This is a genomic window from Amycolatopsis sp. cmx-11-12 (genome assembly GCF_046269425.1).
Classification (GTDB): domain Bacteria; phylum Actinomycetota; class Actinomycetes; order Mycobacteriales; family Pseudonocardiaceae; genus Amycolatopsis.
In genome coordinates this window covers 1-112,623 of record NZ_JADNQM010000021.1, presented here as the reverse complement: position 1 = coordinate 112,623, position 112,623 = coordinate 1, and the positions used below count along the sequence as shown (strand labels likewise).

109 protein-coding genes, 1 tRNA gene, 1 pseudogene and 1 riboswitch (1 of these 112 only partly in view) are annotated in these 112,623 nt (G+C 68.5%); of the genes and pseudogenes, 67 read left to right on the top strand and 44 right to left on the bottom strand.

Features of this window, described 5'->3' with window-relative positions; genetic code table 11:
• From ACLARN_RS26620 to trpA, 4 genes are all read left to right on the top strand, one after another.
• Positions 1-99, top strand: partial view of a Trp biosynthesis-associated membrane protein gene (locus ACLARN_RS26620; protein ID WP_409494186.1) — the end only. Its footprint begins 477 nt before the window's first position; only the last 99 of its 576 coding nucleotides appear in the window; its start codon lies off the left edge, out of view; it ends in the stop codon at positions 97-99.
• 192 nt (positions 100-291) lie between these two features.
• Complete coding sequence (gene trpC / locus ACLARN_RS26615; protein WP_020630310.1) at positions 292-1,101, top strand: indole-3-glycerol phosphate synthase TrpC; 810 nt, start codon at positions 292-294, stop codon at positions 1,099-1,101.
• Complete coding sequence (trpB, locus tag ACLARN_RS26610; RefSeq protein ID WP_409494185.1) at positions 1,098-2,327, top strand: tryptophan synthase subunit beta; 1,230 nt, start codon at positions 1,098-1,100, stop codon at positions 2,325-2,327. The genes trpC and trpB overlap by 4 nt, the downstream gene beginning before the upstream one ends.
• Entirely contained in the window at positions 2,324-3,115 is a 792-nt protein-coding gene (gene trpA / locus ACLARN_RS26605; RefSeq protein WP_409494184.1) for a tryptophan synthase subunit alpha, read from the top strand. Before trpB ends, trpA begins: the two co-directional genes overlap by 4 nt.
• A gap of 32 nt (positions 3,116-3,147) precedes the next feature.
• Here the strand turns inward: trpA and ACLARN_RS26600 are convergent, their stop codons facing one another.
• Positions 3,148-4,521 (bottom strand): glutamine synthetase family protein, encoded by a 1,374-nt coding sequence (locus ACLARN_RS26600; RefSeq protein WP_409494183.1) that lies wholly within the window; start codon positions 4,519-4,521, stop codon positions 3,148-3,150.
• Positions 4,522-4,615: 94 nt separating this feature from the next.
• On the opposite strand from ACLARN_RS26600, the gene ACLARN_RS26595 reads away from it, so the two are divergent.
• From ACLARN_RS26595 to lgt, 3 genes are read left to right on the top strand one after another with little or no spacing between them, the layout of a single operon-like run.
• Positions 4,616-5,758, top strand: a complete 1,143-nt coding sequence (locus ACLARN_RS26595; RefSeq protein ID WP_409494182.1) for an amidohydrolase family protein — start codon at positions 4,616-4,618, stop codon at positions 5,756-5,758.
• Positions 5,755-6,921 carry a M20 family metallopeptidase gene (locus ACLARN_RS26590; protein WP_409494181.1) on the top strand — a complete coding sequence of 389 codons (1,167 nt, stop codon included), beginning with the start codon at positions 5,755-5,757 and terminating at the stop codon, positions 6,919-6,921. Before ACLARN_RS26595 ends, ACLARN_RS26590 begins: the two co-directional genes overlap by 4 nt.
• A gap of 29 nt (positions 6,922-6,950) precedes the next feature.
• Positions 6,951-7,997, top strand: a complete 1,047-nt coding sequence (lgt, locus tag ACLARN_RS26585) for a prolipoprotein diacylglyceryl transferase (protein WP_409494180.1) — start codon at positions 6,951-6,953, stop codon at positions 7,995-7,997.
• A 557-nt stretch (positions 7,998-8,554) separates the two neighbouring features.
• On the opposite strand, the gene ACLARN_RS26580 is transcribed toward lgt, so the two are convergent.
• Together ACLARN_RS26580 and ACLARN_RS26575 are read right to left on the bottom strand one after the other, a co-directional pair.
• Complete coding sequence (locus ACLARN_RS26580) at positions 8,555-9,619, bottom strand: diacylglycerol kinase (RefSeq protein ID WP_409494179.1); 1,065 nt, start codon at positions 9,617-9,619, stop codon at positions 8,555-8,557.
• A 12-nt stretch (positions 9,620-9,631) separates the two neighbouring features.
• Complete coding sequence (locus ACLARN_RS26575) at positions 9,632-10,417, bottom strand: SDR family oxidoreductase (RefSeq protein ID WP_409494178.1); 786 nt, start codon at positions 10,415-10,417, stop codon at positions 9,632-9,634.
• A gap of 324 nt (positions 10,418-10,741) precedes the next feature.
• Here ACLARN_RS26575 and gltB point away from each other — a divergent pair, with 324 nt between their 5' ends.
• From gltB to ACLARN_RS26555, 4 genes are all read left to right on the top strand, one after another.
• A complete protein-coding gene (gene gltB / locus ACLARN_RS26570) occupies positions 10,742-15,310 on the top strand; it encodes a glutamate synthase large subunit (RefSeq protein ID WP_409494177.1) in 4,569 nt (1,522 codons plus the stop codon).
• Positions 15,303-16,811, top strand: a complete 1,509-nt coding sequence (locus ACLARN_RS26565; RefSeq protein ID WP_409494176.1) for a glutamate synthase subunit beta — start codon at positions 15,303-15,305, stop codon at positions 16,809-16,811. Before gltB ends, ACLARN_RS26565 begins: the two co-directional genes overlap by 8 nt.
• A gap of 517 nt (positions 16,812-17,328) precedes the next feature.
• Entirely contained in the window at positions 17,329-18,261 is a 933-nt protein-coding gene (locus ACLARN_RS26560) for a trypsin-like serine peptidase (protein WP_409494175.1), read from the top strand.
• An 81-nt stretch (positions 18,262-18,342) separates the two neighbouring features.
• Positions 18,343-19,734, top strand: coding sequence for a class II 3-deoxy-7-phosphoheptulonate synthase (locus tag ACLARN_RS26555; protein ID WP_409494174.1), 1,392 nt, complete (start codon positions 18,343-18,345; stop codon positions 19,732-19,734).
• Positions 19,735-19,806: 72 nt separating this feature from the next.
• Here the strand turns inward: ACLARN_RS26555 and ACLARN_RS26550 are convergent, their stop codons facing one another.
• Positions 19,807-21,123 carry a wax ester/triacylglycerol synthase family O-acyltransferase gene (locus ACLARN_RS26550; protein WP_409494173.1) on the bottom strand — a complete coding sequence of 439 codons (1,317 nt, stop codon included), beginning with the start codon at positions 21,121-21,123 and terminating at the stop codon, positions 19,807-19,809.
• A 219-nt stretch (positions 21,124-21,342) separates the two neighbouring features.
• On the opposite strand from ACLARN_RS26550, the gene ACLARN_RS26545 reads away from it, so the two are divergent.
• A complete protein-coding gene (locus ACLARN_RS26545; protein ID WP_409494172.1) occupies positions 21,343-21,852 on the top strand; it encodes a DinB family protein in 510 nt (169 codons plus the stop codon).
• Here ACLARN_RS26545 and ACLARN_RS26540 read toward each other — a convergent pair.
• Positions 21,839-22,624: a DUF1295 domain-containing protein gene (locus tag ACLARN_RS26540; RefSeq protein WP_409494171.1), complete on the bottom strand. Its 786-nt coding sequence runs from the start codon at positions 22,622-22,624 to the stop codon at positions 21,839-21,841. The genes ACLARN_RS26545 and ACLARN_RS26540 overlap by 14 nt on opposite strands.
• The gene (locus tag ACLARN_RS26535) at positions 22,624-23,895 is read right to left on the bottom strand and encodes a class I SAM-dependent methyltransferase (protein WP_409494170.1); all 1,272 of its coding nucleotides are present in this window, start codon (positions 23,893-23,895) and stop codon (positions 22,624-22,626) included. Before ACLARN_RS26535 ends, ACLARN_RS26540 begins: the two co-directional genes overlap by 1 nt.
• A gap of 39 nt (positions 23,896-23,934) precedes the next feature.
• On the opposite strand from ACLARN_RS26535, the gene ACLARN_RS26530 reads away from it, so the two are divergent.
• The 11 genes from ACLARN_RS26530 to ACLARN_RS26480 all read left to right on the top strand — a co-directional run bounded on the left by ACLARN_RS26530 (position 23,935) and on the right by ACLARN_RS26480 (position 33,140).
• On the top strand, positions 23,935-25,260 hold the full coding sequence (locus tag ACLARN_RS26530) for an NAD(P)/FAD-dependent oxidoreductase (RefSeq protein WP_409494169.1): 1,326 nt from the start codon (positions 23,935-23,937) through the stop codon (positions 25,258-25,260).
• Entirely contained in the window at positions 25,254-26,003 is a 750-nt protein-coding gene (locus ACLARN_RS26525; protein WP_409494168.1) for a DUF1365 domain-containing protein, read from the top strand. The genes ACLARN_RS26530 and ACLARN_RS26525 overlap by 7 nt, the downstream gene beginning before the upstream one ends.
• A complete protein-coding gene (gene sigK / locus ACLARN_RS26520) occupies positions 25,996-26,604 on the top strand; it encodes an ECF RNA polymerase sigma factor SigK (RefSeq protein WP_409494167.1) in 609 nt (202 codons plus the stop codon). The genes ACLARN_RS26525 and sigK (ACLARN_RS26520) overlap by 8 nt, the downstream gene beginning before the upstream one ends.
• The gene (locus tag ACLARN_RS26515; protein WP_409494166.1) at positions 26,601-27,371 is read left to right on the top strand and encodes an anti-sigma factor domain-containing protein; all 771 of its coding nucleotides are present in this window, start codon (positions 26,601-26,603) and stop codon (positions 27,369-27,371) included. Before sigK (ACLARN_RS26520) ends, ACLARN_RS26515 begins: the two co-directional genes overlap by 4 nt.
• Before the next feature lie 250 nt (positions 27,372-27,621).
• A complete protein-coding gene (gene ftsZ / locus ACLARN_RS26510; RefSeq protein ID WP_409494165.1) occupies positions 27,622-28,944 on the top strand; it encodes a cell division protein FtsZ in 1,323 nt (440 codons plus the stop codon).
• A gap of 87 nt (positions 28,945-29,031) precedes the next feature.
• On the top strand, positions 29,032-29,739 hold the full coding sequence (gene pgeF, locus ACLARN_RS26505) for a peptidoglycan editing factor PgeF (protein WP_409494164.1): 708 nt from the start codon (positions 29,032-29,034) through the stop codon (positions 29,737-29,739).
• Positions 29,736-30,467, top strand: a complete 732-nt coding sequence (locus ACLARN_RS26500) for a YggS family pyridoxal phosphate-dependent enzyme (protein WP_409494163.1) — start codon at positions 29,736-29,738, stop codon at positions 30,465-30,467. The genes pgeF and ACLARN_RS26500 overlap by 4 nt, the downstream gene beginning before the upstream one ends.
• Positions 30,468-30,549: 82 nt before the next feature.
• Entirely contained in the window at positions 30,550-31,161 is a 612-nt protein-coding gene (locus tag ACLARN_RS26495) for a cell division protein SepF (RefSeq protein WP_409494162.1), read from the top strand.
• A 114-nt stretch (positions 31,162-31,275) separates the two neighbouring features.
• The gene (locus ACLARN_RS26490; protein ID WP_076164547.1) at positions 31,276-31,551 is read left to right on the top strand and encodes a YggT family protein; all 276 of its coding nucleotides are present in this window, start codon (positions 31,276-31,278) and stop codon (positions 31,549-31,551) included.
• Between the two features lie 54 nt (positions 31,552-31,605).
• A complete protein-coding gene (locus tag ACLARN_RS26485; protein ID WP_037309673.1) occupies positions 31,606-32,469 on the top strand; it encodes a DivIVA domain-containing protein in 864 nt (287 codons plus the stop codon).
• 104 nt (positions 32,470-32,573) lie between these two features.
• Complete coding sequence (locus ACLARN_RS26480; RefSeq protein ID WP_409494161.1) at positions 32,574-33,140, top strand: hypothetical protein; 567 nt, start codon at positions 32,574-32,576, stop codon at positions 33,138-33,140.
• Here the strand turns inward: ACLARN_RS26480 and ACLARN_RS26475 are convergent.
• Positions 33,137-34,945: an FUSC family protein gene (locus ACLARN_RS26475; protein WP_409494160.1), complete on the bottom strand. Its 1,809-nt coding sequence runs from the start codon at positions 34,943-34,945 to the stop codon at positions 33,137-33,139. The two genes, ACLARN_RS26480 and ACLARN_RS26475, sit on opposite strands and share 4 nt — an antisense overlap.
• Positions 34,946-35,178: 233 nt before the next feature.
• Between ACLARN_RS26475 and ACLARN_RS26470 the strand changes: the two genes are divergently transcribed.
• The 10 genes from ACLARN_RS26470 (at position 35,179) to ACLARN_RS26425 (ending at position 49,016) form a co-directional block, all read left to right on the top strand.
• Positions 35,179-36,435, top strand: coding sequence for a DUF222 domain-containing protein (locus ACLARN_RS26470; protein ID WP_409494159.1), 1,257 nt, complete (start codon positions 35,179-35,181; stop codon positions 36,433-36,435).
• 712 nt (positions 36,436-37,147) lie between these two features.
• On the top strand, positions 37,148-40,318 hold the full coding sequence (gene ileS / locus ACLARN_RS26465) for an isoleucine--tRNA ligase (RefSeq protein WP_409494158.1): 3,171 nt from the start codon (positions 37,148-37,150) through the stop codon (positions 40,316-40,318).
• Positions 40,319-40,527: 209 nt separating this feature from the next.
• Positions 40,528-42,129: a penicillin-binding transpeptidase domain-containing protein gene (locus tag ACLARN_RS26460; protein ID WP_409494157.1), complete on the top strand. Its 1,602-nt coding sequence runs from the start codon at positions 40,528-40,530 to the stop codon at positions 42,127-42,129.
• Between the two features lie 43 nt (positions 42,130-42,172).
• Positions 42,173-42,856 (top strand): ArsR/SmtB family transcription factor, encoded by a 684-nt coding sequence (locus ACLARN_RS26455; RefSeq protein WP_409494156.1) that lies wholly within the window; start codon positions 42,173-42,175, stop codon positions 42,854-42,856.
• A gap of 111 nt (positions 42,857-42,967) precedes the next feature.
• Entirely contained in the window at positions 42,968-44,446 is a 1,479-nt protein-coding gene (locus ACLARN_RS26450) for a potassium/proton antiporter (protein WP_409494155.1), read from the top strand.
• Between the two features lie 131 nt (positions 44,447-44,577).
• On the top strand, positions 44,578-45,261 hold the full coding sequence (locus tag ACLARN_RS26445; protein ID WP_409494154.1) for a M23 family metallopeptidase: 684 nt from the start codon (positions 44,578-44,580) through the stop codon (positions 45,259-45,261).
• 164 nt (positions 45,262-45,425) lie between these two features.
• Positions 45,426-45,540, top strand: a riboswitch (SAM riboswitch).
• Positions 45,541-45,572: 32 nt separating this feature from the next.
• Positions 45,573-46,937 carry an aminotransferase class V-fold PLP-dependent enzyme gene (locus ACLARN_RS26440; RefSeq protein ID WP_409494153.1) on the top strand — a complete coding sequence of 455 codons (1,365 nt, stop codon included), beginning with the start codon at positions 45,573-45,575 and terminating at the stop codon, positions 46,935-46,937.
• Positions 46,938-46,956: 19 nt separating this feature from the next.
• Complete coding sequence (locus tag ACLARN_RS26435) at positions 46,957-47,505, top strand: hypothetical protein (protein WP_409494152.1); 549 nt, start codon at positions 46,957-46,959, stop codon at positions 47,503-47,505.
• 24 nt (positions 47,506-47,529) lie between these two features.
• Positions 47,530-48,093, top strand: a complete 564-nt coding sequence (gene lspA / locus ACLARN_RS26430) for a signal peptidase II (RefSeq protein ID WP_409494151.1) — start codon at positions 47,530-47,532, stop codon at positions 48,091-48,093.
• Positions 48,090-49,016, top strand: a complete 927-nt coding sequence (locus tag ACLARN_RS26425; RefSeq protein ID WP_409494150.1) for an RluA family pseudouridine synthase — start codon at positions 48,090-48,092, stop codon at positions 49,014-49,016. Before lspA ends, ACLARN_RS26425 begins: the two co-directional genes overlap by 4 nt.
• Here ACLARN_RS26425 and ACLARN_RS26420 read toward each other — a convergent pair.
• Complete coding sequence (locus ACLARN_RS26420) at positions 49,013-49,984, bottom strand: AsnC family protein (protein ID WP_409494236.1); 972 nt, start codon at positions 49,982-49,984, stop codon at positions 49,013-49,015. The genes ACLARN_RS26425 and ACLARN_RS26420 overlap by 4 nt on opposite strands.
• A gap of 133 nt (positions 49,985-50,117) precedes the next feature.
• Here ACLARN_RS26420 and ACLARN_RS26415 point away from each other — a divergent pair, with 133 nt between their 5' ends.
• From ACLARN_RS26415 to ACLARN_RS26395, 5 genes are all read left to right on the top strand, one after another.
• Entirely contained in the window at positions 50,118-53,432 is a 3,315-nt protein-coding gene (locus tag ACLARN_RS26415; protein WP_409494149.1) for a DUF885 domain-containing protein, read from the top strand.
• Between the two features lie 39 nt (positions 53,433-53,471).
• Entirely contained in the window at positions 53,472-54,260 is a 789-nt protein-coding gene (locus ACLARN_RS26410; RefSeq protein WP_409494148.1) for a class I SAM-dependent methyltransferase, read from the top strand.
• A gap of 32 nt (positions 54,261-54,292) precedes the next feature.
• The gene (locus ACLARN_RS26405) at positions 54,293-55,333 is read left to right on the top strand and encodes an LLM class F420-dependent oxidoreductase (RefSeq protein ID WP_409494147.1); all 1,041 of its coding nucleotides are present in this window, start codon (positions 54,293-54,295) and stop codon (positions 55,331-55,333) included.
• Between the two features lie 208 nt (positions 55,334-55,541).
• On the top strand, positions 55,542-56,498 hold the full coding sequence (locus ACLARN_RS26400) for a Ppx/GppA phosphatase family protein (protein WP_409494146.1): 957 nt from the start codon (positions 55,542-55,544) through the stop codon (positions 56,496-56,498).
• A 52-nt stretch (positions 56,499-56,550) separates the two neighbouring features.
• Positions 56,551-56,730: a hypothetical protein gene (locus ACLARN_RS26395; RefSeq protein ID WP_409494145.1), complete on the top strand. Its 180-nt coding sequence runs from the start codon at positions 56,551-56,553 to the stop codon at positions 56,728-56,730.
• Between the two features lie 4 nt (positions 56,731-56,734).
• Here ACLARN_RS26395 and ACLARN_RS26390 read toward each other — a convergent pair whose 3' ends face one another.
• Genes ACLARN_RS26390 through ACLARN_RS26380 form a run of 3 tightly spaced genes read right to left on the bottom strand, consistent with a single transcriptional unit; the run spans position 56,735 to position 60,428 of the window.
• Positions 56,735-59,095 (bottom strand): glycoside hydrolase family 65 protein, encoded by a 2,361-nt coding sequence (locus tag ACLARN_RS26390; RefSeq protein ID WP_409494144.1) that lies wholly within the window; start codon positions 59,093-59,095, stop codon positions 56,735-56,737.
• Positions 59,092-59,826 carry an HAD family hydrolase gene (locus ACLARN_RS26385; RefSeq protein WP_409494143.1) on the bottom strand — a complete coding sequence of 245 codons (735 nt, stop codon included), beginning with the start codon at positions 59,824-59,826 and terminating at the stop codon, positions 59,092-59,094. The genes ACLARN_RS26390 and ACLARN_RS26385 overlap by 4 nt, the downstream gene beginning before the upstream one ends.
• 44 nt (positions 59,827-59,870) lie before the next feature.
• Positions 59,871-60,428 (bottom strand): TetR/AcrR family transcriptional regulator, encoded by a 558-nt coding sequence (locus tag ACLARN_RS26380; RefSeq protein ID WP_409494142.1) that lies wholly within the window; start codon positions 60,426-60,428, stop codon positions 59,871-59,873.
• 71 nt (positions 60,429-60,499) lie between these two features.
• On the opposite strand from ACLARN_RS26380, the gene ACLARN_RS26375 reads away from it, so the two are divergent.
• Complete coding sequence (locus ACLARN_RS26375) at positions 60,500-61,006, top strand: PaaI family thioesterase (RefSeq protein WP_409494141.1); 507 nt, start codon at positions 60,500-60,502, stop codon at positions 61,004-61,006.
• A gap of 5 nt (positions 61,007-61,011) precedes the next feature.
• On the opposite strand, the gene ACLARN_RS26370 is transcribed toward ACLARN_RS26375, so the two are convergent.
• Together ACLARN_RS26370 and ACLARN_RS26365 are read right to left on the bottom strand one after the other, a co-directional pair.
• On the bottom strand, positions 61,012-62,214 hold the full coding sequence (locus ACLARN_RS26370) for an ROK family protein (protein ID WP_409494140.1): 1,203 nt from the start codon (positions 62,212-62,214) through the stop codon (positions 61,012-61,014).
• Positions 62,215-62,423: 209 nt separating this feature from the next.
• Positions 62,424-63,152 carry a zf-HC2 domain-containing protein gene (locus ACLARN_RS26365; RefSeq protein WP_409494139.1) on the bottom strand — a complete coding sequence of 243 codons (729 nt, stop codon included), beginning with the start codon at positions 63,150-63,152 and terminating at the stop codon, positions 62,424-62,426.
• 58 nt (positions 63,153-63,210) lie between these two features.
• Here ACLARN_RS26365 and sigC point away from each other — a divergent pair, with 58 nt between their 5' ends.
• The 5 genes from sigC to ACLARN_RS26340 all read left to right on the top strand — a co-directional run bounded on the left by sigC (position 63,211) and on the right by ACLARN_RS26340 (position 68,889).
• Positions 63,211-63,780 (top strand): RNA polymerase sigma factor SigC, encoded by a 570-nt coding sequence (gene sigC / locus ACLARN_RS26360; protein ID WP_409494138.1) that lies wholly within the window; start codon positions 63,211-63,213, stop codon positions 63,778-63,780.
• A 181-nt stretch (positions 63,781-63,961) separates the two neighbouring features.
• The gene (locus ACLARN_RS26355; RefSeq protein WP_409494137.1) at positions 63,962-66,202 is read left to right on the top strand and encodes a molybdopterin cofactor-binding domain-containing protein; all 2,241 of its coding nucleotides are present in this window, start codon (positions 63,962-63,964) and stop codon (positions 66,200-66,202) included.
• A gap of 26 nt (positions 66,203-66,228) precedes the next feature.
• On the top strand, positions 66,229-66,684 hold the full coding sequence (locus ACLARN_RS26350; protein ID WP_409494136.1) for a (2Fe-2S)-binding protein: 456 nt from the start codon (positions 66,229-66,231) through the stop codon (positions 66,682-66,684).
• Between the two features lie 141 nt (positions 66,685-66,825).
• A complete protein-coding gene (locus ACLARN_RS26345; RefSeq protein WP_409494135.1) occupies positions 66,826-68,067 on the top strand; it encodes a PucR family transcriptional regulator in 1,242 nt (413 codons plus the stop codon).
• A gap of 9 nt (positions 68,068-68,076) precedes the next feature.
• The gene (locus ACLARN_RS26340; RefSeq protein WP_409494134.1) at positions 68,077-68,889 is read left to right on the top strand and encodes an aldo/keto reductase; all 813 of its coding nucleotides are present in this window, start codon (positions 68,077-68,079) and stop codon (positions 68,887-68,889) included.
• 118 nt (positions 68,890-69,007) lie between these two features.
• On the opposite strand, the gene ACLARN_RS26335 is transcribed toward ACLARN_RS26340, so the two are convergent.
• The 3 genes from ACLARN_RS26335 to ACLARN_RS26325 are packed head-to-tail and all read right to left on the bottom strand — an operon-like array spanning position 69,008 to position 71,367.
• On the bottom strand, positions 69,008-69,901 hold the full coding sequence (locus tag ACLARN_RS26335; RefSeq protein WP_409494133.1) for a TIGR03564 family F420-dependent LLM class oxidoreductase: 894 nt from the start codon (positions 69,899-69,901) through the stop codon (positions 69,008-69,010).
• Between the two features lie 12 nt (positions 69,902-69,913).
• Positions 69,914-70,585, bottom strand: coding sequence for a TetR/AcrR family transcriptional regulator (locus ACLARN_RS26330; RefSeq protein ID WP_409494132.1), 672 nt, complete (start codon positions 70,583-70,585; stop codon positions 69,914-69,916).
• A gap of 32 nt (positions 70,586-70,617) precedes the next feature.
• Entirely contained in the window at positions 70,618-71,367 is a 750-nt protein-coding gene (locus ACLARN_RS26325; RefSeq protein ID WP_409494131.1) for a class I SAM-dependent methyltransferase, read from the bottom strand.
• Positions 71,368-71,448: 81 nt separating this feature from the next.
• On the opposite strand from ACLARN_RS26325, the gene ACLARN_RS26320 reads away from it, so the two are divergent.
• On the top strand, positions 71,449-71,667 hold the full coding sequence (locus ACLARN_RS26320; protein WP_409494130.1) for a hypothetical protein: 219 nt from the start codon (positions 71,449-71,451) through the stop codon (positions 71,665-71,667).
• Here ACLARN_RS26320 and mgrA read toward each other — a convergent pair.
• Both mgrA and ACLARN_RS26310 read right to left on the bottom strand, forming a co-directional pair.
• Positions 71,651-72,685, bottom strand: coding sequence for an L-glyceraldehyde 3-phosphate reductase (gene mgrA, locus ACLARN_RS26315; protein ID WP_409494129.1), 1,035 nt, complete (start codon positions 72,683-72,685; stop codon positions 71,651-71,653). The two genes, ACLARN_RS26320 and mgrA, sit on opposite strands and share 17 nt — an antisense overlap.
• Before the next feature lie 10 nt (positions 72,686-72,695).
• The gene (locus ACLARN_RS26310) at positions 72,696-73,652 is read right to left on the bottom strand and encodes a helix-turn-helix transcriptional regulator (protein WP_409494128.1); all 957 of its coding nucleotides are present in this window, start codon (positions 73,650-73,652) and stop codon (positions 72,696-72,698) included.
• 62 nt (positions 73,653-73,714) lie between these two features.
• Here ACLARN_RS26310 and ACLARN_RS26305 point away from each other — a divergent pair, with 62 nt between their 5' ends.
• Genes ACLARN_RS26305 through ACLARN_RS26295 form a run of 3 tightly spaced genes read left to right on the top strand, consistent with a single transcriptional unit; the run spans position 73,715 to position 77,404 of the window.
• Entirely contained in the window at positions 73,715-75,154 is a 1,440-nt protein-coding gene (locus tag ACLARN_RS26305; protein ID WP_409494127.1) for an MFS transporter, read from the top strand.
• A 22-nt stretch (positions 75,155-75,176) separates the two neighbouring features.
• Entirely contained in the window at positions 75,177-76,058 is an 882-nt protein-coding gene (locus ACLARN_RS26300) for an AAA family ATPase (RefSeq protein WP_409494126.1), read from the top strand.
• Positions 76,055-77,404, top strand: a complete 1,350-nt coding sequence (locus ACLARN_RS26295; protein ID WP_409494125.1) for a vWA domain-containing protein — start codon at positions 76,055-76,057, stop codon at positions 77,402-77,404. The genes ACLARN_RS26300 and ACLARN_RS26295 overlap by 4 nt, the downstream gene beginning before the upstream one ends.
• Positions 77,405-77,652: 248 nt before the next feature.
• On the opposite strand, the gene ACLARN_RS26290 is transcribed toward ACLARN_RS26295, so the two are convergent.
• Entirely contained in the window at positions 77,653-78,465 is an 813-nt protein-coding gene (locus ACLARN_RS26290) for a lytic murein transglycosylase (RefSeq protein ID WP_409494124.1), read from the bottom strand.
• Positions 78,466-78,528: 63 nt separating this feature from the next.
• A complete protein-coding gene (gene add, locus ACLARN_RS26285) occupies positions 78,529-79,503 on the bottom strand; it encodes an adenosine deaminase (protein WP_409494123.1) in 975 nt (324 codons plus the stop codon).
• Positions 79,504-79,666: 163 nt separating this feature from the next.
• On the opposite strand from add, the gene ACLARN_RS26280 reads away from it, so the two are divergent.
• A complete protein-coding gene (locus ACLARN_RS26280) occupies positions 79,667-79,885 on the top strand; it encodes an antitoxin (protein ID WP_409494122.1) in 219 nt (72 codons plus the stop codon).
• 2 nt (positions 79,886-79,887) lie between these two features.
• Here the strand turns inward: ACLARN_RS26280 and recQ are convergent, their stop codons facing one another.
• Both recQ and ACLARN_RS26270 read right to left on the bottom strand, forming a co-directional pair.
• Positions 79,888-81,723: a DNA helicase RecQ gene (gene recQ, locus ACLARN_RS26275; RefSeq protein WP_409494121.1), complete on the bottom strand. Its 1,836-nt coding sequence runs from the start codon at positions 81,721-81,723 to the stop codon at positions 79,888-79,890.
• A gap of 46 nt (positions 81,724-81,769) precedes the next feature.
• Complete coding sequence (locus tag ACLARN_RS26270; protein WP_409494120.1) at positions 81,770-82,117, bottom strand: ArsR/SmtB family transcription factor; 348 nt, start codon at positions 82,115-82,117, stop codon at positions 81,770-81,772.
• A gap of 105 nt (positions 82,118-82,222) precedes the next feature.
• Here ACLARN_RS26270 and ACLARN_RS26265 point away from each other — a divergent pair, with 105 nt between their 5' ends.
• Together ACLARN_RS26265 and ACLARN_RS26260 are read left to right on the top strand one after the other, a co-directional pair.
• The gene (locus ACLARN_RS26265; RefSeq protein ID WP_409494119.1) at positions 82,223-82,735 is read left to right on the top strand and encodes a mycothiol transferase; all 513 of its coding nucleotides are present in this window, start codon (positions 82,223-82,225) and stop codon (positions 82,733-82,735) included.
• Positions 82,736-82,792: 57 nt separating this feature from the next.
• Positions 82,793-83,356 carry a hypothetical protein gene (locus ACLARN_RS26260; protein WP_409494118.1) on the top strand — a complete coding sequence of 188 codons (564 nt, stop codon included), beginning with the start codon at positions 82,793-82,795 and terminating at the stop codon, positions 83,354-83,356.
• On the opposite strand, the gene ACLARN_RS26255 is transcribed toward ACLARN_RS26260, so the two are convergent.
• Complete coding sequence (locus tag ACLARN_RS26255; protein WP_409494117.1) at positions 83,353-84,222, bottom strand: hypothetical protein; 870 nt, start codon at positions 84,220-84,222, stop codon at positions 83,353-83,355. The genes ACLARN_RS26260 and ACLARN_RS26255 overlap by 4 nt on opposite strands.
• Positions 84,223-84,492: 270 nt before the next feature.
• Here ACLARN_RS26255 and ACLARN_RS26250 point away from each other — a divergent pair, with 270 nt between their 5' ends.
• Positions 84,493-85,443, top strand: coding sequence for a hypothetical protein (locus ACLARN_RS26250; protein WP_409494116.1), 951 nt, complete (start codon positions 84,493-84,495; stop codon positions 85,441-85,443).
• Here ACLARN_RS26250 and ACLARN_RS26245 read toward each other — a convergent pair.
• The 6 genes and pseudogenes from ACLARN_RS26245 to ACLARN_RS26220 all read right to left on the bottom strand — a co-directional run bounded on the left by ACLARN_RS26245 (position 85,433) and on the right by ACLARN_RS26220 (position 89,055).
• Positions 85,433-86,059, bottom strand: coding sequence for a TetR/AcrR family transcriptional regulator (locus tag ACLARN_RS26245; RefSeq protein WP_409494115.1), 627 nt, complete (start codon positions 86,057-86,059; stop codon positions 85,433-85,435). The genes ACLARN_RS26250 and ACLARN_RS26245 overlap by 11 nt on opposite strands.
• Before the next feature lie 93 nt (positions 86,060-86,152).
• A pseudogene (locus ACLARN_RS26240) lies at positions 86,153-86,376 on the bottom strand (cupin).
• Positions 86,377-86,412: 36 nt separating this feature from the next.
• Positions 86,413-87,453: a polyprenyl synthetase family protein gene (locus tag ACLARN_RS26235; protein ID WP_409494114.1), complete on the bottom strand. Its 1,041-nt coding sequence runs from the start codon at positions 87,451-87,453 to the stop codon at positions 86,413-86,415.
• 71 nt (positions 87,454-87,524) lie between these two features.
• Positions 87,525-87,968 carry a single-stranded DNA-binding protein gene (locus ACLARN_RS26230; protein WP_076168597.1) on the bottom strand — a complete coding sequence of 148 codons (444 nt, stop codon included), beginning with the start codon at positions 87,966-87,968 and terminating at the stop codon, positions 87,525-87,527.
• 241 nt (positions 87,969-88,209) lie between these two features.
• Positions 88,210-88,620: a hypothetical protein gene (locus ACLARN_RS26225; RefSeq protein WP_409494113.1), complete on the bottom strand. Its 411-nt coding sequence runs from the start codon at positions 88,618-88,620 to the stop codon at positions 88,210-88,212.
• Positions 88,621-88,662: 42 nt separating this feature from the next.
• A complete protein-coding gene (locus tag ACLARN_RS26220; protein WP_409494112.1) occupies positions 88,663-89,055 on the bottom strand; it encodes an NUDIX hydrolase in 393 nt (130 codons plus the stop codon).
• A gap of 78 nt (positions 89,056-89,133) precedes the next feature.
• Here ACLARN_RS26220 and ACLARN_RS26215 point away from each other — a divergent pair, with 78 nt between their 5' ends.
• Positions 89,134-90,291, top strand: coding sequence for an epoxide hydrolase family protein (locus ACLARN_RS26215; protein ID WP_409494111.1), 1,158 nt, complete (start codon positions 89,134-89,136; stop codon positions 90,289-90,291).
• Here the strand turns inward: ACLARN_RS26215 and ACLARN_RS26210 are convergent.
• Positions 90,284-91,330: a winged helix DNA-binding domain-containing protein gene (locus ACLARN_RS26210; RefSeq protein ID WP_409494110.1), complete on the bottom strand. Its 1,047-nt coding sequence runs from the start codon at positions 91,328-91,330 to the stop codon at positions 90,284-90,286. The genes ACLARN_RS26215 and ACLARN_RS26210 overlap by 8 nt on opposite strands.
• 41 nt (positions 91,331-91,371) lie before the next feature.
• Between ACLARN_RS26210 and ACLARN_RS26205 the strand changes: the two genes are divergently transcribed.
• From ACLARN_RS26205 to ACLARN_RS26195, 3 genes are all read left to right on the top strand, one after another.
• On the top strand, positions 91,372-91,749 hold the full coding sequence (locus tag ACLARN_RS26205) for a DUF6153 family protein (protein ID WP_409494109.1): 378 nt from the start codon (positions 91,372-91,374) through the stop codon (positions 91,747-91,749).
• Positions 91,750-91,796: 47 nt separating this feature from the next.
• Positions 91,797-92,372: a DUF305 domain-containing protein gene (locus tag ACLARN_RS26200; RefSeq protein WP_409494108.1), complete on the top strand. Its 576-nt coding sequence runs from the start codon at positions 91,797-91,799 to the stop codon at positions 92,370-92,372.
• A 182-nt stretch (positions 92,373-92,554) separates the two neighbouring features.
• Positions 92,555-93,817 carry a DUF222 domain-containing protein gene (locus tag ACLARN_RS26195; RefSeq protein ID WP_409494235.1) on the top strand — a complete coding sequence of 421 codons (1,263 nt, stop codon included), beginning with the start codon at positions 92,555-92,557 and terminating at the stop codon, positions 93,815-93,817.
• 345 nt (positions 93,818-94,162) lie between these two features.
• Here ACLARN_RS26195 and ACLARN_RS26190 read toward each other — a convergent pair whose 3' ends face one another.
• The 3 genes from ACLARN_RS26190 to ACLARN_RS26180 form a co-directional block, all read right to left on the bottom strand.
• Entirely contained in the window at positions 94,163-95,236 is a 1,074-nt protein-coding gene (locus ACLARN_RS26190; RefSeq protein ID WP_409494107.1) for a SagB/ThcOx family dehydrogenase, read from the bottom strand.
• 53 nt (positions 95,237-95,289) lie between these two features.
• Positions 95,290-95,412, bottom strand: coding sequence for a hypothetical protein (locus tag ACLARN_RS26185; RefSeq protein WP_409494106.1), 123 nt, complete (start codon positions 95,410-95,412; stop codon positions 95,290-95,292).
• A gap of 81 nt (positions 95,413-95,493) precedes the next feature.
• The gene (locus ACLARN_RS26180) at positions 95,494-98,424 is read right to left on the bottom strand and encodes an AfsR/SARP family transcriptional regulator (RefSeq protein ID WP_409494105.1); all 2,931 of its coding nucleotides are present in this window, start codon (positions 98,422-98,424) and stop codon (positions 95,494-95,496) included.
• Between the two features lie 437 nt (positions 98,425-98,861).
• Here ACLARN_RS26180 and ACLARN_RS26175 point away from each other — a divergent pair, with 437 nt between their 5' ends.
• Both ACLARN_RS26175 and ACLARN_RS26170 read left to right on the top strand, forming a co-directional pair.
• Positions 98,862-99,140 (top strand): YggT family protein, encoded by a 279-nt coding sequence (locus ACLARN_RS26175; protein WP_409494104.1) that lies wholly within the window; start codon positions 98,862-98,864, stop codon positions 99,138-99,140.
• Positions 99,141-99,196: 56 nt separating this feature from the next.
• The gene (locus ACLARN_RS26170; RefSeq protein ID WP_409494103.1) at positions 99,197-100,111 is read left to right on the top strand and encodes a Ku protein; all 915 of its coding nucleotides are present in this window, start codon (positions 99,197-99,199) and stop codon (positions 100,109-100,111) included.
• Here ACLARN_RS26170 and ACLARN_RS26165 read toward each other — a convergent pair.
• Both ACLARN_RS26165 and ACLARN_RS26160 read right to left on the bottom strand, forming a co-directional pair.
• Entirely contained in the window at positions 100,098-100,736 is a 639-nt protein-coding gene (locus ACLARN_RS26165; RefSeq protein WP_409494102.1) for a B3/4 domain-containing protein, read from the bottom strand. The genes ACLARN_RS26170 and ACLARN_RS26165 overlap by 14 nt on opposite strands.
• Before the next feature lie 11 nt (positions 100,737-100,747).
• Complete coding sequence (locus ACLARN_RS26160) at positions 100,748-101,359, bottom strand: LysE family translocator (protein WP_409494101.1); 612 nt, start codon at positions 101,357-101,359, stop codon at positions 100,748-100,750.
• Positions 101,360-101,508: 149 nt separating this feature from the next.
• Here ACLARN_RS26160 and ACLARN_RS26155 point away from each other — a divergent pair, with 149 nt between their 5' ends.
• Both ACLARN_RS26155 and ACLARN_RS26150 read left to right on the top strand, forming a co-directional pair.
• Positions 101,509-102,009: an ATP-binding protein gene (locus ACLARN_RS26155; protein ID WP_409494100.1), complete on the top strand. Its 501-nt coding sequence runs from the start codon at positions 101,509-101,511 to the stop codon at positions 102,007-102,009.
• Positions 102,010-102,134: 125 nt separating this feature from the next.
• Complete coding sequence (locus tag ACLARN_RS26150; RefSeq protein WP_409494099.1) at positions 102,135-102,341, top strand: CsbD family protein; 207 nt, start codon at positions 102,135-102,137, stop codon at positions 102,339-102,341.
• 47 nt (positions 102,342-102,388) lie between these two features.
• On the opposite strand, the gene ACLARN_RS26145 is transcribed toward ACLARN_RS26150, so the two are convergent.
• Entirely contained in the window at positions 102,389-103,495 is a 1,107-nt protein-coding gene (locus tag ACLARN_RS26145; protein WP_409494234.1) for a cytochrome P450, read from the bottom strand.
• Between the two features lie 87 nt (positions 103,496-103,582).
• Between ACLARN_RS26145 and ACLARN_RS26140 the strand changes: the two genes are divergently transcribed.
• From ACLARN_RS26140 to ACLARN_RS26130, 3 genes are all read left to right on the top strand, one after another.
• Entirely contained in the window at positions 103,583-104,038 is a 456-nt protein-coding gene (locus tag ACLARN_RS26140; RefSeq protein WP_409494098.1) for a MarR family winged helix-turn-helix transcriptional regulator, read from the top strand.
• A gap of 124 nt (positions 104,039-104,162) precedes the next feature.
• Entirely contained in the window at positions 104,163-104,759 is a 597-nt protein-coding gene (gene sigK, locus ACLARN_RS26135) for an ECF RNA polymerase sigma factor SigK (protein WP_409494097.1), read from the top strand.
• On the top strand, positions 104,756-105,478 hold the full coding sequence (locus tag ACLARN_RS26130) for an anti-sigma factor domain-containing protein (protein ID WP_409494096.1): 723 nt from the start codon (positions 104,756-104,758) through the stop codon (positions 105,476-105,478). The genes sigK (ACLARN_RS26135) and ACLARN_RS26130 overlap by 4 nt, the downstream gene beginning before the upstream one ends.
• Here the strand turns inward: ACLARN_RS26130 and ACLARN_RS26125 are convergent.
• From ACLARN_RS26125 to ACLARN_RS26100, 6 genes are all read right to left on the bottom strand, one after another.
• Positions 105,475-106,410, bottom strand: coding sequence for an SDR family NAD(P)-dependent oxidoreductase (locus ACLARN_RS26125; protein WP_409494095.1), 936 nt, complete (start codon positions 106,408-106,410; stop codon positions 105,475-105,477). The two genes, ACLARN_RS26130 and ACLARN_RS26125, sit on opposite strands and share 4 nt — an antisense overlap.
• Before the next feature lie 84 nt (positions 106,411-106,494).
• Positions 106,495-107,061 (bottom strand): alkaline shock response membrane anchor protein AmaP, encoded by a 567-nt coding sequence (locus tag ACLARN_RS26120; RefSeq protein WP_409494094.1) that lies wholly within the window; start codon positions 107,059-107,061, stop codon positions 106,495-106,497.
• Entirely contained in the window at positions 107,058-107,585 is a 528-nt protein-coding gene (locus ACLARN_RS26115) for a DUF6286 domain-containing protein (protein ID WP_409494093.1), read from the bottom strand. Before ACLARN_RS26115 ends, ACLARN_RS26120 begins: the two co-directional genes overlap by 4 nt.
• Positions 107,582-107,968: an Asp23/Gls24 family envelope stress response protein gene (locus ACLARN_RS26110; protein ID WP_409494092.1), complete on the bottom strand. Its 387-nt coding sequence runs from the start codon at positions 107,966-107,968 to the stop codon at positions 107,582-107,584. The genes ACLARN_RS26115 and ACLARN_RS26110 overlap by 4 nt, the downstream gene beginning before the upstream one ends.
• 5 nt (positions 107,969-107,973) lie before the next feature.
• Positions 107,974-108,150, bottom strand: a complete 177-nt coding sequence (locus ACLARN_RS26105; protein ID WP_167480063.1) for a hypothetical protein — start codon at positions 108,148-108,150, stop codon at positions 107,974-107,976.
• Between the two features lie 41 nt (positions 108,151-108,191).
• On the bottom strand, positions 108,192-108,656 hold the full coding sequence (locus tag ACLARN_RS26100) for an Asp23/Gls24 family envelope stress response protein (protein WP_409494091.1): 465 nt from the start codon (positions 108,654-108,656) through the stop codon (positions 108,192-108,194).
• On the opposite strand from ACLARN_RS26100, the gene ACLARN_RS26095 reads away from it, so the two are divergent.
• Both ACLARN_RS26095 and ACLARN_RS26090 read left to right on the top strand, forming a co-directional pair.
• Entirely contained in the window at positions 108,543-109,178 is a 636-nt protein-coding gene (locus ACLARN_RS26095) for an alpha/beta hydrolase (protein WP_409494233.1), read from the top strand. The two genes, ACLARN_RS26100 and ACLARN_RS26095, sit on opposite strands and share 114 nt — an antisense overlap.
• A gap of 28 nt (positions 109,179-109,206) precedes the next feature.
• On the top strand, positions 109,207-110,424 hold the full coding sequence (locus ACLARN_RS26090) for an alkaline phosphatase (RefSeq protein WP_409494090.1): 1,218 nt from the start codon (positions 109,207-109,209) through the stop codon (positions 110,422-110,424).
• A 67-nt stretch (positions 110,425-110,491) separates the two neighbouring features.
• Here the strand turns inward: ACLARN_RS26090 and ACLARN_RS26085 are convergent, their stop codons facing one another.
• Positions 110,492-111,103: an ANTAR domain-containing response regulator gene (locus tag ACLARN_RS26085; RefSeq protein WP_076168651.1), complete on the bottom strand. Its 612-nt coding sequence runs from the start codon at positions 111,101-111,103 to the stop codon at positions 110,492-110,494.
• 174 nt (positions 111,104-111,277) lie between these two features.
• Between ACLARN_RS26085 and ACLARN_RS26080 the strand changes: the two genes are divergently transcribed.
• Positions 111,278-111,351: transfer RNA gene (locus ACLARN_RS26080), tRNA-Leu, on the top strand.
• A gap of 82 nt (positions 111,352-111,433) precedes the next feature.
• Complete coding sequence (locus ACLARN_RS26075) at positions 111,434-111,625, top strand: hypothetical protein (RefSeq protein ID WP_409494089.1); 192 nt, start codon at positions 111,434-111,436, stop codon at positions 111,623-111,625.
• 179 nt (positions 111,626-111,804) lie between these two features.
• On the opposite strand, the gene ACLARN_RS26070 is transcribed toward ACLARN_RS26075, so the two are convergent.
• Positions 111,805-112,080: a hypothetical protein gene (locus ACLARN_RS26070; RefSeq protein ID WP_409494088.1), complete on the bottom strand. Its 276-nt coding sequence runs from the start codon at positions 112,078-112,080 to the stop codon at positions 111,805-111,807.
• Positions 112,081-112,623: the final 543 nt, after the last annotated feature.

Below are 112,623 nucleotides of genomic sequence, written 5' to 3'. Positions count from 1 at the left end.
TACGCGGCGCCGGGGACGAAGAAGCGGGCCGCGAAGGATCCGGAGACCGAGCTGTGGGAGGCGCTGTCCGAAGGCGAAGATCCCACCGCGACCCGGTGACGACAGCGGAATTCGCGGGTTTCGGAGATCTTTCCCGGCAAAGATGACACGGTTGGCATTCGGAGTAACGGACATACCCGGAACCAGGCCGTATTCGTGCGGGGGTTAGCATCGTTTCGGCGGGAAGGGGAAGGTTTTTGTGAGCGACCTTGCGAAGGAATCCGTGAGTACGACGGCCGGTGGGGACCTCCGGTGAGCGTGCTCGAAGACATCGTCGCCGGCGTCCGGGCCGATCTCGCCGAGCGCGAGGCGGTTCTGCCGTTCGACGAACTGAAGAAGCGCGCGACCCAGGTCGCGCCTCCCCGAGACGTGCTCGCGGCCCTGCGTGAGTCCGGAATCGGCGTCATCGCCGAGGTGAAGCGGCGCAGCCCCTCCAAGGGCGATCTGGCCGAGATCCCGGATCCGGCCGCGCTGGCGAAGGACTACGCCGACGGCGGCGCCAGGGTGATCAGCGTGCTGACCGAGCAGCGGCGGTTCGGCGGTTCGCTCGCCGACCTCGACGCGGTCCGCGCGGCGGTCGACATCCCGGTGCTGCGCAAGGACTTCATCGTCAGCCCGTACCAGGTCCACGAGGCGCGGCTGCACGGCGCGGACATGGTCCTGCTGATCGTGGCGGCGCTGGAGCAGAACGCCCTGATCGCGTTGCTGGACCGGGTCGAATCCCTGGGGATGACCGCGCTCGTCGAGATCCACAACGCCGAAGAGGCCGACAAGGCCCTCGAAGCAGGCGCGAAGGTGATCGGCGTCAATGCCCGCAACCTGCACACGCTCGAGGTCGACAGGGACGTCTTCTCGCGGCTGGCCCCCGGCCTGCCGATGGACGTCTTCAAGATCGCCGAGTCCGGTGTCCGCGGTCCTGGTGACCTGATGTCCTACGCGGGTCACGGCGCCGACGCCGTCCTCGTGGGCGAAGGGCTCGTCGCTTCCGGCGACCCGAAGGGCGCCCTGGTCAAGCTGGTCACCGCCGGATCGCACCCCGCGTGCCCGAGGCCTTCTCGATGACCACTGAGTACACCGAAACACCGCATGGCGAGCACGACCCGGACGACCGGGGCTACTACGGCCCGTACGGCGGCCGGTTCATGCCCGAGGCCCTGATCGGCGTCGTGGACGAGGTCGCGGCCGAGTACGACAAGGCCAGGACCGACCCGGAGTTCGTCAACGAGTTCCGGCGCCTGCTGCGCGACTACGCCGGCCGTCCGTCGCTGCTCACCGAGGCCAAGCGCTTCGGTGAGCACGCCGGCGGTGCCCGGATCTTCCTCAAGCGCGAGGATCTGAACCACACCGGTTCGCACAAGATCAACAACGTGCTTGGCCAGGCGCTGCTCACCAAACGGATGGGCAAGAAGCGGGTCATCGCCGAGACCGGGGCCGGGCAGCACGGCGTGGCCACCGCCACCGCCTGCGCGCTGCTTGACCTGGAATGCATCGTCTACATGGGCGAGGTCGACACCGAGCGGCAGGCGCTGAACGTGGCGCGCATGAAGCTGCTCGGCGCCGAGGTCATCCCGGTGAAGACCGGTTCGCGCACGCTCAAGGACGCGATCAACGAGGCGCTGCGCGACTGGGTCACCAACGCCGACACCACGCACTACCTGTTCGGCACGGCGGCGGGCCCGTACCCGTTCCCGATGATGGTGCGGAACTTCCACAAGATCATCGGCGAGGAGGCCCGCGTCCAGATCCTGGAGCAGGCCGGACGCCTGCCGGACGCCGTCGCTGCCTGCGTCGGCGGCGGGTCGAACGCGATCGGGATCTTCCACGGCTTCATCGACGACCAGGAGGTCCGCCTCGTCGGTCTCGAGCCGGGCGGCGAGGGCATCGAGGGCAGCCGCCACGGCGCCACGCTGACCAAGGGCACCCCCGGCAACCTGCACGGCGCGATGACGTACCTCTTGCAGGACGAGGACGGGCAGACCGTCGAGTCGCACTCGATCTCCGCGGGCCTGGACTACCCGGGCGTCGGCCCGGAGCACTCGTGGCTCAAGGACAGCGGGCGCGCCGAGTACCGACCGGTGACCGACGCCGAGGCGATGGACGCGTTCAAGCTGCTTTCGCGCACCGAGGGCATCATCCCGGCGATCGAGTCGGCGCACGCGCTGGCAGGCGCGCTGGTGCTGGGCCGTGAGCTGGGCCCCGAGGGCCTGATCGTGGTGAACCTGTCCGGTCGTGGCGACAAGGACATGGACACCGCCGCGAAGTACTTCGGCCTGGTGGAGAACGCATGAGTGGGTTGCAGGAACTCTTCGCCAAGACGCGCGCCGAGGGCCGCGGTGCCCTGATCGGGTACCTCCCGGCGGGTTTCCCCACGGTCGACGGGTCCAAGGACCTGCTGGCCGCGGTGGTCGACGGCGGCGCCGACCTGGTCGAGGTGGGCGTGCCCTACTCGGACCCGGTGATGGACGGCCCGACCATCCAGGCTGCTTCGGTGAGCGCCCTTTCCAGTGGCTTCAAGCTCAAGCACCTGTTCGAGGTCGTCGAGTCGGTGTCGTCGCGCGGCGGCAAGGCCGTCGTGATGACGTACTGGAACCCGGTGCACCGCTACGGCGTCGACCGCTTCGCGCGGGACCTCGCCGCGGCGGGCGGGCTCGGGATGATCACCCCTGACCTGATCCCGGACGAGGCCGACGAATGGATGGCCGCGTCCGAGCAGCATGGTCTGGACCGGATCTTCCTGGTCGCGCCGTCCTCCTCGGAGGAGCGGATCGCGAAGACCGTCGCGGCCTCTTCGGGCTTCGTGTACGCCACCGCGGTGATGGGCGTGACAGGCGCTCGTGACCAGGTCGGCGTGCACGCCGAGGACCTGGTCGCGCGGACCCGCGCGCATACGGATCTGCCGATCGGCGTCGGTCTCGGCGTCCGTTCCGGCGCTCAGGCGGCGCAGGTCGCCGGTTTCGCCGACGGCGTCATCGTCGGCTCGGCTTTGGTGACCGCCGCGGCGAGCGGACTCGACGCGGTTCGCGAGCTTTCGGCCGAACTGTCCGCGGGTGTGCGGAAGACCGTCGCTCCCGCTTGATCTGATGTGAGCCGAAGGCGCGGCGGTGGGGCTCAGTGCCGCCACCGCTGCGCCTCGGTGATCTCCTCCGGGCTCGCGAGCGCGAACCGCTCGATCTCCGCCCGTCGCACGTCCACGATCGTCGTCGCCAGTGGCGCGCCGAACGCGTCAGCCAGTGCTTTGTCCGCTTCGAACGCAGCGACGGCTTCCTCCAACCGCAGAGGCAACCGCTCGATGCCGCGGGTGGCACGTTCGGCATCGGTCAGCTTCCCCGGATCCACGTCGACCGGCTCCGGCAGTGACGCTTCCTCGTCGACACCGGCCATTCCGGCGAACAGCAGCGCGGCCGCCAGCAGGTACGGATTCGCGGTCAGGTCGAAGCATTTGACCTCGAGGTTCGCCGCCGAGTCACGGTTCCCGGCCACCCCGCGCACCAGCCGCAGCGCCGTCTCCCGGTTCTCCAGCCCCCAAGCGGTGTACACGCCCGCCCAGTGGTGCGGCTCCAGCCTCAGATAGCTGACGACCGACGGCGCCCCGATCGCGAGCAGTGCGGGAAGCCGCCGCAAGATGCCCGCGCTGAACGACTCCGCGACCGGCGTCAGCCCGAAAATCCTTTCACCGCTGGAGAAAAGGTTTCGTGCGCCGTCCCAGACGCTCAGATGCACGTGCCCGCCGTTGCCGACACCGGCAGGCGCGAACTTCGGGGTGAAGGACGCCCGCAGCCCGTGCCGGTTGCTGAGCGCGCGGATCGTTTCCTTCGTCAGGACGGCGACGTCGGCCGCGCGCACCGGATCGGCGGCGGCGACGGACAGTTCGAACTGGCCATCGGCGTACTCGGGGTGGATCTGTTCCACCCCGACACCCTGCTGGTCCAAAGTGGACACCAGCTGGCGGAGATAGTCCGCACGCTCGGAAAGCCGCGTGTAGCCGTAGGCCGGGCCCGCGGTGGCCGACGTCGGATCGTCCGGGGTTTCGGCGCTGGTGATCACCCATTCGATTTCGAAACTCATCAGCGCCCGGTGACCGCGCGCGGCCAGCCGGTCCACCGCCGTCGCCAGCAGAGCGCGCTGATCCTGCGGATGCGGCTCACCTTCCTGGTCGAGTTTCGTCACCGGCGCCCAGGCCCAGCCTGGCTGCCCGGCGAGGACGGTCAGCGCGTCGAGATCCGGATGCAGCCGCAGGTCACCGACCGGTCCGAGCGAATGTTCGCCGCCGGTGATGCCGTCGTCGAAGCCGAAGAAGTCGAAGCAGGTCGCGGCACCCACACCCCACGCGGCCGCGGACGGCAGCTTCCGCAGCGGCACCGCCTTGACCCGCGCGATCCCGGCGTTGTCCACGAAGGTCAGCGCCACCAGCTCGACACCCCGCGCCCGGAGGTCCCCGACGAGGGCTGTCGCGCGGGCGGTCAGTGCTTCCCGGTTCACCATGGTTCCCCATCCTGGCCTCATCCCGAGGCCCTTGCCACGCCTGGATCCGGTCCTAAGGTGGGGCGCACTCGTCGATCACGAGAAGGGACGCGTCATGCCGGGAACCCCGATCCTGCCGTTCGTCGCCGAGACGCGGCTGGTGGACCACCACTGCCACGGCGTCGTCACCGGCGATCTCAGCCGGATCGAATTCGAGCAGATGCTGACCGAGGCCGACACCGTCTCGTCGCTGGGCACGACGTTGTTCGACTCGCTGATCGGCCTCGCGGTCCGGGCCCGCTGCGCCCCGATGCTCGGCCTGCTACCGCACGTCCCGGCCGAGGTCTACCTGGCCCGCCGCGCCGAACTGGGAGCCGCCGAGGTCAACGCGCGGTTCCTGCGCGCCACCGGTACGACCGAGTTCCTGCTCGACGGCGGCTTCCTGCCGGACTCGCTGACCACGACCGGGCAGTTCGCGGCCCTGTCCGGCGCCCACGCGCGGGACATCGTCCGGCTCGAACAGGTCGCCGAAACGGTGATCGTCTCCACCACCGCGGCGGGATTCGGCGCCGCCTTCACCGATGAGCTGGCGAAACGCGCGACGACGGCGGTCGGCTTCAAGTCCATCGCCGCCTACCGGGTCGGACTGGACCTGGCGGGGGAGCGCCCCACGGACACCGAAGTCGCCGAAGCGGCCGGTCGCTGGCTCGCCGGGATCGAGGCGGGCGAACCGGTCCGGCTCGCCGACGAGGTGCTGCACCGGTTCCTGATCTGGACCGGGATCGACCTGGCCCTGCCGATCCAGTTCCACGTCGGCTTCGGCGATTCCGACGTCGACCTGCACCGCTGCGATCCACTGCTGCTCACCGGGCTGCTGCGGGCGACGCGGTCACGCGGGGTGCCGATCATGCTGCTGCACAACTATCCCTTCCACCGGAACGCCGCGTATCTGGCGCAGGTCTTCGAGCACGTGTTCATCGACGTGGGACTCGCGACGCACAACGCCGGTCACCGTGCGCCCGCGATCATCGCGGAGACAATGGAGATCGTGCCGTTCGGGAAACTGCTGTTCTCCACCGACGCGTTCGGGCTCGCCGAGCTGTACCACCTCGGCACCGGGTTGTTCCGGCAAGGACTGTCGGACTTCCTGTACGCCGGGCTGTCCGCCGACGTACTGTCCGAAGTGGACGCACGCCGGATCACGGCGCTGGTGGGGCACCGCAACGCCGAACGGGTGTACGGGCTGGAGGGGACATGACGGAACTGGACGAACTACAGGACCGGTGGGAAGCGGCCGTCGAGGCGGAACTGCCGTCCGCGATCGAGCTGCGGCACCGGGTGCACGCCGACCCCCGCGCTTCGGGGGACGAAGAGGACACCGCGCAGGTCCTCGTCGAGGCACTGGGCGCCGACGGCGTCCGGGTCGCCAAGACCGGCCGTGCCGTGCTGTTCCCCGGCACCGGGCCTGGACCGGCCGTGGCGCTGCGCACCGAACTGGACGCGCTGCCGGTCACCGAACGGACCGGCGTCCCGTGGGCTTCGGAGACGTCGTTGATGCACGCGTGCGGGCACGACGTGCACATGGCCGCGCTCGTCGCGACCTGCCGCGCGGCGGCCGTCGTCGGGGTACCGCGGCCGCTCCTCGCGCTCCTGCAGCCGCGTGAAGAGACATCGCCGTCCGGCGCGCTGGACATCGTCGAGTCCGGGGTGCTCGCCGAGTACGGCGTCGAGACGGTCATCGGCGCGCACGTCCAGCCGCGGCTCGCGGCTGGGGTGGTCTCGGCGGTGCCGGGGCCGGTCAACGCGTCCACCGACGAGTTCGACGTGGTCGTCCGCGGCCAGGGCGGGCACGCCGGCTACCCGCATCTGCTGCGGGACCCGATCCTCGCGCTCAGCCAGATCGTGGTGAGCCTGCAGCAGCTCGCGAGCCGCCGCGTCGATCCGGTGTTCGGCGCGGTCTGCTCGGTCGGCCGGATCGAGGCGGGGACGACGGCGAACGTGGTGCCGAACGAGGCCCGCCTGTCCGGCTCGCTGCGGCTGATGCGCGCGGAGGACCGTGACCTCGCACTGGAGGGGCTCGCCGAGGTCGTCCACGGCACCGCGAAGGCGCACGGCTGCCGGGCGGAACTGGAGATCAGCCCATGCGAACCGGTGCTGCACAACGACGCCGGGCTCACCCAGCACGCGCACCGGCGGCTCATCCGCGCCGGGGCGGGCGTCGACCTCGACTTCCGGTCGTTCGGGGCCGACGATTTCGCGCACTACTGCGGGGCGACGCGCGGCCTGATGATGTTCGTCGGCCTCGGTGACACCGCCGGCGCGCCCAGCCTGCACGACGAGCTGTTCCTGCCGCCGGACGCAGCAGTCGGATACGTCGCGCGCGCCCTGATCGCCGGTTATCTGGCCGCCGTCGAGGGCTGACGGTCCCAAGACGGGGAAGAAGCGCTACGGTGGCCGACGTGAATACCGCCTCGGCAGCGTTCCTCGCGACCATCCCCAGCCCCGACCAGGGCGTCTGGCATATCGGACCGGTCCCGATCCGTGCCTACGCGCTCTGCATCATCGCCGGCATCATCGTGGCGATCTGGCTGGGCGAACGGCGCTGGATCGCCCGTGGCGGCACGAAGGGCACCGTCATCGACGTCGCCGTCTTCGCGGTGCCGTTCGGCCTGGTCGGCGGGCGGCTGTATCACGTCATCACCGACAACCAGCTGTACTTCGGCGAGGGCAAGAACCCGATCAACGCGCTGAAGATCTGGGACGGCGGCCTCGGCATCTGGGGCGCGATCGCGCTGGGCGCGGTCGGCGCGCTCATCGCCTGCCGCCGTCGGGGGATCCCGCTGCCCGCGATGGCGGACGCGCTCGCGCCGGGGATCGTGATCGCGCAGGCCCTGGGGCGGGTCGGCAACTACTTCAACCAGGAGCTCTACGGCGCGCACACGGATCTGCCGTGGGGCCTGGAGATCTACCAGCGCTACAACCCAACCAACCCGGACGACTTCCTGAACGGCATCGCGATCGGGCACGTCCCGCTGCCGGACAGCCCGGTGCACCCGACGTTCCTCTACGAGCTGATCTGGAACCTCGGCGTCGCACTGCTGGTCATCTGGGCGGACAAGAAGTTCCGCCTCGGCCACGGCCGCGCGTTCGCGCTCTACGTCGCCGGGTACACCGCGGGCCGGTTCTGGATCGAGATGATGCGGACCGACACCGCGAACCACATCCTCGGCCTGCGGGTCAACGTGTGGACCTCGATCCTGCTGTTCGTCGCGGCGATCGTCTACTTCGTCCTTGCCGCCAAGCGGGGGCCACGAGAGTTGCCGGAAACGCTGTGGAGCAAGGACGTGCCACGCGAGGACTCCTCGGATGCTGCCTCGTCCGCTGAGGACGCGCCCAAGAGCGAGGAACACGCGGAGGTCGCGGCGGCTCCGGACACGGTCCGGGACTCTGCCGTCGACAGGGCGACCGAGGACCCGAAGCCCGACCCCGAAAAGTAGCGTTCCGGCGGCCTCCCAAGTGCAATGAAGGGGCCTTTCATAGCAAAATTTGCTATGAAAGGCCCCTTCATTGCACGGGCGTGAAGCGGACCACCGGACCGCCACAGGTACCGCAGGAGCCTCACCTGTCACAGCGGCCGCGCGTGAAGGCCCCCTTCCCTCGGCTCAGCGAAGGAAACGCACCCTTCACTCCTTGCCGGATCGGGCCCCATGCCGTGAAGGACTCCCTTCCCTGCTCTCAAGGTCAGGGTCCCGGCAAAGTCGCAGGGCTGCTGGTCAGCGCTGCTCTTGGTAATCCGGGCTTGGCATCGCTGGTGCCCGCAAGGGTCGAGCGGGGAGGATTCCGGACGTTGAACGTCCGGATTCTTCCCCGCTCAGGGGCTCCGCAACCGGTGTGACCTGTGACGGTGAAGGAATGGGGACATTCAACGTCCCCATTCCTTCATCGTCAGCCTCACGCAGGCGGCGAATAGCCGCCTGACCTGCAAGATCTCGACTTTGCCGGGACCCTACCCTCAAAGTGGGGAAGGAGGCCTTCACGGACCACCGAGCCACCGTCAGGGAGCGACCAGGCCCCGCCCCGTCACCAAAGGCAGGTCCAGCGCCGTCAGCAGCCCAGGCGGAGCCGCCACCACCGCCGCGATCGCGTTCACCAGCCGCATCGCGGTCGCCTTCAGCCCGGCCGTGTTGTGGTCGCCGTCGGATCCGAGCAGCCGCAGGTCCAGCACGTATTCCGGCTCGCCGGTCACCTGCACCCGGTAGCAGCCCTGCCCGGACGGCTGCGGCCAGTCCGGGCCGAGGTCGGACCGCAGGCGCGTGATGTGCTCCAGCACGCACACCGGCCGCCCGCCGCGCATACCGCGCACCTCGAACCGCAGTGCCGCCGCCGTGCCCTCCTTGATCGTCCCCGAAGCGATCTCGAACGTCTCAGGCGCCGGAAGTCGTTCGTAGACCTCCTCGACGGCATCGAGTTCGACATCCAGCCCCGCCGCGAGCTGCCGCACGACGCTGCCCCAGGCCAGCGAAAGCACACCGGGTTGCAGCAGCAGAGGCAGATCGTCCATCTCCCGCCCGAAGCCCATGATGTTGAAGAGCACCTTGCCGTTGTTATACGTCGAGTAATCGAGGATCTCCAGGCAGCGCACCTCGTCGATCCGTTCACACACGCTGGTGAGCACCAGCGGCAGCCAGTCGTTGGCGAAACCGGGGTCGACGCCGTTGACCCACAGCGACGCGCCGCCTTCACGGGCGGCCTCGCGGATCGGCTCGATCATGTCCGGTGGGACGACGCCTTCGGGGTACTGGAGGAACACCGGGCTGCTGGACACCACGTTGATCCCCGCGCGCAGGAAGCGTTTCAGGTCCTCGACAGCCTCCAGCAGCCGGTCGTCGGCCATCGCCGTGTAGACGACGCAGTCCGGCTTGAGCGCGATCAACGCGTCGGCGTCGGTGGTGGCCGCGACGCCCAGCGACCGACCGAGTCCCGCCAGCTCCCCGGCGTCGAGCCCGGCCTTGGCCTCGTTCGAGACCCAGACCCCGGCGAGTTCGAGCTCCGGCCGGGCGTCGATCCCGGCGAGGGTGTGCCTGCCGACGTTCCCGGTACTCCACTGGACCACGCGCACGGCGTTCGCCTCCTAAAGATCGGGCAGGCCCAGTTCCAGGTTCGGGGCCTGCAATCCACCGTCGACTTCGATGATCTTGCCGGTGACGTACCGGCCCGCGCGCGACGCCAGGAACACGACCGTGGCCGCGATGTCCTCGGCCTCGCCGATGCGGCGCAGGGGAGTGGCGGCCTCCATCCGGCCGCGTAGTTCGTCGTTGCCCACCACCACTTCGAGCGCGGACGTCGCCACCGAGCCGACGGAGATCGCGTTCACCCGGACCTTCGGCGCGAGGTCGGCCGCCGCGAGCCGGGTGTAGTGCGCGAGCGCGGCCTTCGCCGTCCCGTACGCGGCGAAGCCCCGTCCGGTCACGCGGCCCATGACCGACGAGATGTTGACGACCGAGCCGCCGGTCTCCAGTAAGGACGGTGCCGCCGCGACGGTCAGCGCGTGGGCGGTGGAAACGTTGAAGCGAAAGGCTTCTTCGAGGAACTCGGCGCTGGTTTCCAGCAGTGGCCGGGGATAGGTCCCGCCGACGTTGTTGACCACCAGGTCCAGCCGCCCGAACTCCGCCGTCGCGATGCGCGCCAGCTCGCCCGCGGCGGCCGGGTCGCTCAGATCGGCGGGCACCACGTGGGCGCGTCTGCCGGTGGCGGCGACCAGGGCCGCCACGTCGTCGAGCTGGGTTTCGGTACGGGACGAGATCACCACGTCGGCGCCCGCTTCGGCGAGGGCCACGGCCGTCGCCGCGCCGATCCCGCGTCCCGCGCCGGTGACCACGGCGACCTGGTCGGTGAGCCGGAAACGGTCCAGGATCATGCGCGGAACAGTAACACGTTCTAGTTGTCTGCCCCAGCGTGCGAAGTGCGCCCGGAGTGACTAGGGTCGCCTCACCGCGTCTCGTGACATCCCGGAACAGGACATATACTTAGCGGAACGAACTACCGTGACCCCATCAGGAACTATGTCGTTCCGGGCATCCAGATCGTTACCCATCAGCGGGCTTTCTCGTCCGATGAACTGATGCCCACATGTTTCCTAGGTGTTAAAGTCGCGCTAACGAACGGGCCATCGTCGTCCCGTGCGCATTCCCCCGGCCGGCCCGTCCGGCCGCTGAGCACAGACGACGAAGGAGGTCCCTTCATGATCTTCTCCGCCATTCCCGGCAAACAGGGTCTTTACGATCCCGAATCCGAACAGGACTCCTGCGGTGTGGCCATGGTGGCCGACGTCCGCGGGCGCCGCTCGCACGGCATCGTCACCGACGGTCTGGCCGCGCTGACGAACCTCGACCACCGTGGTGCCGCCGGCGCGGAGCCGACCAGCGGTGACGGTGCGGGCATCCTGTTGCAGCTGCCCGACGGGCTGCTGCGGGCCGAAGTGGAGTTCGCCCTGCCCGAGGCGGACGCGGACGGTCATCAGACCTACGCGACCGGGATCGGTTTCCTGCCCTCGGACACCGAGGAGCGCGGCAAGGCCGTCGCCCTGATCGAGCGGATCGCCACCGAAGAGGGCCTCGACGTCCTCGGCTGGCGCGAGGTCCCGGTCGACGCCGACCGCGCCGACATCGGCCCGACGGCGCGGTCGGTGGCGCCGCATTTCGCGATGCTGTTCGTCGCGGGCGCCGAGACCAACGGGCGGCGCCCCGGCGGGCTCGAACTGGATCGCCTGGCCTTCTGCCTGCGCAAGCGCGTCGAGAACGAGAGCGTGACCAGTGGGTGCGGGACGTACTTTCCAAGTCTGTCCTCGCGGACGATCGTCTACAAGGGAATGCTGACCCCCGAGCAGCTCCCGCTCTTCTTCACCGACCTGACCGACACCCGGCTCACCAGCGCCATCGCGCTCGTGCACTCCCGGTTCTCCACCAACACCTTCCCGTCGTGGCCGCTGGCGCATCCGTTCCGGTTCGTCGCGCACAACGGCGAAATCAACACCATCCGGGGCAACCGCAACCGCATGCGCGCCCGTGAGGCGCTGCTCGAATCGGACCTGATCCCCGGCGACCTCACCCGCCTGTACCCGATCTGCTCGGCCGACGCGTCGGACTCCGCCTCCTTCGACGAGGTGCTGGAGCTGCTGCACCTCGGCGGGCGGTCGCTGCCGCACGCGGTGCTGATGATGATCCCCGAGGCGTGGGAGAACCACACCGGGATGAACGCCCAGCGTCGTGCGTTCTACCAGTTCCACGCCAGCCTGATGGAACCGTGGGACGGCCCGGCCTGTGTCACCTTCACCGACGGCACGCTCGTCGGCGCGGTGCTGGACCGCAACGGCCTGCGCCCCGCCCGATGGTGGCGCACCGCCGACGACCGTGTCGTGCTGGCCAGTGAGGCCGGGGTCCTCGACGTCGCCCCCGCGGACGTCGTGGCCAAGGGACGCCTCAAGCCCGGCCGCATGTTCCTTGTGGACACCGAAGCTGGCCGGATCGTCGACGACGAAGAGGTCAAATCGGAGCTGGCCAAGGAACTCCCGTACGAGGGCTGGTTGCACGCCGGTCTCCTGCAGATCGCCGACCTGCCCGACCGCGACCACATCGTGCAGAGCCACGATTCGGTCCTGCGGCGCCAGCTTTCCTTCGGCTACACCGAAGAAGAGCTGAAGATCCTCCTCGCGCCGATGGTGGCCAAGGCGGCGGAGCCGATCGGTTCGATGGGTTCCGACAGTCCGCCCGCGGTGCTCTCGCAGCGTTCGCGGCTGCTCTACGACTACTTCAAGCAGAACTTCGCGCAGGTCACGAATCCGCCGCTGGACGCGATCCGCGAAGAGCTCGTCACCTCGATGAGCCGGATCATGGGCCCCGAGCGGAACCTGCTCGCCCCCGGCCCGGCCTCCTGCCGCCATGTGCAGCTGCCGTATCCGGTGATCGACAACGACGAACTCGCCAAGCTGATCCACATCAACGACGACGGCGACCTCCCCGGCTTCGCGTGCAGTGTCCTTTCCGGACTGTACGAAGTGGACGGTGGCGCCGACGCGCTGGCGTCCGCGATCGAACGGGTCCGGCGCGAGGCCTCCGAGGCGATCGCGGCGGGCGCGCGCACACTGGTGCTGTCCGACCGCGACTCCGACCACCGCATGGCGCCGATCCCGTCGCTGCTGCTGGTGTCCTCGGTACACCACCATCTGGTGCGCACCAAGGAAAGGCTTCGTGTCGCGCTGGTCGTCGAGACCGGTGACGCCCGCGAGGTCCACCATATCGCGCTGCTGCTGGGCTACGGCGCCGCCGCGGTGAACCCGTACCTGGCCTTCGAGACCATCGAGGACATGATCTCGACCGGTGCGATCACCGGCATCGAGCCCGCCAAGGCGATCCGCAACTACGTCAAGGCGCTCGTCAAGGGCGTCCTGAAGATCATGTCGAAGATGGGCATCTCGACCGTCGGCGCGTACACCGCCGCGCAGGTCTTCGAATCCTTCGGCCTGGCTCAGGATCTGCTCGACGAGTACTTCACCGGGACGTCGTCGAAGCTCGGCGGCGTCGGCCTGAGCGTGCTCGCCGAAGAGGTCGCCACGCGCCATCGCCGCGCGTACCCGGACAACCCGACCGACCGGGTCCACCGTGGACTCGAGACCGGCGGCGAGTACGCGTACCGCCGCGAGGGCGAACTGCACCTGTTCACCCCGGAGACCGTCTTCCTGTTGCAGCACGCGACGAAGACCGGCCGCGAAGAGGTGTACAAGCAGTACTCCGACGAGGTGCACCGCCTCTACCGTCAGGGCGGCGCGCTGCGCGGGCTGTTCGCCTTCCGCGAGGGCACCCGCGAGCCCGTCCCGCTGGACGAGGTCGAGCCCGTCGAGGCGATCTTCAAGCGCTTCAACACCGGCGCTATGTCCTATGGCTCGATTTCGGCCGAGGCACACGAAACCCTCGCCATCGCGATGAACCGCATCGGCGGCCGGTCCAACACCGGTGAGGGCGGCGAAGACCCCGAGCGCCTGTACGACCCGGAGCGGCGCAGCGCGATCAAGCAGGTCGCGAGCGGCCGATTCGGTGTCACGAGCGAATACCTGGTCAACGCCGACGACATTCAGATCAAGATGGCGCAGGGCGCGAAACCGGGCGAGGGCGGGCAGCTGCCGCCGAACAAGGTGTACCCGTGGATCGCGCGCACGCGGCACTCCACTCCGGGCGTCGGGCTCATTTCGCCGCCGCCGCACCACGATATCTACTCGATCGAGGATCTCGCCCAGCTGATCCACGACCTCAAGAACGCCAACGAGAACGCCCGCATCCACGTGAAGCTGGTGTCCTCGCTCGGCGTCGGCACGGTCGCGGCGGGCGTGTCCAAGGCGCACGCCGACGTCGTGCTGATCTCCGGCCACGACGGCGGCACCGGCGCCTCTCCGATGAACTCGCTCAAGCACGCGGGGACGCCGTGGGAGATCGGACTCGCCGAGACCCAGCAGACGTTGCTGCTCAACGGTTTGCGTGACCGGATCACCGTGCAGGTCGACGGCGCGATGAAGACCGGCAAGGACGTCGTCATCGCCGCGCTGCTCGGCGCGGAGGAGTACGGCTTCGCGACGGCGCCGCTGATCGTCGAAGGCTGCGTCATGATGCGCGTCTGTCACCTCGACACCTGCCCGGTCGGCGTCGCGACCCAGAGCCCGGATCTGCGCAAACGGTACACCGGCCAAGCCGACCACGTCGTCAACTACTTCCGGTTCGTCGCCGAAGAAGTCCGGGAAACGTTGGCGGCACTCGGTTTCCGTACCCTCGACGAGGCGATCGGCCACGCCGAGATCCTGGACACCGACAAGGCGATCGAGCACTGGAAGGCCTCCGGGCTCGACCTCTCGCCGATCTTCGAGATGCCCACCGAGACCCCGTACGGCGGGGCGAAGCGGCGCACGCGGACCCAGGACCACGGTCTGGAACACGCGCTCGACCGGACGCTGATCCAGCTCGCCGAGGCGGCGCTGGAGGACGCTCATCCGGTCCGGCTGGAACTGCCGGTGCGGAACGTGAACCGGACCGTCGGCACACTGCTCGGCTCCGAGATCACCCGCCGCTACGGTGGCGAGGGCCTGCCAGAGGACACGATCCACGTGCTGCTCACCGGTTCCGCCGGGCAGTCGCTCGGCGCGTTCCTGCCGCGCGGCATCACCCTCGACATGGTCGGCGACGCGAACGACTACGTCGGCAAGGGCCTGTCCGGCGGGCGGATCATCGTGCGCCCGCATCCGGACGCGAAGTTCGCCGCCGAAGGCCAGACCATCGCCGGGAACACGCTCGCCTATGGAGCCACCGGCGGGGAGATGTTCCTGCGCGGCCAGGTCGGCGAACGGTTCTGCGTGCGCAACTCCGGCGCGGTGGTCGTCGCCGAGGGCGTCGGTGACCACGCCTTCGAGTACATGACCGGCGGGCAGGCCGTGGTGCTCGGCCCGACCGGGCGCAACCTCGCGGCGGGTATGTCCGGCGGCGAGGCCTACGTGCTCGACCTCGACCGGAGCCGGGTCAACGAGGAGATGGTGAACCTCCTGACCCCCCGGTCCGAGGATCTCGCCTGGCTCAAGAAAACCGTGCAGAAGCACTACGACCTCACACGTTCGGCCGTGGCCGCGTCGCTGCTCGGCGACTGGCCGCGTCGCTCGGCGGCGTTCACCAAGGTGATGCCCCGCGACTACCAGCGTGTCCTTGACGCGGCGAAGGCGGCGCGTGCCGCGGGCCGCGACGTCGACGAAGCGATCATGGAGGCCGCTCGTGGCTGATCCGACGGGTTTCCTGAAGTACGAGCGCGAAGAGCCGAAGAAGAAGTCCAAAGAGGAGCGTCTCGCCAACTGGGGCGAGGTGTACGCCGACGTGGAACCCGGTGAGCGCAACGAAAAGGTGCGCAAGCAAGCCTCGCGGTGCATGGACTGCGGCATCCCGTTCTGTCACTCCAGTGGTTCCGGCTGCCCGCTGGGCAACCTGATCCCGGAGTGGAACGACCTGGTGCGCCGCGGCGACTGGGCCGCGGCGAGCGACCGGCTCCACGCGACCAACAACTTCCCCGAGTTCACCGGGAAGCTGTGCCCCGCGCCGTGCGAGGCGGGCTGCGTCCTGTCGGTCTCGCCGCTGTCCGGTGGTCCGGTGGCGATCAAACGCGTCGAGCAGACCATCGCCGACCAGTCCTGGGAAGCGGGCTACGTCCAGCCGCAGATCTCGGAGGTCTCGTCGGGCCAGCGGGTCGCGGTCGTCGGCTCCGGCCCGGCCGGTCTCGCCGCCGCGCAGCAGCTGACCCGCGCCGGCCACGAAGTGACCGTTTACGAACGGGACGACCGGCTCGGCGGCCTGCTGCGGTACGGCATCCCCGAGTTCAAGATGGAGAAGAAGGGCCTCGACCGGCGGCTCGCGCAACTCCGCAAGGAGGGCACGAAGTTCGTCACCGGCTGCGAGGTCGGCGTCGACCTGACCGTCGAGGAACTCCGGGCGGACTACGACGCGGTGGTGCTCGCCGTCGGCGCGCTGCGCGGCCGCGACGACACGACGACGCCAGGGCGCGAGCTGTCCGGGATCCATCTGGCGATGGAACATCTGGTCCCGGCCAACAAGTACGTCGAGGGCGACGGACCGTCGCCGGTCGACGCGGCGGGCAAGCACGTCGTGATCATCGGCGGCGGTGACACCGGCGCCGACTCGTACGGCACCGCGACCCGGCAGGGCGCGCTTTCGGTCACGCAGCTGGACCAGTACCCGACGCCACCGTCCACAAGGGACGATGAGCGGTCGCCGTGGCCGACCTGGCCGTACATCCTGCGCACCTACCCGGCGCACGAGGAGGCGGGCGAGCGCAAGTTCGCCGTCGCGGTCACCCGGTTCCTCGGTGACGACGACGGCAACGTGCGCGCCGTCGAACTCCGGCAGGTCCGCGTGGTCAAGGACCCCGAGACCGGCAAGCGCATGGTGACCCCGGTCAACGACGAGGTCGAGGAACTGCCCGCCGACCTCGTGCTGCTCGCGATCGGGTTCGAGGGTGTCGAGCACATGCCGCTGCTGGACGGACTCGGCCTGTCGCTGACCAAACGCGGCACGCTTTCGTGCGGCGCGGACTGGCAGACCTCCTCGCCCGGCGTGTTCGTCTGCGGCGACGCGCACCGCGGTGCCTCGCTGGTGGTGTGGGCGATCGCCGAGGGACGCTCGGTGGCCAGCGCCGTCGACGCCTATCTCACCGGTGCTTCGGACCTGCCCGCGCCGGTGCACCCGACGGCGTTGCCGCTCGCCGTCGTCTGATCCCGGCAGGGGCGTCGGCGACGTGTCGCGAAAGCCACTTTCGAGACATCTAGTGTCCCGAAAGTGGCTTTCGCGACATCCGGCGGAGATGACGAACGGCAAGGGGGAGGCTCCCGCCCAAGGTGGAGGACCGGGATCAGTCCCGGGAACGACGAGGTAGGGCCGCCGCTCCGTCAAGCTCTGCCGCATGAGGAAAACAGGGAAGAAGTCGGTGAGCCGGTCGGTGATGCGTTGAAGCGCAACCTGATCCGCGAACTGCTGAAATCCGCGACCTTGACACCGGTCGACCTCGGGTTGTTGCGGCAGGACCGCCACCGAGTCGGATAGGGCCGTTTCCGAACGCCGAGGGTGAGGATTCACGTTCTCGCCCGCGGTGTTCGCCGCGCTCGGCCGAACGGCCCATACGCGACCACTGATACGGCCGAACGGCCGCTTGTACGCCCAGTAGTGAGACAAATACTTTCAGAATGTCGTGCAAGTCATACGGCAATTCACCGGTGGCGAAAGGTGGTACGCCATGAAGAGGACGGCTTCCCGGACGGGGATCCTGGCGGCGCTCGTGGGATTGGCGGTGACGGCGCTGACGGCGGTCGCGAGTCCCGCGCAAGCGGCTCCGGCCGAGCAACAGGCGTCGGCCGACGCGGGGGTGGTCGCGGCGTACTGGACGCCCGAGCGGATGCGGTCGGCGATCCCGATCGAACAGCTGGTCAAGGCCCCGAAGCTTTCGCCCAAGGACGTCGCGAAAGGGGAGAGCACGATCATCCAGAGCATCCCCAACGGCGGCGGCGCGTGGACCGGGGCAGGCAAGGTCGTGCAGACCGCGGGCCGGGTGTTCTTCACCATGGGCGGGCGGAACGCGTCGTGCTCCGGTGACGCTGTCACCAGCGCGAACGGCAGCGTCGTCATCACCGCCGGGCACTGCGTGAAGTACCAGGGCGCCTGGCACACCAACTGGACCTTCGCGCCCGGCTACAACAACGGCAACACGCCCTACGGCACCTGGGCCGCGAAGAGCACGCTGACCACTCCGCAGTGGGAAGCGAGCGAAGACATGAACTACGACGTCGGCGCGGCCGTGGTCAACCCGCTCAACGGGCAGAAGCTGACCGACGTCGTCGGCGCACAGGGGATCGCGTTCAACCAGGCGCGCAACCAGTCGATGTACACGTTCGGTTACCCGGCGGCGGCGCCGTACGACGGCACGAAGCTGATCTATTGCAGCGGAAGCACGATCACCGACTTCCTGCTGACCAAGGATCACGGGATGAATTGCAACATGACCGGTGGCTCGAGTGGCGGACCGTGGTTCCTCAACTTCAGCGAGGCGACCGGCGCGGGTGTCCAGGCGTCGGTGAACAGTTTCGGCTACACCTTCCTGCCCGGCTACATGTTCGGTCCGTACTTCGGCGCGGACGTCCAGAACCTCTACAACAAGGCGCAGGCCGCCTGAGCACACCGTGCCGCCCGTCCACCTTTTGGGAGCTTCGTCCCGGTGGGCGGGCGGCTTTCGAGGCGGCATATCCTGGTGCCTGTGAACTGGACAGTGGACGTTCCCGTCGACACGCTCCCCGAACTGCCTCCTCTCCCTCCCGAGCTGCGCAATCGGCTCGACGACGCGCTTTCCCGGCCGGCGGCGCAGCAGCCCGAATGGCCGGACCCCGAGCTGACGAAACGCGTACGCGGCGTGCTGGAAAGCGTGCCGCCGATCACCGTCCCCGCCGAGATCGACCGGCTCTCCGACCGGCTCGCCATGGTCGCCCGCGGCGAAGCGTTCCTGCTGCAGGGCGGTGACTGCGCGGAGACGTTCGAGTCGAACACCGAACCGCATATCCGCGCCAACCTGCGCACGCTCTTGCAGATGGCCGTCGTCCTCACCTACGGCGCGAGCCTGCCGGTGGTGAAGGTCGGCCGGATCGCCGGCCAGTACGCGAAGCCGCGTTCGGCCTCCACCGACGCGCTCGGCCTGCCGGTGTACCGCGGCGACATCATCAACTCGCTCGTCGCCAAGCCCGAACTCCGCGTGCCGGACCCCGGCCGGATGATCCGCGCCTACGCCAACGCGGGCGCCGCGATGAACCTCGTCCGCGCGCTCACCGGCGCCGGGATGGCGGACCTGCACCAGGTGCACGACTGGAACAAGGACTTCGTGAAGTCCTCGCCCGCCAGCGAGCGCTACGAGGCGCTGGCCGCGGAGATCGACCGCGGCCTGCGGTTCATGTCGGCCTGCGGGGTCACCGACACCTCGCTGCAATCCACCGAGATCTTCGCCAGCCACGAGGCGCTGCTGCTGGACTACGAGCGCTCGCTGCTGCGGATGGACCGCGCGGACGCGACGAACCCGAAGCTGTACAACCTGTCCTCGCACTTCCTGTGGGTGGGCGAGCGGACCCGGCAGCTCGACGGCGCGCACATCGCCTTCGCCGAACTGCTGGCCAACCCGATCGGCCTCAAGATCGGCCCGACGACCACGCCAGAGCAGGCCGTCGAGTACGTCCGGCGGCTCGACCCGCGCAACGAGCCCGGCAGGCTGACGCTGATCGCCCGGATGGGCAACGGCAAGGTCCGCGAGGTGCTGCCCGCGATCGTCGAGAAGGTCGAGGCGTCCGGGCACAAGGTCATCTGGCAGTGCGACCCGATGCACGGCAACACGCACGAGTCGTCGACGGGTTACAAGACCCGGCACTTCGACCGCATCGTGGACGAGGTCCAGGGCTTCTTCGAGGTGCACCGCAAGCTCGGCACCTACCCCGGCGGCATCCACGTCGAGCTGACCGGCGAGGACGTCACCGAATGCCTCGGCGGCGCGCAGGAGATCTCGGATCTGGACCTCTCGGGCCGGTACGAGACCGCCTGCGACCCGCGTCTGAACACGCAGCAGTCACTGGAGCTGGCGTTCCTGGTCGCGGAGATGCTTCGCGGCTGAGCGGCCCCACGGATGTTATGAACGGACCTTTCATAACAGAATTTGTTATGAAAGGTCCGTTCATAACACGCGCTAAGCGGTGTCCAGGAGACGCGAAGCCGACTTGAGGACGCCGTCCCGCAGCGAACCCACGTCCGAGACCGCCGCCCCGTTCGCCTGTAGTCCGATGTGGACGGAATCCCGGTAGGTCGCCACCGCGATCCCGATCGCCTGCCGCGGGGCCAGCGGCACGAACGGGAACACACTCTCGATCCGCGTCCCGTCGAGGGTGAGCCGGTTCGGCGGCACCGGCACCGTGGTCACCACGAGGTCGAACAACAGCGGCGCGGCCAGTCCGGCCGCCTTGGTGCCCAGCCGGTGCAGCATCGGCGGCATCCGGTCGGCGAGCAGCGGGAACGCGCCCGCGCCCCTGGCCGGGCCCGCGGCCTTGTTCCGGCTCATCTCACGCTGGACGGCCAGCAGCCGCTCTACCGGATCGTCGAGGCCGACCGGCAGATCGCAGAGATACCCGGACAGCTTGTTGCCGCCGAGTTGCTCGGCCGATCGCCCGCGCACGCTGACCGGGATGAGCGCCCGCAGGGTCCGGTCGTCGGCGCGCTGGCCGCGGTTGATCATCCATTCGCGCAGCGCGCCGGCGAGGACCGCCAGCACGACGTCGTTGGCGGTACCGCCGTGGGTCCGGCGGATCCGCCGGATCTCGGCGGTGTCCAGCCGGACGAAGCCGAGACGGCGTTCGGTCGACGGCGGCGCGCTGATCGGGGACAGCGGGGAGCGGGTCGCGCGGACGACCGACGACGCGATCCCGGCGGACTCCCCGGCTTGGGCCAGGGTGGCACCGAGCACGTCCTTGACCGCGTCCACAGGGGACCGTGGCGCGGGCGGTTCGGCCCCGCTGTGCACGCGCCTCGCCTTGCGGGGGAGTGCGTCGAGCAGGGCCGCGGCGACGGCGTACGCGCCGGCACCGTCGGTGAGCGCGTGGTGCAGTTTCAGCAGCAGCGCGAACTCGCCGTCCGGCAGGCCGGTGACGAGATGCAAGTCCCACAAGGGTTTTCCGGTGTCGAGCGGTCGTCCCATCCACCGCGACGCGTAGGCGGAGAGCGGGTCCGGTTCGTACAGGGAACTCAAGTGGTGATGTGAAATATGTTCACTGGCAACGAAATTCGGGTCCTCCGCCCAGCTGGCGGCGCCGGGCGGGAACAGCGCGGCGCGAGGACGCTGGCGAAGCTTCGGGATCCGCGAGGCCCGCTCGGCGAGCAACGCGGTCAGCTTACGCGCGTGCACCTGCCCGTGCGGACGGAAGGTGACCACCGCGCCCATGTGCATGGGCGTCGTTTCGCTTTCCAGGCAAAGGAAAGCGACATCGAGTGCGCTCAGCTGGGGGCCTGACATCAGTGACCTTTCTCGGTACTTCGGCGATGGGCACAACTGCACCAGCCTGACATGACGGGCGGGTGGTCGTCATGTTTCGCGGGCGCTAATTACCGCCGGTTTCACTCGAACGATGGGACCCCGGTCGGACATGGACCACCGCCCTGCGGCAGATGGTGGACCGCCCGGCTCGAGAACTCGCTCGCGAACCGTCGGTGGGGCCCGGCAGACTGCACCACCATGACCGACGAACCGAAACGTCCCGAACCACCGCTCACCGGCGATGAGCGCACCCAGCTGAACGGTTTTCTCGACTTCCTCCGCGCCACCGTGGTGTGGAAGTGCTCCGGGCTCACCGACGAACAGGCCCGGCGGCCGCTCGTGCCCAGCGAGCTGACCACCGTCGCCGGTCTGCTCGGGCATCTGACCCTGGTCGAGCAGTACTGGTTCAACGTGGTGCTCGACGGCCAAGAGGACGTCTGGAAGGAGGCGCTCGAAGCCGACCCCGACGCCGAGTTCCGGGTCGCCATGCAGACCCCGGTCGAGCAGCTGATCGCCGCCTACGAGGCCGAATGCGAGCGGAGCCGCAAGATCGTCGCCAGGATGGGGCTGGACGACGAGGTCGCCTTCCGCGGCGATCGCAAGGTCAACGTGCGGTTCGTGGTCGCGCACATGATCGAGGAGACCGGCAGGCACGCCGGCCACCTCGACCTGTTGCGCGAGCTGACCGACGGCCTCACCGGGGAGTAGTACGGCGCGGGGGCAGCGGGAAGAACCCGCTGGTCCGCTCGACATACGTCGCGTATCCCGGCCGGGATCGCCGCAAACCCTTCTCCAGCAAAGGTTTTCCGGTGCCCTTGGCCAGCGTGTACGTCATCGCGATCGGCGACAGCACGGTCGCCGCCCCCACCCAGCTCGAACACGCCAGCAGGTAGAGGCCCCACCACACGCACGCGTCCCCGAAGTAGTTGGGATGCCGCGTGTAGCGCCACAGCCCGCTGTCGAGCACCTTCCCCTTGTTGCCCGGGTCGGCCTTGAAACGGCGCAGCTGCTCGTCGCCGACGGTCTCGAACCCGAAGCCGACCAGCCACACCGCGACGCCGAGCCACGCCGTCACGCCGAAGGAGTCGCCGTACATCGCGAACTGGACCGGGAGCGACACGAACCAGAGCACCACCGCCTGGAGCAGGTACACGCGGACGAACAGCTTGAGCGCCGGATTCGGGCCGGCGCGTTCCGCCATCCGCACGTAGCGGGGGTCTTCGGGCAGCTTGTGGTTGCGCAGGTGGAGGTGCACGCCGAGACGCACACCCCAGATCGCCGTCAGCGCCGCGGCGACCACGCGCAGCGCCACCGACCCGTCCCCGAGCGGGGCCGCGACCAGCGCGACGAGCGCGAAGCCCGGCCCCCAGAACGTGTCGATGGTGTCGTACCGCTTGCGCGCCAGCGCGATGCCGAACGTGAAGACGACCGCCAGCAGGGTCACCCCGGCGGTGACGAGCAGGGTCCCCCCGAGAGACATCAGGACCACTCCCGGGTGGCGGGCAGCGCGCTCGAACCCTCGTCGGACGAGCGGACCGCGAGGATCTGGTCCACGCCCATCCGGTTCTCCTCGAACGCGAGCGCGCCGCCGACCAGATAGAGCCGCCAGACCCGCGCGCCGGATTCGCCGATCAGCGCCACGACGTCGTCCCAGTTGCTCTCCAGGGTCTTCTCCCAGGCCCGGGCCGTCCACACGTAGTGCTCGCGCAGCGCGTGGACGTCGCGGATCTCGAATCCGGCGTTCTCCAGGTGCCCGAGCGTGCGGCTCAGCGGCCGCATCGTCATGTCGGGGGCGATGTAGCGCTCGATGAACGCGCCGCCGCCGGGTGCCACCGCGCCGCGGGACATCTGTTGCAGGACCAGCCGCCCGGTGGGCTTGAGCATGCGGAACAGCGTCCGCGTGTACTCGGGGTAGTTCTCCTCGCCGACGTGTTCACCCATCTCGATGGTGGCGACGGCGTCGAAGGGCTCATCCACCAGTTCGCGATAGTCCTGCCTGCGGACTTCGACGCGATCCTCCAGATCGTGCTGGGCGAGGCGGCCGCGGACGTGCTGTACCTGTTCCGCCGAAAGCGTGATGCCGACGGCGTGCACGCCGTGGTGTTTCGCCGCGTGCACCAGCAGCGAACCCCAGCCGCAGCCGACGTCGAGCAGCCGCATCCCCGGCCGCAGGTCGAGTTTGCGGCAGATCAGTTCGAGCTTGTCCCACTGGGCCTGTTCGAGGTCGTAGCCCACCTCCTCGGACGTCCAGTACGCCGACGAGTAGGCCATCGATTCGTCCATCAGCAGCTGGTAGAAGGCGTTGCTGAGGTCGTAGTGGTGCGAAATCGCGGACTTGTCGCGGAGCAGGCTGTGCAGTTTCCCCGACAGCCGCGCCTCTTCGGCTGGCGGTTTGGGCGGCGGCCCGACGACGCCGAGGCTCACCGCGAGCCGGAGCGCCTCGGCCCATTCGCGTGCGCCGAGCTTCGCGCCGCGCACGGCGCCGGACCGGGTCAGTGCCCAGATCCGGCGGAATCCGTCGGCGAGGTCGCCTTCGACATCGAGATCACCCGAGACATAGGCCCTCGCCAGTCCCAGTTCGCCGGGGGCGTAGAGGAGACGGCGCAGCGCGCGGCGGTTGCGGAGGACCACGGTCGGGGCGTCCGGCGGACCGGCGCGGACGCCGTCCCAGGTGCGGAGACCGACCGGGAGGGAACCACCGATGAGCCGCTCGACGAACGGGACTAGGCGGGACGCGGGACTGTTCGGCATAGTCGTCATTCGCTCCCGGACCGGAAAGGGATGGGTCGGATGACGCGCCGTTTCACGCGATCCAATCCTCTCGCGATCCGGCTCCGAATACCTCACGTGCACACCACGGGTCAACGCATCGGAGTCATCGGCAGCGGAGTCGCCGGCCTCACGGCCGCGTACCTGCTGCAACGCCGCTATGAAGTGCTGCTGTTCGAAGCCGAAGACAGGCTGGGCGGGCACGCGCACACCCACGACGTCCCGAGCGCGCACGGCGGCACCGTCGGCGTCGACTCCGGGTTCATCGTGCACAACGAGCGCACCTACCCGAACCTGCTCCGGCTGTTCGCCGAACTGGGCGTGGCCACCCGCGACACCGAGATGTCGATGAGCATCCGCTGCGACGGCTGCGGCCTCCAGTACGCCGGCGCGAAGGGCCTGAAGGGCCTCTTCGCCCAGCCACGCAACGCCGCACGCGGGCGCTATCTGCGGATGCTCGCCGACGTCAAACGCTTCCACCGGCACGCGAAGCGTGTGCTCGAAGCGCCCGAAGCCGGTGACGTCACCCTCGGCGCGTTCCTCGCGATCGGCGGGTACACGAAGTACTTCGTCGACCATTTCATGCTCCCGGTCGTCTCGACCGTCTGGTCGGCCGACCGGAACGACACGCTCAAGTACCCCGCGCGCTACCTGTTCGAATTCCTTCGCAATCACGGGATGCTGTCGGTCGGCGGGTCCCCGAGCTGGCGCACCGTCGTCGGCGGTTCCCGTGAGTACGTCGATCTGGCCGCCAAGCAGCTGACCGCCGTGCACCTGTCGACGCCGGTCCGTTCGGTCAGGCGCACCGCGCGCGGCATCGAGGTCCGCGACGACGCCGACACCCGGCACCGGCTCGACAAGGTCGTCCTGGCCACGCACGCGGATCAGGCGTTGGCGCTGCTCGCGTCGCCGACAGAGGCCGAGCGTGCCGTCCTCGGCTCGTTCCGGTACTCCAGCAACGAGGCGTGGCTGCACACCGACACCGGCGTGCTCCCGACGGCGGAATCGGCGCGGGCCGGCTGGAACTACGCCACGCCGTCCTGTGGTGCCGACCTCGGCGCGGTCCAGGTGTCCTACGACATGAACCGCCTGATGCGGCTCGACGAGCCGACCGGCTACGTCGTCACGCTCAACCCCGGCACCGCCCCCGACGACGGAGCGGTGCTGGCCAAGGTGAACTACGAACACCCCGTCTACACGCCGGAAGCCGTCGCTTCCCAGCGACGGCTGCCCGAACTCAACGACGACACGGTCGCTTACGCCGGGGCGTACCACGGCTGGGGGTTCCACGAGGACGGCTGCGCGTCCGGCGTCCGCGCGGCCGAGAACTTCGGGGTGCGATGGTGACCGTCATGGCCGTGCTCTACGACTCCACGGTGGCGCATGTCCGGCGCAACGATCCGCCGATCTCGTTCGCCCACCGCGTCTATCTGTGGCTCATCGACCTCGACGCGCCGCCAAAGCTTCCGAAGTGGCTTCGGCCCTTCGCCCGCTTCGACTCACGAGACCACTTCGCACCCGAGGACACCTCCAGCATCCGGTCCAAATTGGACCGCTGGCTCGCGGCGCGTGGTGTCGACCTTCAAGGCGGCCGGGTCCTGATGCTCGCGGGCGCGCGGATGCTCGGGCACAACTTCAACCCGATCACCCTCTACTGGTGCCACCGGCCCGACGGCGAACTCGAATGCGTCGTCGCCGAGGTCCACAACACCTACCGCGGCAGGCACGCGTACCTCCTGCGCCCCGACGCCGACGGGATCGCCCGCGCGGACAAGGAGTTCTACGTCTCGCCGTTCCAGTCGATGGACGGCGAGTACCGGATGGCGGTGCCGCGGCCGGAGTCGCTGCTCTCGGTCAAGATCGCACTCCGGCAGGGCGGGGAGACACCGCTGACCGCGTCGCTGCGTGGCGTGCGGCGGCCCGCCACCGCCAAATGGCTGGTGCACATGCTGATCACCCGTCCGCTCATGCCGCACCGGGTCTCCGTGCTGATCCGGCGGCACGGGGTCAAACTGTGGTTGAAGAAGGCACCGATAACCCCACGGTCCCCGCGGACACCACAGACGGCCGGAGGCACGCTTGATGGATGAATCGGCACGCCCGCGCCGGATGGCGCCCGTTCCCGGGGACGGCGAACCGGCCGGTCCGACGGCCGAGGATCTGCTCGTCCGGGTCGCGAAGGGCGACGAGCGGGCCTTCGAAACCCTGTACGACCAGATCGCCGGTCCGATCTTCGGCCTGGTGCGGCGAATCCTCCGTGACTCCGCGCAGTCGGAAGAGGTCACCCAGGAGGTCATGGTGGAGCTGTGGCGTACGGCCTCGCGCTATTCCCCACAACGGGGGAGCGCGCTGAACTGGGCCATGACGCTCGCGCACCGCCGCGCCGTCGACCGCGTCCGTTCGGCACGGGCCAGCTCGGACCGCGAGGTCAAGGCGACCTTCGAGGCCGCCCGCGCCCGGCCCTTCGACGAGGTGGCCGAGGCCGTCACGGCCCGCTGGGAGCGTTCGCAGGTGCGCCGCTGCCTGACCAGCCTGACCGAGCTGCAACGGGAATCCGTGCTGCTCGCCTATTACCAGGGCTATACCTATCGCGAGGTCGCGGAAGTGCTGCGAACCCCGCACGGGACCATCAAGACTCGACTCCGGGACGGCCTGATCAGGCTCCGGGACTGTTTGGGGGTGACGGCATGACGATGCCCGAAATGCACACGCTCACCGGCGCCTACGCCGTCGACGCACTGTCCGAAGTGGAGCGTGCCCAGTTCCAGCGGCATCTCGGCGAGTGCGCTTCGTGCGCTCAAGAGGTCCTGGAACTCCAGATGACCGCGACCCGGCTCGGCGCCGCGCTGGCCGAAGACCCGCCGCCCGAACTCAAACGCCGTGTGCTCGCGCAGGCGATGGCGACCCGGCAGCAGCCGCCGAAGACACGTTTCGAAACCGGGGAACGCGTCAAGGGCCGCCGCCGCGCCCCGCGCTGGGCGATCGCCGCGGCCGCCGCGGCGATCGTCGGGCTGGCGGGCACCGCCGTGTTCGGCGGCATCGCCTACGACAACCACTCGCAGCTGACCGCCGCGCGGGAACGGGCGGCGGAGTACGCGGACCGGTACGCGCCGGTCGCCGACGTCCTTTCGGCCGCCGATCTCCGGACCGGCCATGCCGAGGCCTCCGTCGGGGGCGGCGGAACCGTGATGATGTCGCGCTCGAAGGACCGGCTCGTCTTCATGGCCGCCCAGCTGCGGAAGAACGATCCGGGCCGGACCTACCAGGCCTGGTTCATGTACCCGGGTGCCGCGCCGAAGCCCGCCGGGCTCATTTCCGGTGGTCAGGACGGTGCGCTGCTGGTCGCAGACGGACTCGGCGGGGCCGAGAAGTTCGCGCTCAGCGTCGAACAGGCGGGTGGATCACCGACCGGATCGCCGTCGAAGGACGTCGTCATGGTCATGTCGATGCCCACCTGATCTTCGCTCTTACCAGGCCGCCGTTCGGCGCTGCGGCGGGGTCTCGCTCTTGCGCCCGGGAACATGTTGTGGCAAAACACCTTTGCGACACACGGCGTGGCTACTGGATTCGAGCCTGCCTGGTGCATACCGTCCTGCTTCAACGTCGGCAGTTGACATAACTCTCAATCTGAACTTCAGCTCGAGGGTTCGGCACAGGCTCAGCGACCGGCGGGCAGCACGAGCACACACGATCAGGAAGGCGGCTCCGATGACGCCCCCGCACAACTACCTTGCGGTGATCAAGGTCGTCGGTATCGGCGGCGGCGGAGTGAACGCCGTGAACCGCATGATCGAGGTCGGCCTCAAGGGTGTCGAGTTCATCGCGGTGAACACCGACGCTCAGGCACTGCTCATGTCCGACGCCGACGTCAAGCTCGACATCGGCCGGGAACTGACCCGCGGCCTCGGTGCCGGCGCCGCCCCCGAGGTGGGGCAGAAGGCCGCCGAGGACCACCGCGAAGAGATCGAAGAGGTCATCAAGGGCGCCGATATGGTGTTCGTGACCGCGGGTGAAGGCGGTGGCACCGGCACCGGTGGCGCGCCCGTCGTCGCCCAGATCGCCCGCAAACTCGGCGCGCTGACCATCGGCGTCGTCACCCGTCCGTTCACCTTCGAGGGCAAACGCCGCAGCAAGCAGGCCGAGGACGGCATCCAGCAGCTGCGCAACGAATGCGACACCCTGATCGTCATCCCGAACGACCGGCTGCTGCAGCTGGGCGACATCGGCGTCTCGCTGATGGACGCCTTCCGCTCGGCGGACGAGGTCCTGCTTTCGGGTGTCCAGGGCATCACCGACCTGATCACCACGCCGGGTCTGATCAACCTGGACTTCGCCGACGTCAAGAGCGTCATGTCCGGCGCGGGCTCCGCGCTGATGGGCATCGGCTCGGCACGCGGTGAGGGCCGGGCCATCCAGGCGGCGGAAAAGGCGATCAACTCGCCGCTGCTGGAAGCGTCCATGGACGGGGCGCACGGCGCGCTGCTGTCGATCGCGGGCGGGTCGGACCTCGGCCTGTTCGAGATCAACGAGGCCGCGTCGCTGGTGCAGGAGTCCGCGCACCCCGACGCGAACATCATCTTCGGGACGATCATCGACGACTCGCTCGGCGACGAGGTCCGGGTCACCGTGATCGCGGCCGGTTTCGACGCGGGCACGCCGACCCACAAGAAGCTCGACCCGTCGACGTTCGGCTCCCGGTCGAATTCGACCGCGTCCGCCCAGGCGGGCCAGGTCAACGGCGGCGGGGCGACGCCGGTGCAGAGCCCGCCCTCGGGCGCCACGCCGGTTCCGTCGACAGGTTCGAACGGCTACCCGGTCGCGCCGACGCGCACGCATTCGCCGATGCCGTCCTCGCGTAACGAGGGCAATGGCTCGCTGAGCGGCGGACTCCCGCAGCCCGGCGGCGGTTCGCGCGGCTACTCGCCGATCGGTTCGAACTCGACCCACGGCAGCCTGCCCGGTCGGGCCACCCCGGTGCACGACGACCCGTCGGACGACGAGGTCGACGTGCCGCCCTTCATGCGGCGGTAACAGCACCCGTCACTGCTTTTCGTGAAGGCCCCCTTCACTACCCTCAAGGTAGTGAAGGGGGCCTTCACTCAGGTCTAGGAGGAATGCGTGCGCGTACGGCGGGTCGTCACGACAAGGGCAGGCGGGGCTTCCCGGCCGCCTTTCGACACCTTCAACCTCGGTGATCACGTCGGTGACGACGCGGGCGACGTCTTCGCCAACCGCAAACGTCTCGCTACCGAACTCGGCCTCGCCGAGGACAAACTGGCGTGGATGGAACAGGTCCACGGCCGCACCGCCACCGTCGTCGACGGTTCCGAGACCTCCGCCGCCGAAGCGACCGACGCTCTCGTGACGGCCGAGCCCGGCGTCGCACTCGTCGTGCTCGTCGCCGATTGCGTTCCCGTCATGCTCGCCGACGTCGAAGCCGGTGTCGTCGCCGCCGTCCACGCGGGCCGCGTCGGTGCCAGGGTCGGCGTCGTCCCCGCCGCGGTCGAAGCGATGCGTTCACTCGGCGCGGAACCGGCCCGGACCGAAGCACTGCTCGGTCCCGCGATCTGCGGCGACTGCTACGAAGTCCCCGCCGACATGGCCGCCGACGTCGAAAAACATGTGCCGGGCAGTGCCTGCAAAACCCGCAAAGGCACCCCGGGGCTCGACCTGCGCGCCGGGCTCTGGCGGCAACTGGCCGACCTCGGCGTCGGCAAGATCGGCGTCGATCCGCGCTGTACCAACGAAGACAAGACGCTGTTCAGCTTCCGCCGCGACGGCACCACCGGCCGGATCGCGGGCATCACGTGGCTGGACGCCTCGTGAGTGACACCCGCAAGGAGGAACTCGCCGCCAACCTCGCCGAGGTGGAAGACCGGATCACCGCGGCTTGCAAGGCCGCCGGCCGGGAGCGCGACGAGGTCCGGCTGCTCGCGGTCACCAAGACCTTCCCGGCGCTCGACGCCGCACTCCTCGCCGACCTCGGCGCGCTCGATCTCGCCGAGAACCGTGATCAGGAGGCTGGCGCGAAGGCCGAAGAGGTCGCCGGTCTGCGTCCGGACGCCCGCATCCGCTGGCATATGGTCGGCAGTCTCCAGCGGAACAAGGCCAAATCGGTCGTCCGCTGGGCCGACGAGGTCCAGTCCGTCGACTCCGAACGTCTCGCCGACGCGCTCGCGAAGGCGACCAGGTCGGCGCTCGATTCCGGGCAACGCGATCACCCGTTGGACGTCCTCATTCAAGTAAGTCTCGATGACGATCCGAAGCGCGGGGGCGTCCGGGTGAATGAATTGGGCCAGTTGGCGGACCGAATAGCCCATGTGGGTGATATTCACCTCCGTGGGCTTATGGCGGTGGCTCCGCTGGGTACTGATCCCGCAGAGGCGTTCGAGAAGCTCGCTCGTGCGTCGGAACGTCTACGGGAAGATCACCCAAAAGCCCGTGAACTCTCCGCCGGAATGAGCAATGATCTCGAGCAGGCGATCGCGCACGGCTCGACCTGTGTGCGTGTCGGAACCGCGTTGCTCGGTGGGCGCGGTTTAGCCTCGCCCTAGGGAATACCGTCTCGTCGCTACGGGGAGTGGTGACGAGGGCGGGGGAGCACGGTGCGGGACGCGGCTAAGGCTAGGGAGAGGCATGAGCGCGCTGCAGAAGCTGAAGGCCTACTTCGGGATGGTGCCCGCGGACGAAGACGGCTATGACGTCGAAGAGGACTACCGGCGAGGCTACGCCTCAAAGGAATATGCCGACGACGAGTACGACTACGACGAGCCACCAGCCCGGTCGCGGGGTGGACGTTACCGGGACGTCGAAGACACTTATGACGAGCCCGTCGCCCGGACTCGGTCACGCTCCGTGGTCGCAGCGGAGCCGGCGGTCCACGGGGCGCTGGCGATGGATCGTCAGCCGGAACCGGTCGCCCGGCTGCGTCCGGTCACGGAGCCGGTCCGTCCGGCCGCCCGTGACCCGCTGAGCCGGATCACGACGCTGCATCCGACGAGCTACGCGGAGGCGCGGGCGATCGGCGAGCACTATCGCGAAGGCATCCCGGTGATCATGAACCTCACCGAGATGGAGAACGCGGACGCGAAGCGTCTTGTCGACTTCGCCGCGGGGCTCGCTTTCGCGTTGCGCGGGTCGATGGACAAGGTCACCAACAAGGTGTTCCTTCTCTCACCGCCCGATGTGGACGTCACCGCGGAAGACCGTCGGCGGATTGCCGAAGGCGGATTATTCCTGCGCGGCTGATCACCCGGTGACCGCTGAGCGCAGCCGGATGTGATTTTGTCGACTCATCGGCATCTCGTGCCCGTCAACTGCGTCTTTTGACGCGGGGCATGGCAGAGTGGTTACGTGAATGCTGTGTTGCTGGTCGTCTGGTACGTGCTGTTCGCTTTCTGGCTCCTCCTGACGGCACGGATCGTCGTCGAACTCGTGCGTGCTTTCGCTCGCGAGTGGCGTCCTGCCGGAGGGGTTGCGGTAACGCTCGAGACCATCTACACAGTGACCGACCCACCGGTTCGTCTGTTCAGACGAATCATCCCGACCGTACGAATCGGCGGCGTCGGACTGGACTTATCGATTATGGTGCTGCTGTTGGTTGTGTTCTTCGCGATGCAGCTGACAACGCCAGGGTGATTTTCGGGGAAGCCCGGGTGGACCTGCAGGCCATGGAGTGCGTGAGGTGATCTGATGTCGTTGACCCCCGCTGACGTGCACAACGTCGCGTTCAGCAAGCCGCCCATAGGCAAAAGGGGCTACAACGAGGACGAGGTGGACGCGTTCCTCGACCTGGTGGAGACCGAGCTTGCCCGGTTGATCGAGGACAACAACGAGCTGCGGCAGCAGGTCGAACAGCTCGACAATGAGCTTGAGACCACCCGTGGAGAGCTCGAGAACGCCAAGGCGGGAGCTGTCGGCCCGCCGCCACAGGTGCGCGACGAGCCGTCGCGTCGCCTGGCCCCGGTGCCACCGCCACAGTCGGCGATGGAGCAGACCCAGGCCCACTCGATGGTGCCGGACAACGGGGAGCCCAACGTCCAGGCAGCCAAGGTGCTCGGGCTGGCGCAGGAAATGGCCGACCGGCTCACCGCCGAGGCCAAGACCGAGTCGGACGGCATGCTCGCCGAGGCGAGGACCAAGTCCGAGCAGCTGCTCTCGGACGCACGGTCGAAGTCGGACTCGATGGTGAACGAGGCGCGTACCCGCGCCGAGACCATGCTGAACGACGCGCGAACCCGTGCCGAGACCTTGGAGCGCCAGGCGCGCGACAAGGCGACGACCATGGAGCGCGAGGCTCAGCGCAAGTACACCGAGACCATGAACAACATGAACGCGGAGAAGGGCTCGCTGGGCAAGAAGATCGAAGAGCTGCGCACGATCGAGCGGGAGTACCGCACGAGGCTGCGCGGGTTCCTCGAGTCCCAGCTGCGTGAGCTCGACGACCGCGGTTCGGCCGCTCCCGCTTCGGCGTCTTCGTCGAACTCGGGGCAGTCGGCGTCGTCCTCGGGCGGCGGACAGGGTTACTCGTTCGGTCCTCGGGCCGAAGCGGGCTGATTTCTACCCGGCATTTCTACCGGGCTTTTCTACACAGTGGAACGGCCTCGGCACTCTCCGGAGGGTCGGGGCCGTTTCGCTTGCCCGTCGTGTTGTAATTCACCGTGCTCTACATCGTCCTAGTACTGGTACTGGCGGCTCTGGGGCTGCTCGTCGCGGCGCTCATCACCGCGAACTCCCTGTGGGCCTGGATCTCCATCGGCCTCTCCGTCTTCGCCGGGTTGCTGCTCATCTTCGACTTGCTGCGCCGTCGGAAGAAGCGTTCCGCCGAGGTCGCCGCTCCCGCCGAGGAAACGGCGGACGACGAAGTCGACGAGGTGTCTGAAGCCGACGACGAACCCGAGGACGCCGAGCAGACCGTCCTGATGCCCGCCGCCGGTGAGCTGGGCGACGCTGAGGAAGCTCCGGAGCCTCAGCGCAACGGCGACCCCGATGAGGAGAAGAGCGACCCTGCCGATGTGGCGATCGTCTCGGACCTCGAAATCGAGGTCGTCGTCGTGGACGAATACCCGCGCTACCACGTGACGACATGCGCGTGGCTCGAAACCCGGGACACGATCCCGCTCGGTATCGGTGAGGCGCGTCAGCTCGGGTTCACCCCGTGCGCGCTGTGCACGCCCGACGCCGAGATCGCCGGGCAGCACCGCGACAAGACCAAAGCGGACAGCTAACAGCTCTTGAACGCCTGAGCCGCTTCGCCGACCGAAACCACATCGGCGGCGATCGTGTCGAGAACCAGGCGCTGTTCCTCGTCGGCGTCCGGCGGCACCGGGATTTCCGCCGCCTCTTCGACCCCGAGCGCGCGGGCGGCTTCGTCGACGGCGTCCGCGACCCCGGTCGATCCTGGGCGCAGCAAGAGCGACGAGGCCGTGACGGACAGGCCACGCAAGGCTTCCGCCGCTTGCTCCAGCGCGTCACGCTGTCCGGGCGCGGGTTCCTTCGTGCCCGGTTCCGCGGCGAGCAGGCCGTGCTGCGCGACGGCGGCGGCCCGGAACTCGCGGCCGAGCGTCCGCGGATCGACGTCGTCGCCGCGAAGCTTCCGCCCGACCGAGCCGAGCAGGGTGCGGGTGGCGTCGACCGCCGTGTCGAATCGCTCCGCCGGACCGGGTTTCGGTACGCCGGGGATCGCGGCGAAGCCGAACAGCAGCGCGATGGCGCCGGCGAGGACCATCAGGAGCAGGTACTCGACGAGCACGTAGCGCGGGTCGAGATGTTTGGTCGTCGCGTTCATGCCGACGGACATCAGCACCATGCAGCCGTTGAAGATCATGGGCCGCGTCCGCATGACGGAGAACCCGCCGAGCAGGGCGACGAGCCCGACCGGCAGCAGAAACCCTTGCGGCAGCAGCCAAAGGACGAGTGCGAGCACGACCGCGCCGCCGAGGGAGCCGCCGATGCGCTGCCAGGCCTTGCTGAGACTGTCACGCCATTCCGGTTGCATGATGGCGAAAGTGCCGAGCAGGAAGGACACGGTGAGCGGGTCGCCGGGCCGGAAACTCGCGACTACGAGGGCCAGCGCCACCCCGAGCCCACAGCGGAGTGCGTGCCGGAACTGCGCCGACCGCCACGAAAACGCGCCGCTCAGCTCGATCCGGCGCAGTTCCTTCCTCAGTCCTTTCGGAACGTCCACACGGGACTCGTCGCGCTCGGTGGCGGCGGCCCGGATGGACTCGAGGGAGTCCCAGAGCGCGGTGACGAGCCTTGCCGTGGCGCCGGGCAGCTCGGCGGGTTCCTTGCGTCGCACCGGTTCGACTTCGTCCGGCGCTGTCGGACTTCGAACGGCGTCGGCGAGCCTGACGGCTTCTTCCTTGGCGGCGTCGAGGGTTTCGCCGATTTCCTCGCTGTCCAGCCGTTTCCGGCGGATCTCGAGCAACCCGGTCGCCGCGCGGTACCGGAACGTGCCGCCGAGGACCCCGCCCGTCCAGCGCCGGGGCCGGTCCGCGAGCCAGAGCCTAGCCGCGTGTTCCTGTGCCCCTTCGGTGAGCGCGTCCGCCAGCGCCTCACGGGTCGGCTTGGCCGGGTCCTTGGCGCCGATCAGCACCCGCAGCAGCACAATGACCCCCACCGCGAGCGCGGGCGCGCCCAGGATCTGCCCGGCCGACGCCGTCCCCGTCAACTGGAAGCCGTAACCGAACAAGGACGCCATCCCGAGCCCCAGCCCGACCGTGACGAACCGCGGGCCGAGTACGGGCAGCAGCCCGGCGATGACCACGATCACCGCCAGCAGCGCGATCGCGGCCCACTGTGAAACCTCGCCCACCAGCCGCGGCACGCCGACCGCGAGGATCACCGCGGGCGCGAACCACGCCAACAACCGCAGATCCGCCCAGAGCGGCCCGCCGACCGCAGCGATGAGACAGAAGAGCGCGGTGAGCGCGGCGAGGACGGCCGCGTTACCCAGCCCCAGCAGGAACCCGAGCCCGCTGACGCCGCCGAGGACCACCAACAGCACGAGAAGGAATCCAGGCCCCTTCATCGGGCCCCGCAGATCGACATACCCGTCAACCTAGAGGCGATGGCTGGGACGGCAACTCGGGCCCTCTTGTCTTGACCGGTACTCGTGGACCGCAATTAGAGGACTAATTGCGGCCTATACGGGTTTCGGGGCTTCCTTCGCGTTCTTAAGGCGCTTCGCGTCCTTCGCTTTACTGGGGATCGCTACGCAAATCGTACTAGCACAGGTGTTCGAACAGGAGTATTGTTGATCCCGTGGCCAGCGAAAACAGTCCCCAGGGAGCGTGCGCCGAGTGGTGGCGTGCTGATACTGCGACGCTGCATGCCCGTAAGCAGGAAATCGAAGTTCTGAAACGTCAGTTGGATGCGGAGCAGTACGCGATCTTGGCGGAGTTGAATACGCGGGGGATTCGTGGGTGTTATGGGCATTCGACGTTGATGGGTTTGATCCTGCAGGATTTCCTGGTGTCGGAGAAGGAAGCGTCGGCTCGCGCGGAGCGGGCACTGGCTTTGCATCCCGGTGTCGCTATCGGTGGCGATGTGGTGCCGCCGTTGGCGCCTCTGACTGCTGAGGCTGCGGCGGAGGGTGTGATCGGTGGCGGTCAGATCGATGCGATCATCGGTGCTCTCGCTCGGGTCCCATCTTTTGTGTCCGAGGGGAAGGTGCGGGCTGGGGAGAGGATTCTGGTTGATCTGGCTCGGCGGGCTGGGCCGAAGGAGATCGTCGCGGCGGGGCGTCGGATGCTGGGCACGATGGATCCTGATGGCAAAGAGCCCCGGGACGAGGGGCCGAAGGGTGCTCGTCCGGAGTTGCGGTTCATCAAGCATCGTGATGGCACGCTGGGGTTCGCGGGGACGTTGGATCTGGAAACCTACGCCCGGTTGAAGTCCGACCTCGACCCGCTGGCCAAACCACGCAAGGCCGTGGACGGTGTCCGGGACTCCCGCAGCCAGGGCGAACGCTACGGGGACGCGTTCGCTGACTATGTGCGACTCAAGACCGCCAGCGCCGATCTTCCCGGTCAGGCCGGGGAGTCGACGCAGATCCTGGTGACCATGGCTTACGAGGATTTGATGAACGAGGTCGGTGACGGCGTCCTCGACTTGGTCGGCCTGATCAGCGCCACGGATGTCCGGATCCTGGCGTGCGATGCCCGGATCCGGCCTGTCGTCCTCTCCGGTGCCGGGCAGCCGCTGGATGTGGGGCGCTCCAGTCGTTCCGCCACCACGCCGCAGAAGCACGCGTTGAAGGTCCGGGATGGTGGGTGTGCGTTTCCTGGCTGCGATATGCCTGTGCAGCGCTGCACGGCGCACCACATTGTTTTCTGGCGTCATCGTGGTGAAACAAAAATCGACAATCTCGTGCTGCTCTGCACGAGGCACCATCGACTGATCCATAAAAGCGAGTGGAAAGTCCAGATCGCCCAAGACGGACTCCCCGAATTCATCGCACCCGCCTACCTCGACCCGACCGGGGAACCGAGGCGCAACACGATGCACCTACGGGTATAGGCCGATGACTGTATAGCGTCCTACACGCTGACGTATTCGACGCATTCTTCCCTCGAAGTGTTCCAGGGAAGGTGATCGGCCGCGGCAGGATCAAGAAAGGCGAGGACGGAACGGTCACCCGCTCGACCAGGCCGGTCAGCAATTCGGGAAGTGACCTTCCCGCGTTACGGAACTTGCTCTGCGGGAGGTAGAACAGACCGAACCTGTCGTCGTCCTGGTAGGTGCTGAGAAGCAGAGCGGTGTCGGTGCCCAGTCGACCTTGTAACTCGAACAAGCTGAAGGCGCGGGACGTCCGGGTCGGTGAACTGGGCGCCGTTTCCCGCCGCGTTCTCCCGCAGTGTCATCTCGACGCCCGCCCACGTCATGGCGGCAGTATAGGCGTGGCCCAACCCGGCCGTCGCCCGGATTTCGCGACCCTCCCGACCCCACCCCGACAACCCGGTTGCCCCCGCGCGCTACCCTTGAGTCACTGGCACCGATCCGGCCATCACCGGGGAGCCTCCGGAAGAACAGGGCCCGTGTCCTCAGCGGAACGAGCCCCCAGTAGAACCGGACGGGTACGGCCCGTCACAGCCGTCGAATGAGCGGCCCAGCCGGAACACCACCGGCCGGGCAAGCGGGGTGGTACCGCGGAACGCGCCGGAAACGGCCGTCTCGTCCCCGTGTGGGTGAGAACCCGTACGAGAGAGACGAACCGCGAGGAGCACCGAAGATGTATCCCAAGGCACAGATGGACGGCGAGACCGGCGTCCCGTCCCAGCCTTCGTTCCCCGAGTCGGAAAAGCGCGTCCTCGCGTACTGGGAATCCGATCGGACGTTCCAGGCCTCGATCGACGCCCGCGAAGCCGGGAGCAACGGTTCGAACGAGTACGTCTTCTACGACGGCCCGCCGTTCGCCAACGGTCTCCCGCACTACGGTCACCTTCTCACCGGGTACGTGAAGGACCTGGTGCCGCGTTACCAGACCATGAAGGGCAAGCGCGTCGAGCGCCGCTTCGGCTGGGACACGCACGGCCTGCCCGCCGAACTCGAGGCCATGCGCCAGCTCGGGATCACCGAGAAGGCCGAGATCGACGCCATGGGCATCGACGTCTTCAACGACGCGTGCCGCGAGTCGGTGCTGCGCTACACCGGCGAATGGCAGGATTACGTCACCCGCCAGGCCCGCTGGGTCGACTTCGACAACGACTACAAGACGCTCGATGTCACGTACATGGAGTCGGTGCTCTGGGCGTTCAAACAGCTGTGGGACAAGGGTCTCGTCTACGAGGGCTACCGTGTCCTGCCCTATTGCTGGCGCGACGAGACCCCGCTGTCCAACCACGAGCTGCGCATGGACGACGAGGTCTACGCCAGCCGCCAGGACCCGGCCGTCACGGTCGGTTTCCGCTTGGAGGGCAACGACAACGAACTCGACGGCACCTACCTGCTGATCTGGACGACGACGCCGTGGACGCTGCCGTCCAACCTCGCGACCGCGGTGCACCCGGACGTCCGGTACGTCGTGGTGGAGTCGGCGGAGCAGGAGGGCAAGCGGTTCCTGCTCGCCGAAGCACGCGTCGCGTCGTACGCTCGTGAACTCGGCGAAGAACCGACGGTCGTCGGGCACTACACGGGTACCGAGCTGCTCGGAACCCGTTACGCCCCACCGTTCCCGTACTTCGCCGGGCATGAGAACGCGCACCACGTGCTGTCCGCGGACTACGTCACCACCGAAGACGGCACCGGTGTCGTGCACATCGCGCCCGCCTACGGTGAAGAGGACAAGGTCGTCACCGACGCCGTCGGGATCGTCCCGGTCACGCCGGTCGACGCGCAGGGCAAGTTCGACGCCACCGTGCCGGATTACGCGGGCCAGCAGGTGTTCGACGCGAACCCGAACATCATCAAGGATCTCAAGAACGGCACCGGTTCCGCCGGTCGCCAGGGCGCGGTGCTGTTGCGCCACGAGACCTACGAACACCCGTACCCGCATTGCTGGCGCTGCCGGAACCCGCTGATCTACCGCGCCGTCTCGTCGTGGTTCGTCGCGGTGACCGAGTTCAAGGACCGGATGATCGAGCTGAACCAGCAGATCACCTGGTACCCGGAGAACGTCAAGGACGGTCAGTTCGGCAAGTGGCTGGAGAACGCCCGCGACTGGTCGATCTCCCGTAACCGCTACTGGGGTACGCCGATCCCGGTGTGGCAGTCGGACGACCCGGCGTATCCGCGCACGGACGTCTACGGCTCGCTCGACGACCTCGAGCGCGACTTCGGCGTACGACTGGAGGATCTGCACCGGCCGTTCATCGACGAGCTGACCAGGCCCAACCCGGACGACCCGACCGGGAAGTCCACCATGCGCCGGATCGAGGACGTGTTCGACGTCTGGTTCGACTCGGGCTCGATGCCGTACGCGCAGGTGCACTACCCGTTCGAGAACACCGAGTGGTTCGAGCACCACTACCCGGGCGACTTCATCGTCGAGTACATCGGGCAGACCCGCGGCTGGTTCTACCTGCTGCACGTGCTGGCGACCGCGCTGTTCGACCGGCCGGCGTTCCGCACCTGCATCTCGCACGGGATCGTGCTCGGCTCGGACGGCCAGAAGATGTCCAAGTCGCTGCGCAACTACCCGGACGTCAACGAGGTCTTCGACCGCGACGGCTCCGACGCGATGCGCTGGTACCTGATGGCGAGCCCGATCCTGCGCGGCGGGAACCTGATCGTCACCGACAAGGGCATCCGCGACGCCGTCCGCCAGGCCGTGCTTCCGCTGTGGAACTCGTACTACTTCCTCGCGCTCTACGCGAACGCCGAGGGCGTCGAGGGCCAGTGGCGCGCGGATTCCAAGCACGTCCTCGACCGCTACGTGCTGGCGAAAACGCACGAACTGGTGACCGACGTCGAGCACGCGCTCGACACCTACGACGTCGCCGGTGCCTGCGGAGGCGTCCGCGACTTCCTCGAAGTGCTGACGAACTGGTACGTGCGCCGGTCGCGCGACCGGTTCTGGGCGGGCGAACAGGACGCGATCGACACCCTGCACACCGTGCTGGAGGTGACGTCGCGGGTGGTGGCGCCGCTGCTGCCGCTGACCGCGGAGGTCGTCTGGCGTGGGCTGACCGGTGGCCGTTCGGTCCACCTGACCGACTGGCCGAACTCGCTCGACCTGCCCGCCGACGCGGCGCTGGTGACGGCGATGGATCGGGTGCGCCAGGTGGCTTCTTCGGCGCTGTCGCTGCGGAAGTCGAACAAGCTGCGGGTCCGGTTGCCGCTGGCCAAACTGGTCGTCGCCGCGGACGAGGCGGATTCGCTGCGCGAATTCACCGACATCCTGCGCGACGAGGTCAACGTCAAGTCCGTCGAGCTGACCACGGATGTCGCCGCGCACGGCGGCTTCGAGGTCGCGGTCAACGCCCGCGCCGCCGGGCCGCGCCTGGGCAAGGACGTCCAGACGGTGATCAAGGCCGTCAAGGCCGGCGAGTGGACGACGTCGGAGAGCGGAGCCGTCGTGGCCGCAGGTATCGAACTCGTCGAGGGCGAGTACGACCGGCGCCTGGTCGCCAAGGGCGGCGGCGCGGCCGCGGAACTGCCCGGCGGGGCGGGGCTGGTCCTGATCGACACCGAGGTCACCGACGAACTGGCGGCCGAGGGCCTGGCCCGTGACCTGGTCCGGGTCGTCCAGCAGGCCCGCCGGGACGCGGGTCTCGACGTCGCCGACCGCATCGCGCTCACTGTCGACGCGCCGGAGGACGTGGTCACGGCCGCGACCACGTATGAGGAGTTCATCGCTTCGGAGACCCTGGCGACTTCGGTGACCTACGGTGCCGTCGCCGACGGCTCGGCCGGAACGGTCGGGGAGGGCACCAAGGTGACCGTGGCGGTCGCCAAAGCCTGACCCACACAAATGACATGAAAGGCCCCTTCATTGCAAATTTTGCAATGAAGGGGCCTTTCATGTCATCCGGAGCGCGGTCTGGACCACCGGGATCACGAAACGGATTCGGAAACGTCGCGTTCTCGCTGGAAATCGGCCTTGCGCGGGGGAAATCGGCAGGCTGGCCCGGAGCGTGTGCAGTACGCGCCGCACTGGGGGAGAGCGAGTCCATGAGTCCTGCCCGGAAAAGAGGGGTCCTGATCGGCGCCGCGCTGGCGGTCGTCGCCGTCGTGGTGGCCGCGGTGGTGTTGCTGGTCAGGGAGGATCAGGCGCCCGCCACCGGCGGTGCGGGGGAGCCCGCCGAAGCCGCGCAGGACAGCCCGGCGCAGGTCGCCGCCCGGTTCCTGCGGCAGTTCGAGGCCGGTGACCTGAACACTGCCCCGGTCGACGACAAACCGGCGGCCACGGCCGCGTTGGCCGAAGCGCGTGGGGCGCTCAGCCCCGTCTCGGTCAAGGCGACCCTCGGCGAGGTCCCGACGACGCCGGGCGACGCGACCACCACGTCGGCCACCTTCCACGCCTCCTGGACCTTCACGGGCAACAGTGTCTGGAAATACGAAGGCAAACTGGACCTGGTCCGCAATGCCGGGAACTGGGTGATCCGCTGGGCGCTGTCGGTGATCCACCCGAAACTCGAAGCCGGTCAGCGGCTCTCCGTCGCGCCCGTTTCGGCCAAGCCGGTCGTGGCCGACCGGGACGGCAAGGCCCTCGTCGGCGGTGACGCGGCGGGCGTCGCGCCGATCCTGCAAGGGGCGCTGTCCAAGGTCGCGTCCGAGCAGAACGGCGGCAGCGGGACCCCGGCCACCGTCACCGTGTCGCGGGTCGACGCTTCCGGCAAACCCGTCGAAACGCTCTTCGGGCAGGCCAAGGACTCCGACCAACCGCTGGTTTCGACCTTGAGCGTGGCGTCCCAGAGCGCGGCGCAGAAAGCCGTCGACGGCTTCCAGGGTTCGGCGATCATCGTCGCGATGAAGACCAGCGGCGACCTACTGGCGGTCGCCCAGAACGCGGCGGCGGGCAACCAGCCGATGGCGCTCAGGGGTCAGTACGCGCCGGGTTCGGCGTTCAAGATCGCCACGGCGACCGCGGCGCTGCAACAAGGCGGGATCACCGACGACTCGCCCGTGGCCTGCCCGGGCAGTGAGCAGATCCGGACCCGCACGCTCAAGAACGAAAACGGGTTCGACCTGGGGACCGTTTCGCTGAAGACGGCGTTCGCCGCGTCGTGCAACACGACCTTCGGGCGGCTCGCCGGGCAACTGCCGCCGGATGGCCTCGCGAAGGCCGCGAGCCAGCTCGGCCTCAACGCCGACTTCGAGATCCCGGGACTGGCCACCGAGACCGGGAAGGTCGAGCCGTCGAGCAGCGCCGACGAGCAGGTCGAGGCCGGGATCGGGCAGGGGAAAGTGCAGGTCAGTCCGTTGGGCGCGGCGCTCATGGCGGCCACGGTCGCGACCGGGAAACCGGTGGTGCCGAAGCTGTGGCAGGGGCTGGAGACCACCGTCAACGCCGGCTACCAGGCCCCGCCGGCCGGGGTGCTGAACCAGGTCCGGGCGATGATGCGCGAGGTCTGCACGACGGGGACCGCGAAGGCCTTGAAGGGCAGCGGGAACGTCTTCGGCAAGACCGGGACCGCGCAGTTCGGCTCGGGTGCCGAGGCCAACGGCTGGTTCGTCGGCTACCGGGGGGATGTCGCCTTCGCCGTCATGCTCGAAGGCTCCAACGACTCAGAACCCGCGGTCCGGCTGGCGGCGAAGTTCCTGGCTGGCTGATATTTCGGTCCGCGCCGAACCGTGGGTCTTCTACGGTGAGCGCATGGAAACGATCGCCTTGGCCGAGGTCGCGGCCGTGCTCGCCGAGCCGAGCCGCGCGTCGATGTGCCTCGCGTTGCTCGACGGGCGTGCCTGGACGGTGACCGAGCTGGCCGGAGCGGCCGAGGTGGCCGTGTCGACGGCGAGCGAGCACGTGACGAAGCTGACCGAGGCCGGGTTCGTCGTCCGGGTCAAACAGGGGCGGCACAGCTACGTCCGGATCGCCGATCCCAGGGTGGCGGAGCTGATCGAGCATCTGGCGCAGCACGCCGAACATCGCCCGGTGAAGGGACTGCGGTCGTCGGTCCGGGTGAAGCGGCTCGAGTTCGCCCGGACCTGTTACGACCACCTCGCCGGGACGGTCGGGGTCGCGCTGCGGGACGGGATGCTCGCCGCCGGGCTGATCGACGAGGCCGACGGCCTGACGCTGACCGGCCGCGGCCGCGAGGTGCTCGGCACGCTCGAGGTGGAGATCGCCGACAGTCGCCGTCCGATGCTGCGCGACTGTCTGGATTGGACAGTCCGTCGTGATCATTTGGCGGGCCGCGTCCCCGCGGCGTTACTGTCTCACGGAGTGAGTGCCGGCTGGTTGTCGCGTGAGGGCAATCGCGCGGTGAAGGTCCTGCCCGCCGCGGAGAAACCCTTCGCGGAATTAGGTGTCGACCTGGTGGCCCTGCGGAGTCCGTAAAGGACAGTCTGTAACACAGTCCGTTCGGCTCGCCGTCGAGCGGTGCACGAAGGTGTGACGGTCACCGCCTCACTATTCTGAAGGCCTCACGGCGGCCGGACGGGAGGCGACATGGAGCAGCTCCCGCTCATCCTCGGTACCGGTGGCGCGGTCCTCCTCGTCGCCGTGATCGCCGTCCGGGTGTCGATCCGGGTCGGCCTTCCCTCGCTGCTGCTCTACCTGGGGATGGGGGTCCTGCTCGGCGAAGCCGGGTTCGGCATCCAGTACGAGAACCCTGAACTCACCCAGTCGCTCGGCCTCGCCGCGCTGGTGATGATCCTGTCCGAAGGTGGTCTCACCACCCGGTGGACGGCCGTGAAACCCTCGCTGGGCATCGGAATCGCACTGTCCACAGTGGCCGTCGCGGTGAGTATCGCGGTGACCGGCGCGGCCCTGCACTGGTTGCTGGGCCTCGACTGGCGGATGGCGTTGCTGTGGGGCGCGGTGCTCGCGTCGACCGACGCCGCCGCGGTCTTCTCGGTGCTGAGATCGGCGGGGATCGGGAAGCGGCTCGTCGGCGCGCTGGAGATCGAGTCGGGGATCAACGACGCCCCGGCCTACATCGCCGTCGTCGTCCTCGCCGAGGGCACGACCATCGACTGGTCGCTGCCGCTGCTGGTGGTCTACGAGCTCGCCGCCGGGCTGGTGATCGGCCTGGCCTTCGGCTGGGGCGGGGCGTTCGCGCTGCGCCGGGCGGCGCTTCCCGCCACCGGTCTGTATCCGCTGGCCACGGTCGCGGTCTGCGTCGTGGCGTACTCGAGCGGGCAGCTGGCCCACGCGTCGGGCCTCCTCGCGACCTACGTCGCCGCCCTGGTGCTGGGGAACTCGAAGCTGCCGCACCGGTCGGACACACTGTCCTTCGCCGAAGGGCTCGGCTGGCTCGCGCAGATCGGGCTGTTCGTGCTGCTCGGCCTGTTCGCCTCGCCGAGCAGGATCTTCGAAAGCCTGGTCCAAGGCCTGGTCGCGGGCGCGGTCGTGCTGCTGCTCGCCCGGCCGTTGTCGGTGGTGCTGTCGGCGCTGCCGTTCAAGATCCCCTGGCGAGAACAGGTGTTCTTATCCTGGGCAGGGTTGCGCGGGGCGGTCCCGATCGTGCTCGCGCTGATCCCGCTGTCGTCCGGGGTGCCCGGCGCACAGGAGCTGGTCGACGCGGTGTTCGTGCTGGTCATCGTGCTGACCCTGCTTCAAGGGGCGACACTGACCCCGCTCGCGCGAGTGCTCGGGCTGGCTCAGCACGCCGAAGCGCACGAGATCGACGTCGACTCCGCGCCGCTCGACGAGATGGGCGCCGAACTCCTCCAGGTCCGGATCAACTCCGGATCGAAGATGCACGGCGTCTACCTGGCCGAACTGCGGCTTCCGGCGGGGGCGACGATCAGCCTGCTCGTCCGTGACGGCACCGGCTTCACGCCCAACAAGAACACCCGGCTCCAGGAACGTGATCAGTTACTCGTCGTGACCACCTCCGACGTGCGTGACGCGGCCGAACGACGCCTGCGGGCCGTCGACCGGGCCGGTCGCCTCGCCAGGTGGAAGGGCGAATCCGGCCAGTAGGTCACGAACCGGCACCAGCTGTTCGTCGGTTGATCTCAGAAAATTCTTCCTTTTTGTACTCCGTTTGGATTACTTTCCCCGCAACCTCCTCAGTCGAATGGGTGAGTGTCACGGGGTAAGGAGTACGCAAGGTGACGAAACTTCCTGCACGGTTCGCCGGTCTGGGGGCCGCGGCCGCACTCGTCGGAGTGGTTCTGTCCGCCCCGGTGGCCTCCGCGGCCGGTGCCTTCCCGGCGTTCGGCTTGCCGTTCGACACGGGCCAGTCTGTCTACTCGGCGGGGATCTACTCGGACAACGGGAACTCCGGCGTGAAGAACGCCATCGACTTCAGCCCTGGCGACGAGATCGTTCGTGCCACGCTGGCGGGCACGGTCCGGATCCAGCACTGCGACGGCGGCGACTGGGTGACCATCGACCACACGGACGGCTGGCGGACCGGGTACTACCACCTGGAGGGCATTTCGGTCACCGACGGCCAGCGGGTCGCTCCGGGCGACGCCCTCGGCCGGACCGGCAACGCGCTGCCCTGCGGCGGCAGCAGCACCGGCGCCCACGTGCACTTCACCCTGTGGACGTTGCCCGCGGCCGCGGCCAACGGCGGCGACTCGCGTGACTTCGGCGTCGGCGCGGGCAACTGGAACGGCGTGTCCTACGACGAGCTCTCGACCAAGGTCGCCGACGCACACGGCGAGGCTGTCGATGGCAAGACCTTCGGCGGCTGGCAGTTCACCGCGGGCACCGATCAGTACTCGGGTACGGCCACCGAGGTCTCGTCCCGCGCGACCATCCCCCTGCCCGGCCGATTCCGCGCCTGACCTCCCGCAATTCGGCACCTCATTGCGAAGGTTCGCGACCCGGACCATCGCAACCAGGTGCCGAATTGCGTGGGTTCTCTTCGGTTGCGTAATGCGTGACCGGCGTCTCAACATGTGGGCAAGGGGTGGCTCGATCGCCGGTGTATCGGCTAACTTCGTTCGTAGGTCACGAGTGTCAGCGTCAAGCCCCGGCTAGCTGACCGGCAACCCTCCTTCCGCGGTGGGGTGCCCCGGGTGAGGACCTGGCTCGTCGCGCGGTGCGACGGGCAAGCGCGGGATCCTCGTCGGGTCCCCTGGCCCGGAGGATGACGATGACTCTCGCTCTCGAACGCACCAGCACCCCCGCCACTGTCGCGGAAACCGTTGTCACACACGAAATCCCGACGGTCGCGTGCGCCGATCTGCGGGTTCCGCTGGTCACCGGCGGCGACATCGCGTACGCCAACCTCGATCACGCGGCGAGCGCCCCCTGTCTGGACAAGGTGCGCGACGCGGTCGACGAATTCCTGCCCTGGTACGCCAGCGTCCACCGCGGCGCCGGATTCGCTTCGCAGGTCTCCACCAAACTTTACGAGCGCACGCGGGGAATCCTGCGGAACTTCGTCGACGCGCGGTCGACCGACACCGTCGTGTTCACCCGCAACACCACCGATTCCTTCAACCTTCTCGCGCGCAGCCTGCCGAAACACACGTCGGTCGTCGTGTTCGACACCGACCACCACGCCGCGCTGCTGCCGTGGAAGGGCCCGAACGTCCGCCGGATCCAGACACCTCGCACGCGCCTCGCCGCGGTGTCCGCTGTGGACGAAGCGCTCGCCGACTGCCCGCAGGGCACCCGGCTGGTCGTCATCACCGGCGCGTCCAACGTGACCGGGGAACTGTTGCCGGTCAAGGAGATCGCCGCCGTCGCGCGACGGCACGGCGCCCGGATCGCCCTCGACGCCGCGCAACTCGCGCCGCACCGCAAGATCTCCGTGCGCAAACTGGACGTCGACTACATCGCGCTGTCGGGCCACAAGTTGTACGCCCCCTTCGGTGCCGGCGCGCTGATCGGCCGCGCCGACTGGCTGCGCGCCGCCCAGCCGTACCTCGCCGGTGGCGGCGCGACGAAGCTCGTCACCCGCGACTCCGAAGACCTCGGCGTGGTCTGGAACGCCGGTGCGGAGCGGCACGAAGCCGGTTCCCCCAACACCGTCGGCGTCTACGCGCTCGGTGTCGCCTGCGAGACGCTGGCCGGGAACTGGGACGCCATCGTCGCCCACGAGGACGAACTGCTGGCGCGGCTGCGTCGCGGGCTCGCCGGCATCCCCGGTTTCGCCGAACTGCGGCTGTTCGACGCGCCGGTCGACCGGGTCGGCACGCTCAGCTTCGTCGTCGACGGCTTCGAGCCCGGCTGGCTCGCCGCGGTCCTGTCCGCGGAGTACGGCATCGGCGTGCGGGACGGCGCGTTCTGCGCGCATATCGCCACCAAACGGCTCATCTCCGCCGCCGGTTCGACCGGCCAGCAGGCCGTCCGGGTCAGCCTCGGCCTCGGTAGCACCACCGAGCACGTGGACCGGGTCGTCCTGGCACTGCGCCAGATCGTCGCCCGCGGCGCCCGCTGGCAGTACGAGAAGCCGGAGGGCCGCTGGGTGCCGGAGAACGATCCGCGGGAACTTCCCCCGTTCTGCGCCTGACCCACTACCCTCACCCCGCATGGGGAACGAGCGACCGCGTTACTGGTTTCCGCTGGCGTTGCTGGGATTCGCTCAGCTAGTCGTGGTGGCTTTGGCCGTGGGCGCGCGCCGCTCCGAGGGGTGGGTCGGCTACTCGCCTAACAACACGATCGTGAACATCACGGTCTCCGGCGTGGGCAGGAACGACAACTGGCTGTCCGCCGTGCTCGCGGTCTACCTCGGCACGGTGCTGTTCTATGCCTTCCGGGCGAAGCCCGTGCGGTGGTGGAAGGTCGCCGCGATCGCCCTCGGCGGCCTGGTCGCCATCGTGCTGGCGGACCTGGTCGGCTACTGGGAACTCGAGATGGACGGCGACACGCGGAGCGCGGTCCTGCTGACACTGGGCCTGCTCCTGCTCGCCTGGCTGGACCGCAGCGTGCTGGTGCTGGTCGTGGCCGCGGTGTTCGTGCTCTGCGCGGTCGTGCTCGCCCAAGGACAGCTCGCGCTGGTGCTGTCGTCGCTGGTCGCGCTGGCCGGGGCGTTCACGGCGCTGCTGAGCAGGCCGAAGACGGCCGCCGAGGAGACCTGAGCACGCTCAGTGGACAATGGGGGAGTGAGTACAGAGCCCGAAACCGCGCCACCGTCGCCGCCGCTGCCCAAGAAGCGCGTCGCCGTGGTGTTCGTCGTCGCCGCGGTGCTGTGGGGGATCGACCTCCTCACCAAGCAGATCGCCGTGTCCACGCTGGAGGGCAAGCAGCCGGTCGAGTTCCTCGGCGGGCTGGTGTACTTCCAGCTCGTGCGCAACCCCGGCGCCGCCTTCTCGATGGCGACCGGGCTGACCTGGGTGCTCGCGCTGGTCGCGGCCGCGGTCGTGGTCGCCATCGTCTGGCTGGCGCGGCGGCTGCGTTCGGTCGGCTGGGCGATCGGTCTCGGTCTCGTGCTGGCGGGCGCGCTCGGCAACCTGACCGACCGGATCTTCCGCGCGCCGGGCCCGCTGCAGGGCCACGTCGTCGACATGATCTCCGCGTTCGCGCCGAACGGGCAGGGCTGGGCGATCTTCAACGTCGCCGACTCCGCGATCTGCGTCGGCGGGGTGCTCATCGTGATCCTTTCCTTGCTGGGCAAGGACTACGACGGATCGTCTACAAAGGACAAGAAGAAAGCGGCAACCGAATGAGCGCGCGTATGCTGCCCGTTCCCGACGGGCTCGACGGAATGCGCGTCGACGCGGGACTGGCGAAACTACTGGGACTTTCCCGCACGGTCGTGGCGGAACTGGCCGAATCCGGCGAGATCCTGCTCGACGGCAGGCCCGCCGGGAAGTCGGACCGGCTGGCCGCCGGTGGACTGCTCGAAGTGACCCTTCCCGATCCGGCCTCACCCCTCGAGGTTGTCGCGGAACACGTCGACGGCATGAGGATCCTGCACGACGACGACGACATCGTGGTGATCTCGAAGCCGGTCGGCGTCGCCGTGCACCCGAGCCCCGGCTGGACCGGGCCGACCGTCGTCGCCGGGCTCGCCGCCGCCGGGCTGCGGATCGCGACTTCGGGCGCGGCCGAACGCCAGGGCGTCGTGCACCGGCTGGACGCCGGCACCACCGGCGTGATGGTGGTGGCCAAGAGCGAGCACGCGTACACCGTGCTGAAGCGGGCGTTCAAGGAACGCACCGTCGACAAGGGCTACCACGCCATCGTCCAGGGCCATCCGGATCCGACGCGCGGCACCATCGACGCGCCGATCGACCGGCATCCCCGGCACGACTACAGGTTCGCCGTCGTACAGGGCGGACGGCCCAGTGTCACGCACTACGAGGTCGTCGAGGCCTTCCGTGCCGCGTCGCTGACCCAGATCAAGTTGGAGACCGGCCGCACGCACCAGATCCGCGTGCACTTCTCGGCGCTCAAGCACCCGTGCGTCGGTGACCTGACCTACGGCGCGGACCCGGTCTTGGCGCGCAAGCTCGGGCTTTCCCGGCAGTGGCTGCACGCGAAGACGCTCGGCTTCGCGCACCCGTCCGACGGGCGCTGGGTCGAGTTCGAGTCGGAGTACCCGGACGACCTCGCCAACGCGCTGCGGATCCTCCAGGACGAGAACTAGTCGTCGATCGACCAGGTCAGCGTGCGCTCGTCCGGTTCCGGCCGGGGCGACCAGCGCACGGCGACCACGCGGGTGGCGTCCGGCAGCACGTAGACGGTGTGGCCGCCGAGGGTCTCGCCCGGCCGGACGCCGATCTTGTGCGGCGGTCGCGAGGTCAGGGAGACCGGCGCCTTCGCGATCGGTTTGCCGTCCGCGGTGAGCAGTTCGAGGTAGTTGTCCGGCAGCGAGACGAACGGGGTGTTCCCGCGGTTGGTGATCTCGGTGTGCACCACGACCGACCGCTCCCCGGCCTCCAGTGAGTAGCCCGCCGCGCTGAACAGGTAGTCCGCCGGGTCCTGGACCTCGAGCAACTGGACGGCGAGTTGCTCGCCCTCCAGGCCCTGGGTCTCCATGACGTCGCCGGTCCGGCCCTTCTTGCCCTCCGGGACCTGCCGCGGCGTGACCTGCTGTTCGTCGCCGCGGGCCCAGGACGAGGTCTGCGGGACGCCCCAGGTGCTCATCACCGGGTCGGCGGGTGCCATCGGCGGCGCGAACTGCTGCTGCGGTGGGGCGGGCGGCCGCTGCTGGGGCGGCGGTGCCATCGGCTGGCGTACCGGCGCGGACGGCGGGCCGGGGTAGCGGCCCGAAGGCGTCCCGTGCACGTTGTACGCGCCCGACGGCGTCCCCTGGACGTTGTACGGCCCTGATGGGGTGCCCTGGACGTTGTGCGGTCCGGACCCCTGAGGAGCAGGCGGGCGCTGCTGCTGTGCCCAGGAAGGGGGCGAGGCGGCGATGGCGGCGCGTAGCCCGTTCGGGTCGCTTTCCACGCCCACGAGCAGCGGCAATCCGCTTCCCGAGAGGGCGACCAACCGGTAGGCGACCTCACGCGGGTCCATGCCGACCTTCGCCGCGAGTTCGTGTACTGCCGCCTTGCCCAGGTCCGCGAGGGCGGCGAGCAGGCGGGTATCCACGGGATCGGTCACGGCCACGTCCGGGAACGCTACCGTCTCGGCCCCGGCGCCGCGGGAGAGGCCGTCCGGGTGCCGCAAAACCCGGCTTCGGTAGGTCGTGCTCTCCATTAGGGTCGGGGATACCGCCTCCGCCGATCACTGGGGAAGAAACATGAGCGAAGTCTCCGCCCTCGCCGACGAGTTCGTCGAAGCCCTCTTCGACTTCGAGCCGGTCACGCCCGCTTTGCAGGGCTTTCGTCCGGAATCGACCGGGCTCACCGATCTCAGCGAGGCCGCGGGAGACGCCTTCCGCGTGAAGCTGTCCGGTTTCGCCGAGCGGGCCGAGGCCATCGGCACCGACGGTTTGAGCGCGGAGGAGAAGACCACCCGTGACGTCCTGATCGCGATAGCGCGGGCGAGGATCGCGCTGCTGGACTCGCGGTTCGTCGAGTTCACCGTCAGCGACCTGTTCATCTCGCCCGCCGCCGAGGTGCTCACCGTGCTGCCGATGATGTCGGTCGGCACGGGCGCGCAGGCGGAGGCGCATCTCGGGCGGATCGCCGCCATCCCCGAGTACCTGCGGCAGGCCGCCCAGCGCCATCGTGACGGTGTCGCCCGCGGCCTGGTCCCGGTCGCCTACCTGGTCGACGCCACTGTCGCGTACCTCGACCGGCACCTCGCCGAGCCGTCGGCCGACCCGCTGCTGCGCCAGCCCGCGCCCGACGACGACTTCGAGACCCGCCGCGCCGCCTTGCTGACCGACGTCGTCCGGCCGGCGATCGCCGAGTACCGCGAGGTGCTCGCGAAGGAGATCGCGCCGCACGGCCGTCCCGAGGACAAGCCCGGCGTCTGCTGGCTGCCCGACGGCGAGCGCATCTACGCCCTGCTCGCCGAGATGCACACCACGACCGTCCGCACCCCGCGTGAGCTGCACCAGACCGGGCTCGACGTGATCGCGAACCTCGCCGCCGAGTACCGCGAACACGGCTCCCGCGTGTTCGGCACCACCGACCTCGCCGAGATCTTCACCAAACTCCGCACCGACCCGGACCTGCGCTGGTCGAGCGCCGACGAAATGCTCGACTCCGCCCGTGCGGCCATCACCAGGGCCGAAGCCGAGGCGCCGAAGTGGTTCGGCCGGATCCCGCCGCAGCCGTGGAAGGTCGAGGCGGTTCCCGCCGAATCCGCGCCGGGGGCGCCCGCCGCGTACTACATGTGGCCCGCGGTCGACGGTTCCCGGCCGGGGATCTACTTCGCCAACACCCACAAGGCGGAGGAGCGGTTCCGGCACGCGGCCGAGGCGACGGCGTTCCACGAGGCCATCCCCGGTCACCACTTCCAGTTGAGCCTCGCGCAGGGACTCACCGAGCTTCCGGTGCTGCGCCGCATCGGCGACTTCACCGCGTACGCCGAGGGCTGGGGTCTCTACACCGAGCGCCTCGCCGACGAGATGGGGCTGTACTCCGACGACGTCGCGAAACTCGGCATGCTGACGATGGATTCGATGCGCGCCGGACGGTTGGTCGTCGACACCGGGCTCCACGCGCTGGGCTGGAGCCGCCGCCAGGCCATCGACTTCCTCACCGAGAACACGCCGATGGCGCTGGTCGAGATCGAGTCCGAAGTGGACCGTTACATCGCCTTCCCCGGCCAGGCGCTGTCGTACATGGTGGGACGACTGGAGATCCAGCGCATCCGCGAAAAGGCGGAGCTGACACTGGGCGGCCGGTTCGACATCAAGGCCTTCCACGACGTCGTGCTCGGCGGGGGATCGCTGCCGCTTTCGGTGCTGGACGGCGTGGTCCGCGACTGGGTCGCCGGTCACGGCGACACCCCGAACAGCCTCGCCGACGAGCTGATGGAGCTCAAGTTCGAGGAATTCCCGCTGTGGCGGTCCTTGCTCGGGCTGCCCGGTCACGACGGCTCACTGCCCGACCCGAGCACCGAGGCCGTGGCGGCCCAGCGCGCGTCGGCGGCCGCCATCGCCGAGCGGGCCGAAGCCCTCGCCGTCGAAGGACTTTCCGCGACCGAGGCGGTCACCCGCGAGGTCGTGATCCAGCAGGCGAAGGCGATGATCGACGTCGCCGACTCCCGCTTCGCGGACATCTCGGTCAGCGACGGGCTGGCCTCGCCCGCGTTGTCAGTCCTCAACGAACTCGCGATGCTGGCGCTGACCGACGAGGAACGGGTCCGGGGTTATCTCGAACGGCTGGAAGGACTCGGGTCCTATTTGGACGCGTTGATCGTGCGCCAGCGCGCGGCGGCGGCCGAAGGACTGGTGCCGCCCGGCTTCCTCGTTGAGAGCGGTGTCGCTTACGTGGAGCGGTATCTCGGTGACGAGGCGGGTGACCCGCTGGCGCTCACCGCGTCCGTTTCCGTGGAGGGCTACGAAACCGAGCGCGACCGGCTGCTCGCCGAGGTGGTCCGGCCCGCGTACCGGCGGTACCGCGACTTCCTCGCCACCGAGCTGCGTCCCCTCGCGAAGCCCGAGGAGGAGCCGGGACTGTGCGCGCTGCCGGGCGGGCAGGAGAAGTACGCCGCGCTGATCCGGGCGCACACCTCCACCGAACGTACCGCGCAGGACCTGCACGACACCGGCCTCGACATGATCGCGAAACTGGCCGACCAGTATCGCGAGCTGGGTGAGAAGATCTTCGGCACCAAGGATCTCGGCGAGATCTTCGAGCGGCTCCGTACCGACCCGGCCCTGCGCTGGCGAGACGGCGACGAACTGCTCGACGCCGCGCGTGCCGCCATCGCCCGTGCCGAAGCCGTCGCACCCCAGTGGTTCTCGACCATTCCCGAGGAAAAGTGCCAGGTGGAGCCGGTGCCGCCCGCGGAGGCGCCGGGCGGCACGCTCGCGTACTACCTGGAGGCCGCGCTCGACGGCTCCCGTCCGGGCACGTACTACGCGAACACCTACGAAGCGGATCAGCGACCCAAGCACACCAGCGAGGCGATCGCGTTCCACGAAGCCGTTCCGGGGCACCATTTCCAGATCTGCATCGCGCACCACCTCAAGGGGCTGCCGATGCTGCGGAGCCACGCCGACGTCAACGCCTACGTCGAAGGCTGGGGTCTCTACTCGGAGCGGCTCGCCGACGAGATGGGCCTGTACTCCAGCGAGCTGACCCGTTTCGGCATGCTCACGCAGGACTCGATGCGGGCCGGCCGCCTGGTCGTCGACACCGGGATGCACGCGCTCGGGTGGAGCCGTCAGCGGGCGGTGGACTACCTGGTCGAGAACACGCCGATGGCGCGCGTGGAGATCGAGGCCGAGATCGACCGGTACGCCGCGTATCCGGGCCAGGCGCTGTCGTACATGGTGGGCAGGCTGGAGATCGAGCGGATCCGTGCCGAGGCCGAGGCCGCGCTCGGCGACCGGTTCGACATCAAGGGCTTCCACGAGGTCGTGCTGAGCAACGGGATCCTGCCGCTGCGGGTGCTGGACGACGTCGTCAAGGAGTGGGTGTCCGCACACAAATAGCGGTATCTCGGCGCCGGAGGCCGTAAATACCCTCGCCCGATGGTGACCACAGCGCAGGCGAAGGCGAAGTACGACCAGCTCGTGGACCGCTACGAGGACATCTTCTTCTACGTCGCCGACGTGGGGAAGGACCTCGTCGCCTTCGCGGACCCGGCCCCCGGCGTCCGAGTACTGGACGTCGGGGCCGGACGCGGGGCGGTCGCGCGGGCGGCGCTCGCCAAGGGCTGTGCCGTCACCGCCATCGACGCGTCACCGCTGATGATGCGGCGGCTGGCCGAAGAACACCCCGAGATCTCCGCGAGCGAGGGAGACCTCTATCGGATGGAGTTCGCGGACGGGTCGTTCGATCTGGTCACCGCCGGTTTCGTGATGCAGGTGCTCGACGACCCGCTGGCCGCGCTGACCGAATTCCGGCGGGTACTGGCGCCGGGCGGCACGGTCGCGTTGTCCCTCGAACGGCAGTCAGTCGGCCGCTTGGCCTGGTTCCAGGACCTGAGCCTGGAGTTCTTCGCTCCCGGCGGGGCCGCCGAGCCGAAGGCCGCGCAGCCCGGTCCGATGACGTTCGACCAGCTCGACGCCCTGCTCGTCGAGGCCGGGTTCGAAGACCTGACGAGGGAAACCGTCGAGCTGCCCAAACCGCTGGCCGGCCCGGACGCCCTGTTGGACTGGATGATGCCGCGGGGCCTGGCCGAGATGATCTCGGCGCTGCCGCCTGAACGCGGTGAGGAGTTCCGCCGCCGGTTCCTCGAGGGTGCGCGGCGGATGCACGACGACGGCGGCATCGTCCTCGAGTTCGCGGCGACCCTGCACCGGGCATACTATCGCTAAGCGAACGCTCAGTAACTTGTGAGGAGATGCGGATGAGGATCGGGACCGCGATCAACTACGCCGGTGGCTTCGCCGAGAGCGTGGCGGACATCGTCGAGCTGGAGAAGGCCGGGCTGGACATCGTCTTCGTCCCCGAGGCCTACTCGTTCGACGCGGTCAGCCAGCTCGGCTACGTCGCGGCGAAGACCGAGCGGGTCCAGATCGCCTCCGGCATCTTCCAGATCTACACGCGGACGCCGACGCTGACCGCGATGACCGCCGCCGGGCTCGACTTCGTCTCCGACGGCCGGTTCACCCTCGGCATCGGCGCGTCCGGTCCGCAGGTCATCGAGGGTTTCCACGGGGTGAAGTACGACGCGCCGCTCGGCAGGACCCGCGAGATCATCGACATCTGCCGTCAGGTGTGGCGGCGGGAGAAGGTCGTGCACTCCGGCACGCACTACACCATCCCGCTGCCGCCGGAGCAGGGCACGGGCCTCGGCAAGCCGCTGAAGCTGATCAACCATCCGGTGCGTGAGCGCATCCCGATCCTGCTGGCCTCGATCGGCCCGAAGAACGTCGCGCTCACCGCCGAACTCGCCGAGGGCTGGGAGCCGATCTTCTTCCACCCCGAGAAGGCCGCCGAGGTCTGGGGCGCTTCGCTGGCCGAGGGCAAGGCGAAGCGCGACCCGTCGCTGGGCGAGCTGGACACCTTCGTCGGAACCGCGCTGGCGATCGGCGACGACGTCGACGGGCTGCTGGACCACCTGCGCGGCATGCTGGCGCTGTACATCGGTGGCATGGGCGCCCGTGGCAAGAACTTCTACAACAGTCTCGCGCAGCGTTACGGCTATGAGGCCGAAGCCAAGCTCATCCAGGACCTGTACCTGGACGGCAAGAAGGACGAGGCCGCCGCAGCGGTGCCGAAGGACCTGATCAGGGCGATCTCGCTGATCGGACCCGAGGGCTACGTCAAGGAACGGCTGGCCGCTTTCCGTGAGGCCGGCGCCACCACGCTGGTGGTCAATCCGCTGCTGCCGGGGCGCGAAGCCAGGGTCGCGCAGGTCTCGAAGTTGCGCGAACTGGTCGACTAGTTCGTTCGAAGGACACGACGCTCGGAGGAGTCAAACCTCTCACCTGTATCGTTACGGTATCCTCCACCTGCACCGATGTGGTCAAAAAGCGGCATTTCGGTGGAAAAAGAACGTAAAGCACACCTGAACGGCAAGGAAATCGGCCATTATCAGGAGTGAAACGGGAATCTCGGGGGAATACGTTCGCGACGAAGGTGAGGTGCCTCGCGTGCGCAAGCAGATCGAGGAACCGTCCGCCGCGGTCCTGGACGTCGGGTCGTTCAGTGCGCGGCTGGTGGTTCTGGCCAAGGGCGGTTCACCGCTCGACCCCGCGCTGAGCCACCAGACGCGCCTGCGGCTGGACCGGGAACTCGATGAGGAAGGGAACCTGAGCCGTCGCGGCATCGACGCGGTCTCCTGCGCCGTCGAGGCCGGAATGACGACAGCGGCCAAGCACGGCGTCGAGAATGTGTATCCGCTCGCGACCTCATCGATCCGCGACGCGGCCAACGTGAAGCAGGTCGTCTGCGACGTCGCGAAGGCCACCGGAGTCACCCTTCGGTTCCTCACCGGCCGCCGCGAGGCGGAACTGGCCTACGTCGGCGCACGCCGGTGGTACGGCGCTTCCGCGGGCGCGCTGCTGGTGCTCGACATCGGGGGCGGGACCGTCGAACTCGCCGCGGGCGACGCCGAGGAAGCCGCCTTCGCGCACTCGCTGCCGCTGGGTGCCCGGTCGCTCACGCGGGACTGGTTCGCCACCGAATGCCCGTCGCCCAAGGCCGTGCGGGCCATGCGTGACCACGTCCTCGACGAGGTCCGCGACGCGATGCAGGACGTGCTGCCGGAGATCCGCGATCACCGCGCCGTCGGCTGCTCCAAGGTGCTGCGGCAACTCGCCCGGCTCGCCGGCGACAGACCGTCCCGCGCACGGGAACTGCACCTCGAAGACCTCCGCGCGTGGATCCCGCGGCTCGCGAAACTGCCGGCGAAACGCCGCGCCGAACTGCCGGGCATCTCGCGGCAACGCTCCCACCAGGCGCTCGCGGGCGCGATCGTCGCCGAGGCGCTGCTGACGCTTTCCGGCGGCCAGGTCGCCATCTGCCCGTGGTCCACCAGGGACGGCCTGCTGCTCGGCCTGCTCGACGGCCTGGTCACCCTCGACGGGAAACCGGCGAAAGCCGCCTGACAAATCCACCTAAAACCTGGCGTATCCGGTCGAGAGCGGGTACCCCGGACACATGAGGGAAAGCAAGAAGAGCTTCGGACAGGACGACGACGAAGACCTCGAAGACCTCCGCAAGACCCAGCCGAAGACCGACGTGCCGAGCGCGCCCAACCGCGACATCGGCCCGCACGGCACCGAGGAGGTCGACGACGTGCCGGGCAGCGGCGAAGTGCCGATCGAACCCCCGGACTGAGTGCTCACACGTCCTTCGGTCGCCTCCGTACCGGTGCGCGGCCGGCGGGCTGCACCGGCGCCGGCCCCGGATCGAGCGCCGGGATCGGCAGCCGCACCGGCTCCGAGTTCACGGTGAACGTCTGGCCGTGGTGCGCCAGCTCGAGCGGCTCCCCGGTGATCACGTGATACGTCGCGCCCCCGCCGTCGATCTCCACCTGGAACCGGGTGCCGCGGAACGTCAGCCGGAACGCGATGCGCTGCAACTGCGGAGGCAGTCGCGGCGCGAAGGTGAGCCGGCCGCCGTAGTCGCGTAGCCCGCCGAATCCCGCGACGGTGCCTTGCCACGCGCCTGCCAGCGAAGCCAGGTGCAGGCCGTTGCGGACGTTGTTGTGCACGTCGTGCAGGTCGGTGAGCGCGGCCTCGGCGAGATAGTCGTAGGCCAGTTCGAGATGCCCGACCTCGGCCGCCACCACGGCCTGCGTTCCCGCCGACAGCGAGGAATCCCGCACCGTCCGCGCCTCGTAGTAGGCGAAGTCGCGCGCCTTTTCCTCCGGGGTGAAGGAATCCCCGCACAGGTGCAGCGCGAGCACCAGGTCCGCCTGCTTGACCACCTGCTTGCGGTACAGGTCGAAGTACGGGAAGTTCAGCAGCAGCGGGTAGAAATCCTCGTCCGTGGCCTCGAAATCCCACTCGTCGTGCTCCAAGAACCCTTCGGACTGCGGGTGGACGCCGAGGTCCTCGTCATACGGCACCAGCATCGCGTCGGCCGCCTTGCGCCACGACTCGACCTCGTCCGCCTGGACGTTGAAAGCGGTCGCGACGTCCGCGTGCTGTCCGCAGATTTCGGCGGCGTAGAACAGGTTCCGGCGTGCCATCAGGTTCGTGTAGACGTTGTTGTCCGCCACCGCGGAGTACTCGTCCGGCCCGGTGACACCGTCGATCCGGAACCGGCCCTGGCGGTCGAAATGGCCGAGTGACAACCACATCCGCGCGGTTTCGAGGAGCAGTTCCGCGCCGCAGGTCCGCATGAACTCACTGTCGCCGGTGGCGTTGAGGTAGCGCACGACGGCGTCGGAGATGTCCGCGCTGACGTGGAACGCCGCCGTGCCCGCCGGCCAGTACGCCGAGCATTCCGCGCCGTTGATGGATCGCCAGGGGAACGCCGCGCCGCGTAAACCCAGCTGTGTTGCCCTTTCCCGGGCTTTGTCCAAAGTGGAGTGACGCCAGCGCAGGGCGTCGCGGGCGGCGTCCGGCATGCTGTAGGTGAGTGCGGGCAGGACGAAGGTCTCGGTGTCCCAGAACGCGTGCCCGTCGTAGCCCGGGCCGGTCAAACCCTTGCCCGCCAAGGCTCTCGCCTCGCCGCGGGCCCCGGCTTGCAGGAGATGGAAGAGTGCGAACCGCACCGCCTGCTGAAGTTCCGGATCGCCGTCGATCTCGATGTCCGACGTCTCCCAGAAGTCGTCGAGGAACGCCTTCTGCTCGGCGAGCAGTCCTTTCCAGCCGGTCTGCCGCGCGCCTGCCAGCGCGGCGTCGACCTGGGCGCGCAAGGCGGGTACCGAGCGTTGCGCGGACCAGCCGTAGGCGAGGAACTTGGTGATCCGCAGCCGTCCGCCCTTCGGCACGTCGACGGCGATGGTGAGTCGCGCCAGGTCCTCTTCGGCCTGGATGTGCGTGCGGACGCCGTCGGTGACGTCGATCTTGTGGTCCATCGCCGCGGCCATCCGCAGTCCGGACTTGCGGGTCTGGTGTACCAGCACGGCGTGATAGGCCTCGGAATGGTGGAACTCCGCGACCAGCGGCGACTCCAGCGCCGCCGCGACCCGCGGATCACGTGTGTCGGACTCGATCGGCTCGTTGGCCAGCAGATCCGACTGCGCCACCAGCTGGAGTTCGTCGTCGAGCGGTTCGACCTCGTACCGGATCGCGGCGACGGCCCGCTGGGTGAAGGAGACCAGGCGTTCGGTCTTCACCCGGACCCGGCGCCCGGTCGGCGAGGACCACACGGTGTCGCGCGCGAGCGTGCCCTTCCGGAAGTCGAGGACGCGGTCGTGGTCGGTTGCCTGGCCGTACCGCATGTCGAGCGGTTCGTCCTCGACCAGCAGCCGGATGATCTTGCCGTCGGTCACGTTGACGACGGTCTGTCCCTCTTCCGGGTAGCCGTAACCGGTTTCCGCGTACGGAAGATCGTGCTGCTCGTAGAACCCGTTCAAGTACGTGCCCGGCAGGCCGCGGGGCTCGGCCTCCTCCAGCGTGCCGCGCAGGCCGATGTGCCCGTTGGACACCGCGAACGCCGATTCGGTGCGTTGCAGGGCGTCGACGTCCATGCCGTGCCAGCGCAGCTCCCATGGTGAGACCTCGTAGCCGCGGAGAAGCGATTCGGTCACTTGCGGTCCTCCAGGAGTTCGGCGAGGTCGTCCACCACGACGTTGGCGCCGTGTTCGAGCAGTTCGCCCGCCTGGTGCGCGCGGTTCACCCCGACGACGTAACCGAAACCGCCGTCTTTCCCGGCTTGGACGCCCGCGAGCGCGTCCTCGAAGACGGCGGCGTTCTCCGGTGCGACACCGAACGCCTCGGCACCGGCGAGGAACGAATCGGGGGCGGGTTTGCCGCGCAGGCCCTTTTCGGCGAGCACGATCCCGTCGATCCGCACTTCGACGAACTTGGTCAGGTCGGCGGCGTCGAGCACCTTCGCGCCGTTGGCCGACGAGGTGACGACGCCGATGCGCAATCCGGCCGCCTTCGCCGCCTCCAGGTACCGCACGGAACCCGGGTACGGGGTGACGCCCTCCTCGTCGATGATCTTCAGGACGAGTTCGTTCTTGCGATTCCCGACGCCATTGACGGTGGCGGCGTCGACGGCGTCGTCCGGCTTGCCCTCGGGCAGTTCGATCCCGCGCGAGGTGAGGAAGGTGCGGACGCCGTCCGCCCTTGGCCTTCCGTCGACGTAGGCCGCGTAGTCGGCGTCGGTGAAGGGAGAGAACGCGTCACCGTCGCGGGTGCGCAGGAATTCGTCGAACGTGCGTTTCCACGCTTCGCGGTGCTGGACCGCGGTTCCGGTCAGCACGCCGTCGAGGTCGAAGAGACAGGCCGTGATGGTGTCGGGCAGACCGATCATGCCTTCGCACGCTACCCGCGCCGGCCGGTGCTCGCTCAGCTTCGTCAGGGAGCGCGGACCACGAGCGCGACGTGCCGCGCGGCCCGTTCGAGCGGTTCCGGCGACCGGCGGACCCGGCTCACCAGCAGTGCGCCTTCGAGGTTGTTCATGATGGCCGTGGCGACGTCTTCGGGATCCTTGACATCGCTGAGCAGTTCGACGAGCAGCACGTGCCAGGCGGCGAACGCTTCCTGGCACGCCTTGGTGATCGCGGGGGAGGCGTGCGCCATCTCCAGCGTGATCGTGGCGAGCGGGCAGCCGCCGCGGTAGTCGTCGGCGGCCAGCGCCTCGGCCGCTTTCCGGTACCACCAGCTCACGGCGTCCTCGACGGTCTCGTTGCGCTCGAAGGCGCGGCGGACCGTCTTCGCCACGACGGCGGTGCCGAGTTCGATCGCGGCGACCGCGAGTTGTTCCTTGCCGCCGGGGAAGTGGTGGTACGCCGAGCCCCACGGGGTCCCGGCCTGCTCGACCAGCCGTCGCCACGAGGTCGCCTGGTAGCCCTCGCGGCGGAAGAGCGTCATCGCGGTCGAGATCATCCGCTCGCGGGTGGTGGTATCGGACACGTCGACAGCATAGCCCTTGACTAGGACGACCGTCTTAGGAAAGCCTAGGACGATCGTCTTAGGAGGCAGTCATGACCGTCGACGTCACCGGCCAGACCCGGCAGAAGACCGTGACCTGGCAGGATCCGCTGCCCACCGCCAAGCTCGGGCTGGAACTGTCCGGGCTGGAGTACCTGACCGGCATCGCCGAAGGGCGGATCCCGCCGCCGCCGATCTCGGCGCATTTCGGTATGCGCTGGGTGAGCGTGGCCGTGGGCGACGTCGTGCTCGCCGCGACGCCGGACGAGTCGCTGTACAACCCGATCGGGACCGTGCACGGCGGTGTCGCGGCGACCCTGCTGGACTCGGCGGTCGGGTGCGCGGTGCACTCGACGCTGCCCGCCGGGGTCGGGTACACCTCGGTGGAGCTGAAGGTGAACTACCTGCGCGCCATTTCCGGCTCGGTGGGGGAGATCCGCGCGCACGGATGGGTCGTGAAGGCCGGTTCGCGCGTCGCGTTCGCCGAGGGCGACATCCGCGACGCGCAGGGCAAGGTGCTCGCGACCGCGTCGAGCACCTGCCTGATCATCAAGCCTTAGAACCTTTAGGCGGCGCCGACCTTCCGTTCGAAGACGAGCCCCTCGGCGGCGCGCAGGCCGACGCTGATCGCTCCGGTCAGCACGCCGTCGTCGCCCAGTTCGCCCTGCACGACCGACGGGACGAGGGGGGTGAAGGAACGCAGGGCGCGGTCGATCGGGTCGAGCAGGAGATCGGCCGCGGTGCCGATACCGCCGCCGAGCACGATCAGTTCGGGGTCGATCACCGCGGCCACCGACGCCACGGTGTAGGCGAGCCTGTCTGCTTCGGCCTCGACGGCGCGCATGGCGAGTTCGTCGCCGTCGCGGGCGAGGCGGAAGACCTCACGTGCCGATTTCGCCGTGCCCAGGCCGAGTTCGCGTGCACCGCGGACCACGGACTGCGCCGCTGTCGCCTCTTCGAGGTGGCCGCGGACCGGCGGCGCGTCTTCGCCGTCGCTCGCCGCGTGCGATTGGCCGTAGGGCAGGTAGCCGATTTCGCCGGCCGCGCCCGTCGCGCCGCGGAAGACCTCGCCGTTGACCATCACGCCCATGCCGACGCCGGTGCCGATGGTGATGCAGCCGAATACGGACGCGCCGCGAGCGGCACCGCGTTCCCATTCGCCGACAGCGGTGAGGTTCGCGTCGTTCTCGACCATGAGATCCGGGCCGAGGACGCCTTCGAGTTCGTCGAGCAGCCCGGCCTTGCCCCAGCCGGGAAGATTCGGCGCGTGCCGGAAGCAGCGCTTGGCCGGGTCCGCGACGCCGGGCGAACCGAGGACGCGCACGACGATGTCGGCCTGGCTCAGTCCCGCTTCGCGTACCGTCGCGGCCGCGAGGGCGCCCACGGCGCTGACGAGCGCGGTGCCCGAACGCGAGGTGTTCCGCTCGTCACGGCGGGCGACCACGGTGTGGCCGAGATCCGAGACGGCGACACGGAGATGTTCGCGTCCGATGTCGACACCGAGGACGTACCCGGCCGTGGGATCCGCTTCGTAGAGGACCGCGGACCGGCCGGTTCCGGTCGAGGTGTGCCCGGTCGCCCTGGCGAGACCCGCCGCTTCGAGCGCCAGTAATGCTTGGCTCACCGTGGGTTTCGAAAGACCGGTGTCCTTGGCGACTTGCGGCCGCGTGGCGGGGCCGCTGCGGCGCAGGAGGTCCAGCACGGCGCGCTGATTGATCTTCCGCATCCCGGCGGGGGTGCCGACGGGCGGACTTTCTGCGCCAACCACGAGCTTCGCCTCCTGTCGAACCAAGGTGTTCCCACCAAAGTTATCCGGGTCCGGCCCGAAAAGGGCAAGAAGGTTTACATTCGGTGGTTCTTGGCGACGATAAACGTGTCCGGGCCGCGAACCGCGCACGCCGCGCGCGAAAATCCGGTGATTCACCCGGTGTCCGGACGCGTGCTCCCAGTGACCGGTAATGGTCTAGACCAGGCGGGTCAAGCGACGTGACGGCTCGCCGGACGCCGGAATCCCCTGTGCTGGCGGGGTCGTTCGGGGGCTTCGCCGGTTTCATGGTCCGATTCCGTGGAGAAGGAATCCGACGTGTCGGCCGTCGTCGCCGGGCTGGGACGATTGCGGAGGCGGTGTTGGCGATTCACCACGAACAGCAGTACCAGGCCGAGGACGACCAGTCCGTGGGTGAGCACACGTCCGGCGGTGACCTGTCCCGTGACGAGGTCGCCCGCCGACAACGCCAGCAGCAGCGCGACGAAACCGGTCAACGCCGGCAGCTGCCCGGATGCCGCCTTCGTGCGGACGGCCGCCCAGCCGAGTCCGACACCGACGGCGAGGTTCCACGCGCTGCTCTCGTGCGAAAGGTGCCCGACCAGGGATTCCGTGCCGTGTCCGGCGGCGTGGTCTTCGACACCCAGCAGCTGGGCGAAGGCGAGAGCGAGCTGCGCGACCGCGACCAGGGCGAGCGCGATCCTGGCCGCCCAGCCCTCGCTCGGCGGGGCGGGGGTGCGCTCCAGGATGACGGCGGTGAGGTCCGGGACCGGGGGAGCGGGCCGGAGCAGCATCGTCCGGTGCAGCCGCTCGGCGCGGGCGAGCCACGACCGGCAGGCGGCACAACCGGCCACATGCCGGTCGATCACCTCGGGCGGGGCGGGTTCGGTTTCGCCGTCGAGCCGGGCCGACAGGGCCTCGCGGCAGGTCTCGCACTTCACGTCTCACTTGTCGGGCGCGGGCCTGCCCCGGTTCCCGGGACGCTGCTACGTTTCTCGTATGGCCGGGCCGCGCAACCACGACGACGAGCGGGTGACCGCGCTCGCACTCGACGCGGCGCGTGGTGACCGGCGCGCACTGGAGGACTGGGTGCGGGCCACCCAGGCCGACGTCTGGCGCTTCGTCGCGCACCTCGCCGACGTCAGCGCCGCCGACGATCTCACCCAGGAGACGTACCTGCGCGCGTTCGGCAGCCTGCGCCGTTTCGCCGGCCGGTCCTCCTCGCGGACCTGGCTCCTGTCGATCGCCCGGCGCGTGGTCGTCGACCGCATCCGGGCGGCTTCGGCGCGCCCGAAGCTGGCCGACGTCGACTGGGAAGCCACCGCCGAGCGTCGCGGCGCTCGACAGGCGGAGGGTGCCGCGGGCTTCGAGGACCTGGTCGAGCTGCGGATGCTGCTCGACGGGCTCGACCCGGAGCGACGCGAGGTCCTCGTCCTCACCCAGGTACTGGGGCTTTCGTACGCCGAGGCCGCCGAGATCTGCGGCTGCCCGGTCGGCACCGTCCGTTCACGTATCGCGCGTGCCCGCGAAGACCTGCTCGAAGCGGGCCGGGAGCGCGACTCCATCTAAGGGCTGCACTGTGGCGCGGCACACATTTGGGCCTCTTCGCTGTCATCTCGTCACACAGATGGGCTGACACGACTACTCCGCGTTGACTAGGCCGAATGCCGATGCCTAGCGTGTCGCCATCCGACCCCAGGCCGCGCGAGGGTCCCCGCCTTCTCCGCGCGCTCTCGAAGGGATCTTCCCGATGGCCAGTCCCACCACTGGAACCCAAGACCAGGACCCCGGCGGCCTCGGCCGCCGCCGGTTCCTGACCTTCCTCGTCGCGGCGCCCACCCTCACGATCGCCACGAAGATCGGTATCGACACCGTCGCGCCCGAAGAGGCCGAAGCCGTCATCCCGACCCTGCCCGGCCCGGCCGAGATCCTCGACCTCGGCGACGTCCTGATCCTTTCGAACGCCCCCACCGCTGGCCTGCTCGTGCTCGAAGTCCGTGAAGACGGCCGCGTGCGGCTGGAACTGCCGCGGACCGAGGTCGGCCAGGGCATCACCACGGCGAACGCGATGCTGGTCGCCGAAGAGATGGACCTGCCGCTCGACCGCGTCGACGTCGTGCTTTCCGACGCCCGCCCGGAACTGCTGTTCAACCAGCTGACCGGCGGCTCCAACACGATGCGTTCGCTGTACACCCCGGTGCGGACCGCGGCGGCCGCCGCCCGCGCCAGGCTGGTCGCGACAGCCGCGCAACAGTGGGGTGCCAAGGCCGACCGGCTGTCCACAAGGGACGGTTCGGTGATCGCACCCGACGGCCGCCGGATGGGGTACGGCGCGCTGTCCAAGCCCGCCGCCCGCGCGGATCTGGGGAAGCTCGCGGTGACCCCGAAGGCCGAGTCCGCGCACAAGCTGGTCGGCACGCCGCAGTCGCGCAAGGACGCCCGCGCGATGGTCACCGGGCAGCTGAAGTACACGCTCGACCTGGACATCCCCGGCGCGAAGCCGGCCATGGTCCGCCGCCCGCCGACGATCAACGGCACGGTCAAGAAGGTCAACAACGAGGCCGCCGTCCGCGCGATGCCGGGAATCATCGACATCGCCGTCATCAAGACCGGGGTCGCGGTGCTGGCCGAGACCTTCGGCCAGGCGCTTGACGGCAAGAACGCCCTCGACGTCACCTGGAACGGTGGCACCGTCGACGGCGAGAACAACGCGACGATCAAGAAGAAGCTGAAGGCCGCGGCGCTGCCGTTCGTCGTGCCGCCGCTGCTGACCCAGTACGTCGACGGTGAATTCGACTTCGCCTTCGCCAGTCACGCGCCGCTGGAGACCAACTCGGCGGTCGCCGACGTCCGCGAGGACAGCGCGACCATCTGGTCCGGCATGAAGGTCCCGATCCTCGCGAAGCAGAACATCGCGGCGGAACTCGGCCTCCCCGCGAACAAGGTCACCGTGCACGTCCAGCAGGCTGGCGGTTCGTTCGGCCGCAGGCTGTTCTCCGATGGCGCGATCGAGGCCGCGCGGATCTCGAAGGCGATGAAGCGGCCGGTGCGGCTGATGTGGAGCCGCATCGACGACATGCGCCACGGCCGCGCCCGCGCCGCGAGCCACCACAAGATCCGCGCGACTTTCGCGCTCGGCCAGGTGCTCACCTTCGAACATCGCGTCGCCAGTGTGGAGACCGACTGGGGTCACGGGCTCGGCGAGGTTCTCACCGCGTTCGCCGCGCAGCTTCCGGTCGGTGGGAACCTGAGCTTCGCGCAGACGGTGTTCCTGCTGACGGTGAAGTCGCCGTACAACTTCGGCGTCACTACGCAGTTGCTCAACGAGGTCCCGCATGCCTTCCACACCGGCGCCTGGCGGTCGGTGTACTCGGCGAGCACGCGCGGCGCGGAAGAGATCATGGTCGACGAGATCGCCGCGAAACTCGGCAAGGACCCCGTCGCGTTCCGGCGCGAGTTCATCAAGAACGAGCGGCAGCGCGCGGTGCTGGACAAGGTCGCCGAACTCGGCGAGTGGGGCAAGAAGATGCCCAAGGGCTTCGCGCAGGGCGTCGCCGTACACGGCGAGTACAAGTCGTACACCGCTTGCCTCGTCGAACTCGACGGCCGCGACCCGAAGAACCCGCGCGTCACCAAGGCGACCATCGCGGTCGACGTCGGCAAGCCGATCAACCCGCGCGGGATCGAGGCGCAGATGCTCGGCGGCCTGACCGACGGCATCTCCACGACGCTGACCGCCGGGCTGCACATCGACAAGGGCCTGCCGCTGGAGGGCAGCTACTCGCAGTTCCACTACGCGCGGCAAAAGAACTCGCCGACGGACGTCAAGGTGTTCGTCATGCCGGAGACAGGCGAGATCGGCGGTGCCGGCGAACTCGGCGTACCCGCCCCGGTCGGTGCCATCGGGAACGCCTACGCGCGGGCCACCGGGATCAAACCGCGCAGCTTCCCGATCAACTTCCCGGTCGACTTCGAGCCCTTCCCCCGCTGACTTTCCTTCCCCGCCAAGGAGTTCCGATGCCCAACTACACCTTCACGGTGAACGGGAAGACCGTCACCGTCGACGCGCCCGCGGATCTGCCCATGCTGTGGGCGCTGCGGGACAAGCTCGGTGTCCGCGGTCCGAAGTACGGCTGCGGGATCAACGTCTGCAAGGCCTGCACCAGTCACCTCGACGGCGAGGCGTTCAACCCGTGCGTGACGCCGGTGTCCGAGTGCTCGGGCAAGGACGTCACCACGATCGAAGGCCTCGCCGACGGCGATGACCTGCACCCGGTGCAGGAGGCCTGGCTGGAGCAGGACGTCGCGCAGTGCGGCTACTGTCAGCCGGGGCAGATCATGGCCGCGGTGGCGTTGCTGAAGAAGACGAAGAACCCGACGGACGCCGAGATCGACGCGATCCAGAACGTCTGCCGGTGCGGTACCTACTTCCGGATCCGCGAGGCCATCAAGAGCGCGGCCGCGAAACTGTGAAAATTCCGCTGGTGCGGTGGAAATCCCGATTTTTCGCCGCACCAGCGGGGTCCTTTGGCTTCGGCAGGCCACTTCCGGAGATGTCGTGTTAGATGACCTCCCCAGGGGCTCGACGAGGAGTCCCTGCCCCGGAGGACGTCCATGCACTATCGAACTGTGCTCCGCGAAGGTTCGGCGGCCGTCGTCGCCGAACTGGCCGTCGAGGTCGAACGGCAACTGCCCGCGCTGATCGAGACCACGGTCGAGCAGATCCGTGCCGAGATGCCGGTGTACCACGACGCGCAGTTCGTGTCCCTCGCCGAACTGCGGACCTCGGTGCGGAACAACCTCGAGTACGTCATGCGGACCCTGCGCGGCACGGAGGAACCCGACCTCGCGCAGGCACGGGCGACCGGGCGCGCACGGGCGTTGCAGGGCGCGCCGCTGCCGGAACTCCTGCGGGCGTACCGGATCGGGCTCACCGAGGTGTGGAACCGGTTCGTCGAACTGACCGCTTCGGGCGAGCACCAGGACCTCCGCGGCCTCGTCGCCGCGACGTCGGCGATCTGGGCACTGGTCGACGACTATGCCGAGGCCTTGACGACGACCTACCGCGACACCACTGCCGAAGTCATGCTGGCGCACCAAAGCCGGCGCTCCGCGTTGGTCGAGGCGTTGTTCGCCGGTGGCGCCGCGACCGAGGGCACGCTGTGGGACATCGCGCGCGTACTGGAACTCTCGCTGGACGGAACCTATGTGGTCGTCGCGGCGGAGACCCCGCGCGTCGGGCACGAACCGTTGCCACAGATAGAAAACCGGCTCCGCGACCGGCATCACGCGTCCGCCTGGCGGCTCACCCCGGACCTTCAGGTCGGCGTCGTGTCGATGCGGGATCCATCGGCGCCGCAGGTGATCATCGAGCTGCTGCGGGAGAACTCGATCGGCCGCATCGGTGTCAGCCCGGTGTTCACCGGCCTCGGGAACACCTCCCGCGCGCTGCACCTGGCGCGGGTCGCGCTCTCCAGCATGACGCCGGGGACGACGGGAATGGTGCAGTTCAACGAATCCCCGCTCGCCGGTCTCGTCGCCAGCGCGCCGGAGGCGTCGGTCCAGCTCGCCCACCACGTACTGCGGCCGATCCTTGACCTGCCCGGCGACGACCGGAACGTGCTGCTGCTGACGTTGCGGGCGTGGTTCGAATGCCAGGGCTCCACGAAACTGACGTCGGAGCGGATGTTCTGCCACCCCAACACGATCCGGCACCGCCTGAAGCGGATCACCGAGGAACTCGGCCGTTCGCTGACCGACCCGGCCGACATCGCCGAACTCGGCGCCGCCTTGCGCGCGCTCCACATGTTCCCGGATACTTCGCATCTGCCTTCGCCGCGGGATCCGCTGCGCTAGGTTCCACCCATGAACGAGTTCGCCATCGGCGGAGACCTGCCCGTACACCGTCTCGGTTTCGGCGCCATGCGCCTGCCGACCGAAGCCGGGCCCGCGCGCGAGGACGCGATCGCGGTCGCCCGGCGGGCGGTCGACCTGGGTATCACGCTGATCGACACCGCGCATCTGTACGGCTGGGGAGCCAACGAGGAATTGCTCGCCGAGGCGCTGTATCCGTACCCGGACGACTTGGTGGTCACCACCAAGGTCGGCGTCGTGCGGATCGGGGACGACTGGAAGTACGACGGGCGGCCGGACTCCCTGCGCGTGCAGGTGGAGGAGGGGCTGCGACGGCTGCGCGTCGAGCGGATCGAGTTGCTGCAACTGCACCGCATCGACCCGGAAACCACGCTGGCCGACCAACTCGGCGCGCTGCGGGACCTGCGTGACGAGGGCAAGATCGGCCGGATCGGGCTGTCCGAGGTCACCGTGGACGAACTCGCGCGGGCGCGGGAGATCGTGGACATCGCGAGTGTGCAGAACCGCTACAGCCTGGTGGATCGGGAGTACGAAGCGGTGCTGAACGCGTGTGAGGCGGCGGGGATCGCTTTCCTGCCTTGGCGTCCGGTGCTCGGCGCCGCGTCGAACGCCACCGCCGAGATCGCCACCGTCGCGGGCGAACTCGGGGTGACGACGGCGCAGGTCGGGCTCGCGTGGCTGCTCGCGCGGTCGCCGGTGATCCTGCCGATCCCAGGGACGGCGAAGATCACGCACCTGGAGGAGAACTTCGCCGCCGCGGAGGTCACACTGACGGCTGAGCAGCTGGAGCGTTTGGGCTCGTGAGGGTAAGGCGAAGGTGGCGTGGGTCGCGGGACCTTCGTGACCGCACCACGCGCATCCGGGCATGTCGCGAAAGCCACTTTCGGGACACCAGATGTCCCGAAAGTGGCTTTCGCGACACTCATGAGGCGAACAGTTCCCGGGTTCGCGCTTGCTCGCCGGGCGTCCCCACCGGCATCAGGATCAGTTCCGTCGCACCGGCCTCTTCGAGCTCGCGGATCCGCGCCCGGACGAACTCCTCGTCACCGGCGATCACCGTCCCGCCAGGACCGTCGACCCGGTCACGGGTGAAAATCGCTTGGTACGCCGGGATGTTCGCCGCCATGCCGTAGTTCTCGGCGACCCAGTCCCGTGGTCCGTCGGGGTTGTCGGTGACGGAGATCAGCTGCCCGGTGATGACGCGCGGTGCCGCACGCCCTGCCTCTGTGGCCGCTTTCGTCAGCGTCGGGACGATGTACTCCTCCAGCGAGCGTGGCCCGGCCCAGGTGGACACCACACCGTCGGAGTAAGCGCCGCTGACCTTCAGTGACAGTGGGCTCATCGCGCCGACCACGACCGAAGGCGGCTCGGCACCGGGTGCCTCGACGGTGCCGACAGCGGTCAGCGTCTCGCCGTGCACGTCGGCCTTTTCGTGGTGCAGCAACGGGTAGAGCGCCTGAAGGTACTCGCGCAGGTGCCGGACAGGGCGGTCGAAGGAATAGCCGTACTGGTCTTCGATGATCGGCCGATGGCTCAGCCCGACGCCGAGTGAGACCGGTGCGCCCGTGGCGGCTTGTAGCGTCAAAGCCTGCGCTGCCAAGGAAATCGGGTGCCTCGGGTAGGTGGGGATCACCGAAGTGCCCAGTGCGAGACCGGGAGCGGCCGCGCCCAGCGCCGTCAGCGCGGTGAGGGCGTCCCAGCCGCCGCGCTGTGCGAGCCAGATCGCGTCGTAGCCCAGCCGGGCGGCTTCTTTCGCTTGCGCGACGACGTCGCCGAAGGGGACACCGATTTCGTCGAGGAGGATTCCGGTCCGCATGCGCGGCTCCCGTCAGTAGGCGCGCCGGAGGTTGGCGCGGTCGATTTCCGCGGTCGCGCGGAAGAGGGCGATGGCACCCGGTGCCGCCGCGCGCACCTTCGCGGCGGGAGGAGTGGCTGTCGGCTGGAAGGCATGGGCGACGGTGTCGGCCAGCAGGTCGGCGGCGGCTTCGGGATCCTCCGCCGGGGCGAGCAGGAAACCGTGCAGGACGGCTTGATAGGCCTTCGCCAGGTCTTCGACCTCGATGTCGGTGCGGATCAGGCCGTGCTCGGCTTGCAGTTTCAAGTACTCCAGGAACGCCTCGTGATGCCGGGGATCCTGGTTTTCGTGGAGCTTCGCCGCGAGCTTGCCCAGCACACCGGAGTCGGCGAGGTAAGGCGCGTGGAGCAGGGGCCTGCGCACGACGTTGAGGAACTGGGTGCGGGTCATCCGGTGCAGCAGGGTGAGGTCGGGATCGTCCTCGATCGCCTGTGCCAGGTTCTCGATGGACCGCGCCGCCTCCCGCAGCATGACCGCGAGGAACAGCTGTTCGCGGGTTTTCCAGTGCAGGTAAAGGGTTCCCTTGCCGACATTGGCGTGCTCGGCGACGTCCTCCACGGTCACCCGCCGGTAGCCGTGCCGCAGGAGCAGGTCCGCGGCGGCGTCGAGAATACGTTCGGCGCGTTCCTGCCTGTCCTCGGTCACGCCGCTAGTTTATGACTGATTTTGAAATTTGGTCAAGCGATGGACTTGGCGGCCTCCACGAGCACCCGCCGGGAGTGCGCGACGAACTTCCCGTCGGTCTCGATCATCCGATGGAGTTCCGCGAGCTTGTCGCGGTACTTCGCCACCTCGAAGCCCGGCACGATCCAGATCACCTTCCGCAGGAAGTGGACGACCGCGGCGAGGTCGAAGAACTCCATCCGCAGTTTCGCCGGTTCCAGCCGCTCCACCCGCAGTCCGACGGCTTCCGCCTCGGTGCGCAGTACCTCGGGGGTCCAGCCGCCGTAGTCCTGCGGGCCGAGGAAGAACTCCTTCAGTTCCCGGACGGTCCCGGCGCCGATCTGTTGCGACAGAAAGGTTCCGCCCGGTCGCAGCACCCGCGCGATTTCCCGCCACGGGTTCTCGATCGGATGGCGGCTGCTCACCACGTCGAAGGATTCGTCGGGGAAGGGCAACGGCGCGTCGAATTCCGCCTCGACCACCTGGCCGCCGAGTGGCGCGAGGGTTTTCCTGGCGACCTCGACGTTCGGCGGCCAGCCTTCCGTCGCGGCGAGGACCGGCGGCGGTTTCGGGATGCCCGCGAGCACCTCGCCGCCGCCGGTCTGCAGGTCCAGCCCGGCGGAAGCCGCCGCCATCCGCTCGCCGAGCAGCCGCGAGTACCCCCACGGCGGCCGTTCCTCGGTGGCCCGGCCTTCGAACCACGAGAAGTCCCAGCCTTCGACCGGGACGGCTTCTCCTTTGGCGAGCAGATCTTCGAACGTCATGTCCGCAGTCTCGGTCCCTCCGCCCGCCGGGGCAACGCGTTTTCGGGACCTGTCCCCGAACGTGGCGGCCACACTGGGCGGATGAACCGAGACACCGAACCGAAACCCGTGTGGACACCGGCCAGTGTGCTCGGCTGGGTGGTCGGAACGACGCTCATCCTGATCGTCGGCACCTTGATCCTCGGTGTCATCCTCGGGATGTTCCTCGAGAACCCGACACTCTCCTACGTGTTCGGATTCATCCTTTCGGCGCTCTACGCCGGCGTTCTCGTCGCGCGGGCGATCAAGATCCGTCGGTAGACCGCTTCCACAGGTTGATGTCGGCCTCGGTGGCGTAGCGGTCGATCTCGGCCAGCTCTTCGTTGGTGAAGTGCAGGTTCTTCAGCGCGCCGACGTTGTCCTCCAACTGGGCGACGCTGCTCGCGCCGATCAGCACCGACGTCATCCGCGGGTCGCGCAGGCCCCACGCGAGGGCGAGCTGCGCCAGCGTCTGGCCGCGACGCCGCGCGATCTCGTTCAGCGCCCGGATCTTGCCGAGCGTGCTCTCGGTGATCGTATCCGGGTTCAGCGACTTTCCTTGCGCGGCGCGGGAGTTCTCCGGGATACCGTCGAGGTAGCGGCTCGTCAGCATGCCCTGCGCCAGCGGTGAGAAAGCGATGCAGCCCGCGCCTTCGGTTTCGAGGGTGTCGAGCAGCTTGTCGCCTTCGAGCCAGCGGTTGAACATCGAGTACGACGGCTGGTGGATCAGCAGCGGCGTGCCCAGTTCCCGCAGGAGCCGCGCGGCTTCGGCGGTCTTCTCCGACGAGTACGACGAAATGCCGACGTACAGCGCGCGCCCGGAGCGGACGGCGGTGTCGAGTGCGCCGACGGTCTCTTCGAGCGGCATCTCGGGGTCGAATCGGTGCGAGTAGAAGATGTCGACGTAGTCCAGGCCCATCCGGCCGAGCGACTGGTCCAAAGAGGACAGCAGGTACTTGCGTGAGCCCCACTCGCCGTACGGGCCGGGCCACATGTCGTAGCCCGCCTTGGTCGAGACGACCAGTTCGTCGCGGTACGGCTTGAAGTCCGAGGCCAGCAGCCTGCCGAAGTTCTCCTCCGCCGAGCCGTAGGGCGGGCCGTAGTTGTTGGCGAGGTCGAAATGGGTGATGCCCAGGTCGAACGCCCGCCGCGCGATGTCCCGCTGGGTGCCCAGCGGCTTGTCGTGCCCGAAGTTGTGCCACAGGCCCAGCGAGATCGCGGGCAGCTTCAGTCCGCTGCGCCCCGTGCGGCGGTAGGGGATGCTCTCGTATCGGCCCTCGGCCGCGACATAGGTGCTCACGGGCCCGATGCTAGCCGCCGGAGGCGCGGGAGAAGAGGCTGGCGACGGTGCCGAGGTGATCTTTGAACGCCGAAGGGCTCTCGACCTCGAAGGGCGCGCCGATGGCGGCGAGGATCAGCACGGGCCAGTCGAAGGTGTCGACGTTCATCGTCAGGCGGCAGGACTCCTCGTCGATCGCCTCGAGCGCACCGCCGAGATACCGCACCGCCGCCTCGACCTGGGCTTTCGGCGCCTCGACCCGGACGACCAGCGTATGCGTGGTCGGCCTTGCCTTGATCTGGGCTTCGACGAACTTGACGGCGTCGCCGCCCGGGATCTCCCGCGGCCGGAAGCGGGCTCCGGTGGCGCGCGGCTCGGTGAGCCTGTCGACGCGGAAAGTGCGCCAGTCCACCCGGTCGAGATCCCACGCCACCAGGTACCACCGGCGGCCGAGTGAGACGAGCCGATGCGGCTCGACCAGCCGCGCGGACTCCTCGCCGCCGCGTGCCGCGTAGTCGAACTTGAGCCTTTCGTCGTCCCGGCAGGCCTGCGCGATCACCGTCAGGCTGGCCGCGTTGACCCGGGGACCGGTGACCGCCGCCGGCGTCGTGTACGCCTGAAGCGCGTCGACGCGCCTGCGCAGCCGTGGCGGCATCACCTGGACGACCTTCGTCAGCGCCCGGACCGACGTCTCCTCGATGCCCTCGACCGACCCGCTCGCCGCCGTCCGCAGGCCGACCGCGATCGCCACGGCCTCCTCGTCGTCCAGCAACAGCGGCGGCATGACCGTGCCCGACCGCAGCTGGTAGCCGCCCGCGACGCCGCGGCTCGCGTTGACCGGATAGCCCAGCTCGCGCAGCCTTTCGACGTCGCGCCGCAAGGTCCGCTCGCTCACCTCGAGCTTGTCGCTCAGTTCGATCCCCGACCAGAAGCGGTGTGTTTGCAGCAGGGACAGCAGCCGCAGCATCCGCGCACTCGTATTCGCCATGAATCCAGATTCGCCCCGATTCCGGTCAGAAAGTGGCCGGAATTGACTTTAGCGTTGTTCCCATGACGATGACACTGGACACCCCGAGCGGTCTGACCACGGAGAACGTGGAGAAGCCGTACCGCTGGCGCTGGCCCGCGCTGTTCGTGATCCTGACCGGCTCGGTGATGGAACTGCTCGACATGACGGTCACGAGCATCGCGGGGCCGGTCATGCGGGCCTCGCTCGGCGGCGGCACGGCGATGATCCAGTGGCTCGGCGTCGCGTACACCCTCGCGATGGTCTCCGGTCTGCTTACCGGCGGGCGGCTCGGCGACATCTTCGGTCGCAAGCGCATGTTCCTGATCGGCGCGATCGGCTTCGTCGTCGGCTCGCTGTTCTGCGCGATCGCGGTGAGCCCCGAGATGATCATCGCCGCGCGGGTGGTGCAGGGCCTGTTCGGCGCCGCGATGATCCCGCAGGGCCTCGGCATGATGAAGGAGATGTTCTCCGGCAAGGAACTGCAGTCCGCGTTCGGCATGTTCGGCCCGGTCATGGGCCTCGCCGCGGTCGGCGGGCCGATCCTGGCAGGCTGGCTCGTCGACGCCGATCTGTTCGGCACCGGCTGGCGGATGATCTTCCTGATCAACCTCCCGATCGGCGCGCTGGCCGTGCTGGCCGCGGTGAAGTTCCTGCCTGCCAACCGGCCCGGCGCCTCGCTCAAACTCGACATCCCCGGCGCACTGCTCGCCACGACCGGTGCGCTGCTGATCGTCTTCCCGCTGGTGCAGGGCCGCGAGTACGGCTGGCCGCTGTGGACGTTCGCGATGATGGCCGCCGCTGTCGTGGTGTTCGGCGTCTTCGCGTGGTTCGAGAAGCGTAAGAGCCTTCGCGGCGGCGCCCCGCTGGTGGAGCCCAGCCTGTTCCGCAAGCGCAGCTTCCTCGCCGGGATGGCGACCGGGACGATCTATTTCGCGGCCTTCTCCGGCTTCGGCCTCGTGTTCACGCTGTACCTGCAGCTCGGGCTCGGATTCTCGCCGCTCAAGGCCGGTCTGACCGGGGTGCCGATGTCACTCGGGATGATCGTCGGGATGGGTCTGGTGCAGGTGGTCCGCAAGCACGGCCGCAAGGTGCTGCACACCGGTGCGCTGATCATGGCCGCGGGCGTGGTCGCCCTGCTGCTGCTCCTCGGCCCGGAGACCGGTCCGTGGCTGATCGCGCCCGCGCTGCTGGTGGTCGGGATCGGATCGGGCCTGATCATGGGGCCGTACTTCGAGATCGCACTGTCCGGAGTGGAACCGTCGGAGGCCGGATCGGCTTCGGGCGCGCTGACGTCGCTTCAGCAGGTCGGCGGCGCGCTGGGCATGGCGTTGCTGGGCACGGTGTTCTTCGACGCCGGGACCGCCGACCCGACCGACGCGGCCCAGCGGACGTTCTGGGTGGTCGCGGTGATGGTGATGCTCACCTTCGCGGTCGGGTTCCTGCTGCCCAAGCGGATCCGCGACGTAGAGTCGGCCGGGTAGGCGATCGAAGCTGGGAGGCCGCGTGGCTGGGACCGGGTACTTCACATCCGTCGAAGACGTGACGGCGAAGCTCGCCGACACCGGCTACCTGGCCTCCGCGGCCGTCGCCACCACGGTGTTCCTCGCGGACGCCCTCGGCAAGCCGTTGCTGATCGAGGGCCCCGCCGGGGTCGGCAAGACCGAACTGGCGAAGGCCGTCGCGGAGGCCAGCGGGTCTCGGCTCGTGCGGCTTCAGTGCTACGAAGGCGTCGACGAGTCCCGCGCGCTGTACGAGTGGAACCACGCGAAGCAGCTTCTCCGGATCACCGCAGGCAAAGACGAGACGTGGGACGAAGCCCGCAACGACATCTTCGGCGAAGAGTTCCTGCTGGCCCGGCCGCTGCTGACGGCCATCAAGGGCGACGAGCCGACCGTCCTGCTCATCGACGAGACCGACAAGGCCGACGTCGAGATCGAGGGGCTGCTGCTGGAGGTCCTCGGCGACTTCCAGATCACCGTCCCGGAACTCGGCACGATCACCGCTGGGCGTAAACCGTTCGTGGTGCTGACCTCGAACGCGACACGAGAACTGTCCGAGGCGCTGCGGCGGCGGTGTCTGTTCCTGCACATCGATTTCCCCGACGCCGCACTGGAACAGCGCATCGTGCGGCTCAAGGTGCCGGGTGTCGATGACGCGCTCGCCGCGTCCGTGATCAAGGTGATCACCGCGCTGCGGGCGATGGAACTGCGGAAGGCGCCGTCGGTCGCCGAAACCATCGACTGGGCCCGCACTCTGCTGGCGCTCGGCGCCGACAGCCTCGGCGAGGACGTCGTCCGCGCGAGTCTCGGCGTCATCCTCAAACACCAGGACGACATCGTGAAGGCGGACGCGCGACTGGAACTCGGCAAGGTCCTCGACTCGTGAGCGGCGTGCCGGGCAGGCTCGTCGAGTTCGTGGAAGCGTTGCGGGAACACGGGATCCCGGCGGGTCCCAGTGAGACGGTCGACGCCGCCGCGGCACTCGAAGTGCTGGGACTGGCCTCACGCGAGCAGATGCGGGAAGGTCTCGCGGCGGCGCTCGTCCGGCGCGGCGGCCAGCGCGCGGTGTTCGACGCGACCTTCGACATCTACTTCCCGCTCGGAATCGGCGCACCCTCTCAGGACCCCGTCGACGACCTGGCGGCACTGCGCGATCGGCTCGCTTCGGCGCTCGCGGCCAACGACCAGACGGAACTGACACAACTCGCCGGGCTCGCCGTCGACATGCTGGGGGAGTACGGCGGCACGGCGGGCGCGGGTGGCTGGTCGGCCCACCAGACACTGGAACGCCTTCAGCCGCAGACACTCGTGGTCCGGGTGCTCGAAGCGATCCGCGCGGGCGCTTTGAACGACTTCACTGACAGACTGGACCGTGACGACGTCCGCCGTCGGGTCGAAGGATTCCGCGGGCTCGTCCGCACCGAAGCACGCCGCCGGGTAGCGGAAGTCCGTGGCAGGGAACGGGTTTCGCGCCACGCCGTGCCACCCGCCGCCGACCGCGTCGACTTCCTGCTCGCCAGCCGTGCGCAACTCGCCGAACTCCGCCGGGTCGTACAGCCACTGTCGCGCAAACTCGCCACCCGGCTGGCCGCCCGCCGCCGACGGCACGCGCGCGGGCAGATCGACCTGCGCCGGACGTTGCGGCGTTCGCTGTCCACCGGCGGTGTCCCGATGCGGCCGTCGTACCGGCGGCACCGGCCGGGGCGGCCGGAAATCGTGCTGCTGTGCGACATGTCGGGCTCGGTGGCCGGATTCGCGAACTTCACGATGCTGCTCGTGCAGGCCTTGCGCGATCAGTTCAGCAAGGTGCGGGTGTTCGCGTTCATCGACGCCTGCGACGAGATCACCCACCTCGTCGACACGGGTGCGGCCGACCCCGAAGACCTCGGCGCCCGCATCCTCGCCGACGCCGAACTCACCCGGTGGGACGGCCGCAGCGATTACGGGAACGCGCTCGGCGAGTTCGCCGAGCGCTACGCGGACGCCGTGGGGCCCAGGACGTCCATGTTGATCCTCGGCGACGCCAGGACCAACGGCGGCGACCCGAATCTGGCCGCGGTACGCGGAATCGCCGCCAAGGCGAGGCATACGTACTGGCTCAATCCCGAGCGGACCGCGCTGTGGTCCACCGGGGACTCCGAGGCGCACGCCTACGCGGAGGTCGTCGAGATGTACGAATGCCGGAACGTGCACCAGTTGACGTGGCTGGTGACAAGGCTCCTGCCCGCCTAATGTCCTGAGTCAGAAGTTCGTGTCGCGAGTGATCCGGGTCGTTCTATCGAGGAGACGGGCAAAGGTGCCGTCGGTCGCGGGACCTTCGTGACCACACCACACGCACCCTGGCATGTCGCGAAAGCCACTTTCGGGACATCAGATGTCCCGAAAGTGGCTTTCGCGACACCCAGATCAACACCCGGGCGAGTACGTGAGATGCCACCTTCGCCCTACCCCTCAATAACCAGCCCAGATCACTCACGACGCTAGGGCTTCAGAGCCGCCTTGCCGTAGGCGTCGGCGTTGCTGAACACTTCCTGCCCGTACGTGGCGGAGTTGTTGTAGGTCAGCACCGCGCTCCACCAGCCGGTGGGCTTGCCGAGGTCGCCGCCCTTCGCGCACATGTAGCGTGCCGTCGTCATCGCGGCGTCGTCGATGTTCTGCGGATCCGGCGTGGCGCCGTCACCGCTCGCGCGGACGCCGTACCGCTTCCAGGTGGCGGGCAGGAACTGCATCGGCCCGACCGCGCGATCCCACTTCGGGTCGCCGTCGAGGGCGCCCTTGTCGGTGTCGACGACCGCCAGCACGCCGGGGGAGCCGTCGAGCGGGATGCCGATGATCGGCGGCGTCACGATGCCGTCCTCACCGGCACGGGAGCCGTCGTGCCGGGCGTGCTGGGACTCGGTCCGGCCGATTCCGGCGATGGTCGCCCAGGTGATGCCGCAGCGAGCCGGGGCCTTTGCGGCCGCGTTCACGTACGCACGCAGCGCGCGCGAAGGGATGTCCGTGTTCTCCGACACCTTCGCGATCCAGGCGTCCTTCGCGGGCTCCGCGGGCAGCGGTCCGGCGTCACCGGGGATCGCCGAACGCGGCGCGGGCTTGAGCGCGGGGACGGTGAACACCGGTTTGACCGGCACCGGCTCGCGGTCGCCGAGGCTGACCACCACCCACACCGCGCCGGCCACCAGTGCGCCCACGACCAGCAGCGTGAGCATCACGCAGCCGCGCGGGCCGCGCCTCTTGGGCGGGGGTTGCCACTGGTCCATCAGGTCCAGGGTCGAAGGGGACGAAGCGGTCACCGGCTCCACGGTACGTGACGGATGTGGAGAAGTTGTGTGGCCACCCGTCAGCCTAGCCATTCGTCAGCCGAGCCAGGCGTCGATCTCGGAGTGGATCGTGCGCTTGAGCTCGGCGGGCGCGAAGGAAGCGTCGACGGAGGCCCGGGCGAGACCGGCGAGCGTGAGGTCGTCGTAGGCGAACGCCTCCCGGGCGCGCAGGAACTCGTCGGTCAGCGTGGTCCCGGTGACGGAGGGGACGTCGGTGCTGAGGGTGACCACGAGCCCGGCGTCGACCAGCCGGGGGAGCGGGTGCTCTTCGAAGGACGGCACGAGCCCGAGCGTCACGTTCGAGGACGGGCAGACCTCCAGCGCGATGCCGCGTTCCCGCACCTCGGCGACCAGCGCGACGTCCTCCAGGATCCGGATCCCGTGGCCGATCCGTTCGCTGTGCCCGAGGTCGAGCGCCTCACGGATGCTGTCCGGGCCCGCGTCCTCCCCGGCGTGGTGGATCAGGTGCAGACCGGCCTCCTCGGCCTCGTCGCAGATCCCCGCGAAGGGCGCGAGCGGGTACGTCTCCTCCCCGGCGAGGCCGATCGCGAACACCCCGTCCCTGGCGTAGCGGCGGGCGAGGTCGAGGGTGAGCCTGGCGCGTTCGACCGACCGGCGGCGGGAGTGGTCCAGGATCACCCGCGAGGTGAGCCCGTGTTCGGCCGCGCCGACCGAGAGTCCTTTGAGGACGGATGCCAGCGGCATGTCCGGCTCGCCGAGCCGCTCGCCGTGCGACCCCGCGGTGAAGGTGACTTCGGCGTAGCGGACGCCGTCCGCGACCTGGTCCTCGCAGAACTCCCTCGCCACCCGTTCGAAGTCCTCCGGTCGCCGCAGACAGGACCGCAGCAGCCCGTTGTAGTCACCGAACGCGCGGAATCCGTCGAACACGGGTTGCTCGGCGGGTACGGCGATACCGTTCGCCTCGCCGAGGTCACGGAGCGTGTCCGGCCGGATGGTGCTTTCGAGGTGGACGTGCAGATGAGCCTTGGGCAGCTGCGAAAGATCCCGCATGAGCCCGAACTTAGTGGCAGGCGCCGTGCTTCGCGCCTGGTTTTCACGGTGCCTGAGCAGCACGGATATCCGAAATGAGTGATTTGGCGCGCTACGGGGAACCCAGTGGGCACCACCGGTCGTTGAGCAGGACAACAGACGACCCCTAGGAAAGGGATCCATCGTGGCTCTACTGCGGAAGTTGACCGCCCTGGCCGGCACCGCCGGGGCCGTGCGCGCCTACGTGCGGAAAAATCCCGAGAAGGTCACCAAGGCCGTGAACAAGGCCGCGACCTTCGTCGATCACAAGACCAAGGGTAAGTACCACAACCAGATCGACGGCGCGGTGCGCAAGGTCGACGGGATGACCGGACGGCCCCCTCGTCGACCCTACGACCACTGAGACTAGTTCTCGGCTGAGAGCGTCTCGAGGATCTGCTCGCCGTACTTCGCGAGCTTGTTCTCGCCGACGCCGCTGACCGTACCCAGCTCCTGCAGCGTGGCGGGCCGTTTGGTGGCGATCTGGCGCAGGGTCGCGTCGTGGAAGATCACGTACGCGGGCACCCCCTGCTCCTTCGCCGCCGCGGCTCGCCACGAACGCAGCAGTTCGAACACCGGCGCCGCTTCGGCAGGCATGTCGGCGGCCGCCGCCTTCTTCGCGCTCGACCGGGCCGCCGCCTTGGCCGCCCGCTCCGGCTCACGCCGCAGCTGGACCTTCCGCTGCCCGCCGAGCACCTCGGCGCTGCCCTCGGTCAGCACGAGCGAGCCGTAGTCACCCTCGACCGCGGCGAGCCCCTGCGCTAGCAGTTGCCGGACCACCGCCCGCCACTCGGGCTCCTTCAGTTCCGTGCCGATCCCGAAGACCTTCAGGGAATCGTGCCGGTGCTGGGTCACCTTCGGCGTCGATTTGCCGAGCAGGATGTCGATGATCTGACCGGCGCCGAACTTCTGCCGCCGCTCGTTCTGGAGCCGGACGATGGTGGAGAGGAGTTTCTGCGCCGGGATCGTGCCGTCCCAGGTCTCCGGCGGCGCCAGGCAGGTGTCGCAGTTGCCGCACGGCTCACTCTTCTGCCCGAAGTAGCTCAGCACCTGCACGCGACGGCATTCGACCGTCTCGCACAGCGCCAGCATCGCGTTGAGATGGGCGCTCTGCGACCGCTTGTGCGCCTCGGATCCCTCCGACATGTCGATCATCTTGCGCTGCTGCACGACGTCTTGGAGGCCGTACGCCAGCCAGGCTGTCGACGGCAGCCCGTCCCGGCCCGCGCGGCCGGTCTCCTGGTAGTAGCCCTCGACGGACTTCGGCAGGTCCAGATGCGCGACGAACCGCACGTCCGGTTTGTCGATGCCCATGCCGAACGCGATCGTCGCGACGACGGTCAGCCCGTCCTCGCGCAGGAACCGCGACTGGTGTTTCGCGCGGGTCCGCGCGTCCAGCCCGGCGTGATAGGGCACCGCCGGAATCCCGTTCTCCACCAGGAAATCCGCAGTCTTCTCCACCGAGTTCCTCGACAGGCAGTAGACGATCCCCGCGTCGCCCTTGTGCTCGGTGCGCAGCAGTTCCAGCAATTGGCGCTGCGGCGAGTTCTTGCCGATGATCCGGTACTGGATGTTCGGCCGGTCGAAGCTAGCGACGAAGTGCCGCGCGTCGTCGAGGTTGAGCCGGGACGCGATCTCGGCGTGCGTCGTCTTGGTCGCGGTGGCGGTGAGCGCGATCCTCGGCACGTCCGGCCAGCGCTCGTGCACCGCGGACAGCATCAGGTAGTCGGGCCGGAAATCGTGACCCCACTGGGAGACACAGTGCGCCTCGTCGATGGCGAACAGCGAGATCTTGCCGCGGTCGAGCAGCCGCACGGTCGCTTCGACCGAAAGCCGTTCCGGCGCCAGGTACAGCAGGTCCAGCTCACCCGAGAGGAACGCGGCCTCGACCCGGTTGCGCTCGGCGTAGTCCTGCGTCGAGTTGAGGAAACCCGCGCGCACGCCGAGGTTGCGCAGCGCGTCGACCTGATCCTGCATCAACGCGATCAGCGGCGAGATCACCACGCCGACACCGGGCCGGACCAGCGCCGGGATCTGGTAACACAGCGACTTCCCGCCGCCGGTGGGCATGAGAACGAGCGCGTCACCGCCTGAGATGACGTGTTCGACGATGGCTTGCTGGTCGCCGCGGAAGTTGTCGTAGCCGAAAACGCGGTTCAGCGTTTCGACGGCTTCCGAGGTACCGATGTCGGGGGCTGCCACCCGGACGATTCTAGGGGCGGGGTCCGACAGTCGATGCCTGCCGGTGTCAGTCGCTCTCCTCCGTGGCCTTCCGGCGTTCGCGACGGCCGCGCGCGATCTCGGTGGCGAGCGCGTCGAGCGGCCCCGTCCAGAACCGCCGGTACTGCTCCAGCCAGCCGTCGATCTCCTTGAGCGGTCCCGGATCCACCGAGTACAGGCGACGCGCACCCTCGGCGCGGACGGTGGTGAAGCCGTTTTCGCGCAGGACGCGCAGATGCTGGGAGACGGCGGGCTGCGAGATCCCGAATTCGCCGCGGACCACCGTGGTCACGTCGCCGGAACTCAGTTCCCCGTCCGCCAGCAGCTCCAGGATCCGGCGGCGCACCGGATCCCCCAGGACGTCGAACGCGTGCATCCGGCAACTATCACGGCCTGGGCTTATATAAGTCAAGGATGCAAGGTTGGGGATCACCTCGTGGTGGCATCGTTCGGGGGAGACGAAGCTTCGGAAGGGGATTCGATGAAACTGGCCGAGGTGGTGGCCGACGGGTTCGGCCGCGTCCAGGAGGTCGTGCACGAGGCCGTCGAGGGTCTCAGCGCCGAACAGCTGGTCGCGAGCCCGGCACCGGGCGCGAACACGATCGCCTGGCTGGTCTGGCATCTGGCCAGGGTGCAGGACGACCACATCGCCGGCCTCATGGGCACCGAGCAGATCTGGACCGCGCAGGGCTGGCTGGACCGGTTCGGGCTGCCGTTCCCGGCGGCCGACATCGGGTACGGACATCGCCCCGAAGACGTCGACGCGGTCCGGGTCGACTCCGCCGACCTGCTCACCGGGTACTACGACGCGGTGCACGAGGCGACGACGGCTTGGGCCGCCGATCTCGACGAAGCCGCCCTCGACCGTATCGTCGACGACGCGTGGGATCCGCCCGTGACCCTCGGGGTACGCCTGGTCAGCGTGCTGTCCGACGATCTCCAGCACGCCGGGCAGACCGCCTACCTCCGGGGGCTCGTACTCCGCGATACGTAGGCGAGGTGTCGCTCCACGCCGGACGACAGCAGTGCCGCCCGCGGAAACACTGGGCGCATGAGTACTTCCACAGTGCGGCGATCGCCGATGACGCTCACCCCGCGGTGGCGGAAACTCGCCCTCGTCGTCCATGTCGTCTCGTCACTCGGCTGGCTCGGGATCACCATGGTGAACACGGTCCTGACCTTCACCTCCGTGTTCACCGACGATCCCCGCCGCCAGCACGCGGCCATCCTGATGATGGACCAGGTCGGCGGCTACCTGCTGCTGCCGGTCAGCCTGACCGCGCTGGTCAGCGGGATCGTGCTCAGCATCGGCACGAAATGGGGGCTGGTCCGGTACAAGTGGGTCGCGATCAAACTGGTGCTGACCCTGATCGCGGTCGGGTTGACGTTGTTCTCCCTGCTGCCGGGGATCAGGGAGCTGGCGGCGGCGGCCGAGTCCACTATGGACGGCGCGTTCGTCGAAATGGGCCGTCGCGTTGACGGGTTCTACCCGATCATCGTGTCCACGACGATGTACGTGACCATGACGGTGCTGTCGGTGTACAAGCCGGGTGGGAAGACGGCTTACGGACGTCGGGTGACCGCGGTCCGGGTCCGTGTAAGCCAGCCCGCTTAAAACTGCTCGAGGGCCTCGTCGATCCGCTCGGCTTCGGTGGCCAGGTCGGCCAAGGTGGTCTGGGCGGCGGCGGTCTCACCGTTCGCCGCCTCCTCCTCGAGTTCGGCGTCGGCGAGCCGCCGCCGGAGATCGTTCGCCTTCTCCGTGGCCTTCTCCGCCCGGCGTTCGGCGCGGGAGAGTTCGATTTCGGCCTGCTTGCGGGCCTTCGCGAGATCGGCCGCCTCGCGCCGGAGCCGATTGAACTCCGCCAGCCGCTTCTGTTCGCGCTCGGCCTCTTCGCGAGCCTTGGCCGTCCGATCCTGCTCGGCCTTCTCGGCGGCCTTCCGTTTCGCCTTCCGCCGGTCGTCCAAATGCGACACGGTGGCGGGCTTTTCCCGCTCCGGGGCGGGTTCCCGGGTCGGGCGCGGGGTGAACCCACTGATCAGCCACTGATCGGCCGCGCTGTCCGCGCCGGTGCTCAGCCGCCCGGCCAGCGCGAGCGCCGCCACCTCGGGATCGGCCACGACGGCTTCGAGGGTCGCTTCGACCTCGCGCGCGACCGGCTCGCTCATCGAGCGTTCGTCCTGCAAGATCCGGTTCACCAGTTCCTGACGCTGCCGGGTGAGCTTGCGCAGGTCCGCGCCCGCCAGCGCCGAATGCGCCTTCCGCAGATCTTCGCCCAACCTGGCCAGTTCCTCCAGCTCGCGGGAACCGGCCCGGCGGTTGAGGATGGTGGCCGCGCGCGTGGGTTTCCGGAGCGCGCGAATGCGTTCGGCCAGTGCGGGGTCACCCGCCGCCTTGGCCTCTTTCGCCCGCTGGTTGCGCACCGAGACGAACTCGGCCGGATCGCCGGCGTAGAGCTCGTCCGCGACCTCGTCGAAGTCCATCGTCCTCCGCAGGGTCAGTGGTCAGGCCTGGCTCGAGGTTCTCATCCGGACCACGATCCCACGAGACTCCGGGGTTTTCATCTTTTCGGGGCATCCACGCGGCCGCCGTAGCGTATTCGCTCGTTCGGTGGCACCCGCCGGACCGGTGAATCCGGGATTGCCGGGAGCCGGCCGGACCAAGGGCGGATCGGCACTTTGGAGGTGGCGTGCGCCCACCGCCGGAACAACGATGAGCAGCGGGGATCCCGCCATCTGCCGCTGGAGGCACGAATGTCCGTCACCGAACGCGCTCCCGTTTCTCCGCAACCGAACTTCCTCGGCTCCGGACCGTATCCGGAACGCCGGTGGCGGGTGGTCCTTTGGTCCGTCCTCGCCGGTTTCGCGCTGACGGTGATCTGGTCGGCGCCTTTTGTGGACAGTGTGATCGGCGACAGCGTCGCGAACACCCTGCTGGGACACAACGCCAAAGAGACCCCGATCGGCGGTGTGCTCGCCGGGACGTTCTTCGCGTTCGTTTCGGGGCTCGCCGGGACGTTCACCGCGTGCAACATCGCCGCCTTCGGTGCCGTCGCCCCGCTTGTCGGCGGAGGGACCGCCGGACGGCCGAAGTTCGTCAACACCTTGAAGCCGCTGGCCTGGATCTCGGCGGGCATGCTGACCGTTTCCGTCGTGTACGGCGTCATCGTCGCGCTCGTCGGCACGCGGATGCCGCAGTTCTCGACGGCCTCTTCGCCGGGCGGGCTCACGCCGCGGAACATCCAGTCGATGATCGTCTACGGCGTGATCGGGATCGTGTTCATCGTGCTGGGCCTGGCTTCCGTCGGTGTCGTCCGCAACCCGATCGCCGGTCTGACCCGCCGGTTCCCGCCCGCGCCGCTCGTCCTGATGGGCGCGCTCATCGGCGGGTTCCTGATCGGCCGGCCGTTCCCGCTGTTCCGGGTGATGTTCCGCAGCGCGGCCGAAAGCCACAACGTCTTCTACGGCGCCGCGGCGTTCGCCCTGCAATCGGTCGGCAACATCCTGGTGATGGCGCTGTTGTTCCTCCTGCTGACGCACGGTACGGGTGGCAGGCTCCAGCGGTGGATGCTCGCGAAGCCCACCAGGATCGCCGTGGTGACCGGTGCCGCGCTGCTGGTCGCCGGCACGTTCACGCTGCTGTACTGGGATCTGCGGGTGCTCGGCCGGACCGGCGTCATCTGGTACCCGACCATCAAGTGGTGAAGATCCGCGCCAACACCTGTTCGACCGAATTCTGCAGGCACCTCGCCGCGTCCTCCCGGCCGGCGAGGTACCTCAGCAGACCTTGCTGGAACAGGCCGTCGAAGAGCGCATACGTCGTCGACGGCGCCAGATCCAGCGGCTTGTCCAGTAGTTCCGCGTAGCGGGCGACGATCCGCCAGATCATCAGTTCCAGTGTCTCGTCGATGGCGAGGACGTCGGCCCGGAACACTTTCTCGAACAGGCTCTGGTTGCGCAGGTCGTACCAGAGCCGATGCAGCCGGGCGTCCTCGCGCAGGGTGGTCGCCATCGCGGCGCTGAAGGCCTGCCGCAGTTCTTCAGCCGTTTCCGTGATCTCGACCAGCTTGTCGTACCGGGTGACGCATTCGGTCTTGTACTGCTTGACGCAGTAGGTGATCAGCTCGGCCTTGTTCCGGAAGTAATAGTGCAGGACCCCGTGGGAGAACTCGGAGTTCTGCGCGATCTCCCGCAGGCTCGTGCGGGCATAGCCCAGTTCGGACAAGGTGAGCAGCGCCGACCTCGCCAGCTGCGCACGTCGCTGATCGAATCTGTCCACCCGGCGGGTCTCGTCACCGCTGCGGTCCGCTACGTCGGTCACAGTTCCCGGTTCCCGTCGCTTCGGGTGCCCGCCGACCACGAGCACGTCGTCGGATTCTAGCCCGGGAAAGGGTTTTCTTACCTCCGACAGAATCTATTCGAGCCACTCGGTGATGAAATGGTCGCTTTCGTGGATGTGGACGGCTTCGTAGTCCCGATGGTGAACCGGGCCCTGCCGCTGACGATGACGAACGTTTCGCGGTACGGGTGCTGATGCAGCCTCGGTCCGGAACCGTCGACGTCGGTCCGTTCACGGATGATCGAGATCCCGGCCCCGATGTCGCGGCCTTCGACGTTTTCCGGGGCTTCGGTGGTCATTTCGCCACTTTAGGCCGTGTCCCACACGCCGTGGGTCTATTCGCCGCGGTCGACCACGAACGCCGATAGGCCGGTCAGCAGTGCTCTGGCCGGGCTGTCGGGGAGGCCGAGCGCGAGGTCCCGGGCCTTGGCGGCGTATCCGTGGGCTTCGGCCAGGGCACGATCGACGCCGGCGGAGTCACGCAAGAGCCCGAGCGCTTCATCGCGCAGCGCCGGGTCGGTGACCGGGCCGTGGCCGATGATCTCGCGCAAGCGCGCGGCCCCGGGTCCTTCGTCGTCGAGGGCGTGGAGCATCGGCAGGGTGACGACGCCTTCGCGGAGATCGGTGCCCGCGGATTTGCCCAGATCGGTGGTGGACGCGGAGATGTCGAGGACGTCATCGGAGATCTGGAACGCGACACCGATCAGTTCGCCGTACTGGCCCAACGTTTCGATGATCCGCTCATCCGCCCCCGAGACCTGGGCGCCGAGCCGCCCCGCCATCGCGATCAGCGACGCGGACTTGTCGGCCATCACCTGGATGTGGTGCTCGTAGGGCGCATGACGGCCGCAGTCTTCGAACGGCCCGGTCGCTTCGAGGAACTGGCCGCGGACGAGCCTGCCGAACGTCTTCGCTTGCAGCCGTAACGCGTAGTCGCCGAGTCCGGCGCCGACCCGTGCCGCGCAGGCGAGCACGTAGTCGCCGATCAAGACGGCTTTCTTGTTTCCCCACAAGGAATTCGCACTCGTCACCCCATGCCGCATCGGCGCCTCGTCCATGACGTCGTCGTGGTAGAGCGTCGCGACGTGGACGAGTTCGACGATCACGGCCGCCGAGATCGCCTCGTCCCGTCCACCGCCGAACGCCGCTCCGGTCAACGCCATCAACGGCCGGAGCCGTTTCCCGCCCGCGCGGACGAGATGGGTGGCGGCCTCGGTGAGATCCGGATATCCGGGGCTGCGCAACACCTCCTGAAGTCTGTCTTCGACCAGGGCCAGCCCGGTGCGGAGTTCGGCGGCGAACTCCGCGTGCCGCTCGTCGGCCGGGTCCAGTCCGAGTTCCGTGACGATCGTGGTCGTGTTCACGACCTCCAGCATCCGAGCCGGAGGCCCGTGACCGCATGGCGCGGGAGGGGGAGATCGGTCCCTCCCAAGAGGGAACCGCCGGATCAGAAAGGCGGCTCCGGGCTACCGGCGGCCACCGGCGTTCGCTCCCAGGCGCCGTCCGACGGCGTGCCGCCCGAACTGCGGCCCGCCTTGTTCACCTTCGCCGTGGCATAACGCAAGGATGGCCCGATCTCGTCGACGTCGAGTTCCACCACCGTCCGTTTCTCGCCTTCCTTCGTTTCGAACGAGCGCTGTTTCAACCTGCCCTGCACGATCACCCTGGTGCCGCGGGTGAGTGATTCGGTCAGGTTCTCCGCCGCCTGCTTCCAGAGTGCGCAGCGCAGGAACAGCGGGTCTCCGTCACGCCATTCCCCGCTCGCGCGGTCCAGCACGCGCGGCGTCGACGCGACCGTGAAGTTCGCGACCGCCGCACCCGACGGGGTGAACCGCAGCTCCGGATCGGTCGTCAGGTTGCCGATCACCGTGAGCACCGTTTCTCCGGCCATGGGACTTTCCTCCTCGCTTCCGCGCGCGGGCCCCGACCGGGCCCGCTGTCGCCTGGGAAGAGGAGACCACCGGGGTACGACAGTTTCGGCCGGTCCGTGGTGCTCGGATGTCATGAAAGGGGCTTTCAAGACGGAAAGTGTCTTGAAAGCCCCTTTCATGACACCCTGGCGGCCGAAAAACGCGTTCGAGACGACAACGTCCACAGTGACCGTCGCATGTGGAGCGACTGGCGCGCACAGGTCACAGCGGTTTGATCTTGAGGACGGCGGCACCATCGCCCACGCCGAGCAGGGTGATCGAAAGGTCGTTGTAGCTCAGGCCGCTGCCCGTCCATAGCTTGGCTTTGAAATCCTTGCCCGTGCCCCACGCCTCGCATTTGCCGGAACAGGCTCCGCCCTGCCGGGTCCCGATACCCCGGGCGATCAGCACGACGGTGTCGGCGTCGACGGACTGCACGGTCACGAACTCGACGTTGGTCTTTTCAGGGAGCTTCATCTTCGCCCCCGCCGGCGCGCTCACCTCGCAGATGCCGTCGGCGCAGGCGGCGAGATCGGCGCTGTCCGCGGGCTTCGGGGTCTCGACGGGTGAGTCCGAACCACAGCCCGCCACGAGAGCGAGTGCGGCGAGTGACAGGAGCAGGCGTCGGATCATGTCGCGGAGGGTAGGGACGTCTACTCGGGACTGGTCCCGGAATCAGCCATCGAGTGCCTGGCGGAAGTGCTCGGCGAGGTCGAGTCCGGCGGCTTCTTCCCGGGTGTACCAGGTGAAGGCGTCGTGTTCCTCGGGATCGAGCACGACTTCGCCCGGTTCGTCTTCGGCGAGCGCGTACACCGTGGCGTGGATCCGCAGCGGCCTGCCCTCGACGTCGTCCCAGCTGTGCCTACCGCGTTCGTGGGTGACCCGCACGGTCAGCCCGGTCTCCTCGGCGAACTCGCGGACCACGGTCTCCGCTGTCGTCTCACCCGGCTCGACAGTCCCGCCCGGCAGTTCCCAGTGACCGCCGAGGAAGGAGCCCGGCCGCCGTCGGATGAACAGGATCTTCCCGTCGCGGATGAGCCTGCCGTAGGCCAAGTACTTGTCCGTCACCAGCGCATCTTCCCGTATCCGGAGAGGCTTCACGATTGAGGACCGAACCTGTCCGCAATCGCCCGTAGCGTACGCATTATGGAAAACACCGAGATCCGCCCCTTCCGCCTCGACGTCCCCCAGGAGCAGCTCGACGAACTGCACGCGAAGCTCGATAGCGCGCGCTGGCCCGCTCCGCTTCCTGGCGACGATTGGGACACCGGAGTGCCGGTGGCGTGGTTGCGCGGGCTCGCCGAGTACTGGCGCGACGGCTACGACTGGCGTGCCGTCGAAGCAAGGATCAACCGCTTCCCGCAGTTCACCACGGTCATCGACGGACAGCGGATTCATTTCCTGCACGTCCGCTCGCCCGAAGCCGACGCGACCCCGCTGGTGCTCACGCACGGCTGGCCGGGATCGGTGGTGGAGTTCCTGGACGTCATCGGTCCGCTGACCGATCCGAAAGCGCATGCTGGGGACCCAGCCGACGCCTTCCACGTCGTGATCCCGTCGCTGCCCGGCTTCGGTTTCTCGGGCCCGGTCTCGGATTCCGGCTGGACGATGCCGAGGATCGGCCGTGCCTGGGCCGAGCTGATGCGCCGTCTCGGCTACGAACGCTACGGCGTGCAGGGCGGCGACCTCGGTGCTTCGGTGTCGCCGGAGGTCGGCCGGGTCGCGCCGGACAAGGTGATCGGCGTGCACGTCAACGGCGGGCTGACGCCGATGCCCCCGATGTCGCTGTCCGAGGAGGAACTGGCTTCGCTCACCGACATCGAGCGCGATCGCGTCCAGCGGATCGGCGCCTTCATGCAGGAGGAGTTCGGGTACATCTCGATCCAGTCGACCCGGCCGCAGACGCTCGGCTACGGGCTGGTGGATTCGCCGGTCGCGCAGCTGGCCTGGATCATGGACAAGTTCCGCGAGTGGACGCATCCGCGCCCGACGCTCCCGGACGAGATCATCGACCGCGACACGCTGCTCACCAACGTCATGTTCACCTGGCTCACCGGAACGGCGGCATCGTCGGCGTACGTCGGCTACGCGCAGGCGGAAACCTGGGGCGCGGTGGAGAAGAACTCCGGGGTGCCGACGGCGGCGCTGATCTTCGCGCACGATGTCGGGATCCGGCGGTACTCGGAGGACGCGCACACGATCGTGCGGTGGACCGATGTGGATCGCGGCGGGCATTTCGCGGCGTTGGAGGAGCCCGAGATCCTGATCGCGGACGTGCGGGAATTCTTCCGGTCCCTCAAATGACGATTACGGCCGCTTCCCCGAGGAAGCGGCCGTAATCGTCCACTTCGGACTCCAGACCGGTGATGGCGGACCGCGAAAGCGCGGCGAAGGATTCGACGACGACCTTCGTCTGCTTCGCGGTCCGCTTGGTGTGCCAGACGCCCGCGATCCGGCCGTCCACCAGCACGGTGGGCGCGATCATCCCGCCACCCGAGTTGACGCGCTTCGCCTCGGCCGGGTCGAGGAACAGATCGCGGTCGCGGTAACCCAGCAGATAGGTGTCGAAGGCGCCGAGCAGACGAGGCGGACAGGCAGGCGCGGAGAGATCGGTTTCCCTGAGGGCGAAGCCGTTGCTCGCCGGGGTGAGTTCCAGTGCGTCGAAGGCCTTGCGGCAGACGCCGAGCGGGAGGCCGGACCAGGCGCTGAAGTCCTCGGCCGTCGCGATGCCGTACGCGGTCAGGTAACGGCGGGCGAGTTCCGCGTGCGGGTCGTCCGGGGTGTCGTCCTCGGTGATCCACTCGTCGAGGAGAACGTACGTCGGCTCCGTTCCGTCGTCCGGGCCTCGGCAGAGCAACCCGCGATTGGCCGCGTACGCCAGGAGGTGGGCGGGTGCCTGAGACTTCGCGTCGAGTGCGATCCCGTTGCCTGCCAGGCCGTCCAGGATCTCCTGCCGGGTGAGTGCCTTGCCCGGCAAGAGATCCTGGAGGTGGTTCAAGGCTCGTTCGCAGAGTTCGTCGGTGAGGTCGAGTTGCCTGCGGCGTCCTTGGCCCGCTTGGGCGTTGCGTGGCCCGAACAGGCGATTCAGCCAGCGGAGATCGGCCGCCGGGACCAGGTGGAGCGTCTTGCGCATCAGCCAGGTGCGTGCCACCACGCGGGACGCGTCGACGTCCGACGCGGTCAATCCCTGGCTGCGGGCGCGGACCGCGAGCCTGGCGGCGGGGCTCGACTGCGCCTGGATCGCGGCGACGGACCGGGCCACGGCCAGCACGTCCGAGGCCGGGGCGCTGAGCAGTTGCGCACGGGCGCGGACCGCGCGGATGTCGTTTTCGGACAGCGTCACCCCTTGACGATCTCATGGGACCGCGCGGCTACGGTGGAGCCGTGACCCAGTCCTCGTACCCGGCCGCCCTGCGGTGGCTGTTGTTGTGCGTGGTGGCGCTGGGGCTGGTCGGCATGCATCACGTCATCGCCGAGACCGGCCACGGCGCGGGGCACGAGACCTCGGTAGTCGCGATGGTGGACCCGTGTTGTCCAGACACTCCTTCGCACGACGACGGCGGACACAGTGGACTGCATCTGTGTCTCGCGGTGCTCGCCGCGGCTGTCCTGCTGATCGTCACCTGGCTGCTCGTCCGGAGCGGACGGACCGTGGTGACGTGGAAGTCGCGGCGGGGCGGTGGTTCGGCGTCGGGTCGTGATCCGCCGCGCTGGAGACCGGTTCCGGAACGACTGTCCTTCCTTTGCGTGTTGCGGGTGTGACAGGCGGGCACGTCCCGCCATACCCGAAACCGATCTGAGGAAGAACCATGACCAGCAGGAAACTGGTCGGGGCGGCGCTCGCCGCCCTGGCCTCCTTCGCCGTGCTCACCGGATGCGCGAGTTCCGACACCGCTTCCAGCGGGCACGACATGTCCACGATGAACGTGCCGGAGCCCCAGCAGGCCGGGCACAACCAGGCCGACGTCACTTTCGCGCAAGGGATGATCCCGCACCACGAGCAGGCGCTCGCGATGGCGAAACTCGTCGACGGCCGCACTCGCAACGCGAAGGTCGTCGATCTCGCCGCGCGGATCCAGCGGGCGCAGGACCCGGAAATCCAGCAGCTGACCGGATTGCTGAAAGGCTGGGGAGTGGCGCCGTCCGGCGAACACTCCGCGCACGGCATGATGACCGAGGACGACCTCGCGAAACTCGGCCGGGCCAACGGCACCGCCTTCGACAAGCAGTGGCTGGAGATGATGGTCAAGCATCACGAAGGCGCGCTCGCGATGGCGAAGACCGCGTTGCAGCAGGGCAGCAACGCCGAGGTGAAAGCCTTGGCGCAGAAGGTGATCGACGGTCAGCAGGCCGAGATCACCGAGATGCGCACCCTGCTCGGCTGAGTCGGGAAGGTCGCGCGGGCCGGGATCAGCCGGCCCGCGCGACCGCCTCCCGGAAGTGCGCGCACTGGGTGAAGTCGTCGTGCTCGCACCCGAGAGCACAGTGGCTGATCAGGTTGGTTGTGTTGCTGTGCCGCAGTTTTGGCTTGTGGGGTGGTTTGAGGTGGTGTTGCCGGAAATCGGGAATGGCCGACAGCGCCGCAAGATCCAAAAGTGTCGGTGGTCGGTTGTACGGTTTGTCCGTGGATACACACAACGCCACTGTGGCGCTTCTCGAGGACCTAACCGACTCGAGTTTCTTGGAGGATATCAATACTTCTGTGTGCTCCCTGGATGACAGGGATTCCGTCGCTGTCGCGCAAGCCGCGTCCGAGGGCATCGCACGCTTGGAGGCGATCCGGTTCCGTGCCCTGGCCCAACTGAATCGCCACCGCGACGGCGCGAGAAGCGTGACGCAGGAAGTCGCCTTCGCTCTGTCCTTTATGGACAATCATGCCGCCGCGATGGTCGCCGTCGCCGACGCGTTGACCACCCGCCTGCCCTGCACCCTGGGCCTGATGGATCGGGGGCTGGTGAGTGGTTTCGGGGCGATGAAGGTCGCCGCGGCCACAGCGTGGCTGTCGGACGAGGATGCCCTGGCCGCGGATGCCCTGCTGGAAGAGCGCCTGCCCGGGAAAAACCCCGACCAGATCCGGAAAGCGGCGAGTTATACGGCGACGACGGTCGACCGTGAGGGTGCGGACAAACGGACTGAGCACCATCGCGAAGGCCGCCGTCTCACCCTGCGGCAGGGCGAGACAGGGGTGGCGTCGATCGAGATCGAAGACGGCCCTGTCGAAAAGTCAACGCCGCCTACCGTCGGATCGACCGTGAAGCGCGGGCGCTCAAGGCCGGCGACCGAAACCCGCACCCTGGACCAACTGCGTGCCGACGTCGCCCTCGACCTCCTCCTCGGTGGCCAGGGCGGGGTGAGTGAACGTACGGAGGTGTTCCTCTACATGGACCTGTTCACCTATCTCGGCCTCAACAACAACCCCGCGGAACTTGCCGGGCACGGCCACATCCCGGCGTCACTCGCCCGGCACATCGCGACCGGCCCGAACGCCGTCCTGCGCCGCATCATCACCGACCCACTTTCGGGACAGGTCAAGGACCTCGGCCGAGGCCGCTACCGGCCCACCGCGGGCGTCGACGAATACGTCCGGGTCCGTGATCGTGAATGCCGAAGACCTGGCTGCCACCGCCTCGCCCAGGCCTGCGACCTCGACCATTCCGTGCCGTGGCAGTCCGGCGGCCACACCGACGCCGACGACCTCGTCAGCTTCTGCCGCCGAGACCATCGACTCAAAGACGAGCCTGACTGGAGCTACCGGCTCGCACCCGACGGCACTCACCGTCACCACCCCTACCGGACAGACCTACGACAGCACGCCTCCGCCGCTCCATGAACCCCGCACGAAGCCACTCCTGAGGGATATGCCGCCACCGTTCTGATGCTGTTGCCGAAGAACGGCAACGGCTCCGTCGCCAGGGTGTCCACCTGTAAGCCCTGTCAGCCAAGCACTACCGCACCAGCTCGTTACCGAAAAATGGCCACGTTCGCCGCCCCGGCCCGAGTGGCGTCGAACCGACGACCGCGCACCGTCGAGACCTTGTCGACAAGCTGACGCAGCCTCGAGTCGTTACCGAAAACCGGCGAAGGCTCCATTCGCGGGAGCAGACCTCGGCACGGGACTCCAACGATGGCACCCACCGTCGGCGTGGCATAACGGACCTGACGCAGTTGGCGCTCCTCACACGCGAGTGCCGAGTACCGACATGCCGAGCACCAGTTCGTTCGCCGGGTCGCAGCCGAGGAGGTCTTCGACCAGTTCGTCGCGGAGCGCCGCGGTGAACGTGACGTTCAGTCCGAGTGCCGTCGCCAGCAGGTAGACGGTCTGGCTGAGATGCCCGACGTCCATCAGCAGCACCCGGTACGTTCGGCTCACCGGATATTTCCACTGGTTCCGTTCGATGACGCTGGTGTAGATCAGCAGTGCGCCGGCGTTCCCGGTCCAGTGCTGATCGCCGGCGAGCGCAATCAGTTCGTCGTCGTCGATCTTGCCGTCCAGTGGCGTGAGACCGTGCCGGAATCCGTCGTAGCGGTAGATCCCGCGATCCAGTTCCTCGACGTTCCGCGCGTATACGTACACCTCTGTCGGATGCCGGGCCCCGCCCGACGGGCTCGTCTTGAAGACGTTCCCGGTGGCCGGGATGTCCGAGTGCGTCTCCGGCCTCGTCGGCCGGGCTGCCGTGAGGAGCGCGCTCAAATCGCGCAGCCGTAAGGGTTCTTCGCCGAACTCGCGGGTGCTTCTGCGCTGGTTCAGCGCGTCGCCGAGCCCGATCGCGTTCAGCGGTTCCGGCGACGGTTCGGGCAGCGGTATCGCGTCGTACTCGGCCGAGGGCCTCACCGGAGAAGGCGGAGGGCTGGCCTTCGCCTTCTCCAGCAAGGTTTTCGACGTCATTTCGCTGGTCGTGAACTCGGTCTCACGCAAGGATCGGGTGCCGAAGTGAAACGCCCGCGCGGACGTCCCCCAAGGCCCCCAATCCCGAAGGATCCCTTCTTCCCGCCGCTGACGGGAAGAACCTTTGACCACCAGCACGTCGTACCGGATCATCGCTCGCGCGATACGGACGAGTCTTTCCCCTGTCTCGGGATTGTCGTCCGCCGCACGGATCGATTCCGGTTCTCGCCAAGAACTGAACCATCGCAGGACGCGTTCGGTTCCATCGGCGAGTTTGAGCTGGCGATGCCCGAGGTGATCGTCCCAGACGACGTCACCATCGGACCAGTAGAGCGTTCCACAAGAGGAAACCCTTACCAGCATCGAATGTCTTGCGCCCCAGTCCCCAGTAATACTTTCCGAATACTTCAGGTCATTCAGTGGCGTGAGCGGAAAGGAGGAGCGCCGGTCGGTGGCGGCTCGAACCCGCCCCAGGTGCTCTGCGCCTTGTACTCCGCTTCGAGCTCCAGTAAGAACTCGTCGTCGTCATCATCGTGCATGTCGCCGATCCTCTCCGTGAGCGGTTACTCCGGTCAAGCGAATATACCTACGCCAACAGAGTACCGGAGCAGAACGACAAATTACGCCGAGTAATCACTCAGGAGCTGTTTGAGTTCGCGAACCTCAGTGGAGTCCGAAACGCCCAAGGCGGTGTATAAGCGCAAGGCGAAGCGGCGATGACTGTCCGCTTTCGGTTGCTCACCGAGAATGTCGAACGCGATCGCCATCTCCTTGTGGGCGATGGGCAGCATGCTGCGATTCCCGGTCGATTCCAGCACTTCCAGTGCGGTGGTGAACTGGGTGATCGCCAGTGCGGCATCGCCGGTTTCCCGCGAATTCATGCCGAGGGCCAGAAAGCATTCCGCCTCGAGATCGGGAGATTCGTTCTCGTGGGCCAGTCGTAGTGCCTGGTCGAGTTCCTCGGCGGCTTCGGGATACCGCCGGTTCTCGGTGTGGATCAGCCCGATCCGGTGCCTGGCGCGGGCCTCGATGAGCACGCTGCCATGGGCGTGGGCGGTCTCGCGTACCCAGCCGAGGTGTTCGATCGCCTCGTCCGACTCGCCCCTGAGCCAGTGGGTGACGGCCGAATTGCCCCTTGCCCGGCACTGCATCCGCACGTCGCCGGTGGTCGCGGCCAGTTCGAACACCTCGTTGAACAGCCGGTTCGCCTCGGTGAACTCGTTGAGCCGCCACAGGGTCAGCGCGTACATGTGCAGGGCCTGGTACTCGAGGACCACGTTCCCCGTGACCCGTGCGGCGGACAGGGCGAGGGTCTCCAGCTCCCTGGCCTGGCGGTAGTAGCCGCGGTTGTCGAAGTAGCGCCAGACCGACGAGCAGAACGGCACGAGGTCCGAATACTGCTGGTGGTTGTTCATCGCGACGGCCACCGGCAGGACGTTCTGCCAATGCGCGTCCATCCAGTGCGCGGCCTGATCGTAGTCGGCGAAGGACTGTCCGTACTCGCTCTTCGGGACTTCGAGGCCGCCAGGCTCCTCTTCGGAATCCGGGTCGATGAACTCCATCGCGGCCGCGACCGTGCTGCGGTAGTAGTCGAACAGCCGCCGCATCATCGCTTCGCGCTGGTGTTCGGGCTCCTCCGCGAGCAGGAGTTCGCGGCCGTAGCTGCGGAGGAGGTCATGCATCTCGTAGCGGTCCATCGACGGCTGCCGCAAGAGGTTCACGTCGACGAGGCGTTCGGCCAGGCGACGGGCTTCACCGAGGTCCACTTCCGCCAAGGCCGCCGTCGAATGAAGGTCGAACGCGGCACCGGGGTGATGACTCAAGCGCCGGAACACCCGGCGTTCGGCTTCGGTCAAGTTCAGATAGGACACTCGGAACGCGCCCGCGACGTCGCGTTCCCCGGCGGTGAGTTCGCCGAAACGGTTCCGCTCGTCCCGCAGCTGCCTGGCGACGAAGTCGAGCGTCCAGGACGCCCGCGCCCGCAGCCGGCTCGCCGTGACGGCCAGCGCGAGCGGGAGATCGCCGCAGAGGCTCGCGACCCGGTCGGCCGCGTCGGGGGACTCCCGCTTCAGCCTGGACGGCCCGACGATCCGGCCGAGCAGGTCCACCGCGTCCGCTCGGCTGAACGGTTCCAGGGAGAGCAGTTCGGCGCCGTCGAGGTCCACGAGCCGGGTTCGGCTGGTGATCAGCACGCAGCAGCTCGCCGAGCCGGGCAGCAGCGGGCTCACCTGAGCTGCCCCGATGGCGTTGTCCAGCACCAGGAGCACGCGTTTGCCGGCGAGGCAACTGCGGAACAACGCCGCCCGCTGCCCCGTCCCGGCGGGAATGTCCGAACCTTGGATACCGAGCGACCGCAGCAGTGCCTCGAGAGCCGCGGCCGGGTCGACAGGGTCGCCCGCGGGCGAGAATCCTTCGAGGTTCACGAAGAGCTGTCCGTCGGAGAACAGTGGGGCGAGCCGGTGCGCGGCGTGGACGGCCAACGCGGTCTTGCCGACACCGGGCATACCGTCGATCGCGATCAGGCGCGGCCCCGTCGAGGACTCGTCCTGGCCGATATCGAGGACCGTCCGCAGCTCCGTGGCGCGACCGCCGAACGCGGGGAGGTCCGCGGGAAGCTGCGCGGGGCGGGGGAAGAGCGCCTTCTGCGCGTCCGCGTCCTCGCGGCGCCCGCCGGTGTCCATCCCGGCCCGGAGCCCGCCGACGCCGTAGCGGACGAGGGCGCCGTCCTCCAGCAGTTCGGCGTCGGCGCGGAGGATCTGCTGGTAGAGCGCACACAGTTCGGCGCTCGGGTCGACACCGAGTTCCTCGGCGAGCGCGTTCCTGGTCCGGTCGAACGTCCTGAGCGCGTCGGCGCCGCGGCCCGCCCGGTACAGCGCCAGCATGGTGAGGCATTGGAGCGTCTCGCGGGTGGGATGCCAGGCGGCGAGGTCGAAGGCCTCGCGGGCCGCCACGTCGGTCTCGCCGAGCCGGAGCCTGGCGCCGATCAGGAGTTCGCAGGCGGCGAGGCGTTCTTCGTCGAGTCGTCGCGCCGTCTGCTCGATGGCGTCGCCTTCGAGACCGTCGAAGGCCGGGCCGCGCCAGAGCGCGAGCGCTTCGGCGAGCTTGCCCGCCGCCTGGGAGAGCAGCCCGGCGGCCAGGAGTTCGGCGCCCTGGTTGTAGTCCGCTTCGAAGCGGACCGAGTCGAGCGAGGCGCTGCTGATGACGACGCGGTACGCGGAGCCGGTGGTGACCACGGCGGACCGCGCCGCGCCGAGATCGTGCCGCAGCCGCGCGATCGCGTTGCTGACCTGGCGGACCGCCGTCTTCGGCGGCCGGTCCGGCCACATCGTGCTGATCAGGTAGGACGCCGGGACCAGCCTGCCCGCGTTGATCAGCAGAGAAGCGAGGAGGCGCTGTTCACGGCGTCCGCCGAGCCGGACGGGGACGCCGTCGACCTCGGCTTCGAGCGGGCCGAGGACGGAAAAGCGGAGCTGGGAGGGTTGGCCGGTGAGCTGCGGATCGCCGGGGGTGCGGGGCGATCCTGCCGATTCAGGTAAACGCTCGGCGGTCATATGCGACTATGTCGTCCGAGACCGTGAGAGTGCTCAGCACTACCTCCCAGTCGTCCGCTCGCCCGGTGTTCGGCACCCTAACCCACCGCTTCGCCCTCCAGCCAGATCGACGTGGGGGTACGCCGTGTGGCATTCGGCCTAACGGGCGGGCCCGCGCCTGCCTTTGGAACCGGTCCGATTCTACCTCCGGCGGCCCGTGAGCTGCTCGGATGTCAGCCGGTGGAGAGCCGATGTAATTCCGATGCAGGGCCTTGGAAAGCTGAAGATGTCAGCTGGGCGGGTTCGGCGCGACGGGGCAGCGTGCCGAACCGCGGTAGGGGCTCCGCGGCGGTTGGCCTTCGAACTGGGGGTGGCCAACCGCCCTGGTAGCCCCTTTTCCGGTCACAGGCTGCTCCCAGCAAAGCACGGCACACTGGAGCGAAGAGGAGTGTGCCGTCATGAGTGCTCTTGGTGATCTGCTGGGCTTCCTGCTCACCCTGTTCCTGATCGTGCTCGTCGCCAGGATGGTGCTGGACTGGACCGTCAGCCTCGCCGCCCGGCCGCCTTCCTGGTCGTTCCGGGCACGCGGGATCAGCCACCGGCTGACCGAGCCCGTGCTGGCGCCGGTCCGCCGCGTGGTCCGGGCGGTTCGGGCCGGTGGCGTGGCGTTCGACCTCGCTTTCACCCTCGTGTTCCTCGCGATCGTCCTCCTGCAGTCCCTCGCGTTCAGCCTCTGACCGGGTGTGATCCGCCGCGATTCCGGGTACCAGGGCGGTGGAGGAGAGGAGTGCCCATGCGCCCGGTCTGGAGCGGTTCGCTTTCACTCGGTCTGGTGACGGTGCCGGTCCGGTTGTACAGCGCGGTCGAGGACCACACGGTGCACTTCCGCCAGTTCCAGCGCGGGACCGAGGACCGCATCCGGTACCGGCGGGTGAACGAGCGCACCGGCAAGGAAGTCGACTACGACGACATCGTCAAGGGTTACGAGCTCGACAGCGGCGAGTACGTGGTCGTCGAACCGGAGGAACTCGACGAGATCGCCCCCGGCCGGTCGAAGTCGCTCGATATCGAGAGTTTCGTCGAGCTTGACGCCATCGACCCCATGTTCTTCGACAAGACGTATTGGCTCGCGCCCGCGAAAGAGGAATTCGAGCGTCCGTACGCGCTGCTGCTCGAGGCGATGCGTTCGTCGGGCAGGGCCGGGATCGCGAAGTTCGTCATGCGCGGCCGCGAGTACCTGGCGCTGGTCCGTTCGGGGGACGGCGTCATGGTGCTCAACACCCTGCATTTCGCCGCCGACCTGCGCGACCCCGCCGAGCAGCTGCCGGATCTGCCCGGCAAGGCCAAGGCGCGCGGCAAGGAACTCGACATGGCCGTCAACCTGATCGACGCGATGAGCGACGACTGGCGGCCCGAGGAGTACAGCGACACCTACACCGATCGCGTGCGGAAGCTGATCAAGGCGAAGAAGAAGGGCAAGACCATCACGCCCGCCACCGAACCCGGTGAGCCGACGAAGGTCGTCGACCTGTTCGAGGCCCTTTCGAAGAGTGTCGAGAGTGGGAAGTCCAAGAAGAAGGCCAAGCCCTCGAAGGACCTGTCCTCGCTGTCGAAGGCGGACTTGGAGAAGCTGGCGCGGGAGCGCGACATCAAGGGACGGTCGAAGATGACGCGTGCTGGACTGGAGAAGGCGCTCAAGGCTTCGTGAACCCCGCCAGTTCACCCGCGATGGCCTCGATCAGCAGCCGGACGTCCTCGGCGGCCGTCGCGTGCAGCCCTTCCGAAACGATCAGCACGTCGGACGTCGTGGCGGAGACCGCGGAGTGCCCGCTCTGCCGGTTCGTCCAGCGCCGCGCGTGGGCTTGGCCGTCTTCGTCGGCGAAGATCACTTCGCCCGGGTTCGGGTTCTCGACCGTGCCCGCGAAGGTCACGTATTTCTCGTCGCCTCGTGCGTGGCGGACTTCGAGCGAGCCGCTGATCTTCGCGACGTCGAGCACCGCGACGGGGATGGCGTAGGCGACCGAAACCGCGTTGCAGAGGTCGATCACCGGATGGATCCGGGGGAGCGTGCTCTCCTTCCGCAGTCGGCGCAGCAGCGATTCCGACGCGCAGCGGTACTGCGTCGGCTTCAGTCCCATCTTGGCGAACGCCCGGCGCCAGGCCTGGATCTCGGGGAACTCCGATTCCGGCCCGTCCGCGAGCCGTCGCGTCGCCCGCGCGACGAACTTTTCGAGATCGACAGGCATTTCGGCGGTGATGCCGGTGGCCTGGAGGGTGCCGACGGCGAGGCCGGGGTGATCGGCGCGGACGTCGGGGTGGTGCTGGAGTCGCATACGAGACCTGTCTATTGGGTGGTGAACGCGAGTTTGGCGCCGAGTGCGGCGAAGGAACCGGCGAAGATCCGCCGCATCCAGGCGAGCACGCGAGGCCGGGAGAGGACGTGGTGGCGCACGCCGGCGGCGAGGACGCCGTACACGCTGAACACGACGAACGTCGCCAGCATGAACACCCCGCTCAGCACCAGCATCCGAGGGATGGAGCCGGGTTCGCCTGCTGGGACGAACTGGGGCAGGAACGCGAAGAAGAACAGCGTCAGCTTCGGGTTCAGGACGTTGATCAGCACACCGGAGGTGATCGTCCGCAGCGCCGACTTCGGTTCGGGCTCCCCGGCCACGACGATCGCGTCCCGGTCCTTCAGCGTCGCCCACGCCATGTAGAGAAGATAAGCGACACCAAGGTATTTGATGATTTCGAAGGCCACCGCGCTCGCGTGCAGCAGCGCCGCGAGGCCGGTGATCGCGGCGACCATGTGCGGGACGATCCCGAGGGTGCAGGCGGTCGCGGCGAGGACGCTCGCGCGTCTCCCGCGGGCCAGTCCGGCGGACAAGGTGTAGACCACGCCGGTGCCGGGCGTGACGACCACGACCAGGGTGGTGATCAGGAAGGCGATGCTCACGCCGATCACTCTGCGCCCTCTTTGGTCTGACGAACAGAGCCAAAGTGGCGCTACTCCACTGGACCAAAGGCCTGCATGAGGCGGCCTGCGGGCGTCACCGGATGGAGTGGCATGATGCACGCTCGCACGTCGACGAGGAAGGCCTTGGTTTGAGCGCGCGCACCTCCCAGGTGGACGACCTCCGGCTGGTGGCACAACCGAATGCCATGTTGTGCACCGAGCTCTTCGTCCGTCTCATCTTGTCGGATTGGTCCTTGCGGCCGTTGCTCGATCAGGCGAAAACCGCCGCCGCCAGACTCGTGGGCGCACTCGTCGACGCCGCCGATCCGAAGGCGCCACCGTTCCTGACGCTGAGATTGCGGCTGCAATCGGATGTTCTGGTCATCGAGGTCGACCACGAGCTGGCCGGTCTGCCCGCGCCGACACCCGCGCCCGGCGAGCGGACCGGGGTGGCCCCGGGCGAGACCGGCGGCGTGACCACCTGGTGCGAGCTGCCGCTGCCCGGCGGTATGTCCGCCGGACAGGTGCAGCTGCCGCGGCGGGGCGACCGCCGGACCCTGGTGGACGAACCCGTCTCCGGTGCGCCCGTCGGCGCCGATCCCGAAGTCCTGGAACGACTTTTGTCGCGGCTGAGCGGCTGGTCCGGCTGATCCTCTGTGGCTTCCCTGCTTCAGTGAGCGTGATCACCCGTCCGTGCGCATGACGAATCCGGATCTTGAGTTGTCCTTCCTGAGTACGGCGCACGATCCGGGCGCCACGGACGGAGGAGGACCCGATGTCGTTGGGCGACAAGATCAGCAACAAGGCCGAAGAGTTCGGCGGTAAGGCCAAGGAAGCCGCCGGCGACGCCACCGGCAACGAGGAACTGCGTGCCGAAGGCCAGACGGACCAGGCGAAGGCCGGCCTCAAGGGCGCCGTCGAGAACGTGAAGGACGCCGTCGGCGACGCGGCGGACAAGATCCGCGGCACCTTCAAGAAGTAGCGGTTCCTTCCGGGCCGGGGCAGCGGATTCCGCGCCCCGGCCCGTTCTCAACCGTGTAAGAGCACCGGCAAGCTGGTGAGCCGCGTGCCTTGGATGCCGCCGAGGAACGTCTGCCGGAGTTCGGCATACGGCACGGCGAGCCGGGCTTGGGGGAAGTCCGTGCGCAGAACCGTCGCCACCGCCCGCAGTTCGAGCTGCGCGAGCTGGGCGCCGACGCAGAAGTGCGGTCCCGCGCCGAAAGTCAGATCCGGGCCCGGTTTCCTGGCCGGGTCGGTGTTGATGCCCTGGATGTCGACGAGTACCGGGGCCCCCGCGGGGAGCCGGATCCCGGCGAGGTCGAGCTCCGTGGTGGTGAACCGCCAGAGAGTGAACGGCGCGGGCGGATGCACCCGGAGGGTTTCGCGGACCAGATGGCTCTCGGGGGACGTGTCGCCGTCGAGAAGCCGCGCGACCAGGAAGCCGATTGACGCGTCGGTGGTCAGCTGCCCGGCGAAGATCAACGCGAACAGGTGATACCGCAGATCGTTCTCGGACGTCCCGGGCGGAAGGTTGTCGCGCAGTTCCGTCGCGAGCCCGTTCCGGTTCGGGGTCAGTCCCGCGGCGGCGAGGTCCGCGATCGCCGCGATGGCCTTGCCCTGGGCGCCCGGCTCGGGATCGGACATGCGGCGGCAGGCGTCGACGGCGGCGTCGAGCAGGTGGAGCGGGATGCCGAGCAGGTCGAGCAGGACGGTGAGCGGGAAGCGGGTGGAGAAGCCGTCCATGAGGTCGACGGTTCCGTCGCCGAGTTCCGTCAGCAGGACGCGCGCGATGTGGTGGATCCGGTCCGACTGCGCCTGGATCCGTTTGGCGCTCAGCAGCGGAGCGTGCGCTCGCCGCAATTCGGTGTGGTCCGGGCCGTCCAGCGTGGTGAGCGACGGCTGTTCGGCGGCGGTCTGTTCGAGTCCGGTCCAGTTTTCGGGGGCCAGTGCGGGATCTTTGGCGATACGCGGGTCCGACAGGACCTCACGGGCCAGCTTCTCCTCGGTCACGATCCACGCCTTGCCGCCCGACGGCGCGGCCACTTCGACGAGGGGACCGGCGGCGCGCAGCGCGGGGCGGACGGGGTCGGGCTCGGTGATGCCGCGGGTCGTCGCGGCGAACGGGTCGGGGAGCAAGACAAACTCCTTCATGAGAAAGTAGCTTCACCATGAAGGTATATTCGTGGCCGGTAGGTTGTCAAAGCACTTACTCGAGGAGGTTCAGTGGAGGATCGGGTCACGTCGTTGCTGGACGGCCTCCGGAGCTTCGGCGCGAACTACACCGAGTTCACCCGTCGCTTCGCGAACTGGCTCGGCCTGCACGCGACCGACGCCGCCGCGCTGGTGGAGATCCTCTACGCCGAGGACACCGGCTCGCCACTCTCCCCGGCCCGGCTCGGTGAACGTGTCTCGCTGACCTCGGGGGCGACCACGAACCTGCTGAACCGGCTGGAGAACCTCGGTTATGTGGTGCGGACCAGGGAGAGCACCGACCGGCGGGTGGTGACCTTGCGCAGCGGCCCCGACATCCAGGGACCCGCGCGCGAGTTCTTCGGCCCGTTCAGCGCGGGGCTCGCGGCGCTGGTGGCGGAGTATCCGGCGGAGGAAATCGAACGGTTCGAGGCCTTTCTGCGGAATCTGCGGTCCACAATGGACAAGGTGCTCGACCAGCAGGGGTAGGGGCTCCCGCCCCGTTCGAGTGTTCTCACCCACTTGACCAGTCCGCGCCGCCTCCGGCGCCGAATTCCTTCCAGACGCCATGGAAACCGCGTAGCCGGGCGTCGGGTGAGGTGGAGGCAGCTTGATGGTCGAGGGTGTGCGGACGAGTCCGCGCAAAAACGGCGGCACCGGAGCGGAGCCGGCCGAAGCGAGCCTGATGCAACGGGTCGCGGCCGGCGACGAACAAGCGTTCGCCGACCTGTACGACGTCGTGGCGGGACCGGTGTGGGGAGTGGTGAACAGGGTCGTCCGCAACGGCACGTTCGCCGAGGAAGTGACCCAGGAGGTACTGGTGGAGGTGTGGCGGACGGCGGCGCGGTTCAAACCGGGCAAGGGGACCACGCTGGCCTGGGTGCTCACCATCGCGCACCGGCGGGCCGTGGACCGGGTGCGTTCGCATCAGGCCGCGCTCGACCGGGACGACCGCGCGGGCAGACTCGATTTCCGGCGCCCGTTCGACGAGGTCGCCGAGTCCACGATCAGCAATCTGGAGCAGCAGCGGGTGCGGCAGTGCCTGTCCGCGCTGACCGAACTGCAACGGGAATCGGTCGTGCTGGCCTATTACAACGGGTACACCTACCCGGAGGTCGCGGAAGTGCTCAAGACCGCGCCCGGCACGGTGAAGACCCGCATCCGCGACGGCCTGATCAGGTTGCGTGACTGTTTGGGGGTGGGGCAATGACGGCGGAACTGCACACACTGACCGGGGCGTACGCCGTGGACGCCGTCCCGGAGGAGGAGGCCGCGGCGTTCAAGCGGCACCTGCGGGGTTGTCCCGCGTGCGGCCAGGAGGTCCGGGAACTGCGGGAGACCGCGGCACGACTGGGGGCGTCACTCGCCGTCGTACCACCGCCGAGGCTGCGGGAAGCGACGCTCACGCAGGTCTCCCAGATCCGCCAGTGGCCCCCGCTGGTCGCGGCCGTGCGGCGTGCCCAGCCCGCGAAGAAGCCGCCTGCCCGGGTCGCGCTCTGGGGTGCCGCGGCGGCCGCCGTCGGAGCGCTGGTGTTCGGACTGGTCACCACGAACACCGAACCGGGAGCCGACCCCGCACAGCAGCAACTCGCCTCGGTGAATTCGGTGCTCACCGCGCCCGACGCCTCGACTGTGAAGGGCACCGAGCCAGGCACGACCACAGTGGTGACTTCGCGGAGCCAGGGCAAGGTCGTCGTGCTGGCGGGTGATCTTCCGCCGCTGGCGCCCGGCAAGGCGTATCAGGTCTGGCTCATCGGGGCGAGCGGCGTGCATTCGGCCGGATTGCTCGCTTCGGACGGTCCACATCGGACTCGCCCGGTCCTCGCAGACCTGCCGGGAGGGATCGACCGGGTCGGCATCACCGCCGAACCGGCCGGGGGTTCGCGGACCCCGTCCATCCCGGCCGTCGCGATGATCTCCCTGGCCTAAAGACCGGTCAGCCGCTCGCAGGCCTGCCAGAGTTCTTGGCGCTGCGCGGCGGTTTCCCGGGTCTTGCCGAAGTAGTGCGTCGGACGCTGGACGCGGTCGTGCCAGAACATCCCGTTGTAGCGGGCGGGTTCCTCGGCCGCGGCGAGCCAGACGAAGGTGTCGGCGCCCTGCTCCGGGTTCCGCAGGATCGGCCGCGTCAGCTTCTGGAAAGTCGGCAGTGAGGCCGCGACGCCGGGAGTGTCGGCCCAGCCGGGGTGGGCGCTGTGCACCGTGACTCCGGAGCCGTCCAGCTCATCCGCCCAGAGTTCGGCGAGCACCACCTGCATCCGTTTGGTGCGCGCGTATCCGGCGGCAGGCTGGTAGTCGCCCCGCAGATACTGGAGGTCGTCGGTGCGCAGCGGCCGGCTGTACATCCCGCCGGAACTGACCCAGATCACCCGCGCGCCGTCAGCCAGTTTCGGGCGGAGCGACGAGGTGAGGAGATGCGGGCCGAGTACGTGCGTGGCGAGCATGACTTCGTTGCCCTCGGCCGTTTCCGTGCGCTCGGCGGGCATCACGCCGGCGTTGTGCACGAGGATGTCCACCTGGCCGTCGAGGTCCTTGGCGTAGTCGCGCACGGACGAAATCAGGCTGACGTCGCACTGGTCGACGATGATCCGCCCGGAGCCCGCGGCGCGCTCGATCTCGGCGCGGGCGGCGTCGCCGTCACCGCGGACCGCGATCCGGACGGTCGCGCCCAGTTTCGCCAGCCCGATGGCGGTCGCCTTGCCGAGACCCGCTTTCGCACCGGTCACCACCGCGACCTTGCCCGCGAGCGCGTCCGGCGCGGGGTCCTCCGGCCACCACCGGCGTCGCAGGAAATGCCCGACGCTGCTGTAACCGAGCAGGGTCCGATCGAGTACGGTGTCGGCGGCTCGAGTCACGCTGGACATGCGGGTACTCCTCATCGCTCGTGACGCGTCTGCGCGGGAAATCAGTACCCGAACCGCATTCCCGGTCCGCTCGCCCCGGAAACCCTATTGGATGCGGGAACCCGTCTTCGCGGAGAAGCGGAACTCGATGGTCGTGGGAAGGTCTTCGAGGTCCAGCGCCCGGCGCAACCGCGGCAGGCCCTCCTCGGTGACCCGTTCGCGGATGGCGGCCAGGTCGCCGTCCTGCTCGGCGCTCAGCACCACGGCCAGCACCGGCGCGTCCTGGGTGCCGCCCAGCGTGGCGTGCGCGGCGTGGACGCCGGGATAGGTCGCGACCTCGGCCGTGAACGGTTCGACCGCGGTGCTCGCGGCCAGCGCGGTCCGGCCCGTGTCCTGGTCGAAGCGCCAGGTGTGGGACTTGGGTTTCCGGACGGGCTGGGCGATGAGCCAGCGCAGCGTCAGCAGCCCGATGACCACCGCGCCCCCGGCGACGGCGTACCAGGCCCAGCCGGGCGGCATCGCCGTGCCGGGGACGAGCGCCGTATCGGCCTTGAGCAGGGGGATCCTGCCGAAATGGGTGCCGACGGCGAACACGCCGCCGGCGAGCAGCACGAGCCCGGTCAGCACCAGCAAGGTGCGGTTCAGGCGGGCGGGACGGTTGAGGTCGGTCATGACGCGCTCCTGGTGGCCTTGACCCGGACCCGCACGGCCGGGACGGTGGCGGGGCCGATCTGGGCGAGGCGATGCTCGATGGCGGCGCGGACGGCGTCGGCGAGTCCCGCGGTGTTCGTCCGCCCGGTGGTCACCACCGAGACGATCCCGCGCCGTTTGACCTTCAGCTTCGCCGCGGCGACGCCGTCCACAGTGGACGCGGCGGTGCGCAGCGTGGACCGGTAGCTGCGCCGGGAAGCGCCGGAATCCGGGCCGCCTTCTAGCGGCAGCACGGTCGGCCGCCCCGGGACGATCGCGGTCACGAGGAGCAGCAGGCCGATCAGCGCGACCACCCCGCCCGCGATCGCCGGAAGCGGATCACTCCATCGGGTGTCGTGCAGCGCGGTCGCGACGGCGTCGTAGCTGACCCACGGTTTCTCCCCGATGATCGTCTGGACCGCGACGGTGGCGGCCAGGACGCATCCGGCGAGCACCACGAGGGCGACGAGCACTGCCGGGACGCTGCGGCGGGGGCGCCGTTTCATCGGACCCTCCTCGTTTCGGTCTCCGTGGAATGCAGGGCCGTGACGGTGACGTCGACCCGCGTGACGGTGAGGCCGGAGAGTTCACCGACGCGGTGGATCAGGTGTTCCCGCGCGGTTTCGGTGGTGGCGCGGACCGAAAGCGGATACTTCACCGAGAGCCGGACGTCCAACGTGGCCGTCGAGCCGGTGACGTTCGCGCTCACCTTGGCGCCCTGGTCGAGGTCTTCACCGCCGACCGCGATCCCGAGCACCCGGGAGGCCGCGCCGCCGATGCCGTCGAGTTCGGTGATCGCCTGTGCGGCGATCCGCTCGACGGCACCGGCGGCCACGGTGAGCCCGCCGCGCCCTTCCGTGTCCGGCGCGGCGGCGGTCATGGTCGTCATGGCGGTCAGCCCCTGTCGCGGCCGGCCAGGGCCGAAAGGTCGAGCTTGCCGTCGAGGAACCGGCCGACAAGCAGGCCCAGCGCGCCGAGGACGAGCACGACGAGAAAGGCGCCGAAGCCGCCGAACGCGCCGGCCACGCCGAGCACGAGACCGGTCAACAGGCCGAGATGGGTGGCGTTCATGAACGTTCTCCTTGCAGTCGGGCGCGGACCGGCGCCGGTGGTCACTGGACGCGGGTGGATTCGGTGCTCTCGTCGGTGTCGTCGTCGCCCGGGATGTACACGTCGGACACGTTGATGTTGACCTCGACGACCTCGAGCCCGGTCATCTGCTCGACCGCGCCGATCACGTTGCGGCGAACGGACTTGGCGAGATCCGCGATCGCGACGCCGTATTCGACGACGATCTGCAGGTCGACCGCGGCCTGGCGCTCGCCGACCTCGACCGAGACGCCCTGCCCGGCGGACGCGGTGGCGCCCGGGATGCGCTCACGCAGCGCGTTGAACGCCCGCACAGCGCCGCCGCCCAGCGCGTGGACGCCGGTGATCTCACGGGTCGCGAGGCCCGCGACCTTCTGCACGACGGTGTCGGCGATCGTGGTCACGCCCTGGCTGGAGACGAGCGCGCTGTTCTCAGCGGGGGCGGCGGAGTTCGAGTTGGGCTTGGCGGTGGTGGCGGTGTTCGTCATCGCTGTCTCCTCGGTTCGGATTCCCTTGCCTGTGGCGGAAGTTCACGGTCTCCCGATTTACCTCCACACTCCAATAGACCCAGCCGCGACAAGATCGTCACGACCCGATCGTGTGGTCTGGATCTCATCGTTCGTGGGTATGTCTTTCGGAATAGTTCCCAGCGCCGATTTCGGCAAGGTTTTTCAACCTGTCGAGGGTCATGCGCGAAGTGGGCGACGGTGTTGGCTTCAGGGACCGGAAATTTCCGAAGGCAGGAGTGCCGAGTGAGTCCACGTCGGTCGTGGTGGATGGGTGCGCCGCCGATCCTGCTGGTCGGGACCACCCAGGACGCCGCGACGACCTATGGCTGGGCCCAGCATCTGGCCGGGAGTCTTCGGACGGCGGTATTGCTGTCCAATGAGGACATCGGGCATACCTGCTCCTTGCCGGTTTCCCCGCCACCGGCGTCGCCCTCGCGGTCGTCGCTCACACGCCGGGATCCTTCGCGACTGACTCTCGCCTTCTGTCGCGCTCTCTGTTAGGAAAGGTTCCTAACTAATAGGAGGCGATGTGCGCGGACGAGGTCTGGCGGCAGCGACGGTTCTGGTGGTCCTGTGCGGTGGCTCTGCCGCCGTCGCGGAGACGACGACGGCGGGTTCCGGGGCGCGGGTGGCGCGCAACATCATCTACATCCAGGGCGACGGCCTCGGCCTGGGTCAGCGCGATCTGCTCCGGCTGGCGCTCAAGGGCAAACGCGGCGAACTGGCGATGGACGGGCTGGCGGTCACCGGTCTCGTTCGGACGGCGTCGGACGACCCCGATGAGATCGTCACCGACTCGGCCGCGGCGGCCACCGCCCTGGCCACCGGGCACAAGACGCGTAACGGGGCGGTCGGCGTGGACGTCCACGGGCGTCCGCTCGAAACGATCCTGGAGCAGGCGAAACGGGCGGGGAAGTCGACCGGACTGGTCACCACCGCGCAGGTGACGGGTGCTTCGCCGGCGGCGTTCGCGGCGCACGTACCCAGCCGGGATTCGCAGAGCGACATCGCGAAGCAGTACATCGAGAACAGCCGTCCGGACGTCCTGCTCGGGGGCGGCGAGGACTGGTGGTATCCGAAGGGGAACCCCGGTCTCTGGCCGGACAAACCGGGGGAGGAGAGCCGCAGCCCCTACGGCAACCTGGTCGAACGCGCGCAGCGGACGGGCTACACCTACGTGCGCGACGGCGACGAACTGCGGAACACGCGGGCGAACCGGATCCTCGGCCTGTTCGCGAACGAGGACATGGTCGACTACGGCCCGGACGGCGTCGGCAAGTACGCGCCGCGAGTGCCGCTCCAGCAGATGGCACGCAAGGCGCTGGACACGCTGTCGAAGAACCAGCGAGGCTTCTTCCTGTTCCTGGAGGAAGAGGGCACCGACGGGATGTCCCACGAGAACAACGCGCACGGCGTGATCGACGCCGGCCGCGCACTCGACGCCACGATCGCCGAGGTCATGCGATTCGTCCGCACCCACCCCGACACGCTGGTGATCATCGGCGGGGACCACGAGACCGGCGGGCTGAGCATCGAGAACTACGACGACTCCGACACCGATCCTGACCAGGACGGCCCCTTCGACGTACCGGGCTCGAAGCTCCAGTTCACTGTGGACTGGACGACACACGACCACACCGGCGCCGACACCCCGGTGACCGCCGAAGGCCCCGGCTCCGATCGGTTGGGCGGCACCGTCGACAACACCGACGTCTATCGGGTGATGCGAGCCGCCGGCCGCCTGTAGGACCCGAACGCCGTGAAGGCCTCCTTCCCCGTGGGGAAGGAGGCCTTCACGGCGTGTTTCGGAGCCGTCAGCCGATGCTCTCGACGACGGCCTCGGCCACCGCCTTCATCGTGGTCCGGCGGTCCATTGCGGTGCGCTGTATCCAGCGGAACGCGTCCGGTTCGGTGAGCCCCTGACGGCTCATCAGCAGACCCTTTGCCCGGTCGATGACCTTGCGGGTCTCCAACCGGTCGGTGAGGCCCGCGACCTCGGCCTCGAGTGCCTGTAGCTCGGAAAACCGGCTCACGGCCAGCTCGATGGCGGGCACCAGGTCGCGTTTGGCGAACGGTTTGACCAGGTACGCCATCGTGCCCGCGTCCCTGGCCCGCTCGACCAGGTCGCGCTGACTGAACGCGGTCAGGATGACGACCGGCGCGATCCGGTCGCCGGTGATCTTGGATGCGGCCTCGATACCGTCGAGTTTGGGCATCTTGACGTCGAGAATCACCAGGTCGGGCTTCAATTCGGTAGCCAGGTTGATGGCCTGCTCGCCATCCCCGGCCTCACCGACGACCTCGTAGCCCTCTTCGCGGAGCATCTCGACGAGATCCAGCCGGATGAGGGCCTCGTCTTCGGCCACGAGCACCCGCCGCTGGGGTGCGGCGACGGCACCGTTGGCCTCGGCAGCCTGCTCGGTCACCGGGGTCCTCCTGAGGGTCGTCGGGCAGTTCGGTTCGCGGGCTGTCCGCGAACCTGAAGCCTACCGGGAACGATCCAGACGGCTAGATGGCGTTCACCACGTCCAGGCGGTCGTCACACTCCCGGGCCCGGCGAACGGCGCGCGGCCGTGATCCCGTAAAGTTCACCCGGCACCGCCCCCGTAGCCCAACTGGCAGAGGCAACGGATTCAAAACCCGTCCAGTGTGAGTTCGAATCTCACCGGGGGCACAGACAACATCCCCACAAGCTCAGGCGCGGCTCCGCGCGGGATTTCGTGGGAGGGCGTCACGTCGGTGATCCCTTCCGCTACGTGAGTGATCTTCGGCAGCTGGTCTGCCGGGAGCTTGATCGTGATTGTCGCATGTTCGCCGTCGTCGTGGACCATGATGGCGAGCTGGACGGCTTCGAACAGCGCGCCCAGCGCGCAGGAACCATCCAGCAGTGCTCCGGTCTTACCGGCGGCCATGGCCGCGCACTCGGACACACCGATGTCGCACCGTGATTCGAAGTCCACGTCCGCACACTGCCCGTCTATGAGCGCGCGTGTTGCCGTCGACAGCATCACGCCTCTGTCCGCGCGGCGTTCCCGCTCTCGGCCAGCACTCGCAGCGCAAGGGTGAGCAGTCCGTCTCCGGTACGCCGAACACCGTCCAGACGGTGGGCGGGTGCGATCCCCGTCCATCACATCGTCGTGCAGCAACGAAAATTATGGACCAGCTCCACCGCCACGGCGGCCGGGACCGCTTCGGCGTCTACGCCTCCCACCGCCTGAGCCGATACCAACGTCACAGCGGGGCGAATCATCTTGCTACCGCCCGAACGCGTCGGCCTGCCCTGTTCATCGCGCCAACCGACGTGATACGACGCCACCCGCCGTATCGGATCGGGCAGCAAGTCCACCGCCTCGCGTAGCGCTGGGCCCAGCACCGCTTGTGTGCTCGCGAGCACGTCGGTCACGACTTTTCCTTGCTGGACAACGTCAGTTCTCACGGCCGCCACACCTCGGGGGCGATCACTCCGGCATCCCATCGAATCTCGGGCTCGGGCGAGCCCCAGGACCCTATAGCGGTAACTGGATGGCCGGGCACGCGGGTAATTTCTGACGATACGCTGGTTTGCCGTCCGGTCCAAGGGTGTCACCCGGACGGCCCGCCGTCCCGAGTCGAAGGTTGATCTAGGACGAGGACCGGCAACATCTGGCATAGTCAGGAATTCCCGGCCGATTCATTGTCGTGCGCCAATCCCTGCTGGGACCCGGAATCTCGCTTGAACGGCGTAACGCATTATTGGCGCGGTAACTCTTCGCTCACGGAATCGGCCCTTGTGTGTGACGGCCAGGTGCGCCAGTACGCGAACCGTTGAACGTGGTCTAACCTGCGTCTTTCACGCAGTGTGATGTAGATCTGGTCGTGAAATGGAGGAAGTGCCTGTCCTGTAAGGGAAACTTGGGCTTGCGAAGGTCCAGGGTTCTCTCACGGGAAGGCACTTCCTTGGTGCACG

Excerpts from the sequence above, each read along its gene's own strand:
- ACLARN_RS26405 (WP_409494147.1), top strand. The coding sequence starts at position 54,293 with ATGAGGATCGGGACCGCGATCAACTACGCCGGTGGCTTCGCCGAGAGC.
- ileS (WP_409494158.1), top strand. The coding sequence starts at position 37,148 with ATGTATCCCAAGGCACAGATGGACGGCGAGACCGGCGTCCCGTCCCAG.
- ACLARN_RS26350 (WP_409494136.1), top strand. The coding sequence starts at position 66,229 with ATGCCCAACTACACCTTCACGGTGAACGGGAAGACCGTCACCGTCGAC.
- ACLARN_RS26495 (WP_409494162.1), top strand. The coding sequence starts at position 30,550 with ATGAGCGCGCTGCAGAAGCTGAAGGCCTACTTCGGGATGGTGCCCGCG.
- trpB (WP_409494185.1), top strand. The coding sequence starts at position 1,098 with ATGACCACTGAGTACACCGAAACACCGCATGGCGAGCACGACCCGGAC.
- ACLARN_RS26215 (WP_409494111.1), top strand. The coding sequence starts at position 89,134 with ATGGAAAACACCGAGATCCGCCCCTTCCGCCTCGACGTCCCCCAGGAG.
- ACLARN_RS26435 (WP_409494152.1), top strand. The coding sequence starts at position 46,957 with ATGGGGAACGAGCGACCGCGTTACTGGTTTCCGCTGGCGTTGCTGGGA.
- ACLARN_RS26125 (WP_409494095.1), bottom strand. The coding sequence starts at position 106,410 with ATGTCCAGCGTGACTCGAGCCGCCGACACCGTACTCGATCGGACCCTG.
- ACLARN_RS26325 (WP_409494131.1), bottom strand. The coding sequence starts at position 71,367 with ATGACGTTCGAAGATCTGCTCGCCAAAGGAGAAGCCGTCCCGGTCGAA.
- ACLARN_RS26545 (WP_409494172.1), top strand. The coding sequence starts at position 21,343 with ATGACCGACGAACCGAAACGTCCCGAACCACCGCTCACCGGCGATGAG.
- ACLARN_RS26270 (WP_409494120.1), bottom strand. The coding sequence starts at position 82,117 with ATGCACGCGTTCGACGTCCTGGGGGATCCGGTGCGCCGCCGGATCCTG.
- ACLARN_RS26110 (WP_409494092.1), bottom strand. The coding sequence starts at position 107,968 with ATGACGACCATGACCGCCGCCGCGCCGGACACGGAAGGGCGCGGCGGG.
- ACLARN_RS26310 (WP_409494128.1), bottom strand. The coding sequence starts at position 73,652 with ATGGCGAATACGAGTGCGCGGATGCTGCGGCTGCTGTCCCTGCTGCAA.
- ACLARN_RS26260 (WP_409494118.1), top strand. The coding sequence starts at position 82,793 with ATGAGTACTTCCACAGTGCGGCGATCGCCGATGACGCTCACCCCGCGG.
- ACLARN_RS26150 (WP_409494099.1), top strand. The coding sequence starts at position 102,135 with ATGTCGTTGGGCGACAAGATCAGCAACAAGGCCGAAGAGTTCGGCGGT.
- ACLARN_RS26395 (WP_409494145.1), top strand. The coding sequence starts at position 56,551 with ATGAGGGAAAGCAAGAAGAGCTTCGGACAGGACGACGACGAAGACCTC.
- ACLARN_RS26230 (WP_076168597.1), bottom strand. The coding sequence starts at position 87,968 with ATGGCCGGAGAAACGGTGCTCACGGTGATCGGCAACCTGACGACCGAT.
- ACLARN_RS26455 (WP_409494156.1), top strand. The coding sequence starts at position 42,173 with ATGGAAACGATCGCCTTGGCCGAGGTCGCGGCCGTGCTCGCCGAGCCG.
- ACLARN_RS26515 (WP_409494166.1), top strand. The coding sequence starts at position 26,601 with ATGACGATGCCCGAAATGCACACGCTCACCGGCGCCTACGCCGTCGAC.
- trpA (WP_409494184.1), top strand. The coding sequence starts at position 2,324 with ATGAGTGGGTTGCAGGAACTCTTCGCCAAGACGCGCGCCGAGGGCCGC.
- ACLARN_RS26250 (WP_409494116.1), top strand. The coding sequence starts at position 84,493 with ATGTCCGTCACCGAACGCGCTCCCGTTTCTCCGCAACCGAACTTCCTC.
- ACLARN_RS26410 (WP_409494148.1), top strand. The coding sequence starts at position 53,472 with ATGGTGACCACAGCGCAGGCGAAGGCGAAGTACGACCAGCTCGTGGAC.
- ACLARN_RS26600 (WP_409494183.1), bottom strand. The coding sequence starts at position 4,521 with ATGGTGAACCGGGAAGCACTGACCGCCCGCGCGACAGCCCTCGTCGGG.
- ACLARN_RS26100 (WP_409494091.1), bottom strand. The coding sequence starts at position 108,656 with ATGACGAACACCGCCACCACCGCCAAGCCCAACTCGAACTCCGCCGCC.
- ACLARN_RS26195 (WP_409494235.1), top strand. The coding sequence starts at position 92,555 with ATGGCCGACAGCGCCGCAAGATCCAAAAGTGTCGGTGGTCGGTTGTAC.
- ACLARN_RS26540 (WP_409494171.1), bottom strand. The coding sequence starts at position 22,624 with ATGTCTCTCGGGGGGACCCTGCTCGTCACCGCCGGGGTGACCCTGCTG.
- ACLARN_RS26440 (WP_409494153.1), top strand. The coding sequence starts at position 45,573 with ATGACTCTCGCTCTCGAACGCACCAGCACCCCCGCCACTGTCGCGGAA.
- ACLARN_RS26425 (WP_409494150.1), top strand. The coding sequence starts at position 48,090 with ATGAGCGCGCGTATGCTGCCCGTTCCCGACGGGCTCGACGGAATGCGC.
- ACLARN_RS26120 (WP_409494094.1), bottom strand. The coding sequence starts at position 107,061 with ATGACCGACCTCAACCGTCCCGCCCGCCTGAACCGCACCTTGCTGGTG.
- ACLARN_RS26305 (WP_409494127.1), top strand. The coding sequence starts at position 73,715 with ATGACGATGACACTGGACACCCCGAGCGGTCTGACCACGGAGAACGTG.
- ACLARN_RS26225 (WP_409494113.1), bottom strand. The coding sequence starts at position 88,620 with ATGATCCGACGCCTGCTCCTGTCACTCGCCGCACTCGCTCTCGTGGCG.
- add (WP_409494123.1), bottom strand. The coding sequence starts at position 79,503 with ATGCGGGATCTTTCGCAGCTGCCCAAGGCTCATCTGCACGTCCACCTC.
- ACLARN_RS26235 (WP_409494114.1), bottom strand. The coding sequence starts at position 87,453 with ATGCTGGAGGTCGTGAACACGACCACGATCGTCACGGAACTCGGACTG.
- ACLARN_RS26170 (WP_409494103.1), top strand. The coding sequence starts at position 99,197 with ATGCGCCCGGTCTGGAGCGGTTCGCTTTCACTCGGTCTGGTGACGGTG.
- ACLARN_RS26340 (WP_409494134.1), top strand. The coding sequence starts at position 68,077 with ATGAACGAGTTCGCCATCGGCGGAGACCTGCCCGTACACCGTCTCGGT.
- ACLARN_RS26255 (WP_409494117.1), bottom strand. The coding sequence starts at position 84,222 with ATGGACTTCGACGAGGTCGCGGACGAGCTCTACGCCGGCGATCCGGCC.
- ACLARN_RS26535 (WP_409494170.1), bottom strand. The coding sequence starts at position 23,895 with ATGCCGAACAGTCCCGCGTCCCGCCTAGTCCCGTTCGTCGAGCGGCTC.
- ACLARN_RS26335 (WP_409494133.1), bottom strand. The coding sequence starts at position 69,901 with ATGCGGACCGGAATCCTCCTCGACGAAATCGGTGTCCCCTTCGGCGAC.
- ACLARN_RS26200 (WP_409494108.1), top strand. The coding sequence starts at position 91,797 with ATGACCAGCAGGAAACTGGTCGGGGCGGCGCTCGCCGCCCTGGCCTCC.
- ACLARN_RS26105 (WP_167480063.1), bottom strand. The coding sequence starts at position 108,150 with ATGAACGCCACCCATCTCGGCCTGTTGACCGGTCTCGTGCTCGGCGTG.
- ACLARN_RS26375 (WP_409494141.1), top strand. The coding sequence starts at position 60,500 with ATGACCGTCGACGTCACCGGCCAGACCCGGCAGAAGACCGTGACCTGG.
- ACLARN_RS26560 (WP_409494175.1), top strand. The coding sequence starts at position 17,329 with ATGAAGAGGACGGCTTCCCGGACGGGGATCCTGGCGGCGCTCGTGGGA.
- ACLARN_RS26550 (WP_409494173.1), bottom strand. The coding sequence starts at position 21,123 with ATGTCAGGCCCCCAGCTGAGCGCACTCGATGTCGCTTTCCTTTGCCTG.
- ACLARN_RS26265 (WP_409494119.1), top strand. The coding sequence starts at position 82,223 with ATGAAACTGGCCGAGGTGGTGGCCGACGGGTTCGGCCGCGTCCAGGAG.
- ACLARN_RS26595 (WP_409494182.1), top strand. The coding sequence starts at position 4,616 with ATGCCGGGAACCCCGATCCTGCCGTTCGTCGCCGAGACGCGGCTGGTG.
- ACLARN_RS26115 (WP_409494093.1), bottom strand. The coding sequence starts at position 107,585 with ATGAAACGGCGCCCCCGCCGCAGCGTCCCGGCAGTGCTCGTCGCCCTC.
- ACLARN_RS26345 (WP_409494135.1), top strand. The coding sequence starts at position 66,826 with ATGCACTATCGAACTGTGCTCCGCGAAGGTTCGGCGGCCGTCGTCGCC.
- ACLARN_RS26165 (WP_409494102.1), bottom strand. The coding sequence starts at position 100,736 with ATGCGACTCCAGCACCACCCCGACGTCCGCGCCGATCACCCCGGCCTC.
- ACLARN_RS26185 (WP_409494106.1), bottom strand. The coding sequence starts at position 95,412 with ATGCACGATGATGACGACGACGAGTTCTTACTGGAGCTCGAAGCGGAG.
- ACLARN_RS26450 (WP_409494155.1), top strand. The coding sequence starts at position 42,968 with ATGGAGCAGCTCCCGCTCATCCTCGGTACCGGTGGCGCGGTCCTCCTC.
- ACLARN_RS26385 (WP_409494143.1), bottom strand. The coding sequence starts at position 59,826 with ATGATCGGTCTGCCCGACACCATCACGGCCTGTCTCTTCGACCTCGAC.
- ACLARN_RS26355 (WP_409494137.1), top strand. The coding sequence starts at position 63,962 with ATGGCCAGTCCCACCACTGGAACCCAAGACCAGGACCCCGGCGGCCTC.
- ACLARN_RS26175 (WP_409494104.1), top strand. The coding sequence starts at position 98,862 with ATGAGTGCTCTTGGTGATCTGCTGGGCTTCCTGCTCACCCTGTTCCTG.
- ftsZ (WP_409494165.1), top strand. The coding sequence starts at position 27,622 with ATGACGCCCCCGCACAACTACCTTGCGGTGATCAAGGTCGTCGGTATC.
- ACLARN_RS26525 (WP_409494168.1), top strand. The coding sequence starts at position 25,254 with ATGGTGACCGTCATGGCCGTGCTCTACGACTCCACGGTGGCGCATGTC.
- ACLARN_RS26130 (WP_409494096.1), top strand. The coding sequence starts at position 104,756 with ATGACGGCGGAACTGCACACACTGACCGGGGCGTACGCCGTGGACGCC.
- ACLARN_RS26460 (WP_409494157.1), top strand. The coding sequence starts at position 40,528 with ATGAGTCCTGCCCGGAAAAGAGGGGTCCTGATCGGCGCCGCGCTGGCG.
- ACLARN_RS26590 (WP_409494181.1), top strand. The coding sequence starts at position 5,755 with ATGACGGAACTGGACGAACTACAGGACCGGTGGGAAGCGGCCGTCGAG.
- ACLARN_RS26475 (WP_409494160.1), bottom strand. The coding sequence starts at position 34,945 with ATGAAGGGGCCTGGATTCCTTCTCGTGCTGTTGGTGGTCCTCGGCGGC.
- ACLARN_RS26180 (WP_409494105.1), bottom strand. The coding sequence starts at position 98,424 with ATGACCGCCGAGCGTTTACCTGAATCGGCAGGATCGCCCCGCACCCCC.
- ACLARN_RS26575 (WP_409494178.1), bottom strand. The coding sequence starts at position 10,417 with ATGATCCTGGACCGTTTCCGGCTCACCGACCAGGTCGCCGTGGTCACC.
- ACLARN_RS26530 (WP_409494169.1), top strand. The coding sequence starts at position 23,935 with ATGACGCGCCGTTTCACGCGATCCAATCCTCTCGCGATCCGGCTCCGA.
- ACLARN_RS26320 (WP_409494130.1), top strand. The coding sequence starts at position 71,449 with ATGAACCGAGACACCGAACCGAAACCCGTGTGGACACCGGCCAGTGTG.
- sigK (WP_409494167.1), top strand. The coding sequence starts at position 25,996 with ATGGATGAATCGGCACGCCCGCGCCGGATGGCGCCCGTTCCCGGGGAC.
- sigC (WP_409494138.1), top strand. The coding sequence starts at position 63,211 with ATGGCCGGGCCGCGCAACCACGACGACGAGCGGGTGACCGCGCTCGCA.
- sigK (WP_409494097.1), top strand. The coding sequence starts at position 104,163 with ATGGTCGAGGGTGTGCGGACGAGTCCGCGCAAAAACGGCGGCACCGGA.
- ACLARN_RS26415 (WP_409494149.1), top strand. The coding sequence starts at position 50,118 with ATGAGCGAAGTCTCCGCCCTCGCCGACGAGTTCGTCGAAGCCCTCTTC.
- ACLARN_RS26485 (WP_037309673.1), top strand. The coding sequence starts at position 31,606 with ATGTCGTTGACCCCCGCTGACGTGCACAACGTCGCGTTCAGCAAGCCG.
- gltB (WP_409494177.1), top strand. The coding sequence starts at position 10,742 with ATGATCTTCTCCGCCATTCCCGGCAAACAGGGTCTTTACGATCCCGAA.
- ACLARN_RS26190 (WP_409494107.1), bottom strand. The coding sequence starts at position 95,236 with ATGCTGGTAAGGGTTTCCTCTTGTGGAACGCTCTACTGGTCCGATGGT.